This is a genomic window from Nitrosomonas sp. H1_AOB3 (assembly GCF_015709435.1).
GTDB classification, from domain to species: Bacteria; Pseudomonadota; Gammaproteobacteria; order Burkholderiales; family Nitrosomonadaceae; genus Nitrosomonas; species Nitrosomonas europaea.
The window spans coordinates 1-115,343 of record NZ_CP054389.1 but is presented as its reverse complement, the minus strand read 5'-3'; the positions used below and the strand labels follow the sequence as shown (position 1 = coordinate 115,343).

Below are 115,343 nucleotides of genomic sequence, written 5' to 3'. Positions count from 1 at the left end.
GCCCTGCCCGCTGCTCCAGCCGCATGAAATCGTGAACCTCCGGCAGCAGTGCAGACTATTGCTGGACACGATTGCCTCCATGCCGCAAGGTTGCCGCGATGTTTTTCTGCTGCGTAAAATCGATGGGCTCAGTTACAGTGAAATCTCCATCCGCCTCAATATTTCCGAAAAAACCGTGCAACGACGTCTGGTACAGGCCATGCTGCGTTGCCACCGCAGCATGAACCAGATAGTCATCCGGTGATACTGTATGCCCGCTTCCGGCCCTCCTGACGAACAGCTGCTCAAACAGGCACTGAAGTGGTTCTTTCTATTACAGTCTGAACACTGTACGGATAAGGACAGGCGAAAATTCAACCGCTGGTTCTGTAAAAATGAAGCTCATCAGACAGCCTATGCGCATGCTGAACGCTTATGGTCTGAAACAGACAGACTGAAAGAAACACCCGATATCCCCGGTTTGCGTGAAGCCAGACAGCGCCGCCCAAAACACCAGCCGGCCGGCATACTCGGCTGGGCACTGTTCTTCCTGATTTCATCTGCTTTGATGAGTATCGGCTGGCTGGAATACAGCGCTGAAACCATCACTTATTCCACCCGATTAGGAGAGCAGCGCCTCATCTCCCTGGCGGATGGCAGCCGTATCAACATGAATACGGCCACTCGTCTGCACGTCCGCATTTCTTACCTGCAGCGCAAAATCACGCTGGATACGGGAGAAGCCGTTTTCGACGTTGCGCACGAGACCTGGCGTCCTTTTGTCGTGCATACGGACAAATTGCAGATCCGTGATATCGGCACCCGGTTCAACATACACAAACAACAAGACGAGATCTCGATCACGGTACTGGAAGGTGCGGTGGAAATCGATGGTGTACGTCTGGATGAAGGGTATCAGCAACACTATTCCTCTCGCAGTGATCATGCGATCCTCCGCCCGGTCAATACCGAACAGATCGCAGCCTGGCAGCACGGGCGGCTGATATTCCGCCAGACTCCTCTGGCAGCAGTCACAGCCGAGCTGGAACGCTATCACCCGGTACACTTCATTTTTACTGACCCCGCCATTGCACACGAGACGCTGAGCGGAACATTCGGCACCCGTGATCTGCCACTTTTCCTCAGCAGCCTGGAAAAGGCTTTACCAGTCAGGGTAAAAAAACTGCCGGACGGGCAAACCCTGCTGATCGACCGGATAAATAAAAAAATGTGACCAGTTCATCGTGTTTTTCACGTCTTACCAGACAGGACATCAGAAACCTTTATACCTTCCTGACTGGAGAAAAATACTATGAAATCTATTGCCGGATTATTTCCGCTACTGCTTCTGCTATGGGTGAATACGGCCCATGCACAAAATGAAACCACCCATTATTCCTTCGATCTTCCCGCACAACCTCTTTCTTCCACACTGAATCACCTGGCCAATATCACCGGCATCAAGCTGATTTATGCGGATGAAATCACCCGGAATCATCTTTCTCCACCTCTACACGGCAACTTCACACTGGCAGAAGCATTGAACCAGGTACTGAATAAAAACCGGTTGAAGTACGAGATGGTCGATAACAGCATGGTCGTCATCAGCCAGGCTGCTGCCAATACGGTTTTACCCGAAATCACCATCACCACTGATTCATCCACGGCCGGTAACGAAGCCTCACTAACCGTTCCGAATACCGCACAGGCAACGGCCAATATCCAGTACACACCCGGTGCCGTCGAAGTCATATCCGATACCCGATTCAAAAGTACACCGGCACAAACCATCAAGGACATCGTCGGCTGGATACCCGGTGTCATCGCCCAACCCAAATCGAATATCGACAACAGGATATCGATCCGCGGCTCCGGACTGACGCGCAACTACGGCAACCGTGGCATCAATATGTATATGGACGGCATCCCGATCAACACTGCCGATGGCCTGTTCGATGTCTTCGAAATCGATCCAGGTGCTTACCGCTACGTCGAAGTGTTCAAGGGTGCCAATGCACTGCGTTACGGAGCCAACTCTCTCGGTGGCGCAATCAACTTCGTCACACCGACAGGTTATGATGCTTCCCGGTTCAGCGGGCGAGTGGATACAGGCAGTTTCGGCTATATGAAAGGGCAGGCAAGCACAGGTGGAGTCCACGGTCCGTATGATTATTTCATCACTGCATCGGCACAGCGCGAGGATGGCTATCGCGATCACAGCAACGGCCACATGGTACTGGGCAGCGCCAACTTCGGTTATCGATTCTCACCGGATGCCGAGACACGCTTTTACCTGAACGCAAATACATGGCGCCAGCGTTTACCAGGCGAGCTGACCAAGCGCATGGCGCTGGATTCACCACGCAGCGCCGATCCCGAGTTCATACGACAGGATCAGCAACGCAACATCGATTCAGTACGGCTCGCCAACAAGACTACGCTACGCTTCGGCTCCACCACGGTCGACTTTGGTCTCTTTGGCCACCATCGTCATGTGGATCATCCTATCTACCGGTACCTGGATTACTATGTCCATGACTACGGCGGCTTCGCCCGTGCAACCGATGACCGTCTGATCGCCGGCTTCCGCAACCGCTTCGTCGCGGGTGCAAACGTTCATAACGGTAAAATCAACTACAAAGAATACATCAACCCGGGAGATGCGGTGAAAGGGGCACTGGCCATGTCCACGGTGGATAAATCACAGAACTATTCAATCTATGCGGAAAACAGTTTCTACTTCCTGCAGAACGTCGCGCTTGTTGCCGGCGGGCAGTTCCTGCATGCGATTCGCGACCGGAATGACCGTTTCCTGACGGATGGCGACCAGTCGGGTCGCCGCGCTTACAGCATCTTCAGCCCCAGAGGAGGATTGTTGTGGGACATTGCTCCTGATGTACAGATCTTTGCCAATATCTCACGCAGTGCGGAAGTACCGACCTTCGACACGAATACATTCATGACACCTGCCAGCTCGGAACTCGATGCCCAGACTGCCACCACCTACGAAATCGGAACACGCGGGCGCAGAGCCGATTTCAAATGGGATATCGCCTTCTATCGCGCCCATCTCAGAAATGAGCTGCAATGCCTGAGAACGTCGCCGTTCAGCCCGTGTACGGTAGTCAATGCGGATCGTACCGTACATCAGGGAATCGAACTGGGATTTGGTGCCGCATTTCTCAAGGGAATCGCCACCCGGAAAGATCTTCTCTGGCTCGACGTAGCCTACACCTACAACGATTTCTTTTTTGACGATGACACCCGCTACGGCAACAACAAGCTGCCTGGCGTACCACCCCACTACCTGCGCGCAGAAGTGCTCTACAAGTACCCGAATGGATTCCACGCCGGCCCGAATGTCGAATGGATGCCACGAGCCTACTACGCTGATAACGCCAACAGTCTCACCATCGGCTCATACGCGCTCCTGAACTTCAGAATCGGCTATGACCCGGGTAAAGGATGGTCCGGCTACCTCGAAGGACGCAATCTGCTCGATACCCGCTACATCTCGACCACGATTACTTCCGGCTCTGCCGATGCCACCTCGGCACTCTTCAACTCCGGCTACGGCCGGGCAATTTATGGTGGTATACGATTCAACTGGTGAAAACAATCGAGAGGCATCTCCCAGTTATTTTCTGGAACCTGTCAGCGTAAGAACGATGATATGCTGGCGCCCATGGCATTTTCCCGACGAGAACAATCTTTAAGCCAATCCATCGGCGCCCTGATCGCCCAGCATTTATGGGCAAAAATTCTGTTGGGGATGGTACTAGGCACCCTCACAGGCCTTGTGCTATCTCCTGGCGGTCTGGCATTACTGGAAAACGATACTGTGCTCATGGCAGCGGAATGGATTGCGCTGCCCGGAGTCATTTTTCTGGAAATGCTCAAAATGGTAGTGATTCCGCTGATCATCTGCTCCATTGCACTCGGTATTCTGACCAGTGGCTCTCCGCACCAGTTGAAGCGCATGGGGGCATTCATCGTGCCGTACTTCATCATCACTTCTTTCGTTGCCGTAGGAATCGGCCTTGCCATCACGCTCATCATTCAGCCCGGGCATACGGTCGGCACCGGTATCGATACGCTGGCGGCTGCCATGACGGCTGATGGTGGTATAAAAACATTCGACGATCTGACTGTCCCGCAACGCATCGTTAACCTCATCCCTTCCAATTTCGTCGAAGCAGCCATGCAAACCGACATGCTCAAAGTCGTAATTGGTGCGATTTTTCTCGGTGTAGCGGCATTGACCATTCCTCGTGAAATCGCAAAGCCATTCGAGGATTTATGCCTGTTCGGACAAGTGGCCGCAATGAAGATCATCAGCTGGGCCATGGCACTGGCCCCTTATGCTGTATTCGGTCTGATGGTCGACGCCATGGTTCGGCTGGGCTTCGATATACTGACAGCAATTGGCTGGTATATGGGCTGTGTATTGCTGGGACTCGTGATCATTCTCGGCTTGTATCTGTTCGGAGCAGCCGTTTTCGGCCATCGTCCGCCATTCGAATTTCTGCGTGCCATACGTGATGTGCAACTGCTGGCTTTCTCCACCTCCAGTTCAGCTGCCGTCATGCCTTTATCCATTCGTGCAGCAGAAGAAAATCTTGGTGTCAGTGAAGATATCAGTCGTTTTGTCATTCCTGTCGGGACGACGATCAATATGGACGGTACCGGACTTTACCAGGCAGTAGCGGCTGTTTTCCTGTGCCAGATCTTCAAAGTGGATCTGAGTTTCACAGAAATGATCCTGCTGCTATGCACCACGGTTGGTGCTTCGATCGGCACACCGGCCACGCCGGGTGTCGGTATTGCCGTACTGGCCACCATTTTATCGGGCATCGGTGTGCCACCTGCCGGAATCGGCATCATTTTCGGCGTCGATCGCATTCTCGATATGTGTCGCACGACCATCAACGTTACCGGTGATCTGACTGCTGTCGTCATCATGGATAAATGGATGAAAAAGAACTTTGCTTAGGATGATAACGCAGAACAAGCTGGCAATTTTTTGTACCCGAGCCAGGATATACCAGCAAACAGCCGAATACATACCACAACATTGTATTTTGTTTGATTTGATCGAGGATTAGAAGTTGACTTAATAAATACGAATTATTACCATTGCTCGAAATAAATGTCTGACAGGGTCATTCGTATGAATCAGCAATCTGAAACAGATGCACAATTCGATCCGGATTTACCTACAGCGAATGCCGTCATGGCATCGTTGTGCTGCGTGGCAGCACAGTATGCAAGCAGGCCGTCGACGGAGTTGGCAAAGTTGGCTCTGGATCTTGCGTATAAGCTGACCGCACCGCAGTATGCGGAATCGGAGCTGATCACTGAAGTGGCACAGCAACTGGTCAGGCAGTGGAAACAGGTTTTATATCAACAGGTACAAGCAAGGGCTGCCGGTATGATCATACCGGGCAACCGATTCATCAATTAACGCTGGAGCAGTTATGTCACGGTTTACAGGACCAAGATTGAAAATCATGCGAGCACTGGGTGTCGATCTGCCTGGTTTATCGCGCAAAACCATCGCAAGCAGGCCGACTCCACCGGGTCAGCATGGCGCCAAGCTGGTACGCCGCAGAAAATCGGATTTCGGTATCAAACTGCAGGAAAAACAGAAATTGCGTTTCAATTACGGGCTGTCTGAACGCCAGTTGCGTCATCTGATGCTGAACGCGCGCAAAAGCACCGAACCGACAGGCGAAACTTTATTGCAGCTGTTGGAACGCCGGCTCGATAATGTAGTGTTTCGCGCCGGGTTCGCACCGACCGTCATAGCAGCACGGCAACTGGTATCACACCGCCATGTCCGTCTGAATGGCAAACCTGTCAATATTCCGTCCATCCGTCTGAATGTAGGTGATGAAATCACCATCAAACCGGAAAGCCTGAATCTGCCCATCGTACTGGGAACATTGCAGGACTTACCACTAAGCCGCCCTGAATGGCTGCTCTGGGATGAAAAAGATAAAACCGGCAAAATTACCCACCTGCCTACTGCCGAAGATGTTCCGTTTCCTATCGATGTACAGCAGGTCGTGGAATATTACGCCAACCGGATGTAGTTTCATGTATTTGACCAGCGCTCAGGAATGCTTACCATCCAATCGCCTGGCCTGGTCATCTCAACATACTCTCGGCTGGTAGCTCGATCTCTTTGTTACCTACCGGTAGAGATTAGCGGGACAACTGCCCAAAATGCCCGCTGTTAAAGTCTGCGATTGCCTGATCGATTTCTGTCTGACTGTTCATGACAAAAGGCCCGTATCCGACAACCGGTTCATCGATGGGCTCACCGCTGAGCAACAGTACTGTGGCATCTTCCCGAACATCGAGTGATACCGTATCACCTGCACGATCGAGCGATACCAGTTGTGCAGCCTGGACAAGCGGGCTGCCATTGACTGATATTTTGCCATGCAAAACGGCGAGTGCCGTATTCCATCCCTCCGGTAACGGTAACTCAGTGACTTTCCCTCGTTTCAGCCGCACATCCCAGACATTCATCGGTGTATAAGTACGGGCTGGTCCCGTATGATCCTGATAACAACCTGCAATTACCCGGATACTGCCAGCAGCATCCAGCAAAGCAACTACCGGAATATCCGCAGAAAGGATGGCCTGATAATGCGGAGCAATCATCTTATCCTTAGCAGGCAGATTGACCCATAACTGCACCATCTCAAGCTGACCACCCGAACGTGTAAAGGACTCCGAGTGGAATTCCTCGTGCAGAATGCCTGCACCTGCAGTCATCCACTGCACATCACCCGGGCCGACCACCCCTCCTTGACCAGTCGAATCCCGATGGGCCACTTCGCCATGGTAAACAATCGTTACCGTTTCAAATCCACGGTGCGGATGCTGTCCCACCCCACGCGGTCGCTCTGCTGGAGCAAAGTCAACCGGGCCAGCATAATCCAGCAGCAGAAATGGACTCAGCAGTTTTCCATGATTGCTATAAGAAAACAGCGAGCGCACCGGGAAACCATCACCCACCCAATGAATAGGCGGTGCATCATAAATCCCCAGAATCTGTTTCGTTGTTATCTCCTCACATTATTTACCCAACTCTCATAAGAACCTGTTTACGATCTTTTAAGTAGTAATGCCAGGAAAGCCAGATGAATGAACTGCAGACTGGTGTTGAGCTTACGCTCGCAGTTTTTCCATAATCTTCTGCTCTTCTCCAGCCAGGCGAAACTACGCTCGACAATCCAGCGTTTGGGCATAACTTTGAAGGTATGCAGTTCACTGCGCCTGGCAATCTGCACCGTGACAGCTTCGCCCAGAATTTCTCGCACGCCTTCAGCGAATGGTTCTCCAGTATAGCCACTATCGCACAGCAAACTTTGTACTTGCCCCAAGCCCAGCCTGCAGCGCTCCAGAGCTTGCAATGCACCTTTACGGTCAGTCACTTCCGCCGTCGTCACCGCAATAGCATGCGGCAAACCCTGGGTATCGACAGCGATATGGCGCTTGATACCCGATACCTTCTTGCCAGCGTCATAACCTTTCTGGTCGGCCGTGTCTGTGTTTTTCACGCTCTGCGCGTCCATGATCAAGAGCGCGCTGCAAACGTTGCGCCCCTGTTTCTCTCGGACCGCGCCAACCTGATTTTTTGAGTGCCCGCTCCAATACGCTCACGCCGTACTGGTCGGGCTCACTCCACTTGCTCCAATAAGCATATACACTCTGCCACTTGGGAAACTCTCCGGGTAGGAATCTCCATTGGCAACCAGTGCGCAGCAGGTACAGCACCGCGCAGAACACCTCGTACAGATCCACCTTCGTGGGCTTGGTCCTGCGTCGTACGCTGCGCAATAGCAGCTCTATCTCGGCAAACTTCTCTCTACTGATATCGCTGGCATACTCGATTCTTTTCATCCATGCATTATCAGGGATAACAAAAAGATCGTAAACAGGTTCTTAGAAAGATATCCCAATACATAATCCGCCGTTTCAGTGAATTCTTCGTAACGACGATCAGATAGTCAGTCGAATTCGGTCTAGCCTAATTGATCTTGATAACACTACGCGCAGTTTCATTGATCCGGTAGCAGACAAATGACAGATTTCAGGAAATCGGAATTCAACCAAAAGCAGGAAAGTCTTTCAATATTGAAAACGATTTGTATTTGCAATATCAGCGAGAATTAGGATAATCTCGGTTCAGGCTAATTAACCCGTTTGCATCATGTCTTCAACCTCCTCCCATTCTGCACTCATTGTCACATTAGCTTATCACTATAAGGACCTGGTAGACTACGTTCGGCATTATTTCGGGGATCGTCACTTCGCATACGAAGTAGTACATGATGTATGTTTGCAACTCATTGAACATCCACCGGAAAAGGTCATTCACACACCACTCGCCTTTTTACGACGGGCAATAAAGAACCGCGCAATTGACCTTTGCCGCAATGATGAAAGACAGCGCCGTTATATCAACTCCGTGGCAGAAATACCTGATATTCATGCGCATGATACAGATGGTGCGGCAATACTGGATTTCACCCAACGACTGGAAGCGCTCAAACGTATTATCGAGAACCTGCCACCCCGTCAGCAGCAAGTATTTCTGTTGCATCGCCTGCACGGCATGCCACAACTGGAAATCGCTCAGGAATTGGGTATTTCACGCAATATGGTGACCCAACATTTTTCACAAGCCATGGCAACCATACAACGCACGTGGCACTGGGAATAAATGCGCCCACCACCACAGCAAGAACCTCAATCCGCTAACAAGCAAGATATACCAGCGGATGACAAACTATCACCTTATGAAAATGCATTACGCGCACATTTTCCTTCGCGGGAAGAAATTCTGCAGGAAGCTAAAACACAGTGCAAACGCCGGCGACGTATCAAATCAGCTATCGGCACTGCGTTATCCATATTGCTGGTCAGCATCTGGCTGATCGACCCCGTGCTGCAAAGCCGTCAATTCACTACAACAATCGGCCAGCAATCGGCCTATACCCTGCTCGACGGCAGCGTCATCACCTTGAATACACAGACTACCGTACAGGCTGAAACCCGATTGCGCTCGCAACACCTCACGCTTATCCAGGGTGAGGCATCATTCCATGTTAACCATAGCTGGCGACCTTTCATGGTTTATGCCAACCATGCAACCATACGCGATATTGGCACCATCTTTAATGTACGTCATACCCGGGAAGGGGCCATGGTTACCGTGATAGAAGGAGCGGTGGAAGTCTGCACCCCAACAACCAAGCAGATACTGATACAAAATCAGACCACCACCGCACGCGGTCATTCGATTGCACCCATTCAATCCATTGCAGCCACCACTGCAGCTGCCTGGCTACAGGGTAAACTGATATTCGATGGCACGCCATTGCAGGAAGCCATTGCTGAAATACAGCGCTATCGCCAGGCTCCACTAATCATACAGGATGAAAAAGCTGCCCGTTTGCGTGTATCAGGTGAATACGACATTCAAGGTATCGAATCTCTGATCGACACTTTACCGATCAGTATCGCTGTCAGGATACGACGGACACCGGACAATACCGTTATCATAGAAAGCCGCTGATTCCTGGGACCCGAGCGAGAGTAAAAAAATTTCCAACACACCTCAACATTTGCTTCTTGATAAACGCCAACCCTGTGAAAGCCAAAAATTCACAGGGGAGCTATTCAGATGCAAAACAGAATTAAAAGTACGCTTAAAAACACGCTATACGGCATAAGGTTTCATGTATTCGAATCCATCCTACTGATATTGCTGTTGTTCAACAGTCATCCCACTGTACTCGCTGCGGATACCCAGATCGATATTCCAATCCAACCGCTGGATAAAGCACTCAATACACTGGCTCGCCAAACAGGTGCGCGCATTATATTTTCGACCGATCTGACCGAAACCAGAATGGCGCCGGCAGTCAAAGGAGCATTAACACCCCAACAGGCACTGGAACGGCTACTGGCAGATTCTGGCCTGGTATGGCAAGCTACCAGTGATCACGGTTTTACAGTCATATCCGCACAACCAGCCACTAATCAGACCAGCACCCTACCGACGGTAACCGTATCAGCAAGCGTGGGTACTGAAAATCAGACAAGAGTCAAAGCGAACACTGCCACAGTAACCCGCTCAGGTGCTTCCATTCTCGATACGCCAATGACAGTCTCCGTCATTCCGGTTGAAACTGCAATTGATCAGGCGGCGCAAACTATAGGGGATATCGTACGCAACGTCGCAGGTGTACGCACAACGAGTTATGTCGGTACTTATGATGCACTTTTTACCCGCGGTTTTGTACTTTCGAACGTCAATAACTATTTGCGTAATGGTTTTCGTTACATCAATCTGATGCAGCCAGCGCATCACAACGTGGCGCGTTATGAAGTCATCAAAGGTGCGATGTCGATGGATTATGGCCGGGTCGAGCCTGGCGCGCTGATGAATATCGTCACCAAGCAGCCGCAGGCGGAGCAATTTCATGAAGTCAGGCTAGGCATCGGTAGCAGGGGCTATTATGAGGCAGCACTGGATGTGACCGGTGCGGTAAATGAGTCAGCTACTATGCTCTATCGTTTTAATGCCGGCACGACACGGCAGGCTTTCATCGTCGATGATGTGAAACCGCAGCAACATGATGTTGCCGGTGCATTGACCTTCAAGTTGACTCCACAGACGCGCTTGGATCTCGATTTGGAATACACTTACCGCAAACAACTTACTTACGTAGGGTTGCCGGTACCCGACCCGCAGAATATATCCAGTGCTAATCAACTATTGAACAAGTTCTATGGTGAGCCGGAGGCTACTTTCAAGGGTAGCCATCGGTTATTCACTGCGAGGCTGGATCACCGATTCAATGATGCATGGTCCGTGAATTTCGGCTATGTCAATAACCGGACCATGCGTGATTACACGAATGTTTATTTCATGGGTGGAGTAATTGACAATAAGGTTCATCGCTATGCTTATCCAGGCGATCAATTCATGACTGCACAGACCATTCAGGCCCAGTTGAAAGGAGATTTGATGCTGATGGGCATGCGTCACCTCGTTACTGTGACAGCCGATACTTCATCTTACAAAGAGCGGGGTGGGTTTCCATCAGCTGACGATTCGCTCGATCCGGTTGATCTCTATGACCCTCGCCCCACTGGTGGCGCGTCGCTGAGTGCTCCTTACGATATCAAAGTACGAGGCAGCAAGCGCGATTACGGTATTGCCATTCAGGACTATATGAGTATTAACCGCTACCTGAACCTGTTGGCGGGGTTACGCTATTCTGCCTATAGCGATACGCCCACCGATTGGAGCGGTGCCACAGACACGGTCATCCCCCGGCAAAAATATAGCAATATCGATCCAACTGTCGGTGTGGTTTTCAAACCGCAGCCTTGGGCGACTATTTATGGCTCATATACGCGTTCTTCCGCACCGAATGTAAACGTATTTACCGGGCCGGGCCAATATGCCCCCCCTTCCAGGGCACAGCAATATGAAGTCGGAGCAAAAGCTGAGTGGCTGGATGGTCGTTTGCGCACTTCAGTAGCCTATTTCAATCTGACTAAGACCAATGTACCAACGGCCTCACTGAGCAACCCGGCATTCCGGGAAATCAGTGGTGAGGTCAATTCCGAAGGCTGGGAGTTTGAAGCCGTTGGCCAGTTGACTCATCGCTGGAATGTAATCGCGGGCTATGCATACATCGATACCGAGATTACCAAGGACAACACACCTGCCAATGTGGGCAAGGAGCTGTCTTTTACACCGCATCATTCTGCTAATTTGTGGACAACTTATGATTTAGGTGGGTTTGCCCAAGATTGGACAGTAGGCGGGGGCGTATATTACACGGGTAGCAAATATGTAAATAACACCAACCTGGCGCGATTGCCAGCGTACACAATCATTGATGCTATGATCGCCTACACTTTCAGATTTGGTCTGCCGGGTACACGCCTGCAAATCAATCTGCGTAATATATTTGATAAGACGCATTACGAATCAGGATCGGCCTCAGGCGCTAACTTCAGGGTGCTTTATCCAGGATTGCCCCGTACTGTATTGGCTAATCTGATCGTGCCATTCTGATCCGATGAATCTGTATCTCTCAGGATCATTACCTGGCGTTCTCTACAGGCTTATTGGGATAAGCTCTTATATGACTTAACAGCCATATGAGTCGATACCCGAACATCTCAAATCTATCGCACAGGCTGCACTGCCTCACACTGCGCGCCAATCCACCGGCCGCTCGTTTCGGCATAGACATACAGTGGTGTACCCTGGACCGTACTGTTGAATTCCGTTTTTCCGGTAAAACGCTCGGGAGTGGAAAAAATACCTTCAGCGTGACCGTTCCCTTTGAAACGGGAATTGTCGCAGACAAGTTCCACCTGATAGCGATTTCCGGACCGGCTGGCATTTACGACCGAACATCCAGACTGATTCTCGTAAAAATGCGAGGGAATATCCTGTTCTGCCATCTCCGGGGTGATACATACCTTCGAAATGGCAGCACCCTCCTGAATGCGAGGCACTTTCAATCCATATTGCCTGGCCAGACTGGTGATCTGCTGCATTTGCTCGGATGGAACATGTGCAACCAGCCCGAGCAAATCCGATCGAGTCGTGACTTCCCATAACCCGGACCGAATGGTATCTCCACACCAGCCGGATGTGCCAACTACTGAAAACAGGATGAACGCTGCAAACTTACGCATGGCTGCCCCGTCAATAACGATTGAAAATAATTAATGGTGCCCACGGTCGCTTTTATCGTTTTCCCGGATTTCAATGATTTCAGCATCTTCAATCATGCTATTTTTTTGCTCGGCCGCAGCAGACATCGACTTCCGGAATTTACGCCGTAACCACCAGAACCGTGCACCAATCACACCAGCCACGGCGACAAACAGTGCCAGCACGATTGAAAAGAAGAATGCACCCAGCACTACTACTACGACCACTGCCGGTATGAGTGTCAGATAAAACAACCATTTATTGGCTGGTGGTGTTTTCAGGGGATCGCCCTCCGGGCCGGTCTGTCCACGGTATACGATCCGCCTGATGATTATCTTTCTGAAATCGTCGTACATTGCATCCACTCCTCTATTTCAGCCACACTTTTAGGCACCGCTCCGGTAAGTACTTCGTGTCCGGCCGGTGTAACTGCCACGTCATCCTCGATTCTTACGCCTATATTCCAGAAATGTTCCGGAACATCTTCAGCAGGGCGAATGTAACAACCCGGCTCGACTGTCAACGTCATCCCCGGTACCAGCTCACGCCACTGGCCGGCCTGTTTGTATTCTCCGGCATCATGCACATCCAGCCCCAGCCAGTGCCCAGTCCGGTGCATATAAAAACGTTTATAGGATTCCGTTTCGATAACAGTATCCGGACTGCCCTGGCACAAATTCAAATCAATGAAGCCTTGTACCAGCACCCGCAAGGCGGCCTGATGCGGTGAATCCCAGTTGCTGCCGGGCCGAACCGTGTCAATTGCAGCGGATTGCGCAGAAAGTACCAGCTGATAGACATCTTTTTGTACAGCGGAGAATCTGCCATTCACCGGAAAGGTACGTGTGATGTCCGCCGCATAGCCGTGCAGTTCACAAGCTGCATCGATCAGCAGCAAATCACCCGCCTGCAGTTGCGCATCGTTCTGGATGTAATGCAGTACACATGCATTTGCACCGCCTGCCACGATCGATGTATAAGCGGGAGCCTCAGCACCCTGCCGGCGAAATTCATACAGCAATTCAGCTTCTATTTCATACTCATATCTGCCGGGGCGGGTCGCCTGCATGGCACACTTGTGTGCCTCTGCCGAAATCCTGGCTGCTTCACGCATTACCGCCAATTCATTTTTATCCTTGATCAGACGCATTTCATCGAGTAAATGGCGGATATCTCGAATTTCAGCAGGCGCCGATACCCCCTTTCTGACCTGTTCCCGTACCCGGCTGATCCACCCTACCACACGCTGATCCCAGGAAGTATCATGACCGAAGGCATGAAATACGGCGGGCTGATCCGCCAGAAGCTCACCGGCCAGCTCATCCAGCCGGGCAATGGAATATGCTGCATCGAAACCGAAAACCTCCCGTGCGGCTTCCGGCCCATAACGAAATCCATCCCAGATTTCACGCTCGATATCCTTGTCACGGCAAAATAAAATCTGCTGCGAAGTATTTGCGTCGCCGGTTGCAACCAGTACCAGCACTGCTTCGGGTTCGCGAAAACCTGTCAGATAATAGAAATAACTGTCGAAACGATAAGGATAATGTGTATCCCGGTTACGGTATCTTTCCGGCGAAGTAGCAATTACCGCAACGCCATGCTGTATTTTTGACAGCAGATGCTTTCTGCGGTCGATGAAGGTCTGGATCGGAGTCATATCGTCAGATTCTTGCAGGAATCATGGAAGAAAGCAAAGAAACAGCTGCACATCTTGCCAACCCCGTGAACACAGATATCCATTCAAAAGCATTATTAACTCCCCGTTTCCATTTATGGTTAAAATGTGACATTTCCTTATGAGGTCCAATCATGTATCGTATTGCCCCGAGTATTCTTTCCGCCAATTTTGCCAGACTGGGTGAAGAAATCACGCAAGTCCTGGATTCCGGTGCAGACATCATTCACTTCGATGTCATGGATAACCATTACGTTCCCAATCTGACGATCGGTCCACTGGTGTGTGAGGCAATCCGCCCCTTAACCAAAGCGATGATCGATGTGCACCTGATGGTGGAACCGGTTGATCGCATCATTCCGGATTTCGCAAAGGCAGGCGCCAACATCATTTCATTCCATCCGGAAGCCTCGCGGCATATCGATCGTACGATCGGACTCATCAAGGAGCAGGGGTGCAAGGCAGGACTGGTTTTCAATCCGGCCACCCCTCTTTCGTATCTCGACCACGTCCTGGACAAACTCGACCTGATCCTGATCATGTCAGTCAACCCCGGTTTTGGCGGACAGACTTTCATTCCTGAAGCACTGAATAAATTACGCCTGACCAGGGAACGTATCACTGCAAGCGGCCGTGACATTCTGCTGGAAATCGATGGTGGTGTAAAAGTGGATAACATTGCGGAAATCGCCCGCGCCGGCGCAGATACTTTCGTGGCTGGTTCTGCCATTTATGGTGCGGGTAAAGAAAGTGATCCCCACCGCTACGACAGCATCATTGCCGCCATGCGCGCCGAGTTGGCAAAAGTCGCCTGATCAGGAACCAGTTACTCTCATGACTCAACTCAATACACAACCATCTGACTCAGGCTTGTTCCCGTTACCACTCAAAGCCATCATCATCGATCTGGATGGCACCCTGCTCGACACTGCACAAGATCTGGCACTGGCCGCCAATGAAATGTTGCGTGAGCTGCGTATGGCGGAACTGCCATCATCGACCATCCAAACTTTCATTGGCAAGGGCGTTCCCAAGCTCGTCAAGCGCACACTCACCAACAGCCCGGATGACGAACCGGATCCCGAACTCTTCGAACAAGCGCTACCGATTTATGAACGTTGTTATGCGGAAAATCTGCATGTACATACACGCCCTTATCCCGGTGTCGTCGAAGGACTTGAACAACTCAAGCAGAGTGGATTCCGCCTGGTCTGCATTACCAACAAAACCGAAATTTTCACCCTGCCGTTGCTGCACAAAACCGGCCTGCTGGATTATTTCGAACTGGTATTATCGGGCGACAGCCTGCCGAAGAGAAAACCGGATCCACTGCCATTGCTGCATGCCTGCAAACACTTCGACATATTGCCCAAAGCCGCATTGCTGATCGGTGATTCATCAAACGACGCCATTGCTGCACGTGCAGCGGGTTGCCATATTTTTTGTGTACCTTATGGCTATAACGAAGGGCATGATGTGCGTGAGCTCGATTGCGATGCAGTAGTCGATACCATCGTGGATGCCACCCGATTGATCACCTACCAGCACGACACTTGATCAACTTACAGCAGACTTTCGCTGGCCGCAGCAACCTCGATTTTTATCGACCGGTAAAGCTTCATCTCATTAACCCGACCATTTCAGCAATACCTTGTTTTCCATGAATCATTGCATAACTGAAAGTGAATTCAACGATCTGGCAGCACAAGGCTATAACCGGATACCTCTGGTGCTGGAAACATTCGCTGATCTGGATACACCCCTCTCCATTTACCTCAAGCTGGCGAACCAGCCTTATTCCTATTTACTGGAATCGATCCTGGGAGGGGAGCGGTTCGGGCGTTACTCGGTCATCGGATTACCTGCAGAAATACGGCTGGAAGCATGTTCCAGCCGTGTTCGCGTCATCAGTGACAATGAAACGAAGGAAGAAATCGATACCAGCGACGTGCTGGGTTTCATTGGCACCTTCCTGAACCGATTCAAGGTAGCACCCCATGCGGAATTGCCTCGTTTCAGCGGAGGACTGGCCGGGTATTTTTCCTACGATACCATTCGTTACATCGAGCCAAAACTAGCAGGGCATGCACGGCCGGATACGATACAAACACCGGATATTCTGTTACTGCTGTCGGAAGAACTGGTTGTCATGGACAATCTCTCCGGCAAGCTTTACCTGATCATCTATACCGACCCGACACTGGAAAATGCCTATCAGACCAGCAAAAACCGGCTCCGGGAATTGCTGCACAAACTGCGAGAACCGCTCTCGATACCAGTCGAGAAATCTACTTCCTCCAAAGTAGCTGTGAGTGAATTTCCCGAAGCCGACTTCATTGCCGCAGTGGAAAAAGCCAAGCATTACATCCTGGAGGGCGACATCATGCAGGTCGTCCTCTCGCAGCGTACCAGCAAACCCTACTCTGCTTCACCATTGGCACTGTATCGCGCGCTGCGCAGCCTCAACCCATCACCCTATATGTTCAATTATCATCTGGGGGATTTTCATATCGTTGGCGCCTCACCGGAAATTCTGGTCAGACTGGAAAAGGATACAGTTACCGTCCGTCCAATTGCCGGTACCCGACCACGTGGCCAGGATACCCAGGCTGACCAGGCACTGGCGGCAGATTTGCTGGCCGATCCCAAGGAGCGGGCGGAACATATCATGCTGATGGATCTGGGACGCAATGATATCGGCCGGGTTGCCCAGACCGGTAGCGTAAAAGTCACCGAGAACATGCAGATAGAATATTATTCGCATGTCATGCACATTGTTTCCAATGTTGAAGGAAAGCTCAAACCGGGTTTAAATGCGATCGACGTACTACGCGCCACCTTCCCTGCGGGTACCGTCAGCGGCGCACCCAAGGTCAGAGCAATGGAAATCATCGATGAGCTGGAAATCTCCAAGCGCGGTATTTATGCTGGCGCAGTCGGTTATCTCGAATTCAATGGCGACATGGACTTGGCCATCGCAATCCGTACCGGCCTGATCAAGGACGGCATACTGCATGTGCAGGCGGGAGCTGGTATCGTAGCTGACTCTGTTCCACAAAGTGAGTGGACCGAAACCTGCAACAAAGCGAGGGCTGTCCTGCGAGCGGCAGAAATTGCCGAGAATGGCCTGGACAGTACGATCACCTGAAAACATACTACAAAAACCCGAAGAACGGGTTCAGCACCTTCCCTCAGCCGTTCATTTGGCACATCAGTGCCAATACAAAATTATTATTACCTGACTCATTATGATTACGGCCCAATTTCCCCTGTCAGGATTGATTGGAACGGGTACCCACACCGTATTCATAAACAAGCTTGCCTCCCAGCCAGCCGCCGATACAGAGAACGATCAATCCTGCAACAGACATGGCAATGGCAACCATGCCCGGCTGGCCCAAACGGGTTCCTTCCAGCCTCAGAAACAGACTGACTGCATAAAATGACCAGCTGGCCATCATCAGCATCATGTGCTGATTGGCAACCTTCATGGCCAGACTCTGCTGATCAATTTTTCCAAGCTCCATCAGACCCGCCACCATGGCAAGCAATGCGGTGATCGTACCGATAACGAGCAGCACCCCAACCACCCGACTGACTTGCTCGTCCATGAACAAGCTGGCAATATCTCCCAGCGTTGCAAGAAACAAGGTCGCAACAGGAAAATGAACCAGCATCGGATGAATGGGGTGTCTCATATCAATCTCTCCTTTTCGGAACTTACAACAATACGCTCAACAGCGTGAGAAAGCCCGCAACTGCCACACCAGCATGAATGAAGACGACGCCCTTAGGCGCTATCGCTGATTTTGCATGGAGTGAAGCAAGATAAAATCCCCCCAATGCAGCCACGACCAGCAGAGCCAGTGCAGCAGTCAGACGATTGTTTTCCGGTCCTTCCATTATCACCAATATCAGTGTTACCAACCCTGCTGCACCCAGCAGAGCATGTACGATGGAAACTGGCCATGGAGCCAGCTTACCAGCAAGCACCTTGGAAGCCAGGAATACCCCCCCTAATGCAGCAATTGCAAAAATCAGAATTGAAATATTCAACATCTCAGTCTCCTCCTCTTTTTTTACCGAGAGGATTCCACTATACTGCAAGTTAAAATACTTTCGCAATATAAATATGTCAAAACTTGGAATAACGGTTCATCATAAGTCATGAAATCTGCCTTGTCGTTGCTGGGAGAACGCCAGCAATCCCTGCTCACCGCCCTGCTGCATCATCGTAAAGGGCTAACGGTAGAAGAATTATCCAGTCTACTGACTATTTCCCGTAATGCCGTCAACCAGCATCTTACTCATCTGGGCAGCAGCGGTTTCATTCAGAGTGCCTTACAGGAAAGCACTGGCGGCAGGCCGGGCCGGGTATACACGCTGACACCCAATGGCCTGGAGCTATTCCAGCGGCGATACTCATTTCTGGCAAAGCTGCTGCTTTCCTGGATAGACAAAAATATGGGTGAACATGAGCTTGATGTTTGTTTGACCGAGCTTGGCAAAGAAATGGCAAGCGGGCTGGAACATCGCCTTACGCAGCATACCTCCCGCAGCGACAAACTTCAGGAAGCCATTACCATCATGAGCGAGCTTGGTTACGATACCGAAATATATCGGATATCAGAAAATCAGGCAGAAATCGTTGCAAATAATTGTGTTTTTCAGGAACTCGCCCAGCAGCATCAGGAATTTTGCAAGCTCGACATCAGTTTCCTGAAGCATCTGCTGAAAGCCGATATCGAACATACGGAATGTATCGTCAGAAATGGAAAATATTGCCGCTTCAGAATAACCAGCCCTGACGAATCCGGATCCTGATCCTATCTGCGACAAATGGCAGCATTTTTATCCAAACATCGTAAATCTGAATAAAAAGTTCATGTCTTCCTGATCGATAGAACAACCAGCAGGAGATCACTCTATGCATCCATCTCGATACAACAGAACCGGCACCTCACTATTCCTGATATTCAGCTTGCTCGCTGCCACTTCAGCTTCTGCCGAAGAAACCGGGTTAATCAACACGCTGACCGGCTACAACATCAATGAAATCACGCCTGCCCCATCAATCAAACTGAAATTTAGAGGATGGGTGGAAGCCGGCTTTACCGGCAATCCTGGGGATCCACATAATCGTTCGAACTTCCCGGTGGCATTCAATGATGGTGCCAACCAGTTCAATCTCCACCAGGTTTATGCCTATATCGAAAAAGAAATAGATCCCGGCAGAAATTCGTGGGATATCGGCATGCGCGCCGACCTTTTGTACGGTACAGATGCAAAATTTGTCAAAACTTCCAGTTTCGACTCAACCATTCTGGGAGATAACCCGAAACATCAACTGGTATTTCCTCAACTGTATGTCAACCTGTATGCACCGATCGGGAATGGTGTGAGCATGTCGATCGGTCATTTTTATACGATTATCGGGTATGAGTCTCCGATGTCACCCAACAATTTCTTTTTCTCACACGCCTACACCATGCGGTACGCTGAACCTTTTACACACATGGGTATCATGCTTTCCTATCCGGTCAATGACAATCTCACCATCAAGAGCGGAGTTGTTACCCGATGGGATGCCTTTTCCAGGCACTCTCCTGACTATCTGGGAGGGCTGAATTACATCACCGATGACAGAAAAACCATGCTTTCCGCATCACTGATCACGGGCGATGTAAAAACTGGCCCTCTGAACCATGACCATAATCGTACGATGTACAGCATCGAGCTGGAACGAAGTATCACTGATAAACTGCATTACGTGGTACAACATGACTTCGGAATTGAAGCGGGAACACCGAATTCTTCCTCCGCTACATGGTATGGAATCAATCAGTACCTTCTGTACGATATTTCAAACCAGCTTGGGGCAGGATTGCGTTTTGAATGGTTCCACGACCAGAACGGAACCCGTGTAATGGGTGATGGCAACGATGAGGATTTCATCGGTGTTACAGCAGGATTAAACTACAAACCCATCGCCGGAATCACGTTACGTTCTGAAGTTCGCTACGATATGGCCATTCACCATGACGTGTTCAAGGACGGTACAGACAATGACCAAATACTGCTTTCGGGCAGTGCCATCCTGCATTTCTAATTTTCCAAATGTACTCTGCCTGACTGGGCACTTACTGCTTCACACTCACTTCTTCGGAACGTACAAATCCGTGATCGTACCTTCCGCCAGCTCTGCAGCAAAAAGAACGGTCTCAGACAAAGTAGGATGAGGATGGATGGTCAGTCCGATGTCCTGCATATCAGCCCCCATTTCCAAAGCCAACACGGTTTCTGCAATCAGCTCTCCCGCATGCGGCCCAACCATGCCAGCTCCTAAAATTCTTTTACTGACCTTATCAAAGAGTAGTTTGGTCATGCCTTCGTCGCGCGTCATGGTAATGGCACGACCACTGGCAGCCCAGGGAAATACTGCTTTCTCATAAGCGATACCCTGCTTTTCGGCTTCGGTTTCTGTCAGCCCCATCCAGGCAACTTCAGGATCGGTATAGGCAACCGAGGGAATGGTACGTGCATCGAATGTAACCTTGTGCCCAGCAATGACTTCCGCCGCAATCTTACCTTCATGGGATGCTTTATGCGCCAGCATGGGATCTCCGGCAATATCACCAATTGCAAAAATATGCGGAACACTGGTCCGCATTTGCTTATCCACTGGAATGAATCCACGTTCATCCACATTGATACCGGCAGCTCCGGCATCGATCAGTTTTCCGTTTGGCCGACGCCCGACTGCAACCAGCACCCGATCATATCGTTGTGGCTCAGGCGCCTGTTCACCCTCGAAAAATACCTGCAAACCTTCCTTATCCGCTTCAACCCGGCTGACACTGGTATTGAGGTAAATTGCTTCGCATTCCGTTTTCAATTTTTTGTAAAGCGGCTTGATCAGATCAGTATCGGCTCCCGGAATGAGTTGCGCCATCCGTTCCACAATGCTGATTCTGGTACCCAGCGCATGATAGACCGTAGCCATCTCCAGCCCGATGATCCCCCCTCCCAGAATAAGCATGCGTTCAGGAATCTCTGCTAATGCCAGCGCTCCGGTTGAATCGATGATGCGTTCATCGGCTGGGAGCCCCGGGATATGCGCTGCACTGGATCCGGCCGCAATGACACAATGGTCGAACGAAATCGTTTTGATTCCATCTGATGTTTCAACTTCAATCAGATGCGGATTGACGAACTTTCCAGTACCATGGATGACAGTTACCTTGCGCTGTCTGGCAAGCATCGACAAACCCTTGGTCAGCTTGCCCACCACCGATTCTTTCCATGAGCGCAGTTTGCCAACATCGATTTCAGGTTGTCCGAAACGAATACCGTACAGACTCGCTTCTTTTGCTTCCGTAAGTGTTTTTGCGGCGTGCAACAGCGCCTTGGAAGGAATACAGCCCACATTCAGGCAAACACCACCCAACACGGGATAACGCTCGATCAATACAACCTGCTTACCCAGATCAGCGGCACGGAATGCCGCGGTATAGCCACCCGGACCAGCGCCCAGCACGACGACTTCAACGTGAATTTCTCCACGAGCAGTTACCGGGACTGATGCAACTCTCTCGACAGATGCTTCTGTATCTGGAGCAGCTGGCTGGTTGTCAGTCCTGCCTGTATCACCGGATGGTGTGGTTGAAGCTGCTTGAGCACCCACTTCCCTGACTTCCAGTGTAATGATAAGTGAACCTTGTGAAATTCTGTCACCTGCTTTGACGTGTATCTCCCGCACGATACCCGCTTGCGGAGCTGGCACTTCCATCGATGCCTTATCGGTTTCAAGCACCAGCAAGGGGGTTTCCTGCTCGACTTCATCACCCGGGCTCACCAGGATTTCTACTACCGGAACCTCCTGGAAATCCCCAATATCGGGCAAAGTTACTTTTGTAAATTGCGTCATCGTTTTATTCTCTGATATGGCCGTCACCCAGCACAATGAATTTCTGGCTGGTCAACCCCTCCAGCCCCACCGGACCGCGTGCATGCAACTTGTCTGTAGAAATACCGATTTCCGCTCCCAGACCATATTCAAACCCATCAGCAAAGCGGGTCGAAGTATTCACCATGACTGAGCTGGAATCGACTTCACGCAGAAACTGGCGGGCACGTGAATAATCTTCAGTCACGATGGCATCAGTGTGCTGTGATCCATAGGTGGCAATATGGATGATGGCCTGATCGATATCTGCCACGATACGAACACTCAGTACTGGTGCAAGATATTCAGCGTACCAGTCTTCTTCCACCGCCGGCTTCATCCCGGCAACGAGTGCACGAGCAGCTTCATCCCCCCGCAATTCCACTCCCTTTTCCAGAAGAATTTTGCAGACGCGCGGCAGAAACCGTTCAGCAATTCCGGCATGGACCAGTAATGTTTCCATGGTATTACACGTACCGTAACGCTGAGTTTTAGCGTTATCGGCCACACGCACGGCTTTTTCCAGATCAGCCGATAAATCGACATAAACATGGCATACACCATCCAGATGCTTGATGACCGGCACACGCGCCTCGTTTGCAATCCGCTCGATCAATCCCTTACCACCGCGCGGGACGATCATATCCACATACTCATTCATGGTAACCAGTTCGCCCACTGCAGCACGATCTGTCGTCTCTATGACCTGTACCGCATGTTCAGGCAATCCAGCTGATCTGAGTCCTTCTTGCACACAAGCAGCAATAGCCTGGTTACTTTGTATGGCTTCAGATCCTCCTCGTAAAATCGCAGCGTTACCTGCTTTGAGACACAAACCGGCAGCATCTGCTGTTACATTCGGGCGTGCTTCATAAATAATACCGATCACACCTAGTGGCACCCGCATTCTGCCCACCTGGATGCCAGATGGCCGATAATCCAGATCTGTCACTGCACCAATCGGATCAGGCAATGCAGCAATCTGCTCCAGGCCGGCAGCCATGCTTGCAATTCCCTTTGAAGTCAATGTCAGGCGATCGATCATGGCAGGTTCGAGATCTTTTTTTCTGGCCTGCGCCACATCTGCAGCATTAGCCGCCAGCAACGATGCCTCATGACAACGGATAGCCCGGGCCATCGCAATGAGTGCATGATTTTTAACGGCAGTATCCGCTTTTGCAACTATTCGCGCTGCCGAACGCGCTGCACGCCCGAGAGCTTGCATATCTGCATGTATCTTTTCATTCTTTTCCATAATGGAACATCAGTAGTCAATGATAAAAGGTAATTTGACAACGCAGATAAGCCAGTCAGCCAGAGTTACTTACCAGACTTTCCGGGAGCCGATCCACGCCACTTACCAACCTGGATCAATTTGTTTCTGAGACCCGGCAGTGGATAATTAAGTGCATAAGCCTTTTCGGCATAATGACCGGCTTTTTCGTAGTTTTTCTGTTTGAAATACAACAACCCGAGGTTATAAAGGATCATGGCATTATCAGGTTCCAGATCAGCCGCTACTTCCAGCTGCTCGAGCGCTTCCTTGTTTCTGCCGCGATGCGACAAAAACGCACTGTAAATCGACCGCACCTGCGCATCCTTCGCATTCATACGGATCGCCCGGTCGAAATAGCATTCGACCGGCCATTTCAAATCGCGGATATGAGTAGATTTTTCCCTGATTGAATACTTGACAAGAGCTGCCAAAGCCCGGTGATGATTGGGCCAGGCACGAAGAGTATAGTCTAGATCTCCTGCAGGAGTCACACTTCTACTTCCTCTGATCAGATTTTCTACATCGGAGGTAAAATGAGCACCTTCTACTATATCCAATTCTTTTGGAAGATTAAATCGATTCAGGTAATCGAATGGACCAAACTGGTTTCCTCGCCGCAGTTCTCCGCAGTAACTCTTGTTCTTAGCTGCTACTGACAGCGGTGTAAAAAAGAACGCCATAACAATTAAAATTGCCAGAATCCTCATAGGTCCCGCTCTCTCCAAAACTCAATGTTATTTTACTTACCAGTTTCTATGATAGCGTCCAATAACTTGGCCAATTCTCCGGCCCCGGCTTCCCTGGAGTTAGATTTTATTTTATCCACTGACGCAACCGGTGCTCTACCCTTCCTCAGTAACGCAAGAAACCGACCCAACTCTTCCATGATTGCTTCCTTCGAATCCAGTGGAACAATTGTATCAACCCCCACGCTGCGAAGCTTTTCTGCTGTATCGCCAGCCGGATCTGTCAACGCCAGAATGGGTCGTTGCGCGCGCAGGTATTCGTACAGTTTAGCGGGAATCTGATTGTTACAGTTTGCCGCCTGCAAAATCAGCAGTCCATCAACAGCCACCATTTCTGCAAGCGCTTCATTGTAGGAAACAGGAGGTGCAAGAGAAACAATCGCTCCAATCTCAAAACGGTCGATCAGCGACTGCAGATAATCCTCGTGATACGAAGCGCGCAAAATAATATGCAAACTGTCAGCATTGATGACATTCCGTTTCAGCAATGCGGACAAAGCATCAAACAGGGAAGTGGGGTCACGCTCTGATGGATAAATAATGCCACTATGCAGCAAGGTGATTCGGCCGGTTCCAGCAGCCTGATTTACCGGGCGAATAATCGAAGTAAAACTGAATTCATCATATCCGTTTTCTATCAGATGGAATCGCGATGCCGGGACATGCGGAAACCGGGTCTGATAGTCCCTCAGTGTGCCCGGGGTCGTGAAAACTGCACTGGAGCAATAGGTGATCGTTTTACTTTCCACGTATTCATAGGCACGATAAGTCAGTGGATGCGGCGGATAATCCGGTTGCACCATGGGATCCCTGAAATCAGCCACCCATGGAATACCCGTCAAACGCTGCAAGGTCAGCCCGATCAAATGTGCCGTTGCAATAGGATAAGTCGACCAGATCACATCCGGTTTATACTTTTTGATCAGATACCATCCCGCGGGCACTGCGCCCAGCCACCAGCTCACCCAGCGATCCGGTAAGGCCAGCACTCGCGGATATCGCCCCATCACCTTCAGATGCCTCGCTGTATCCAGCGCAAACGCCCGATGAATACGCACTTGTTGCGGAATATCCGCCAGCTGGCCAGAATCGATCTGCTGGTAGGCGCGCGGTGAAGGCGCCAGAATAATCGGCTCCCAGCCATGATCAGGCAAATATCGGGCAAAACGCAATGTCCGCTGCATTCCGCTGCTACCGTGCAAAGGCGGGAAATGGTAAGCGATCATCAATACACGTTTTACCATGACAACACTCGATTTGCGGTCAGTTCTGTCACCTGATCACGCCATTCACGCGTGGAAAATGTATGGTTGGCGCTTTCCATGTGGCAAAGTTCTGTCTGCTTTGTTCTCAGAGTAGCTTGCCAATCTGCCGATGAATCGACCAGATCCAGAAATTCACGCGCCGTCAGATCATTTCCGCTGGTAATGATCAGTATTTTTCCCTGGAAACGCTTCAGGCCATCCAGCATACGCTCCGGCAAAGGAACAGTCAGGTCGCATGCTGAACCAGCGCTTCTTTCTGAGACAGCCGGACTTTTCCCGCCCCGCAAGCTGTTCCTGCCAAATTCATATAAAGACCGGATAGAAGCCAGTGGATTGAATTTTCCACCCAGCAGTTTTTTCCAGAATTCCGGATCGAACAAACGTTCCAGGTAATAGTGTTTCAGGTACGCTTTGGCAATCCCTTGTTCTGTTCGCACCCAGGGATTCAGCAACACCAGCCCGCTCACTCGCGAATCCTGGTGGGCATGGAACAGTGCCGCTGACGCTGCGTCACATAATCCCCAGACCACGATATCTTCCAGAAAAGGACATTCACTGAAAAAAAAGTCGGCAGCACTGCGCAAATCCTCCCCGACATGTTCAAACGTTCGTATCTCACCGTCACTGTCCCCCATTCCCCGGAAATCGAACCGCATGACAGCAATACCGCGCTCCGCCAGATAGCGCGCCAGCAAAACAAACTGTCGGTGACTGCCAACGCGATACTGCGGCCCGCCAACGACAATCAGCACACCTCGTGTAACCGGTTGCTGCGGTAGATGTAAAATCCCGTAAAGCCAGTCGTGATGGCAACAAAAACGTACCGCTTGTTCCTGAACATTCATGGCTGGATTCCGGCAAATAGCTTAGCAGTGGCTGCCAGCAGTGCCGGGCATTCGCTGATTTCCTGAGTAGCCCAGAACGGCAACCCGGGTATGAGTGTTACTTCCGGATAAACACCAGACTGGTTCCATGCCTCCACGACCGCAGCACCAGCAGGAGGAAGCCCGCGACCCGCTTCGGGCGTGATCTCAAACCAGTATATTTCACTGTTCCCGACGACCAGTTGACTCAGTTTCAATTCATCGATCGCAGCCGCCATTGCGGGAGAAAGCGTATACCCTGCTATTTCAAGCGATTTACCTGCTCTGAGCTCTTCACGAAGATGAACATTCTGAGCTTTATCCGAATCATCCGACAGGAGCTTATTCACCAGCCGCAAGCGTAAAAATTGAGTCATAAATGATTTACCGTTGACGACAGGCTGCCAGAGTACAAATTTTGCCGGATCAGTCCTCGTTTTTTCACTTGCTGCATAATCCAGTGCCAGCAGGGCTCCCAGCCGTAATCCCCAAAAATGAACCGATGTAAATCCCTGCTGTATCAACCACTGGTAAGCAGATTCAACATCGTTTTTCCAGATCTCCCAGGTAGCCTCCCCGAAATCTCCTGCGCTGTCCCCGCAACCATACAAGTCTATCTGCAGTACACCAAACCCCCTCGCTGCGAACGCTTTGGCCTGCAGAGCAGCCATACGTCGGGACTTATTCATTTCTTCCGCAAACGGATGAAGATAGATAAATACCTGGTTTAATGGCGTATCCCCGGCGGGGGAGTGATAGAGGCAGAAACGTTTTCCCGGCGAAGCATCCAGAAAGAAAGGTTCAGCCGGTGGATTTTCCATGCAGTCTCAGTGCGACAGTTTATGTTCGACAAAAAGCGCCAGGCTTCCGAGTGTTTCAAAAGTTTGTGCACTGATTTCATCGTCATCCACCGAGAAATCGAAGTATTCCTCGAGCGCGGTAATCACATTGACCACCGCCATCGAATCCAGCTCCGGAATATTTCCGAGTAAAACGGAACTGGCTGTCAGCGTGTGTTTTCTCTCTCCGAGATTCAACACATCACCCAAAATGTTTCTGACTGCTTCAAGATGCTGCATAATCACTCCACAAAAGATCACTGCTTGATGTTGACGGCATTTTAAGACAGTTTTTTAAAACGTGCCGCATTGATCACTCCCGCAAACAGGTTGAGGAAACACCCGTATATCATGCACAAACTGCTTATTTCCGATATTAAGCCATTGGTTCTGCTGATGTTGCATCTGCCGATATACCTACTTCACGGGTTGACTGCCCCGGCAGCCTCATGAACTGGTATGAACTGTACTGGCAACGTATCACCCCACTGCATCTTTTTTTGTGGCCGGTCAGCCAATTGCTTATCCTGTTTCAGTCTATCCGGCGTTTTCTTTACCGGCGCGCGATACTGACTTCGATTCACCTGCCCGTACCGATCATCATCATCGACAGTATAACCACTGACAGTCCCGTCAAAACATCACTCATCATTCAGATTGCCAATATCCTGAAAGCAGCAGGGCTGCGGCCCGGGATCATCAGCCGAGGCTATCCCGACAACCATCGTCCGCCGACAAGGGTGACGATCAGTAGTCATCCCCATCTCACTGGTGATAAATCACTGTTGCTCACCTACCATTTACGTGAAACCTGCCCGGTATGGATCGGTTATGATCGGATAGAAACAGCAAAGGCTTTACTAAATGCTCACAAGGAATGCAATGTGCTGATCTGTGATGATGGCTTGCAGGATCTTCGTCTGCAGCGTGATTTCGAAGCTGTCATCGTCGATACCAGTGTCATCAATTCAGGAAATGGCCTGATCATGCCTGCCGGGCCGCTACGAGACAGTTTTGCACGTTTGAAACACACTGACGCCGTCATACTGGCCGGCCATCAAAGGCGGATACCGGATATCACGGATGAAATCAGAACGATTCACACCCGTCCACAGAAAGAATATTTTTTCAATCTGTCACGGCCCGAGCTGACAGCCGATGCAGCGGGACTGGCAGGCAAACGCATTCATGCCATTGTCTGCGATCCGGATACACAAAACTTTCTGGACAACCTCGAATTCCTGAAACTGACCGTCACTCCTCGTGTATTTCCGGAAAATCACCATTTTATTGCAACGGACTTCCAGTCTGATGAAGCCGAAATCATCCTGATACCGGAAGAAGATGCAGTAAAATGTCTAAGTCTGCACGATGATCGCATCTGGGTTTTACAACAGGAATATCGTGCCGATCCCGGGTTACGCGAAATCATACTTAAGAAGTTGAGAGAAAAATTCATGGATCCAAAACTCCTGGACATTCTGGTCTGCCCATTATGCAAAGGCCCGCTTATTTACAAAAAAGACCGGCTGGAACTGATCTGCAAGGCGGATCGGCTGGCGTATTCCATTCGGGATGGCATCCCCGTCATGCTGGAGGATGAAGCCAGAAAACTGCCTGACGAAGAAGAGATCAAATAGCGCCACGCTCTTTCATACCCTTTTCCATTCAGAATCATTCACACGGCGGGTATCCGCCGTGTCTGTCTCTCAACCTGAATTTTCCATCTGCCCGCAAGGTAAGGCCGGTTTCTGTTACCTGCAATCTCAATATTCGAGGCGCAAGGAACCCAGAATGGTCAGCGGAGCACCGGGATAGACACCCAGCCGGGGCGCGACATTACTATCAGGATCGGTCGATTCGTAGTAGCGTTTGTCCAGAATATTCCGTGCGTTGATCTGCGCGGTCAGGCGGGTCGGGCCGAGCTTCATCCGGTAGGCGGCAAATGCATCCAGGCGGGCATAGCCTGGCAATTTGAACGTATTCTGAATATCCCCCTCCCGCTTGCCGACGGCAAATACACCTACTCCGAAACTCAAGCCATCGAGTGGAACGAATTGTTTCACATCATATCGCAGCCAGATACTGCCGGAATGGTCAGGAACCAACGGCATGAGATTCCCTTGCAAACCCGAATTATCCCGAACGACTTTCGCATCGGTATAGGCATAACTCCCTATCAAACTCAATTCCTGAGTAATCTGTCCGGAAATATCCAGCTCGATACCTTTGCTGCGCTGCCTGCCGACAGCAATACGATCGAGCGGATCCGGTGTACTCAGATCGGGTGTCAGGAGGTTATCTTTAGTCAGGTTATAAAAAGTTAGGGTCGCAATCAGTTTCTCCTGAAACAGCGCACCTTTGATGCCCACTTCAAACTGTTCCCCTGTCTGTGGTTTGAAACTGGCGCCGGTTGCTGATATTCCATTATTAGCACCGAAAGAGGTAGTCCAGTTGCCAAACAGACTGATCTGCGGCAGCAACTGATATAGTATGCCGACACGGGGGCTGAAATCGCTATCTTTGCGCAGCGGGATATTTTTCTCAGACTCGGAAAACGAATTCAGACTTCTTCCACGACCTGTGGATGCCCAGTCATATCGTCCACCTGCCAAAATATGCAATTTATCCCACAGAGTAATATGATCCTGAAAATACACACCGAACCATTCATTCCGGAAAGTACTGAAATTCTTGTTCTGCAGTAATATTTGCTGAATGATCGCCGGATTAGTCTCCGTACTGATGGGGTTGAAAATATCCACGGTCAAGGCAGGATAAGAGTTGTTATATTCCCCACTGATAGAGTAATTATTATCAGAACGCAAATAATCAAACCCTATCAGTACTTCATGATGAGTCTGAGCCAGCTCGAATTTACCATTCAAATCTAGATTAGTCGTATAGCTTTTAGTATCAAAAAATTGATAGAAGAAATTTCTATCCAGGAAACGATCGTTACGTAGTGCACTACCAAATGCCGGTGTCGGATTGACGAATGTCGACTTATCATCGCCGTGGGTCATCAGGAAGCGATTGCGGATCAGCCAGTCAGCATTGAACCGGTGCACAAATTCGGTACCGACATGTATTTTATGGCGTTTGTCAACCGGATCATTACGATCGCCAAAAGTGCGGCTGATCGGAATCGGTGCCGAACGATTGCCAATGACAGGAATACCGTAATCTATTTGCCCTTCCTGATGAAGCCCCTCTGCTTCAATGGTCAGCTCGGTCATGTTGGTGGGGCGCCAAGTCACACTACCGCTTGCCATGATCCGATCCTTGAAAATATCATCGCGAAACGATTTACTATCGAGATAGGAACCATTGAAGCGGTAAAACAACATATTATTCTCAGTGACAGGACCGGTAGCATCCCACTGAGTACGGTAGAAGCCGTACGCGCCAAACTGCTGCTCCAGCGCATAGTAAGGTGTTGCGAGTGGCTTCTTGGTCGTGATATTGAGCAACCCGCCTGGCTCACTACGTCCAAACAGGATCGAGGCAGGCCCCTTGAACACTTCGACTGATTGCAAGTTGGCCGTATCGAAAGAAGTTGTAAAAGTAGAATTAGCAATCAGGCCATTTCGATACGTTACGTTATTGCTAAAACCGCGCATAATGAAATTGGTATCGTACCCGAGAGTTGGATTTGGATGAACGCCACTAATATTCTCCAATATATCCTTGAGCATGACCGATTTCTGATCGTCAATTACAGCCCTCGGTACAGTCTGAATCGATACCGGCGTTTCCATGATCCGCGTATCGGTTTTGGTTGCTGAAAAAGAACTGGGGCGGCTGTAACTTCTGTTGTCTGGCGAATTAGGATCGATCATGCCGGTTATTTTCATTTCCGGCAAAGTCACTGCCTCTGTATTACTGTTCGTGTGCCCTGCGGGGGCAGCTTCCAGTGTGTAGCGTCCCGGCGCATTCTCGATCACGATGAGTCCGCTGCCTTTGAGCAGTTGCCCGATCGCCTGCAGGGGAGTAAAGCGTCCATTCAGTGCGGGTGCCTGTTTGCCTGCAACCAGACTGGCATCAACACCGATGAGCAAACCTGCCTGAGTGGCAAGCTGCGTGATCGCCTGTTCGAGGGGCTGTGCGGCAAGATCGATTGCAATCGTCTGCTGAGTGACGGCAGACTGCGCAACGGCACTGGCCGATACGAACAGACCCGTGGCCAGCACCGATCCCAACAAAAAACCGTGACGTAACGAAACCGTTTTTATAATCATAAAAACTCCCTGTGTCCTGTCGATAAAAAATGTGCTTCTGTTATCCATGACACACGAGTCAGAAAATCGGGTAGTTTTGACTGCAGAATTGTCAATGCGCTGCTCCGGTCACGGACTGCACATTGATGAAAAACAGGGTGATGACGAGGTTTAAAGTTGCATGATTCGCAAAAATGCTGCATTTGCGAACCTGAAAAGGCGAAATGATCCAGCAAGCTTTGAAAGTGTCTTTTGTCAAATGTTTTCTTTCTGCCGTTGATCGGCCTGAAATCCGGCAAAGACGTGAAGTCGGGACAAGATACCAACGTGCGTAGCTACGTGCTCGACGTGCCTCAAGAACCAAATGGGAGCCTGCCCATCAACAGACTGTTTTCGGTGGTAGGCACTGGGACGAAACCTGCGTTTCGGCGACTCGGGTAGCGCGTGGCTGGTATCTATCGACGCTCGGTCATGCTGGCCAGCGGGCGCTACGCGATGCTCGACGACGGCAAGGGGTTCAGCCTGGTGCCTTGGAAGCCGGTGATCGAGCAGCGGCTGGGGCAACAGCTTGCCGCGACAGTGCGTGGCGCTGGAGTTTCATGGGAGGTTGGAAGGCAGCGCAGCATCTCAATGGGCTGATAACGCCACGGACCGACATCGCAGCGGACATGTCAACGGTCGGGTTGCTTCGAGCCACGTCGACGAGCCATACCGCGAACCATGTTGTGCCCTTCGCGTGGCCTCACTTTGGCAGGCGAAGAACGGGGGCGAGACTCCAGCACCAACTGCTCCCGCTTTTCAATCAGAAAATCTATCAGCGCCCGAATCTTTGCGGGCATCTGTGCCCGTGATGGCACGTAGAGGTAGAACCCCGGAAACGGATGGCACCAAGGGGCGAGCACCCGCATTAAAGTGCCATCGGCCAGATGCTGACGCACACACAGGTCGATGTGCTGTACCAATCCCACACCCTGCAAGGCCGCACGCAGCATGCTCTTGTCGTCGTTGAACACCGCGCTGCCTTGTGGCTCGAACACCACGGTGCGGCCCTCGGCATCAGGCGAGGAGAACGACCAGCAGTCGATCGTGCCGCTGGAGGTAAAGCGGTAGGCCAGGCAGTTGTGCTTCGTTACGTCGGCGGGTGTCTCGGGGACTCCGTATCGCTCGAAGTAAGCAGGCGAGCCGACGATGGCCATTTCCAGCGGCGGCGTGATGGGCACGGCAACCATGTGCTCATTCAGGCTCTCGCCAAGGCGAATGCCGGCATCCATCCCATCGGCCACGATGTTGGAGAAGCCATCGTCCATGACCAGTTCCAGCCGCACATCTGGATAGCGCGCCAGGAATTCACCCATGTGCGGCTCGATCAGCAGCCGGGCGGCAATGCGTGAGGAATTCATGCGGATCAGGCCCGAGGGCTCACCATGCGCTTCGCCCAGCTCCGAGACCGCCCGTTCCACCGCCGTCAGCGCGGGTTGCAGGACATCCAGCAGGCGTTGTCCTTCTTCCGTCAGCGACATGTCCCGTGTCGTGCGGTTGAGCAGCCGCATGTCCAGACGTTGCTCCAGCCCCTTGAGGTGCTGGGACAGGGCCGCACGCGTGACGCCCAATTCCGTCGCCGCCTTGGTGAAGCTGCGGTGGCGGGCGATGTGGGCGAACCACGTCAGGGAGAAGACGAGAGAGGGGTCGATAGCCATTTGTTTAGTTTAACTTACCAGTCATGTCTTTAAAAGGGTGTATATCAGGATCAATCCGAGGTCTAGCATTAAGTCCTGCCAGCGTCATCTAGCTGTGCCAGCCCTCTCATTCACGACCGGAGAACCTCATGCCCAACGTCACGTTCAAGAACCTCAATGGCCAAGGCATCACCCTGGCCGCCGTCATCAACTTTCCCTCCGGCTTCGACGAATCCAAGAAGTACCCGGCCGTCGTCGTCTCGCATCCCGGCGGTGGCGTGAAGGAGCAGACCGCTGGCCTGTATACCAGGAAGCTGGCCGAGCACGGCCTGATCACCATCGCCTTCGACCGCTCGTATCAAGGCGAGAGCACGGGCGAGCCGCGCCAGTTGGAGAATCCCTACATCAGCACCGAAGACGTGAGCGCCGTGATTGACTACCTGACCACGCTACCCTACGTGGATCAGGACAGGATCGGTGCCATGGGCATCTGCGCAGGCGCCGGCTACAGCGCCAATGCCGCCATCAATGACCGCCGCATCAAGGCGCTTGGGATGGTGAGCGCGGTGAACATCGGCCAGATGTTCCGCAACGGCTGGGATGGCTCCGTGAAGGACGCGGATGCACTGCCCTATCTGGAGGCGGGTTCCACGGCGCGCACCGCCGACGCCAGCAGCAACGACATGGCCACCATACCGCTGGCCCCGCTGAAGGAAGAAGACGCGCCCAACGCCGAACTGCGCGGCGCCTGGGAGTATTACCACACGCCGCGCTGCGAGCACCCAAACGCCCCCGGCTACACGCTGGCACGCAACCTCACGCAGATCATCACCTACGACGCCTACAACAAGGCCGAAGCCTTCCTGACTCAGCCGATCCTGGCCGTCGCAGGCAGCAATGCGGGCAGCAAGTGGATGAGCGACGACCTGATCGCCCGCGCCGCCAGCAAGGACAAGGTCCTGCATGTCGTCGATGGCGCTGACCACATGGATCTATACGACGTGCTCAAGCACGTGGACGAGGCTGTCTCGAAGCTGGTGCCTTTCTTCCAGATCAAGCTGAGGTAATCCGCTGAACCCAAGCACGGCACGGCGGGGCCAATCGCGTCCCTACGTGCAGAACAAGGAGTTTCAACATGAGCACCATCCAAACCGTTACCTACCAGAACCTGGGCTGGAAAACTGCGGCCGACATCTACCTGCCGCCCGGCTTTGACGAAGGCAAGAAGTATCCCGCTATCGTCAGCACACACCCAATCGGCAGTTGCAAAGAGCAGACTGCCGGCAACATCTATGCCAAGGGTTTGGCCGAAGCCGGCTTCGTCGTGCTGGTGCATGACGCGAGCTTTCAGGGCGCCAGCGGCGGTACACCGCGCTTCATCGAAGACCCGGCCATCCGCGTCTCGGACATCCGCTTCGCCGTGGACTACCTGCAATCGCTGCCCTATGTGGATGCCGAGCGCATCGGTGCCATCGGCGTGTGCGGTGGCGGTGCCTACACCGTGCATGCGGGCATCACCGACCATCGCCTGAAGGCGCTAGTGTCCATCACTGGTGTGAACTACGGCCGCTTGATTCGCGAAGGTTTCGCCCAGTTCCAGCCGCGTCAACTGGCTCAACACATCGCCCAGATGCGCACCGAACAGGCTCAGGGTGGCGAGCGCGAAGTCGCCAACCTGCTGCCGGCCTCCGTCGCACAGGCTCAGGAGGCCGGCCTCACCGACATCGACGTGCTCGAAGCCACCGAGTACTACAAGACCGCGCGCGGCCAGCAGCCGAATGGTGCCACCAGCCAGCTGATGTCCTTCAGCGGTGCGGCCATGGGCTGGGACGCCTTCCTGCATGCCGAGGTTCTGCTGACACAGCCGTTGATGGTCGTCATCGGTGACAAGCCGGGCGGCTTCGGTGCCTTCCGCGACGGCTGGGAAATCTACAGCCGTGCCGCCTCGACGGACAAACACATCGTCGTGGCCGAAGGCTGGTCACACTATGACCTGTATGACAAGCCCGAGCCGGTCGCCATCGCCATGGCCAAGGTAGTGCCGTTCTTCAAGGAGGCACTGTGATGCGCAACGTCCTCATCCTCGGCGCCACCGGCCAGATCGCACAATGGGTAATCCCCGCGCTGGCTAGTCGCCCGGATACCGCACTGACGCTGTTGCTGCGAGACGCCAAGAAACTGACCGGCCAGGAACCCGCCAATGCGCAAGTCGTGATCGGCAGCGTGCTGGACAAGAAGCTGCTCAAGGACGCCATGGCGGGCCAGGAGATCGTCTATGCCAACCTCACGGGCGAAGACTTGGACAAGCAGGCCCAGGCCGTCATCGCCGCCATGCAGGCAGCGGGCGTCAGGCGACTGGTCTTCGTGCTTTCGTTGGGCATCTACGACGAGGTGCCCGGCAAGTTCGGCGAGTGGAACAACGCCACCATCGGCGAAGACCTCAAGCCCTTCCGGCGCGCGGCCGACCTGATCGAAGCCTCTGGCCTCGACTACACCATTCTGCGCCCGGCCTGGCTGACGGACGAGGACGAGGTGGACTACAAGTTGACCGCCAAGGGTAGGCCCTTCAAGGGCACCGTGGTGTCGCGCAAGAGCGTGGCAGATCTGATCGCCAAGGTCATCGAATCGCCGGAACTGCATGTGGGCGAGAACCTGGGCATGAACAAGCCGGGCAGCGACGGCGACAAGCCGTATTTCATGTAAAGCGGAGGCATGATGTTCAAGTGGCTTGCCGTCCTGTTCGGCGCGCTGTTAGCGGTGGCGGTACTCGTGCTGCTAGCGGTCACCTGGATCGAAAGCCGCCAGTCGCGCCAACTGGCGGGCAAACAGCCCTATGCGCCGCCGGCGACGGCATCCCGTGCAGCGGTCGTGTATTTCTCGCGCTCGGGTAACACCGCGCTGGCCGCGCGCCATGTGGCTCGGCGGCTCGATGCTCAACTGTTTGCACTGGAAGCACCCGACTATCAGCTCGGCGTGGGCGGCTTGGCGCATGCGCTCAAGGATGCCAATGCGCTCAAGGAAAAGCTCGAGGCGCTGCCCGACATTCGCCCGCGCACCATCGACTTGACGCCGTTCGAGACTGTCTGGCTCGGCTCGCCCGTGTGGCTCTACAGTCCGGCGCCGCCGATCTGGGCCTTTGTCGAGCACAACCGCTTCGACGGCCAGCATGTGGTGCTGTTCAACACGTTCAACAGCCGTTTCGGGGACGAACACATCGCGGCCATCCGGGCCAAGGTGATGGCACGAGGCGCCAAGTCGTTCGAGCACCGCCATGTCCTGCGCGGGCGTATGACCCAGCAACTCACGCCCGAGCAGATGCTCCAGGCCATTGACGCCGAGTGGTTTGGCTCAACCCCATAAGGTGGCGCATAAGTCCAGAGAAAAATCAACTTGGCCCGTTGCTTGGTGAGCAATCCGATCTACTTGTCATACATGGCATTGCCTTCATGTTTGATTTGGCAGGAGAGTCTCGATGGATCTACGACACTTGCGCTGCTTTCTTGCTGTAGCCGAAGAACTCAGCTTCGTTCGTGCGGCCGAGCGGCTGCACATCGAGCAGTCGCCGCTGTCGCGCGCCATCAAGGAACTGGAGGAAGACCTCGGCACGCGCCTGTTCATTCGCACCACGCGCAACACCCGCCTGTCGCGCGCCGGGCAGATGTTCCTGGAGCACGTTCCCCGCATCTTCACCGCCTTGCAGCAGGCCCGCAAGAGCGTCAAGGCCGTTGCGGCCGGCTATGACGGCCAATTGCGCGTGGCGCTGTCCGATGGCATCACACCGCCGCGCCTCAGCGCGTTGCTGATGCAGTGCCGCGAGGATGACCCCGAGGTCGATATTCATCTGGTCGAAGTGCCGCTATCGCAGCAGATCAAGGGGCTGCACGATGACTTGTATGACGTGGGTTTTGCCCAGCCGGATGAAGTGAGCGATGGCCTGCTGGCCGGGCTGTCGCCCCGACCGCGCCAGCATTCATGCGGTCTGGCGCCGTTGGACGGCACGGTGCCGCGATCCGGCGCGTGCCGCGCCAACCCCATGTGCAGACCGGCTTTGCGCGCACCGGGGTGCCGCGCCCTTTTATCTCGCCTTCCGCGTCGCCCACCCTCGGCGGCACGCGCTTTGGGCCTTTGTCGTCTGCGTGCAAGCTACTCGCTGGACATGGGAAACAGCCAGCCGCGCGCATGGCATGGTGCTTGTGCTTTTCCACTCCAGCCGCCTTGTTTTGCGCACGGCCACGTGCGTAAAACAAGGTGGAACCTGTGCCGTTCGGATGCGCGTCGGAATGCAGGCCGGATGCAGTGGCGAGTGCACTTGCATTGCACGCACTCGCCATGACGATGGCGCGGATTGGCGCACCCGCATGACTCGCAGGAAGACCATGCCCGCACCGCTACCGCTTCGCCTTCGGTGCCGCCAGCCGCACCAGCAGTTCGGCATTCTGCGTGTCGGCCTGGGCGAGCTCGCCAGCCAGTTCCGCCGCGCGTTCGCGCGCTTGGGTGGCATCAAGCTGGGCCGCGTCCCGTTCCTGGCGCAACGCCCCGGCTTGGTTGGCCCTGGCAGCCTGCCCGGCCAGTTCGCCGCGTTCGGCGTCCCAGCTTGCCTGCGCGCTGCGCAGCGATTCGTTCGCCAGGGCCGGCGCCTGGTTCCATAGCGAGGCTAGCGCCGCCGTGGACGCCTGCTGGAGGGCTTCGGGCAGCACGGTGGCGGGCGCTGCCTGGGCGGTCTGCGCGCGCCGCCATTCGCGCATGACCACGCTGGTGGCGTTCATGTCGGCGCGGGCGGCACGGCGCACCTGATCGACGGTCGGCAAGGCGCTGCGCCCGCCTTGCTCGTAGAGTTCAGCGGCGGCGGCCAGGATGCGGTCGCGGATATCGGCGGGGATGGCGTTCATGACGGCGATCTCCTTCGGGAAGAATAAGAAGAAGCGTCTTCTTATGATGTCGGGCTGAAAGAAACGGCCCGGCCGTGGGCGGGGCCGTTGCGTGGGTCATGCCGGAGCAAGCCCGGTGCCCTGTTGGGTAGCGACCACGTTCTTGCGCCGGTTCGCCACCAGTTCGGCGACCTGGCGCACCGGGTCGTCCTCGGTGTGGACGTAGCGCATGAACATGGTCACCGTCTTGTGCGCGGTGAGCACCATGCCGACCTTGACCGGGATGCCCCCGAGTTGGCAATGTCGGTAGCCGAGCGGTGGCGGATGCTGTGGGTGCCCATGTGCGGGATGCAGGCGGCCTTGAGGATGGCTTTCCAGTGGCTGGAGTAGGCGCCGACCGACAGCGGCGGCGTCCGGTCGCGCAGGCCGGGCAGCACGTAGGGCGAGCCGTCCACCTTCGGCGCGGTCGAGAGCAAGCGGTGCGCCTCCTGGCTCATGGGCTTGGACATGTCGCCGGTCTTGCTGTCGGGCCAGACCACTCGGCGGTGCTCCAGATCGACCCAGGCCCACTCCAGGGTGAGGATTTCCGACATGCGCGCGGCGAACTCGAATTGCAGCCGGATGCCCAGCGGGATGACGTAAGGCTCCACGCCGTCGGCTTCGATCTGGTCGAGGGCGGCGAACAGCCGGCCCATTTCCTCGTCGGTGATCAGGCGGGTCGAACCCTTCTCGGGATATCGCTGGATGTGGCGGCACGGGTTGGTGCCGTCCGGGCGGTAGCCCCAGACCTCGGCCATGTTGAACATCTTGCGCAGGCAGGTGAAGGTGCTGTTGGCTGCGTGCGGGATGTGCGCCATCTTCTTCATCAGCGCGGCCACGTCGGGGCGCTTGACGTCCTGCACCTTCATGCGGCCCAACACGGGCAGGATGTGGCGGTTGATGACGCCCTGGTAGCCGTACTGGGTATTGGGCTTGTTGCGCACCTTCGAGTAATCGGTCATGAAGCGCGCGGCCAGTTCCTTGACCGTAGGGGCCTGCCGCGCCTGGGCCTTGGCGGCGCTCGGGTCGCCACCCCGGCGAATCTCGGCCAGCCAGTCCTGCGCCAGGCTGCGCGCCTGCTCGACGGTCAACTCCCCGAGCAGGCCCAGCGCAGGCTTGCGGCGTTCGCCCGCATTGGTGCGGTACTGGAGCATGAACACCTTGCGCCCGGTCGGTGTAATCTTGCAGAGGAAACCGGGCACCTGGGTATCCCGCAACTCGACGGCCTGCGCCTGAGGTTGCGCGGCGTCCACGACGGACTTGGTGAGCTTGAGCTTGGCCATGACGACTCCTTGGAAACCGCCCGGTTTCCAAGTGCCAAGCAAGAGCCCAGCGAGCGGAAAGCGGTGCCAGTCAAAGTAAGCACCGGCTCCATGCTGAACTCGCTCATCCCTGCTGAAAACTCGCTGTGGCGGGCTTCAGCGCAGAACGGACAGGGCCGGTGTAGAAGTCATCATGAAATTGAAAGATTGTTTTTGCTGCCGTCAGAATCTGACGAGAAATTTAAAAAATCTCTGATTAAGCAGATTCCCGGGACGGAATCCACTTCCTCCATTTTCCCAGTAGCGGAAAATAAAGCGCCAGGTGCATAGGGCGATCTTCCATACGCTGCAGTACTTGTGCATAGCGATCCAGTTGCGGACGGTAACGCAGCTGTTCCCGATCGAGGAATTCCTCAAGGCTGCCACCGGTATGAGACCCCGTCTTGTAGTCGATGATCCAGCGCACACCTGCTGCATCCACGAAGGTTCGATCGATGATGCTGACAGAAATCGAGTGGCCCGCTGCAATTGCCGTTGGAACAGACAGCGCCCATTCACAACGCGCTTCCTGATGCCGATTGCTCAGAATCCAGCGGCCCGTTTCATCTTCCACACACATGGTCCTGAGGGCTCGTGCAACCTGCTGCACCGCTTTTTCCAAATGCCGGGGGGTGATACCAGATTGGATGAGTAACGACCGCCCCGCCAGTTTGAGAGCTTCCAGATCCTGATGATCCACATTCTCGACCCCGATCAGCCCGATACGATGCAACAGGCGGTGCACGACCACCCCTACCAGTCGAGCGGGCTCACCCGCCCAATCGAAATCAACCGGCTCTTCTGTCGTCCCGGCCTCATTCGCATACATGGCAACCGCAACGGCTTTGGGTAACGGTGGGGGTTGCCAGCCCGACGCCAGGCGCACCATGCCGACAGGCTGCAAACCTGTATGTACATTCGATGCAGGCAAATCTCCGATAGCAGCTTCGCGCGATCGGGTCAGAAAATCTGCTGCCACGGCAGGCCATAACTTGGCCAGCAGGGTATCCTCCGGTGGTTTCAACGCATCATTCTCCTGCATATCCGGATCGATCCTGAGATGCCCCAGTAAATGCAGATTGTGTTTCGCCCGGGTAACTGCCACATACAGCAATCGCGCCTCTTCCAGCGCAGTTCGTTTCTTTTCTTCAGACAGGATGTAGGCGGAAATCGGATTTTTATCGCTCCCCGCTGCACTGATCGGCGCGCACAACAAACCCGGATGCTGTGACTGATCATGAAACTCCAGCCAGTTGAGCAGCTTCTCCTGATCCCGTCTGGGAGATTTACCCAGCCCCGGCAGAATTACTGTATCGAACTCCAGCCCTTTGGCCTTGTGCAAAGTCATGAGCTGCAATGAATCGTCTGCCGCCACATCCGGCAGAGCAAACAACCGTACCAGCCGTTCATCCAGCTCCTGGATATCGGGTCGATAGCCGGTCACATCGAAATTTTCCAGCAACTGAAAATAGACTTCGGCATCTGCCAGATCTGTTTCATTCTGTACACTGGCGGGCCCTCCCAGACTGACCCATATGCCCTCCACGCATCTTCTCAACGACATCCTGTCGTAGAGCATCAACGCACGCTCCAGAATCGGCAATACCCTGTTCACCCGCTGACCGCCTTCTTCACTCAAAACACCTGAACCGGCACAGGCACGCAATGAATCGATCAGCACATGCTGTGGCAGCGTATTGGCAACGGTATGTAAATCCTGCAGGGAAAGTCCGCAAAACGGGGCGCGCAATAATGCCAGCCAGGCGATACGATCAGCCGGATGCACCAGGGCCCGGGTCAATGCCATCAAATCCCGGATCACCACCCGCTGCGCCAGCTGTTCGATTTCCACTGCCTGGAAACGCAAGCCTTTTCGCCTCAAATGCACGACGATACTCGCCAGATGGCTGCGATTACGCACGAGTACGGCAATTCTGCCATCCGATTGTGCAGCTCTCGCCTGCGCTACGATCACCCCCACCTGCTCCGCCTCGGCCCGATCATCTCTTTGCAGATAAGGATAAATCCTGACCGCCCCCCCGCTGGAAGCCGCGTGAAACGCTACGGAACTCGCATACGACACGGCACCGGTGCTTACGCTATCCGTATCCGGCAATATCCGTGGAAAATAACGATTGACCCACTCGACGATCCCGCTCTGCGAACGAAAATTGACTGAAAGACGCAAAAACTTCATCTGGATCTGGCCAAAATAGCCACTATCGCGAATATCCAGAAACAACCCCACTTCAGCCTGCCGGAAGCGGTAAATCGACTGCATCGGATCTCCTACCAGAAACAGCGTGCGGCCATCTCCGGTCTGCCAGCCGGCAGTCAGCCGCTGCAGCAATTCGGCCTGACTGGAAGACGTATCCTGAAATTCATCCACCAGCAGATGGTGAATACGATAATCGAGTGCCAATGCCAGATCGGTCGGCATTTCCGGTTCACCCAGCGCACGGACGGCCGCCATGGCAATCTCGGTAAAATCCACCTGGCCGTGCTGCCGGAAAACCAGCAGCAAATATCCGGCAGCCACTTTGAGCAGGCTGAACAGGGCCTGCAGTGTTTCCCACTCTTCATCGGTATACCGTTCTGGAGGTAACTGCCTGAGTAAGCACAACTGCTGACGAAATGTCTCCTCGCTCTGCAAAGCCGCCAGCAACTCACTCATCCGCTGCTTCATTCCGTTCAGGTATTCTTTTACATCAGCATCACGTACTGACGATGGTGCCGGGAACCCGTTTGCCTTCGTTACCTGTTTACGCCAGTCTCCCGTTTGGGTGAGCAGGAAATCCGCCATACTCTCCCAGACAAGACGATCTTCAAGTGCATTACCAGGCCAGCGGGCTATATTGCTGTCGGCTGATCCTGCTTCTGACAGATTGACCACGGCAAACTGCATCAGCTCGATAATTTCCGACTGGCAGTCAGCAGGAACAGCATCAGCCAGTCGCTCTATTGCTTCCGCAATCCGGCCTGACAGCACGGATTCCAGACGATCACGCATATCATCCGAATTAGCGGCATCAACCACACCTCGCAACCATAAATCGCGCCGCGCCAGCATATCGGCAATCAGCTGCTGCAATCTGTCGAGACGATTATCCAGATGACCGATCAGATGTTCGATTGCCGCAGTCCACTCACCCTCTTCCTCCAGCGCCTCGACTGTCAAACGGGCTGCTTCCAGATACAATCTGTCCGCATCCTCTGCCACTGATGACAAGGCGCCCTGCCGGGAACAGACCGGCATACGGTCGACCAGCCAGACGCACAAGGAATCGATCGTCTGGATACGCAAACGTGACGGATTTTGCAGCAACTGCCAACCCCGCGCCTGATCATGCGCCAGTACCCGGTTTGCCAGCTCCCGTAACTGGCGCTGGTAAGCATCGTTCAGCAGTGCGGTTTCACTCTCCGCATCGCTACTTATATCACCAGCTGTATCGCGCAAAGCCTGCAGAATCCGATGCTTCATTTCACTGGCCGCCTTGCGCGTAAACGTAATGGCAACGATCTCCTCCGGTTCCTCTACCGTAGCAAGCAGCACCAGAAACCGCTGCGTCAGTAACCCTGTCTTGCCCGATCCAGCCGGCGCTTGAACGATGAAGGAATGCCACGGATCAAGCGCCTGCTGGCGTTCTCTCTGATCTGGAATCTCCTGTTGCAAGACTGTGTTCATCGTTCTAGTCCAGGTACATTATTAGAAACCATCATTGCCAAAAGCTACTGAGCGGCCCGGGGCAGTTCACACAGCCTGAATATAAGATTCGATTTCTATTCAAAGATCGAATTTACTTGGTTATTAATAGATCAGGCTTTATATCCAATTGAGGATATACAAATGACAAACTCTTAATTAAAGCTACCCTGTAGATGCACCTATAGAAAGTGCTAAAACAAAAAACCTGGAAACCGGTGGATACAATTGCGACGAAGACTATGACTTTTTCTCTTTGAGAGATCAGCTAACAGCTTTACACAAAACCTCAACGACCCGGTCTTGCTGCTCTACTGATAAACCAACCCAGAGGGGTAACCGAACCAATCTCTCAGATTGTTGAGTAGTAATTTTCAGGTTGCCATGTATACGTCCGTACCGTAAACCAGCCGGGGAGGAATGAAGGGGCACATAATGGAACACAGACCAAATATCGTTTCTCTTAAATTCGTCAAGTACTTCTTGCCTATCAATTTTTGATGCCAATAATACATAATACATGTGGGCATTATGCTGACACTCTTCCGGAACGATTGGACGACGCAGAATCTCTTTAGCTTCAAGTGGCCCAAGCAACTCATGATATCGTTGCCAGCTTGCCAGCCGCTCGTTAGTTATACGATCTGCTTCTTCAAGCTGCGCCCACAGGAAGGCAGCGATCAGCTCACCCGGTAAGAATGACGAGCCCACCTCCTGCCAGGTGTACTTGTCCACTTCGCCCCTGAAGAACTGACTGCGATCGGTCCCTTTTTCGCGGATGATCTCTGCACGAAGGCTCAGATCAGGTGTATTAACGAGTAGCGCTCCCCCTTCCCCTGAGATCACATTTTTTGTCTCATGAAAACTGTAAGCTCCAAGATCACCAATGCTACCCAATGCCCGCCCCTTGTAGGTGGCCATCATCCCCTGCGCCGCATCTTCAACAACTTTCAACCCATATTGCCGGGCGATGACCATGATGGTATCCATCTCGCACGCAACACCCGCGTAGTGAACCGGGACTATGGCGCGGGTACGTGGCGTGATTGCGGCCTCAATCAACCTTTCATCCAGATTCAATGTATCTTCCCTGATATCAACAAACACAGGAACACCGCCACGTAATACAAAGGCATTGGCAGTGGAAACGAAAGTAAATGACGGCATGATAATTTCGTCGCCAGGCTGAATGTCCAACAGCAAGGCAGCCATCTCGAGTGCAGCAGTACAGGAATGAGTCAGCAAAGCCTTACGACATCCTGCACGCTCTTCCAACCAGCTATGGCAACGCTTCGTAAACGGCCCATCACCCGCCAATCTGCCATTGAAATGCGCCTCAGCAATATAGTAGAGCTCCTTACCTGTCATGTAAGGCCAGTTGAAAGGAATGCGGTTATTTGTATTTTTCACACTCTCTCCAAAACCCTGCGTCGAAACGTTTGCGAAAACTTGAAAATAATCAGAACAAACAAGAAAATCCAGAAAACATGTGCAATCCAAGCGTGGCGGGCGAGAGGCTTGAAATCGAGGCGCACTCGGCGAGTCTCTGGAGGCAACAACACCCCTTGAAACACTCCATTGACCTCCACGGGCTGAGCTACCTGCCAACCCTGATTGGTTTCTGCAAGTGCCTCCCAGTCGCGATGAAACTTCTGACTCAATAAAAAAACAGATGGTGCGGAGGAATTTACCTCAAACTCTAATACATCACCCTGATCCAAAATCTTGACGGGTGTGTTCGTAACCATACCTCGCGGGTCATCGAGCACAAGTTTTGTCGAGCTCATATCAAGCTGCGGGGGGGTTACTTGCATGCTGTCGCCCATCCGTGAAACCACCCGGTAAAGGTGGATACCCGATTCCTCACTCAAAAACTCCAAATTTTCATGCGCCAGCTTGCCCGACGAGAGGATCAGGCTGATATTGCTCATCCAAAACATTGTGCCGGCATAGTCTGGGTCGATGGCTCCATTCCAGCGACCATATGTCTGCACTTCCCCACCAAGCGCCTTGATCAAGGTGTGGTATCGGGTGGAAGAGAGGCTGTTATAGCTATGCACAGAAGACAGATCGAGTGTGGCGTTAAGGTTCGGCGGCAACACTGAAATCCCTGGGGCTGCAACAGCATAACGACTGCCAGCCGGCAGATTTTCCCTAACCTTCTCAACCAGAGGCGAGGTCATCGCTATCTGCGCCGGATCTTGCTTAAGCATCAGCGGATAAGAGGTCATACCCAGAACCAACACAAGAGCCATCATCAAAAATAACGGACGGTATCGATCGTATTGCGCGATTAGTAGCCCAGTCACCAGCAGCATTCCGATGACAATCTCCCAATGAATCGAAATATGCTGCGAAACACCGTATGCAACACCAATCGCAATCACTACCAGCGCAACTGCCGCTCCAGCAAATACGGCGCTCGAAAATTGACGGTGATGCGTGCGCCTGGCAAGAGCATCAATACCGAACGCAGTGATAATGGTAAGAGGAAGTGTGATACTCCCCAGTGGCGTGCTTCGCGAAAGATTGAACCCAAAGTATTTAACACCCAGGACGTACAGTGGATGTACGAAGGCAAGCAGGCAAAATATAAGAATCGCCAGCCACCACCCCCAGGTTTCCTTGAATGAAGTGACTAACGCCACGACTCCAAAGAAAATAGCGATCAACGTTACGCTCAAACCGTCGTAAGAAAATGGGAAAGATGGCGCGATCGGATTGCCAAAAATTTCAGGGATTGTACTCAGTACAAAAAAGCTGGCCAGTTCATTAAAGCTGGCAAATTTTGGTAGCACAATCGTAAAAAAAGAAGGATCCGGCGCAACTCGCGCAGACTCGGACGAGAGAATGATCAAATCTCGATAAACCGGAAGAGCGAGTGCTGCTCCAACAACCAGTGCGGATACAGCTAGAGTCAGGAATTTAGCAGATACAAGTCGGTTGATGCGCGCCTGATGGTAGGCCAACCACAGACCATAGCCACCCAGTAAGTAGATATGAAAGACAACGGGCTGCGGATACGCCGTCATCAGCAAGCTGTAGCCGCTGAATGCTAATACACCCCAGCCCAAAATATCCGGATGTCTCGCCAAACGAGTAACGGCCCACAATGCCCCCGAAGCCCAGCACCATACGGCTGGGAACATGGGAAAGGTCAGCCAGTACATGAACAGCGGAGATGTCGCCAATCCTAGTCCTGCAATCAAGCCAGCTATAGGACTTAAGCCAACTTCCCTGGTAAACAACAAGACAAATAAACCGGCAAGGAAACAGAAACCTAATGACAACGTGGTGATGAAGCGCCAAGGGCCATCAACCAATCTGGTAATCACCCAAGACGGCAGATAGGCTGAACTAAAGCCTGAAATTTGATAGAGCGGCCGCCCAAGCTCTGTATTATTTGACCAGAGAGGTAACCAACCAGATCGGGCCATCGTTAGATGCTCTGTTATTTCTGGGATATACGCATTTGTGAAGTCACTAAACTTTCTGTTCTCAATGAGGGAGCTATCTAAGTTTACAAGCTCAACGTGACCAACCTCTATCTCCTGCCGGTGTGGTGCTACAACGTAAGAAAAAAAACCCGAAAACAGTACAGCAGCTACTGCAATGTAATAGATCAACACATGCTTGTAGGAGGAAAATGGAAGCATGTGAATGCTAAGCCGATTGTTTTTTTGCCACAACCAGCCTGGATCCACCGACGGGATAATTCATCCCAAGCCTAATCCCTGCAAGCTCTAACATCATTAAACCGTAAAAAACCTTATTCAAAGCTGCGTTGATTTTAAGTTCGCCGGCAGGATCGAAATCTTTTGTTTTTCGCTTCTGCAAGACTCGTGAAAGCATCATTACTGGCAAAAGGCTCGTTACAAAAGAACTGCTCCTTAAAAGCTCAAAACCGGCGGTCAAAACCTTCTGCTCGATCTCGACACGCGTGTATCGGCGCACATGGCAGGCATAGTCGTCAGAAGCGCTCCACAACCGGGGATGCTGAGGAACGGTTAGCAGCAAAACACCACTAGGCTTAATGGCGTTATGAAGTTGAGCCAGGACAGTTTCATCTTCTTCGATGTGTTCCAGCACATCAAAGGCGCCAATGGCATCAAACTCTTCCACAAAAGGCACCCGACGAGCATCCATCTGCATGAAATGTGTGGAGGGAACGCGTTTAGCCGCATGAAATAAGCCAGCCAAAAAAATCTCACTGCCATTTAATGCTATTTCAGGGCAGGCACGAGCGATACCCGACAGAACAAAGCCAGTACCACAACCCACCTCCAAAAATGCGCCAGCGTTTGGCTTGTAGGTGCGCAGCGCCCAGAGAATAAGCTCGTTACGCGCCCGAAACCAGAAATTACCCGCCTCTAATCTGGATAGCTCTGAGAAGTATTCAGGCTTAAAACCTCCGCCACCATGTGCAAACTCAGAGGCATGAGCCTCTATTCCGTTCAAGCGTTCTGGCTGATAACCGCATGAAGGACAGGCCCAATCGGCAGAAGAGAAGAAATTTTCGCACTGAAGACAAACTTTCATGAGGGAACTCCTTCGGATTCTGCCGCACTCTGCGCAAATACAAAAAACCGCGACATAACAAACAGAAAGATGGCCACCACGATGATTGCTATCGCCTGTACGATTTGATGCGGAAAACCTAACCAGTCCACAAACAACAGCAGCAAAACTAAATTCAGCAGATAGCCTGCAACTTGCGCCAGCAGGTAACGGACACCGGTAACGCCAATATGTCCGTCATGTCGAAAAGTATAACGTCGATTGGCGAAAAACCCAATTGATGCCCCTACGAAGTACAGAGCCGTCATCGTTATCTTGGGAGCGTCCCATAAATAGGTCAGGAGGAGGTAAAAGGCATAACCTAAAACATTTGTCAGAATGCCAATCAATGCATAGCTAAACAATTGCCGAAATGTTTTTCGAATGGACAAGATTCCAGAATCAGCATTCATTTTTCTTCTCTAAGATTTAAGCTGATATATATTTTTTGTCCTGATTCGTCATCTATAACGTATGCATTTTTTGAGTCTTCAAAAAATGCCAGTCCGCGAAGAAGATTAAAAAATTCTACCCCCTGATAACTCTTGTTAAGATCTATCAGGCAGGTTTTTTCAAACTTTTCCCTGGAATAATAGTCGCCCCTTGCCCCCTTCTTTTTTTGCGTATCCCTAAGACGGCTACCCAAGTCATAGGTCAGAAGTCGCTCTATTAATTCGTCAAAATGATGGCAAACTATATCATCGAGCCTTGACTGCAATGTTCTAGCCGTGTCGCTTAGATGTACAGGAACTTCAACTTGCATGAAAATTTCACCATCATCAATTTCTTCGTTGACGAAGTGGTAGGTGAACCCTGTTCTACGCTCTCCATTGATGATGGCCCAGTTCACGGGATAAACACCACGATATGACGGGAGTAGGCTGTAATGGAGATTTAACACGCCCTGCTTTGGAAGGCTAATTAAATCAATGGGAATGATATGCTTCCAGCTCAAAAGCAAAAACCAATCAGCCTGCCGAATCAAACGATCAACCGAGAAAGGCGCCTCATACACAAGCAGAGGGATATTTGCCTTCATACATATCTCGCGTACACCAGGCCACCATGCTTTTCCATTTTCGCGAGTCGTGACAACAACTGGAATTTCAAAGCGACTGGCATCAGAGTGCGTAACAAGCTTTTGAAGAAGCCTATAGCCTATCTCATGATCGACGAAAGGGACTATGCGTTGCATCGTTCACGCCTTCCTTATCAGAATTGTGAACTCATAAAGCCCATAGTCATGAAGTAACGCGACTTGGCGGGAATAGCGGCGCTTGCATAAATCAAACAATCGACACGGGTCAGCATAATAGAGATAGTCGCGCTTTTTGTCCTCGTCGGAGTAAGAGGTCAGGCAGTTGAAAGCGAATCCAAGACTGCTGGTTCGGTTCAGTACGTCCAATGTACCCAGCAGATAGTCAAACCACTCAGCATCCGTTCGCCCCAGACGCACATTGAAAATGCCGCTGGCGACACCATAGTCCGCCACTTGGTCTGGTTCAGTTGAGGTGATAAAGCGAGCTTGATTGGCGGCAGTGTGTCGCTGCCTGGCAGCTTTGATCATTTCGTGGGAAACATCCACCCCGAGGTATATACAGGCTGCATACTTGTCTCGCAGATAGTCCAGCAATGCGCCATAGCCACAACCCAGGTCGTTCAAGGAAAAACCAGGCATCTTCTTCGGGTCAATCACTTTACAGAGCTGCTCAAATCGAATCGTTTGGCTTTCTTCACCATTCCAGTCGACCCCGCGAGGCGTATCACCATGTTCCGCAAGTTTTTCAGCGTAATACGTTGCAACTTCGTCGAGCAGCTTAGTCTTGTTGTTTTGCATAAATCTGCCTCACGATGGTATAGGGGCGCTGCTTGGTTTCCGAGAATATCTTGGATAAGTAGATGCCCACCACACCAATGAAAGAGATAATCATCCCACCAAGAAGCCAAATAGAAGCCATTACGGATGTCCATCCGGCTAAAGGTTTTGCCAAGAAAAGCCAGTGAGTAACCAGATAAGCGATATAAGCCAAAGCAAACAACGAGATCGATATACCGATATAAAAAATGCTGACCAGTGGGGTGTTACTGAATGATGTCACCGAGTTGACCAGCAAGGACATTTTTCTGCGGAAGGTGTATGTGGTCTCGCTAGTATTGTGCTTTTTGATGACATAAGGGCGCTGGTCAAACCCGGTGATGTACCACAAGCCCGCCATAAAAACTTCCCGCTCTTCATGGCGCAGCAAAGCATTAACGTACCGACGAGTCATCAGGCGCGCGGTGACAACATTTTCCGGCAATGCAAGACCCGTCAGTGCTTTGAAAAAGCGATAGAACCACTGTCCACTCCAGCGCTCAAACCAGCTCCCTTTTCTGCGTTCCTGAATTCCGTACACCACATCACAACTCTCCTGCTCCATCTGCTGCACGAATGTCTCTAGCCATTCAGGCTCCTCCTCCAGGTCGCTATCAATCAAAAAAACTCGCTCCCCCTTTGCGTGCGCCAAGCCAGTCATCATCGCCTTGTGGTGTCCAAAATTACGCGACAAATCAACAACAACAACGTGCGAATCCTGCTCCGTGAGTTTGACGGCCAGATCCAAGCTGTTGTCTGGTGATCCGTCGTTTACAAGAACTATTTCGTAATCGTCCCCAACCAGCCGCCTTGCCGTGGCACTCGCACGCTCGTGAAATTCATTGATGTAGGGCGCAGACTGATAAAGAGTTGCGACGATCGAGAGCTTCATTTGAACAGTTGATCAAGGTTGAATGGGATATGTACTGCCAACAACCACCCAAAGGTGTGCTCAATCAACACAATCCCTTACGATTGGTTAGTTCGCCAGTAACCAGGCTGTGCAAGATCTTGTCATGGGTCAGTAATTGCGCGTTGCAAGTGAGCGCACTTGCAGCAATGATGGCATCTGGCAGCTTTACGCGGTGGCTACGACGCAAACCAATAACCATATCTTCAATCTCTTTGGTCAGGGGCAGATACTGGAGGCAGGCCAGTTTTCCACTAATCAGAATTTCTTCTTCCGCAGTCAATCCCGGAAAGCCCAGTAACTCCATACGAGTGATTGCGCTATAGCCGCAACGCCGGGTATCAATCTGCTGATTACTGATCATGGACAATGTTTCAGGATTGGATTTCAATAGCCCAAGAATAAAGTTGGTATCAAGCAGCCAGTCAATCCCATTCACGGCGCAGTGCCTCCTGTACTGCCAACGGTTCCCCGGCAAAGCAGGCTGAATGTTCCAGCCCACCGGCCATATCAATCAGCCGGAAAGGCTCATCTGGTTGCGGAAGCATGTTCTTCTGGTGTAGAAATTCGGCAAAATCCAGCAACTCTGCCAGAGCAGCAGGTGGTAGCGTACTACTGAGTTTGTAAAGCCGTTCGATTGTTGACATTGTCATTCCTCTTTCCAACGTATCGTATCGATTATCCGATCAAATTTCCTGCTCGTCATATCGAAATGATCGTGAGATTATTCCACATACTTCATATAACGCTTCGCGTTCTTCCCGCAATTGAGCAACAAATCAAGAATGGTAACGCCATGTGTGAATTCCCCCCAGAGTTGCTGATATTCCGGATACCCGATGTAATCAAACCAGGTGAGTTTGATGCCATTCTCTTTAAAAACCTGCTCATCCACGTAATCTTTTGCCGCCGGGCCTGAGATGTACTCAGTGCCACCAGCCTGCACACAAAGGTCAGCAAGGCGTTCGGTCTTGCCATCGAGCAGGGTGTAATCCCATGAATTTTTAATTACCGTCTTGATCCCCAGGTAGTTACAGATAGCTTCAATAAATCTCCTGTTCAATTGTGAAATATGGGTGAAGGTCTCTGCGAGATAGAGTGGCTCCAGCCATGCAGCAATCTCAGTAAAATGCGGTGAACGACGATAGTTCTGCACCAAGGCTTTCCAATGCGCAGCTGCCCAATCAGTACCGTCGATTTCGGTCTCGCGAATCTTTTGATGGTATTTACCCTTCACCAGAACCGGAACCGTGAGCCACTGAACACCTTGAGGTGTTTTGATCTGATTACGATTTCGCCAATCGCGGCGCGTATATTGCATATCATCGTAGAGGATGAACTCATCTACGGCAGCAATCATATCGAAGTAACCCTTCCACGGTATGTAGTTGGATTGCACGATGGCGACTTTTTTCATTGTCCTGCGTTTCTCGTTTTATAGATTTGATACGCTGGATTATGTGAATTTGGCACCAATTCAAAATTGTTCAGGATAAATTGGTAAATTAACGGATGTGTATTTTTAAAACGCAGCTCGTCACGACCATCAAGAGGCAGATCAAAAATAAACGCAAAACCAGGGTCAGATGCCTTGATGCGTTCGATCTCTTTTTTCTCGAATGCTCCTGTGCGGGGAAATAATGCATAAATCTCCCACATGGGCGACCTTCGCTCCAGCAAAGCATAAGCACCAGGCCAAAAGGGTGTGGCAATAAAAGACCGTCCATCTGGAGCGAACTGATCAGTCAATTGATGGAGCAATGCAATGTCACTCGCCGTATTTGGATCGACCTGGAGATACTTGCCAGATATATCCACATTGACGCACTGTTTGCTTGCCAGGCATTGCCACCCAGGGTGAAACACATGCATCACCCAGAAGCTTGTCATAAATAGACCAGCAGCAAGAACCCACTTTGTTTTGCTGGACGCACTTGACGCTATGGCCAGAATCCCGATCAAAAGTGGGAATATACCTTGAGCAAGGTGCCCAACGTCAGCGCGAGAAAACGCGTAATGCGCATAAGGAAGCGCGAGAAATGCTGATGCGACCAACACTGGCGGTAAGGGCTTTTCCTTCAATCCTCGATAAACGACCCATATAACTGAAAGCCCCCCAAAGATTAGGGTTCCAATAAAGAAAATACCGATCAATACACCCCGCGCAGCATCACCGATAGAAGAGGCAGCAAAGTTGATTGTCCACGGCCAGGGCACGGGTAGTGGCAAATTAGTGGCTTTTTGTTCAAACAAAAATCGCACACTTTCCCAGAATGCAACTGCAAAACCTGGAATCAGGAGCGCCATGAAAATAATAGGGAGAAAGCCGATCGTAACCCCTACACTCCAAAGTACAAACCCTTTCAAAAATCCGGTATCAGAACGGTTCCTGATATTGAGCCAAGCGATAACACCAAGGCTACCTACAGCACCGTAAACGCCATGATTACGACCAAAAACAGCAATCAATCCGACACAGATGCCAGCAATAAGATAGCGTTTGGGAATGGGGTTTGAAACAAGATAAGTCAGAATTCCGATCAGAAATATAGAGATGGAAATATCGAAAAGCTTGTGGCGTGGAAACATCCATAACACCAGTATCGCTGCAGAGATTATCCAGAAGAGAATATCAGCTTTATCTCTGCTCTTTGTCGACTGCGCAATCAACAACAAACCAACGAATAAGCCGAGGCACTGGAAAACAGCCACTGCTATACGGACACTCATAATACCGTTGTCACCAGCAACACTCAGTAGTGCTGCAACCCAGTAATAACGACCGGGATCATAGGACATAAAATCACGAATCGGGATTTCACCCAGCAAAACTCGCTGGACGCCGTACCACAGATAGCCTTCATCCCACAAGTTAAAGCCCTTGTTACCCTGCCAAATAAACAGTAAAAAGATGACAAGGCATGAAATCGTCAGAATCTGGATTAGTCTATATTTATTGTTTTGTATTTCTGGCTCATCCATATACGCATCCGGCACTAAAATGCCATTGTAATCTACAGCAAAGAGAGCGTCACCTTCTCACGGATTGTTGCGAATGGCATCAGCACGTTGCACTGGCCATCCACCAGGGTCCATAGACAAGAACAAGTAATAGCACTGCAAATATCAACAATCATCCACAGCTTCCAGCGATTCACCGATTCTGCACAGAGGTTTGAGCTCGCAGTAAGTGCAGGTTTGCGGGTATTGTTTAGGGCTCACTCTGGCTTCTCCGGCCATAAAATCCTGCACCAGTTGCTCGATCGTCTGGCGCCAGCCGGCCAATACTTCATCCCAGCTTGCTGCTTCCCGGGTATGTCTCAGGTTTTCGAAAGATTTTATTCCCAGGATCGATACTTCTTCGCTTGCTACACCCTCAAACGCAATATCACCTGCTCTGATGCGGGCAAATGCAATCCCGGCCAGCCCGTTATCAGTAAATGCCAGACTGTATAGCGGCAATTGCGGTTCATCGGGGCGATCGCCAAACCACGCACTTGCTTTGACTTCACCGGTTTTGTAGTCGATGAGCAGTTCACCCCCTTCTTCCAGCGTATCGATGCGGTCTATCCTCAAATTGATGCGCAGGCCGTTCAGTTCAAGCTCCGTTTCCATTTCCCGGCCTGAAACACGGAAAGGGGGGCGCTGCTTTTCCATTTCCAGCCACGCCAGCACGAGAGCATGCAATCGTTTGCTTTCAAGTGCTTGCAGACGCTCACCAAAAGTGTGCGGATAGCGCGGAGCGATTTCGTATATCGCTTCATTCACCTTGCCGGCGACCAGTGCATTCAGCTCACCAGGGGACAAATTTGCCAGTGCTGCTAACGAATCCAGTTCAGCCCAGACCATTTCCATGACCCGGTGCAGTAAAGTGCCGCGTACCAGCGCATTCAGACCGATCTGTATGCGGCCCAGTGGACGGGCGACCAGCCGCAGTTCGGCAAATGCCCGGAACGGGCAGGCTGCCTGTAACTTGAACAGCTTGCTGCCGCCCGGAATACCCGTTCCGACAAATGTCGGGGCAACATCCTCGGACAGCACCTCCTGTTGTCGACTGTGATACACGCTGTCTCGCCAGGCGGATTGCGTACCCATGGCGAGCATTTCTTCACTCAACGCCGGGAAAGCATCGATCAGTGGACTGGAATCGAGGATTTCATCGCCCTTACGCTGCGGATAGCTGATGACAACCTCAGTAGCATTCGTGGTAATTCGCTGCAACAGCGCTGCTGCCACACGTAATTCACGCCTGGCGCTGGAATGCGGCGCATCAACCTCACGCTGCAAGGTCAGAGGAAGAAACGGATTGGGCCGGGATGATGCGGGAAATACGCCGTCATGCAATCCCATGATCCAGAGATAGTCGAACTGCAGCCCGCTGGTTTCAAACAACCCCAATACCTGCACAGGCGCCTCCGCTGATTCCGGCTGAAAAATCGTACCGGCAACCATGTGCCTGAGTTGCTGCAGCGCTTCAGTCAAACTGACCGACCGAATTACCCAGTCCAGCGTGGAAAATTCTCTCAGTACCCCCTGCCATGCCTGGATAACCTGATATTCCTCGCTGGACAATCCTCGCTCACCTGGCCAGCCGATTGCTTTCAGCCACTGTCCGAATCGCTGCGCCCACTCTCCCGGGCTCGTTGGCGCAAGTGATACTTTCACCTGCTTCATCAAATTACTCAGACATTCGGCCAGCAGTGGACACGAATAGGGCTGGCCACTGCGAGCCGCATTCGTCAGCAGCTTTTGCAGGGTCAGATTCCATTCACCCGATTCGCGCAGACGAGCATCCAGCAAGGCGCGCGCATTCATTTCCCGATCCCCGCCCGCAATGAAAGAAGAACGCAGCACACGACTGACATGCGGCAACTCGATGACAGTTTCTGATAAACCGAGAACATCCAGCGCCAGACTGACGGGTGGATAGCGGTCGAGCGGCTTGCCAAGCGACAAATTGTAAGAACGCACCCGATCATGATGCTCCGGCTGCAATGCTTGTGGAATCAGCACTTCATCCAGTGTCTGGCAGATCATTTCCCGCTGTGCGGCCAGTTCCGGCACGACCAGCGCAATCCTCGCCGCCGGATTTTCCTCCAAACGTTGCCGTATCCAGCGCGCCGCCTGCCGGATCTCGTCACGACCGTCTGCGCACGCCAGCTTGCCGATACGATCCGGCTGACCGGATAACTGTAACCACTGCAATGAGCATCCCGTCTGTTCGAATGCACGCAGAAACGATGATTGCTGCGGTGTCCACTCATCGAAACCGGTCAACACAAGCTCGTTCGGCACTGACAGGCTGTCGATCTGCACGTATTTCTGCAATATTCCGGGCAGAACGGCAACTGAAAGCCAGCCATTTTCCCGGCATTTCGCTTCGAACATCGAGGCCAGTTGCCAGAACAACCGGGTGTCGGCATTATGACCGAAATCCGCTTCCCGGCAGGGAATACACCATGCATGCAGTGTCTGCCATGCTTCCATGATACGAGCGACAGTCTCGTTGGTGGCCTGTAACGGAACATCGCCGGACTGTTCTGCCAGAATTTCCTGCCAGACGAAATACTCCTGATGGGAAGTCAGCAACACCCCCCGGGCCGATTCAACCCGGCTGGAAATGACCACCTCCTGCCACAGCTGCTGCAACCATGCATCCCAGGGCAAAATATCCGGTACGGGCCATGCCCCGTGTCCTTCCGCAGATCTGGCCCGATTGAATGCCTGATGAAGAGTGCGCGCCAGCCGCCGGTTTCCGGTCACAATCGTTGCACAGCCATCCAGTCTTTGGATAAGATCAGTAATATTAGTCTGTCGGGCGTCGAGCGAACAGGTTGTCATGGCCGGGTTTTTCATATTTCGCAAACAGTCTGATAATCAATGCTGTACGCAGGCAGAGTAATACAATTCAATTTTTGAAACAGTTTTTATCAGGAGAACCAATGAACAGAATAGGAAACGGACTGTTGGTCGCCATGGCGATCACCTGGTCCGGTATGGTTTTTTCAGCAGTGCAAAACTTGCCTCAACCGGTTTTCTCCGGCCAGGATGGTGAACAGGCTGTAGCCGATAATGCAGCATCACCTGCTCCCGCGGAACAAGCCGCACCGGCCTCGACAGAAGCAGAAACTGCAGCGAAGGCAGAAGAACAAGCCCTGCCCAGCGGCATCGGCTGGAAACTGGTGCGCAGCCTCGAAATGGGAGATTCAGGCAAGTTTGTACACATGGTACTGATCGAAAAAGGACGCCAGGCGGATAAAACCATCTACAGCTCCGCCATTCACAGATTATGTGCCAAGGAAAAAGAATTTTGCCGGATACGTTTCTGGGTTCAGTCATACCTCATACCGGAAAAAGTCTCACTCACACTGGAACAGCAAAAAACCCAGCAGGCAGATCACCTGTTCAATCGCGCTGCCGGTATCCACCGAACGTTATGGGCCTGCACCGTCGATTCGACGAGTGAATCGTGCATTCAATAAACGTAAACATCATCCTGCTGAACCTGCCGGATGTACCGAGTCCATGTAGGTCAGCAACATTGCCTCCAGAAACAGCCTGGGGTTGAGCGGATGGCGCGCCAGTTGCTGCGAGGCAATCAGGTTGCGCCACAAAAACCCAAAAGCAACCGGATCGATGACAGCCGCCTGCTGCCGGATGACCGCCACCTGCTTCAGATGGTAACGCACCCGCCCGCTGGTACGGCAGCTCATCAAGTCATAACACCATTTCTGCAACCAGCCGGTCACACTGGATAAATCCAGCTTGTGCAGTTTCTCCGCCAGCTCGATCGGATCGAACCTCTCCGGTGCACACAGACACTGGATGAAATCAGTGTGAGAAGCAGCCAGCCGTTCATCGTACTGCAATGCCAGCAATGGTGAAAAACCTGACATGGCGAGATGAAAATCAGGATCGGTGATTCCCTGGTGAATAAGCCAATCCTTTGCCATTTCATGATCCGGCGCCGGCATGGCGGTCTGCCGGCAACGGCTCAGAACCGTAGGTGGAATCAGTGAAGCATTATGTGTCACCAGAATGAACAGCACTTCTGGTGGCGGCTCCTCCAGTTTTTTCAGCAGCGCATTGGCCGCAGCTGTATTCATTGCTTCGGCTGGATGAATCAGTACCACCTTGTCACGCGCTTGATGAGCACTCAGGTAAATGAAATCGTCCAGCGCACGAATCTGCGCGATGCTGATCTGCTGACTTGGCTTCCTGCCTGATTTCGCACTCCCGGCTTCCCGCCGGTTTTCTTCATCATCCTTGTCTGTAGCACCTTCCTGCGCTGATAACGCCTCCGGCTCCAGCAGGCGAAAATTCGGATGCAACCCCTGTTCGAACCAGTAACAATCCTGGCACTTCCCGCACGCCACACCCGCTGCATCCCCCTGCCCGCACAATATGGATTTCGCCAGAGCAAGGGCAAAACCCAGCTTGCCGATTCCCCGACGCCCCTTCAGCAACAGCGCATGATGTCGCTGCGCACTACCTGACTGTCTGGCCTGCTGCCAGATCACCCGCTGCCATGGAAAAATTTCGGCTGAGGCCATTCCTGAAATTGTCCTGTTTTGAAAGATAATTTTTACTGAATCGAGAAGACCTGGTTCGAATAAAGAAACAAGTTTATTGTAAATTCTCTTCTCTGTTTACCTTGATGATGAAACTGATAATATTCTAGAAGCAATATCCACATGGAATAATCCTTGTCGTACTTGCCATCAGACTCGACCTGAGCGAGGCCATCAATAAAAAATAACCGGATTGATCAGTATCAGTTGCACAGTAGAACCAGTCTGGGCGGGTAGTGAATGGTCCGAGGCTTACAGGCATTGAACTTTGCTGCCAGTGTCTGCGCCAGCAGCATTACTGACAATGCGTTACGAAGTCATGGCAAAAGCATACTGATACACACGTCATTAAGGATAAAATTGACCACAAACTCAGTGGACCAGCTGCCTGATACGGTATCCAGTTTGAAGGTTGGAAATGATCAAAACTCCGCCCAAGCTGCAAAGTAACCGATTCCAGCACCATGCCACGCATGTCCTACAAGACTTTGATCAGATTGGAACCGCTGGCATTGGCACCGTATACCATCGCACTCTTAAGCAAATTCGGGATAGCCTCCCTCCCCACAACACTTCTCGGCCTGTACTACGATCAGGAAAACAAGGTAGTCAAACGTAAGGTATTTTTCAAGACAATGTCTTATTTGAAAGCTATGATTAACCCATTTAGACAGCCTGATCTTACATTTCCATGCATTCTCTTATCTCCGAGTACCTCGCTGCACTCCGCCTCGACAGCACCCAGGCGGCCGCGCTGCGCTCACTGGGCGGATACCAGGGCAAGCAACAGCGCTACGCCGCACAGTCTCCCAAAGCCGTCAAAGGCCTGCACCAGATCGCGGTGGTTGAACCCACCGAGTCATCCAACCAGCTGGAAAATATTGTTGTTGCACTCTCACGGCTGAAGTCTCTCATCATCCGCAACGCAACGCCGAAGAGCCGTTCCGAACAGGAGATCGCTGGCTGCCATGACGCTCTGGCGCTTGTTTTTGTTTACGAGTTTACTGCGCACAGACCCTTCAACGAAAGGGTGGTACTACAACTGCACACCCTGTTCGACCACTTCAACTATGTCGTGGGCCGCTACATCAGCCTGGAGCGCATCTTCGAAAACACCACGGAAGGCTCACGAAACACTTTTGAAGCCAGTTCACAAGACTGGCATCAAGGACAGCACGATGTCAAACTCTGGCTCGACTACTTCTGGGGTGCCTTGCTGCGGGCCTACCAGGAATTCGAGGAACGTGTCGGCACCATCGAGTATAGCCGTGCAGCAAGGGCGATCGGGTACGCACGGAAGTGTTGGAGCGCACCCTGCTGTTCTCGATTTCCGAGATTGAAGAAGCTTGCCCGGGTGTGAACAGAGACATGGTGCGGCTGGTGCTGCGGGCGATGAAATCAGAGGGGTTGATCGAATCAACGGGCAAGGGGCGAGAGGCGAAATGGAAGCGCATCACAGCAGGCACCTCCGGTAGTACAGCGGTTCTGGCGATTGGCCACAAGATGGATCAGTGAGGACTCTCCATGGATAACGTTTTCCAATTCCGCGACCAGCTCATCGAACGATACGGCAATTTTTCCCGCAGTTTCGTTCGCATCGCTGCGTCCGATATCCAGGCCGAGGTCGAACATCAATATGCGCAAGGCCGCTATTGGCCTGAGCCGCTGGTGCAGATCAACCCGAATTACCAACGCCAGGGCACGGTGCAGAAACTGGTGGCGCAGGGGATCTTGCATGCTGCCTGCGCAGAGATCTTCCAGGTCGGGAAGTCTGAAGGCTCGCCAGAACCCCTGCATCTTTACAAGCACCAGATGGAAGCCTTGGCCAAAGGCCAGGAACGCCAAAGCTATGTGGTCACGACCGGAACGGGGTCGGGGAAGTCCCTGTCCTTTTTCATCCCGATCATCGACCGCATTCTCAAGGCCAAGCAATCCGATGGCAAAGCACATACCAGGGCCATTGTCATCTATCCGATGAATGCTCTGGCCAACAGCCAGCTGGAAGAACTCGACAAGTTTCTGCATGGCTATGCGCCAGAGCTTCGTCCCTTCACCGTCAAGCGCTACACCGGCCAGGAAAGCCAGGCAGAACGTACAGCAATCGCAGATAACCCGCCCGATATCCTGCTGACCAACTTCATGATGCTGGAGTACATCCTCACGCGCTTCGACGAAGTGGATCGGCGCGTGGTGGAGCACTGCGAGGGGCTTGAGTTCCTAGTGCTGGATGAGCTGCATACCTATCGTGGCCGTCAGGGTGCGGACGTTGCCTTGCTGGTGCGGCGCCTGCGCGAGCGCCTAAAGGCCGAGCAACTGGTCTGCATCGGCACGTCAGCCACCATGTCCAGCACAGGTAGCCAAGCCGACCGCAACCACGTGGTGGCCGACGTGGCCAGCAAACTTTTTGGTACCAACATCAGCGAGCATGATGTCATCGGGGAGACCTTGGAGCGGGTCACCAACCCACTCAAGGACGTCAATGCCATTCGTCCAGAATTGCCCGCGGCCATCACTCGCGAGCAGGATACCTGGGCTGATTTCAACGCTTTCCGCGACGATCCGCTGGCCATTTGGGTCGAGTTGAACTTGGGTATCGACATTCCTCCCGATGAGCCTCCGCGCCGGGCGCGCCCCCTAATGCTGGAAGAGGCCAGCCGCCGTCTCGCCGAAGACGCAGGTTGCCAGCCTGAAGCGGCCCGCGCTGCTCTGCAACGTTTTCTGGTGGCTGCCCATGATGTACGCACACCCCAGGGCCGGCCGCCTTTCGCATTCAAGCTGCACCAGTTCATCAGCGGCCCCGGTAAGGTGCTCACCACGTTGGAGGAACGTGGCAAGCGCCATGTCACGCTCGATGCCCAGCGTTTCGCGCCGGGGCGACAGCAAGAGAACGTGCTGCTTTACCCCACGCATTTCTGCCGCGATTGCGGCCAGGAATACTTGCCTGTATGGCACTCGCAGCAACCTGTCAGCTTCAGCTCGCGTGAAATCGACGACATCGCAGCGGAAGACGACGCCAGCTATGGCTTTCTGTGCCCCTTGGTGCCCGGTCAGCAATACGGCGGACTGCTCGAAGACCTGCCGGAAACCTGGATCGACCTCAGCCGTAGCGAACCCAAGGTCAAGCCAGCCTACAAGAATGCCGTTCCCTATATGGTCACGGTTGATGCCAAAGGGCAAACAGGCTCAGGGGCGGAATTCTGGTTCATTCCCGGAAAGTTCCGCTTCTGCCTGAACTGCGGCACGACACACGAAGCCCACGGCAAGGATGCCAACCGCCTCTCCAGCCTGTCCGGCGAAGGCCGCTCTTCGGCCACTACCATGATTGCCCTGGCGGCCTTGCAGCAATTGTTCGCACTTTCCGAACCGGCACCGGGTCAGCCTGATCCGCGCAAGCTGCTCGGTTTTACCGACAACCGCCAGGATGCCGCTCTGCAGGCCGGACATTTCAACGACTTCATATTCCTGCTGACGCTGCGCGCCGGTTTGATCGGCGCACTCCAGGGCAGCGGCGGCCAACTCGATGAAGAACACCTGGCCGAAAGCGTATTCAAGGCCCTCGGCTTTCAAGAGGTCGATGAAGCGACCTTGGTGGAGTATTTGCGCACGCCCAAGCTCATGGGACTGGCCCGGCAGGAAGCGCAACGCACATTGCGCTTCATCATCGCCTACCGGCTACTGCGTGATCTGCGGCGTGGCTGGCGCTTCAACAACCCGAATCTGGATCAGCTCGGTCTGTTGCAGATTCGTTATCGCGACCTGGATGCCTTCTGCGCTGACACCAGCATCTTCGCCGCGAACAGCACCCTGGCCAGATTGACGGCTGCGCAACGCACATCTTTGTACGAATTGCTGTTCGACACCCTGCGCCGCCATCTGTGTCTGGAGAGCCGTTACCTCGATCCGGTCGAGCAGGACAAGGCACGCACCAACGCCCACACCTACATCAATGAACGCTGGGCCTTCGCACCCGACGAGAAGCTCGATACCGGCCGCTATCTCATCCTTAGCAAGCGCCCGGAATACCGAGGCAAGCCACGTACAGATCTGGTGACGGGCGGTCCGCGCTCCGGTCTGCTGCGGCAGATCAAGACCGCCGCCTTCTGGCGCGACAGCACCTGCGCCAGCGAGGTCATGCAGTGGAAAGATGTCGAGTGGGCCGAGCTGATCGAAGAGATGCTCGAAGCAGCCGGAAACTATGGTTACGTGCAAAAACACGCCGTTGATTCCCAGCTTGCAGGCTGGCGTCTGAACGCGGCAGCGCTGGACTGGTGCCTGATTGCCGATCAGCCGCAAACCGACGGCAATCGCATCAATCAGTATTTCCGCGCTCTATATATCGGTATTGCCGATCTGCTGCGTCGCCCCTCGCATCCACTGTTCGACTTCGAGGCCCAGGAACACACGGCCCAGGTGGATGCACCACGCCGACAATTGCTGGAGCAGCGTTTCCGCTACACCGAAAAGGACAGGCAGGACTGGGCGCAGAACCCGGCCCACGAAGCGCCACTGGAACGCCTGCCGGTGATGTTCTGCTCGCCCACCATGGAGCTGGGTGTGGACATCTCCGCGCTCAACACCGTGTACCTGCGCAACGTGCCGCCCACCCCCGCCAACTACGCCCAGCGCAGCGGTCGAGCCGGTCGCTCGGGTCAGCAGGCCTTGGTCATCACCTACTGCGCGGCGCTCAGTCCGCACGACCAATGGTTCTTCCACAATGCCGAGCAGATGGTGCATGGCGTGGTGCGCGCGCCAACCCTCGACCTGGCCAACCGCGATCTCATCGACAGCCATTTGCAGGCGGTCTGGCTGGCCAGTACCCAGGTGCCACTGGACGACAGCATTGCGCCCATGCTGGATCTCGATCGGCCCGGCAAACCACTGAAACAACCCTTGCATGAAGCGCTGCGGGAACAGGCCGTCCAGCAGCGAGCCTTGGCCAGTGCCGGGCGGGTCATCGACCAGCTTGCGGGTGAACTCGAAGGCAGCGCCTGGTTCACCCAGGACTATCTGCGCCAGGTCATCGACAACGCGGCGCAGGCGTTCTCCGGGGCGCTGGAGCGCTGGCGCGTGCTGTTCGATGCGACACGCCAACAGATGGACATGGCCGACCGCATCGTCAAGAGCCATACCGCCTCGCATACGGAGCGCCAGAATGCCCAGCGCCGCTATGGCGATGCCGCGCGCCAGTACGCCGTGCTGCTCAAATCCGGTAATGGCCAAAACAACGACTTCTACACCTGGCGCTACCTGGCCAGCCAGGGCTTCCTGCCTGGTTACAATTTCCCGCGCCTGCCGCTGATGGCGTGGATTCCCGCCCGTGGCGGCCAGACCGCCAACGGCAAGGACGACGAAGGCAGCATGGTCAGCCGGCCGCGCTTTCTGGCGCTGTCCGAATTCGGCCCGCGCAGCCTCATCTATCACCAGGGCCGCATGTACCGCGTGGTGCGCGCCAAGCTCAACGTCGGCAATACCGACCACATCTCCGGCAACAGCCAGTTGGCCACCATCACCTCGCTGGTATGCAGCCAGTGCGGTTACGGTCATCTCGGCGAGCCCGGCGGCGAACAGCCGCTGGTCAACCGCTGCGAAAACTGCGACGCCCTGCTCACCGAGCACGATTGGGTACGCGAGCTCTACCGCATCGAAACCGTGGAGACCGTGGCCACCGAACGCATCTCCATCAACGACGAGGAGCGCCAGCGCCAGGGCTTCGAGCTGCAAACCACCTACCGCTTCCTGCCCGGCCCCGATGGCCGGATTCAACGGCAGAAGGCCGTGATCCAGCAGGGCGATGAACTGCTGGGCGAACTCACCTATGCCCCCGCCGCGCAAATCTGGCGCATCAACCGTGGCTGGCGCAGGCGCAAGGACAAGGAGCAACTGGGCTTCTACATCAATCCCATCACCGGCACCTGGAGCAAACAGGACGCGCCGGATGCGGAAGACGACAAAGGCAGCGACGATGCCTTGCTGGAAAAAGTACCCAATCAACGCATCGTTCCCTTCGTGGAAGATCATCGCAATCTGCTGATCTTCGCCCCCGCACATGCCCTGTCGCTGGAGGCGATGGCCACGTTGCAGGCCGCACTCAAGCGCGGCATCGAAATGACCTTCCAGATCGAGGAATCCGAACTGGTGGTCGAACCGCTGCCGAAATCCGACGAGCGCCGCGCCCTGCTGTTCTATGAAGCGGCCGAAGGTGGCGCCGGCGTTCTCACCCGTCTGGCAAACAACCCTGCCGATCTGGCCCTCGTGGCGGACAAGGCTCTGCAACTGATTCACTATCGCGCCCCGCAAAACGGCGCCTGGCTCCTGGACGATCTGCCGTCGCTGGAACGCAGCGATGAGCTTGGCAACCATCAGTGCGAAGCCGGCTGCTACCAGTGCCTGCTGTCCTATTTCAACCAGCCCGACCACGAGCACATCAACCGTCGCAATACGGATGCGCTCAAGCTGCTGGTGACGCTGGCCAATGCCCAGGTGCAGCCCGCGAAAACTGGCCTGCCCTCCGTTGCCTCTGCGCCATCGACCGACGCCCACCTCGACGCCTGGCTGGCCGCGCTTGAGCAGGCAGGCGCTGCTCAACCCGATGCATTCAACGTGTCCGTCAACAATGGCGCAGCCATCGCCGCCGCCCAATACAAGGTCGCCCGTGCTTTGGTGTTTCTGTCAGCGGTGGATGAACAGACCACTGGTGTATTGCAGGATAAAGGCTGGCGGGTGTTGGATTTTTCGGACGCTTCGCGCTGGCCACAACAATTCGCCGCACACGCCGACGTGTTCGGCTCCAGGGAATAAAGGCGCATGACGATCCTCGAACACAACTTCCTGCCCGGTAACCTGGTGCGTGCCCGTGGCCGCGAATGGGTGGTGCAGAGCGATTCGCGCCACGACTGGTTGCGCCTGCGCCCATTGAGCGGTGCCGATGACGAAAGCATCACCCTGGTTCCCGAGCTGGAACTGCAACCCGTCGAGCCAGCCACCTTCGACTGGCCCGACCCCGCACACGCCGGTAACCACGCCGCCGCCCTGCTGCTGCGCGATGCCCTGCGCCTGACCCTGCGCGCCGGTGCCGGCCCGTTCCGCTCCTTCGGCAACATCGCCGTGGAACCGCGCGGCTATCAGCTGGTACCGCTGCTGATGGCGCTGCGCCTGTCCACCGTGCGCCTGCTGATTGCCGACGACGTGGGTATCGGCAAGACCATCGAGGCCGGTCTGATTGCACGCGAGCTGATGGATCGTGGCGAAATCGCCCGCCTGGCCGTGCTGTGCCCGCCGCATCTCGTGGATCAGTGGCAAAGCGAACTGGAAACCCGCTTCAACCTTCAGGCCGTCGCCCTGACTTCGGCCTCTGCCGCCCGTATCGAGCGCGATCTGCCGCACGGCGTGCGCCTGTTCGACCACCATCCCGTGGTGGTGGTCAGCCTCGACTACATCAAGAGCGAACGCCACCGCGAACATTTCCTCGCCATCGCTCCCGAATGCATCATCGTCGATGAGGCCCACACCTGCGCCAGCAGCGGCGCGGGCAAGCAACTGCGCTTCGAGCTGCTGCAACGCCTTGCCCGTGACGAACAGCGCCACCTGATCCTGCTCACCGCCACGCCTCACTCCGGCGACGAAACCGCCTTCTACAACCTGCTGTCGCTGCTCGACCCACGCTTTGCCGCCTTGCAGGGCCGCATGACGGCTGCCGACCCGCTGCGGCAGGAGCTGGCCCGCCACTTCGTCCAGCGCCGCCGCAAGGACATCGCCGAATGGCAGGCCGAAACTCACGACGGGCGCGGCTTCCCCCGCCGCATGAAAACCGAGCTGACCTATCAGCTTTCCGGTGAATGGGGCGCGTTCTTCGATGCGGTGCAGGATTACTGCCGCGAACTGGCCCTGAACTTTGAAGATCGCATCGAGCAGCAGCAACAGCAGGGCGGCGCCCGTCTCATCTGGTACGCCACCCTGGCCTTGCTGCGCTGCGTGGCGTCGTCACCCGCTGCCGCCGTCAAGGCACTGACCACACGGCTTGAAGGCACCTCGCCGGATGACGCCCTCCTCAACGATGAGCGCCTGCACGACGGCGAAGCCGACGACCTCTCCAGCAACGATCTGGAGCCACCCGCCCAAGTGCAGGATGCCAGTCGCCTGCAAACCCTGATCGCCGATGCCCAGCGCCTTAGCGGCAAAGCGGGCGACCCCAAGCTGACCGCGCTCATCCAGCATATCGGCCTGCTGGTGAAGGACGGCTACCACCCCGTCGTGTTCTGCCGCTACATCGCCACCGCCCATTACGTCGCCGAACACCTCAAGGCCGCCTTCCCCAAGGCCACCATCGAAGCCGTCACCGGCGAGCTTGCACCGGAAGAGCGCCGCGAGCGCGTGGACGACATGGAGGATGCCGACCAGCGCATCCTCGTCGCCACCGACTGCCTCTCCGAAGGCATCAACCTGCAACACCTGTTCACCGCCGTCGTCCACTACGACCTGGCCTGGAACCCCACCCGCCACGAACAGCGCGAAGGCCGCGTCGATCGTTTTGGTCAACAAGCTTCTGAAGTGCGTTGCACTATGCTCTATGGGCAGGACAACCCGGTGGATGGCTTCGTGCTCAACATCATCCTCCGGAAAGGCGAAGCCATCCAGAAGGAGCTCGGCGTGCTCGTCCCCATGCCAGAGGACGAAGCCCGCATCAATCAGGCCCTGGTCAAGGCCGCGCTGATGCGCCGCGAGCACCCGGCACAGCCATCCATGCGACAAACATCTTTTGACTTCGGCGAACCCGAGCGTCTGCTCGCTCCCTTGCAAGCCCAATGGCGCGACGCACTGGAAAAAGCCAGGGCCAACCGCACCGTGTTCGCCCAGCGCCGCATCAAACCCGACGAAGTGCTGCCCGAATGGCACAAACAGCAACAGGCCCTGGGCACCCAGGCCGACGTGCAGCGCTTCCTGCAAAGCGCCTGCGTGCGGCTGGGCTCGCCATTGGAAATCGGCCGTAAACAGACCGCGCGCTTCCTGCCACAGCACCTGCCCGAAGCCCTACGCCAGCGTCTGGCCGATGACGGTATCGACGCCCCCCAACTCATCGACTTCAACGAACTGCACCGCAGCCATCCGCTGGTGGGCCTGCTGGCCCAGCACCTGCTGGAAGATGCACTCGGTGGCGAGCGCCCGCTGGCCGCCCGCTGCGCCGCCACCCTGACGGAAGGCGTCGAAGTCGTCACCACCCTCTACCTGCTGCGCCTGCGTCACCAGCTCAGCTACGTGCGCCGCCGCGAACCCTTCCAGATGATGGCCGAGGAAACCGTGGCCCTCGCCGTGCAGGGGCGCAACGCCCCGCAATGGCTGACTGGCGATGCCGTCGGCCGCCTGCTCGAATGCACGCCCAGCGGCAACCTGCCGCCCGCAGCGGCGCAGCGTGAAATTCGCACCGCGCTCGACTTCCTCGCCGCCCACCCGCAGCAACTGCAATCCCTGGCCCGGCAACGCGCCGATGCCCTGCTGGCCGACCACCAGCGCGTGCGGGCCGCCGCCCGCGACGTCGGCCAGCACAGCGTCAGCCCCTGCCTGCCGGTCGATGTAATGGGCGTATATGTGCTACTGCCGGATGCCCTCTGATGGAACACGAGCCGATCATGACAGAGACCGAAACTACCGAGCTCAAAAAGTCTCTGGCTGAACTGAAACAGGGGCTGATCTCGCTGGCCGCCATGCTCAACAAACACGGCCAGGCCGAGCTGTGGTTCGGCATCGCCCCCAACGGCAAGGCCGTGGGGCTGGATGTAAACGAGAAAACCCTGCGCGATGTGTCGCAAGCCATTGCCGCCCACATCGAACCGGCCATCTATCCACAAATCACCCAACAGCTCATCGAAGGCAAGCAATGCCTGCACATCAAGGCCGAGGGCTGGCAGCAGCCTTATCTGGCCTATGGTCGTGCTTACATGCGGGTGGCGGATGAAGATAAAAAACTCAGCGCCAGCGAACTGAAGAACCTCATCCTGCAAAGCAACCAGGATGCGTTGCGCTGGGAAAACGAACCCAGCGGCCTGACCCTGGAACAACTGAATACCGAAAAAATCAGCCACTTCCTTGCACGCGCAGACCTGCCGCCAGACAGCGCCGCCAACGCCCTGGAAAAGCTCGACCTGTTGCGTCAGGGCGCACCCATCAACGCCGCAAAACTGTTTTTTGCCGACGACCCCATCCAGTTGCGCTGCGCGGTATTTGCCACCCACACCAGCTCCACCATCATCGACCGTCACGATTTCGATGGCGACATCCTCGAACTGCTCGAAGAAGCCGAAAAATACGCCCTGAAAAACATCCACATCGGCATGAGGCTGGAAGGTTTGCGCCGCGTGGATGTGCCCGAAATCTCCCTCAAGGCCATCCGCGAAGCGCTGGTCAACGCCTTCTGCCACCGCGACTGGCGCGACCCGGACTATGTGCAGGTGGCCGTGTTCAAGGACAGGCTGGAAATTCGCAGCCCCGGCAAGCTCTACGGTGGCCTGACGTTTGACGAGATACGCCAAGGCAACGTCTCCAGCCGCCGCAACCCGAGAATTGCCGAACTGCTGCGCCGCATTCATCTGGTGGAAGCCTGGGGCCGGGGCGTGCCGCTGATTCTGGAAAACGCACCGGATGCCAGCTTCATCGAAATCGGTGGCCTGTTCATCACCCGCTTTGCACGGCCTTCGGCGCTGGAAGCTGCGGCAGATACCAGCCTGAAGACTGGCACAGAAAGCCCGGAGACGACCCAAGAAACGCCGGGGACTACCCAAGAAACTACCCAGGAAACGCTGGGGACTACCCAAGAAACGCTGAAAACCACCCAGGAAATTTTGCTTCAGTCGCTGCGCCAGCAGCCGCGCATGACGACAGTCGCGCTGGCACAGGCCACAGGCCTGAGTGCGGATGGCGTCAAATACCACCTGACCCAGCTCAAGCGCACCGGCAAGCTACGCCGCCACGGCCCCACCAAAGGCGGTCACTGGGAAGTCATTACAAAGGCCGACGAATAACATGAAACGCTTCCGCAAAACCCAGGCCACGCTGAACCTGCCCACCCTCAAGCTCGAAGGCAGCCTGTTCCTCCCCGACCAACTGGAAAAAGCCGCCCAGGGCCGCGCCAGCGCCCAACGCGATGCGGACTATGGCACCCCCAAAGGCGTCAGGCTCAAGGACGAATACAGCCGCGCCTTCCAGATCGCCTGTGCCCAGTGGCAACACCTCGCCGCGCAGATGGAACGCGCCGACCTCGACGCCGCGCAGCTCACCACCGCCTTCATCCACGAACTGCTGCGTGATGCCCTCGGCTACCTCACGCTGCAAACCGGGCAGGGGCAACAACAGATTGGCGAGCGGCACTACCCGGTCAGCTTCATGGCCGGCACCCTGCCCGTGCTGGTGGCCCCACACACCCAGGGGCTGGACGATGCCGATGCCCGCTTTGCCATCCAGGGCGGCGGCAACCGCAAGAAAGCCCCGTTCCAGGCCATGCAGGAACTGCTCAACGCCAGCCCCGATCACCTCTGGGGCATCGTCAGCAACGGCAGACAACTGCGCCTGCTGCGCGACGCCGCCAGTCTCACCCGCCCCAGCTTTCTCGAAGTCGATCTGGCCGACCTGCTCGGCGGCCAGCGCTATGCCGAATTTGCCAACGTCTGGCGCCTGCTGCACGCCAGCCGGGCACCGCAATCGGGCCAAAACGCCAGCACCTGCATCTGGGAACAATGGCGCAACGAAGGCCAGCAGGAGGGCACCCGTGTGCGCGATGGCCTGCGCAACGGCGTCGAGCAGGCACTGCTGACCTTCGGCGCAGGCTTCCTGCAACACCCCGCCAACCATGCCCTGCGCACCGCCCTGAACGACGGCACGCTCAGCAAAGACGACTATTTCCAACAACTGCTGCGCCTGATCTACCGGCTCATCTTCGTCTTCACCGTGGAAGAGCGCGGCCTGCTGCACCCCCAATCACAAGAACAGGACGACAGCGCCCAAGCGCTGGCCGCCCGCCGCGCCTACGCCGAAGGCTACGCCCTGGCCCGCCTGCGCGAGCTGTGCCTCAAGCGCCGCGCCCGTACCCGGCACGACGACCAGTGGCAAGCCATCCGCATCGTCTTCCGCGGTCTGGCGCAAGGTGAACCGCGCCTGGCGCTGCCCGCCCTGGGCGGCCTGTTCGCGCCCGAGCAATGCCCCGATCTGGATGCCGCCAGCCTCGACAACGCCCACCTGCTCACCGCCCTGCAACACCTGCGTTGGGCCGTCGTCGCACAGGGCAAGGGCAGCAGCCTCACCCCGGTGGACTACCGCAACATGGGGCCGGAGGAACTGGGCAGCGTCTATGAAAGCCTGCTGGAACTGGTGCCCAGCATCGACCTACCGGCCCGCGCCTTCGGCTTCGTCGGCCGCACCGAGGAGGGCAGCGGTGCCAATGAAACAGCCAAGGGCAACGCCCGCAAACTCACCGGCAGCTACTACACCCCCGACAGCCTGGTGCAGGAACTCATCAAGAGCGCGCTCGACCCCGTCATCGAACAGCGTCTGGCCGCCAACCCGGCCAACCCCACCGAAGCGCTGCTCGCCATCCGCGTCATCGACCCGGCCTGCGGCAGCGGTCACTTCCTGCTGGCCGCCGCCCGCCGCCTGGCGGAAAAACTCGCTCAGTTGCGCAGTCTCGAAGGCGGGCAGGAAGGCGCCATCCAGCCGCAGGATTACCGCCACGCCCTGCGCGAAGTGGTGGCCCACTGCATCTACGGCGTGGATCGCAACCCGATGGCCATCGAACTGGCGCGCATGGCGCTGTGGCTGGAAGGCTTTGAAGAAGGCCGCCCGCTGGGCTTTCTCGACCACCACCTGCAAGTGGGCGACGCCCTGCTGGGCCTGACTGATCTCAAAGCGTTGAAGGTCGGCATCGCCAGAGATGCCTTCAAGCCGCTCTCCGGCGACGACAAGGAAATCTGCAAGGCACTGGCCAAAACCAATATCGCCGCGCTCAAGCAACTGGAGCGCGAACGCAACAGCCCGCAATTGCGCCTGCAACTGGACAACGCCGACAGCCTGGCCCAACTGCAAGCCCTGGAAGCCCTGCCCGAAGACAGCACCGAGCAGATCGCCGCCAAGGAACAAGCCTGGCGCCACTTTCTGGAGGGCTCCGCCCACAGCCCGCTGGCCCACGCCGCCGACCTGTTGCTCGGCGCCTATCTGCTACCCAAAACCGGGCAAAACGCCAAAGCCATCCCCACCACCGCCACGCTCTACCTCACACTGCAAAACCAGCCGCTGCCGCCGGAGCAACAGGCCGCACTCGCCGCCGCCCAAGCCGCCTGTGAACAGGCCCGCGTATTCCACTGGCCGCTGGCTTTTCCGCAGGTATTCGCGCAGGGCGGTTTCGATTGCGTGCTGGGCAATCCGCCGTGGGAGCGCATCAAGCTGCAAGAAGAAGAGTTCTTCGCCACCCGCCACCGCGACGTGGCGGAGGCCCGCAACAAGGCCGAACGCGCCCAGCGCATCCAGTGGCTCAGCGAAGGCATGTTGGCGCGCCACCTGTACCCCGACCTGGCCCATGAAGCACACGAGGATGAAGCCGAAAAACGCCTCTACCGCGAATTCGTCACCGCCCGCCGCACGGCGGAGGCGGCCAGTGTGTTTGCCCATGTGAAAGGTGACGATGGCGGACGTTACCCGCTGACCGGCGTTGGCGACGTGAACACCTACGCGCTGTTTGCCGAAACCATTCGCCAGATAACAGCGCCTTATGGGCGAGCTGGTTTTATTGTTCCTTCGGGCTTGGCCACCGACAACTCGACTAAAAATTTCTTTGGCGATTTGATTTCCAAGAAATCCTTAGGCAGTTTCTTTGAATTTGAAAATGAAGGTTTCTTTCCTGGCGCTGGGCAAGGCCATATGCTGCGCTTTGCATTAACAACGATTGTTGGATCTGGGCAAAAAATCGAAGCAACTCGATATCTTTTCCAAGGAAAGAAGTTAGAACATCTACATGACTCAGAGAGAGTTTTTACACTAAGTCCGGAAGATATTGAGCTGGTCAATCCTAATACGCTGACCTGTCCAATTTTTCAATCCCGCTTTGATGCAGAATTGACCAAGGGAATCTATCGGCGCACACCCGTTTTGATTCGAGAATCCCGCATTGACGCCCCAGAGCACAATCCCTGGGGAATTCGATTTATGGCAATGTTTCATATGTCAAACGACAGTCATCTGTTCAAGAACTATCAGGAGCTAAAGCAAGAAGGTTATTCCTTGGATGGTAATGTATTTACGCTAGGAGGGGATATTTTTTTCCCTCTTTATGAATCAAAAATGGTTCAGATTTATACGCATCGATATGGAGACTTTAGGGACTCCAATCATGAGCGAGCTCACGTTCTTCCTAGAATTCCAGAGAGTCGTCTTGAGGATGCAGGTTACTGCACAACTCCTTATTACTGGATTTCTGAGAAAAATATTTTAGAGAAGACTAAAGACGCAGGATGGAAGGAGAAGTGGTTCTTCGCATGGAGAAGAATTACCGATGCTCGGGCCAGTGCTCGGACACTTGTTGCAACAGTAATACCATGGTCTGCCGCTGGGGATAGTTTGTTTTTGCCGCTTATGCGCCCCCCTGAAAGAAAACAGCTTTTTGCGTGCTTCTTGGCGAACATGGGGGCAATCGTCTTGGACTATGTTTCCAGGCAAAAGCTTGGCGGCCTAAATCTTAACTATTTTACTTTTAAGCAGCTGCCATTTTTGATGCCTGATCAATATAGTGACGCGGACGTGGCCTTCATAACACCTCGTGTGCTCGAACTCACCTATGTTGCTCACGACTTAGAGCCATGGGCAAAAAGCCTTGGTTTTGATGGCAGACCTTTTAGTTTCAGCGCTGAACGCCGCGCTTCACTGCGTGCAGAACTTGATGCCTATTACGCGAAATTGTACGGTCTAGGGCGCGACGAACTCCGTTTCATACTTGATCCTCAGTCGATTCGGCCAGGATATCCATCTGAAACATTTTCTGTTTTGAAGCGGAATGAAGAGCGAGATTTCGGTGAATACCGTACCCAGCGGCTGGTGCTGGCAGCGTGGGATGCATTGGAAACCCAACAACCGCTCGCGACCCCCTCACCAAAACCCGCACGTCGTACGGCCCCCCTTCCAATTTATGCAGAAGGCGGCACACCCGCTACCGAAGCCGAGGATTGGCTAGCAGGGTTGGTCTGCGACGTACTCCTGCAAGCCGGGCCGTGTGACGACAATCGCCTGCGACGCATTCTTGGGGCACGATTGCCGGAAGACACGCCACATGCCGAGAGACTGCATGATTGGCTGGGGGTGGTGAACACGGAGCGTTGGACGCACATCTGTGGTTGGCTTCGTGATCTGTTGGGCATCGCCGCAACGGCACCGCTGTCCATCCGTAACCCGGAAGCGCTGGCCGACATCATTGGCGATCATCGCACCGAATCGCTGGCTCGTGCTTTGATTGAGGCTCGTCGCCAGAATGAAGTTGTCTTGACCGAAGCACTGGCAGGCTCGCCATCGACTGCACAGACTGACGAGCTACGCAAACAGGGATAAATGGATATGGCCGACGCTGCAACTTTGCCAATAAACCCCACCAAACCGCGCCTGTGGGTGGAAACTCTGTGGCTTCTGGATTCGCTGACAGCTCAGCAGCCATTACGCGAGATTTCCTTGCAGCGTGGGTTGAACCTGATCGTCTCACCACCGGGGTCAGGTAGTTCAGGACACAGTGTCGGCAAGACCGCGTTCTGCCAACTGCTGCGTTTTGTACTGGATGACCCACTCTGGTCAAGCGGCTCGACCTTGCGCGATGAGTTGTTGAACAGTTGTGAACTGAAGGAAGGTGCGGTAGCAGCGCGTGTGCATGTCGGCAATGAAGCCTGGACTGTCCTGAAACCATGGCTGCACCAAAAACACTACCGGGCCTCGCGGACAGCCGATTGGCGGCAGTTAGCTGTCAGCGACGCAGGAAATGAGTTCAGCGCATATCAAGCTGCGCTACGACGACATCTGGTCGAAATCCTGCCTGTTCAGGAACTGCCAACATCGAAGCAATCCATCGAATGGCACCACATTCTAGCCTGGTGCTCCCGTGACCAGAATGCGCGCTACCACAACTATTATCAGTGGCGCGCGGAAGGAGCCGGATTCAGCTTGCCAGCAAAGTCCCCTGCGTCACTCATGCAAATCGTGCTGGGCCTGCTGCACGATGCGACGACACTGCGCGACCTGCATAACACCGCCCAAAAGCTGGAAAGCCAAAAATCACAGTTGCAAACACTGCGCGAAGAACCGGCCCGCCTGCTGAAGCATGTGCATCGCCAACTGACTCGTCGTCTCAATACCGCCGCCACTACGCCTTTCCAGCAGGATGGCTTGTTTGAGCATCCAAACCTGCTGGCCATTGCCAAGCAACGGCATGAAGGCTATCAGCAAGAGCTACGGAAAATCGAAGCAGAACGGCTGGCGCTTGCAGCAAAACGCCAGATGCTGGTGGAGCAGCGAGCACCACTGAAAAGCCTGATGGATATTCTCACCAACGAGAAGGAACAGATAGAAGCATTAATCGCTGGCGATATTCAGCGAGTGGAAGAGTTGCAAAACGAGGCATCGTCACTACAGCAACGACTACCAACACGTTGCGACGCTGGGAATCGCCTGCTCAAGGATTGCAGCTACGTCATGGAGCGAGTCGAGCAGACGCAAATTGATCGGAAGCAAAAAATGGCCGTGCATCAACGCTCCAAAGAATCTCTTGAGGATGAATTGCCGCCACTGAGTCACCGATTGAATGAACTGGAGACCGAAGCCAAACCCATCGATACACGACTCACAGAAATCAGCAGCCGCAACATCGAACTGGATGAGAGATACGCTCAATCCCTGTCTGCACAGGAGCTTCTCAATGAATCCATTGAGGACTACGAAGTCTACGAGAGTTTCGCAACCGGCAAGTCGCAATCGGTGGAGGTCGAAGAAGCAGAGCGAAAACTTGAATCGACCCAGCGCCGTCATGAGCAACTTCAAATACAGCATGAGAAAGAACGTGAGGCGGTGAAGGGGCGTCGTCGTGCTATCAGTGACTCCATGCAGGCAGTTGCCAAATCGTTACCCTCGTTCCGGTGGGGCATATTCAACGATGAGGACAAGCACCGCAACCACCCTTTTCAGATGGGGCCAATGCACTCAACGACCTTCAAGGTTCTGGAAATTCTGGCTGGAGATATCGCCTGCTTGCTCGACAGCACGAACGAGGAAAGCTTTCATCCCGGATTCCTCCTCCATGACTCGCCCCGTGAGGCGGAAATGAGTGAGTTCATACTGTGGGCCCTGCTTGGGCATGTTGCATCGAGTGCAGGTGATTCGTTCCAATATATCGTCACCACATCGACTGAACCCACGGTGGATTTCAAGTTATTTGAACGTCTCAGACTGTCATCCGATAGCAAGGATGGCTTTCTACTTCGTCAGCGCATGGGTGCAGAACAAGCATCGTTGGCATGAGTGCAGCAATGAACCCCCTACAACGCACCCTGATCGAAAAAACCGGCCACGACAACGGCTTTGAGCACGTGCTGTCGTCGGTTAGCGATACGGTGACACTGGCCTCGGCCCGCCACCGGAGCCAGGCGATGGTGACGGCATCGGTCAACGATTTTGACGTGCGCTTTCAAGCGGCTACGCCCGCACTGCTGCCGGAGTTGCTGCGCAGCTTCCAGCTTTGGGCTGGAGCTGATGACGTATTTCGCGTACCCACCCTGGCCGATCTGGCAGTCCTGCTGCGCCGTGCAGCCAGCCTGTCACAGGCGTTGCCAAATCAGGCGGTGCGTGATTACCACGCAGCCGTGGCCCGGGCTGTAAAGGCGCTGCCTGATGAGATCCGAGGCACGGAAGTCGAACGTCTGGTGCGTCAGCGCGTGGGGCAGGCGCGTTACCGCGATGCCTTGCTGGCCTACTGGGAGGCCTGCGCGGTGACCGGCGTCACCGTGACTGAGGCATTGCGCGCCAGCCACGCCAAGCCCTGGGCCGAATGTGCCGACGATGCCGAGCGGCTGGATGCCTTCAACGGCTTTCTGCTGGTGGCCAATCTTGATGCGCTGTTCGATCGCTTTCTGATCAGCTTCGACGATACCGGGCATCTGCTGACCAGCGCCCGTCTGTCCCCAAGCGATCTGCCTGGGCTTGGCATTCATTCGGGCATGACGTTGCGCTGGCTGGCCAGCGAGCACCGGCATTATTTGCAGTGGCACCGTGCGCGCTTCCTGCTCGGTGCCTGATCGAAGGAAAAAACATGGCCAAGGCCGAAGCAAGCGTTGAAGAACTGGTATCCATGATCGAGCGCGGCGAACTGCGCTTGCCGGAAATGCAGCGCCAGTACGTGTGGCGTTCCACGCGAGTGCGCGATCTGCTGGACTCGCTGTATCGCGGTTACCCTTCGGGCGCAATCCTGCTTTGGGAAACGGATGAAGCTGTTCCGCTGCAGGATTTCGCAGTCAGCCAGAGCACGAACCCCTACCAGAGCACCCGGCTCCTGCTGGATGGTCAGCAGCGTCTAACATCGCTCTCGGCCGTCATCCGCGGCGAGCCGGTATCGGTACGCGGCCGCCGCCGGTCCATCGACCTGCTGTTCAATTTGGAACATCCCGACCAGTTGGCGGTCGTGACCGAAGTGGAAGAGAATGGCAGCGACGAGGACGATGTTGACGACGATAGCGAACTGATTGACGACGAGACGGACTCGACCGAGGACGAACTGCTCAAGCGTTTCAACCTGTGACCAACGTCTAATCATGTACAAGGTAACTGTCGGAGTATTTACCCTGTTCGTTCATGCCAAGCTTACCCTCTGAACCGGGTATCCGGCAGATCTGAGCAAAAATCCTCCATGATTTTTGCTACAGCTGTTTTGACTTCTGCCAGCGGACGGCTGCTGTCCACTACCCGAATTCTTTGCGGAAATTGTCCGGCACGTTGCAGATAAGCTTGCCGTACCCGCTCGAAAAACAGATTGGATTCCATTTCGAAACGATCGGCAATTCTGGTGGACCGCAGCCGTTCACGGCCCACTATGACCGGCACGTCGAAGTACACTGTCAGATCGGGAGAAAACCCTACCTGCACCCACTGTTCCAGATTCTCCAGTTTACTTTGTGCCACTCCTCTGCCCCCGCCCTGGTAGGCAAAACTGGCATCCGTAAAACGATCGGAAACCACCCAGGCACCGCGGTCCAGCGCAGGCAGTATCACTTTGTCCAGATGCTCCCGTCGGGCAGCAAACATCAGTAAAGCCTCGGTTTCAGGATGCATTACCTGGCGATGATCCAGCAGCACCTGCCGTAATGCTTCGCCCAGCGCTGTACCACCCGGCTCACGTGTCACGACTACTTCCAGTCCCTTGTCCTGCAGGAAACGCTCCAACCATGCCAGATGCGTACTTTTTCCTGCTCCATCAATCCCTTCAACAGTAATAAATTTTCCGCGCTGCAAGATAATCGCTCTATTAAAATGATTTACAAAATTCCCGATCAAGAAACTGGCATCTCATACTGTCATTACCAACCCTGATGTCCATGCTAATCGATGCTGAAGGCCGCCTTGTCCCGGCTCGCTACATACCTTCGCCCAATTGTGACGAACGGCCGGACCGGAACGACATCAGCCTGCTAGTGATTCACGCCATCAGCCTGCCGCCGGAAGAATTTGGTAGTGATAGTGTCATCGAACTTTTCACCAACCGGCTCGATCCACAAGCACATCCGTATTATCAGGGATTGCAGGATTTGAAAGTCTCCAGTCATTTTTTCATTCGTCGTAATGGAGAAATCATTCAGTTCGTCCCTTGTACTCTGCGCGCCTGGCACGCCGGTATATCCTGCTGGCAGGAGCGCCCCCGCTGTAATGATTTCTCGATCGGCATCGAGCTGGAAGGCAGTGACAACCAGCCGTTCGAGCTCATGCAATATAACCGGTTGATAGAACTCACCCGGGCAATACAGGCAGCTTACCCTGTCAGTGATATCGTCGGCCATGCCGATATTGCGCCACAAAGAAAAACCGATCCCGGTCCTTATTTCGACTGGCAAAGTTATCGCCAGGCACTTGAAACAAATCGATAACCACACGATTGATCACTCCATACCACCCGGTCCGGTTGTCACACAGGTGCCTGCAGCATCTGATTTGCCATAATCATAATTCAGCAACCCTTCAACAACCAGAAGGGAGTGATAGAATCCGGGGTTATTTTCAGCAAACAAACAGATAAATCGCGAAATGATCGGCATTCTGATCATCAGTCATGAACAGTTGGGAACCAGTCTGATCGACTGCATCATCCATATCCTGGGCGAGCGTCCCCCGCTGCTGATCAATCATATCGTTTCCTCCACTGAGGGTCCGGATAGCGGATCAGTTAGGCTGCAGGTGACCCTCGAGCAGTTGGATCAGGGCAGTGGTGTCCTGATTTTGACGGATATTTTTGGTGCAACGCCGGCCAATATCGCCCGCAAGCAGATCCGGAGCGGGCGGATCGAATGCCTGGCCGGACTGAATCTGCCCATGTTACTGCGTGCCGTGCAATATCGGCATCAGCCCCTGCCGCAGTTGATCGACAAAATCCTGGCCGGTGGCCGGGAAAGTATCTTCCAGATATCTCCGGAAAACAGCAATGCAAACTGAATCATTGACCATCCTCAATAAGCTGGGCCTGCATGCACGTGCCTCGGCCAAACTGACACAACTGGCCGGCAAGTTCGAAAGCGAGGTCTGGCTTACGCGTAACGGCCGCCGGGTGAACGCCAAAAGTATCATGGGTGTCATGACGCTTGCTGCAAGTATAGGCACAGTCGTCGAACTGGAAACGTCCGGTCCCGATGAAGTTCAGGCCATGGAAGCATTGAAAGCCCTGATCAACGATTACTTCGGGGAAGGTGAATGAGTTTCATCCTTTACGGCACAGGCGTATCCGATGGCATTGCGATCGGGCATGCTCACCTGGCTTCATCCGCCACATTGAATGTTCCCCATTATCTGCTGCCGAAAAACCAGATCAACGCTGAACTGACCCGGTTGCGCAATGCATTTTCCACCGTGCGGCTGGAGCTGGAAACATTGAAAACTTCCGCTGCACAGGTATCCGGCCTGGCCGAGTTCAACGCTTTCCTGGAACTACACCAGATGATTCTGGATGATCCGACACTTTCCCATGCAGCTCTGGAAACGGTTGAACAGGCACAATGCAACGCGGAATGGGCGATTACACAGCAGATGGAAGTATTGGTTGCTCGCTTCGAAGAGATAGAAGATGCTTACCTGCGCGAGCGTAAAACCGATGTTGTCCAGGTAGTCGAGCGAGTATTGAAAGTACTGCTCGGGCATCCCGGATATACCCCCCCGCCATCGAAGCATGACGGCTCCAGTATTCTGGTGGCGCATGACCTGAGCCCGGCCGATGTCATGCAATACAAGCAGCACCAGTTTTCCGCCTTTCTGACAGACATGGGCGGGCCGACTTCGCACACCGCTATCGTTGCACGCAGCCTCAATATTCCTTCGATCGTGGCAATGCAGCACGCTCAGCAGCTCATTTACGAAAACGATAATCTGATCGTGGATGGCAATCAGGGTATCGTCATTGTCAATCCGGATAAATACATTCTCGCTGAATACCGCCTGAAGCAAAGCCAGCTTGAGCTGGAAAAACGCAAACTCTGGCGTATCCGCTCAGTGAAAGCAGTCACGCTGGATGGCACGACGGTGGATTTACTCGCCAACATCGAGCTGCCGCAGGAGGTCGAACAGGCAAGGGAATGTGGCGCCATGGGGATCGGCCTGTTCCGCAGCGAATTCCTGTTTCTCAACCGGGATGATCTGCCGGATGAGGAAGAACAGTTCGAAGCCTATTCCACAGTGGTGAAAGGCATGCACGGGCAGCCGGTCGTGATCCGCACTTTTGATCTGGGAGCGGACAAAAATCTGCGCAGCGCCTACCGCACAGCACCCAACCCGGCGCTCGGGCTGCGCGCGATCCGCCTGAGTTTGGCCGAACCCGGTATGTTTCTGGTGCAATTGCGTGCAATTCTGCGCGCTTCCGTTCTGGGTAAAACCCAGATCCTGATCCCGATGCTGTGCAGCAGCCGGGAAGTCGACCAGACGCTGCAAATGATCGAATTTGCCAAGCAGAGCCTGCGCGATGAAAACAAGCCTTTCGACGAAAACGTCAGGATAGGTTGCATGGTGGAGATTCCGGCAACGGCACTGAGCCTCGAACTGTTCATGCGCAAGCTGGATTTTTTATCCATCGGTACCAATGACCTCATCCAGTACACGCTCGCAATCGACCGAACCGACGAAACCGTGGCACATCTGTTCGACCCGCTGCACCCGGCCATCATCCGCCTGCTGGTTCAAATCATCCAGAATGCCGGAAAAGCCGGCATTCCGGTTTCCATCTGCGGAGAAATGGCGGGAGATTCAGAATATACCCGCCTGTTGCTTGGAATGGGATTGCGACAGTTTTCCATGTATCCGGCACAACTGCTGACCGTGAAACGTGAAATTCTTGGCAGCCACCTGCCTGAAATATCCCGTCTGATGCAGAAAATCCTCAAAGCAGATGAACCGGAAAAAATCAGCGAGTTGCTGCAGAAACTCAACAGCTGATTCACCGGTCCCTGACACATCAGGAATAATGTATTTCCAGTAGTACAATTGGATACAATGAGCGCTCATTCTTCACATCGACAGTTGGCTTTACTATTTTCAGATGTCCACACAAGATTCTGATTCGATCGGCATCGTATCAGCACGACGCGCCCATTTCGACACCCCGCTCAGCCTGAAAAGCGGAGCTGTACTGGACAGCTACGAGCTCGTCTATGAAACCTATGGGGAGCTGAATGCAGACCGGTCCAATGCAGTGCTGATCTGCCATGCTTTATCCGGCAACCACCATGTTGCCGGTGTTTATGCAGATAACCCCAAGAATACCGGATGGTGGAACAACATGATCGGTCCGGGCAAACCGGTCGATACCCGAAAATTCTTTGTCATCGGTATCAATAATCTCGGGGGGTGCCACGGTTCTACCGGGCCCATCAGCATCAACGACAAGACCGGCAAACGCTTCGGTCCGGATTTTCCGCTGGTAACGACAGCTGACTGGGCAAAAACCTATGTCCGTTTCGCCGATCAGTTCAGCATCGACTGTTTTGCCGCCGTCATCGGTGGCAGTCTAGGCGGGATGTCGGCCATGCAACTGGCGCTCGATGCACCGGAAAGAGTTCGTCATGCCGTAGTGATTGCGGCATCGGCCAGACTGACGGCACAGAACATCGCTTTCAATGATGTCGCGCGTCAGGCGATTCTGACTGACCCCGATTTTCATGATGGCGATTATTATTCCCATGGTACCCACCCGCGCAGAGGTTTACGCCTTGCCCGCATGCTTGGCCACATCACTTATCTGTCGGACGACTCCATGGCCAGCAAATTCGGCCGTGAGTTACGTAACGGCTCGCTTGCTTTCAATTATGATGTGGAATTCCAGATCGAATCCTATCTGCACCATCAGGGCGATAAATTTGCCGACCTGTTCGACGCAAACACCTATCTGCTGATGACGAAGGCGCTCGATTATTTCGATCCGGCCCAGGATTACGATGGCAACCTGAGTGCAGCCTTTGCCCGTGCACAAGCGGATTTTCTGGTGCTTTCCTTTACTTCCGACTGGCGTTTTTCCCCGGAGCGTTCGCGCGATATCGTCAAGGCACTGCTCGACAACAAACTGAATGTCAGTTATGCGGAAATTCCCTCCTCGTACGGACATGATTCCTTTCTCATGCAGGACGACTACTATCACCAGTTGATACGTGCTTACATGAACAATATCGCTCTCTAGCCGATACCGGCTGACGGAACTGAACATGATGACAACTGAAATCAGCAGATCGGCACTGACATTGCGGCCGGACTTCGCCACCATCGCAGCCTGGATCAGACCGGGTTCCAGCGTACTCGACCTGGGCTGCGGTGACGGAACGCTGTTGCACTACCTCAGGGATAAACTCGACATACATGGCTATGGCGTGGAAATCGATGCCCACAATATACTGGCCTGCATGAAAAATGGTATCAACGTAATCCAGAACGACCTCGAAGCCGGTTTATCCGAATTTGAGGGTGAATCCTTCGATTACGTCATTCTGTCCCAGACATTGCAGGCCATGAAAAATACGGAATACATCATTCGGGAAATGTTACGTGTAGGCAAGGAAGGCATCGTATCCTTCCCCAATTTCGGTTACTGGAAAAACCGTATACAGGTTGCCAGCGGGCACATGCCTGTCTCGTCAACCCTGCCTTACCAGTGGTATGACACCCCGAACGTGCACCTCTGCACCCTGCACGATTTTGAGCAGTTATGTCAGCAGCACCGGATCAACATTCTGGAAAGACGGGTAATGAACAATGACAGAAAGGTTACCTTCCTCCCCAATCTTTTCGGTATCCTGGCGTTTTATCGCTTCAGCCACACAGCGTAACCGGCAACTCAAATTGATGCGATGGATCAGGCAAGATGAGATGTACGACTTGCCAGCCATTTCTTAAGGGATATTTGACTTTCGCCCGAAGACCTGCCTGCTAATAATCCCTCTACGCTAATATCTTCATCCAGATCTTCCCAGCGTATTCCATATCCTTTCCCAATCAAACGCCAATTGTTTTGTTCTGATTGAGACGCATAAGTCAGCCGAGGATACCACGCCAGCGGGACAGAGATCGTTCGCCCATCGCTCAAGTCAACACTCAAGGTATCCTCGGTGATCATAACGTTTTCAGCCATTGGGACTTCAATTTCAATCGTAGAAGTATGCATTCCAGGCCTCTCTTAACTGTGTTTGATATTCGCCCACAACTTTCTGAATACGGATAATCTCTTTTCGAGAAAAACCACTACTGCTCTACAAGCGCACCGGGTCAAGCCAAAATTTGGCTGACCTGGTTAAGCGACTTTTTTCAATTTTTCCATTTCTGCCTCATATCCAGACAACCAATGCTGCTCCCTGAAGCAAATGATATTGTTCAGAAAGCAGCTTAGTTTGCTTATTGCAAGCAGCTGTTTCTATCGCTAATACTTGAATAGATCAGAAATCAGGCAGCCCGGCGACGCACAGCACCCATCCCAACCAGCGCCAAACCTATCAGCGCCAGTGATGCAGGTTCCGGTACTTCCAGCGGATTACCGGTAATTGAAGTGTAATAGCCAACTGTGTGATTATCCGATTCATAACCACCGCCAGTTGGATTCTCGGAAAATACTATTTTGTCGAATCCCAGACCGCTCTGATCGTAAAAATTCAGGAATACATAAGGCTCATTCTTATTCTCGCCAGTAACCGGGTTACCGCAATAAGGGTTGGCTGTATTTGGACAACCGCCAGTAATTGTCAGCACATCTGTTGGATTAAAGCTGAACACCTCAATTTCATTCCTATAAAACTTCACCTGATTGCCCTGATCCAGCGCAGACAGCCAATAGCCGAAATAAGTGACTGGCACTGAATTATCATCTTCATCTTTTGCCGAAAGGTTCAGCGTGTAGCCACCCGTGGTAAAAGTTACCGCGTAGTTTTACCCGTATTGCCCGCCCCACCCCATAGATCAGCCTTATAGATATCTACCCCTGTGTAACTACCCGTTATCGTTATCGGATCACTGGCTGTCCCGAAATCAGTTGTAAAAGTCTGATTATTAGCAACATCACGTGAATCAAAGTTTTCCACACCTTTGTAATCAAAAGAAGTTGTTGTATTGACTACACCAGGTGCTTCGTAAGTAACAAGAAAAGCTGCATGTGCCGAACCCGCAATCATGGCGGACGCAACGGCAGACAAAACAGTCTTGCGCAATGAAAACATCAGAATCTCCCTGATAAAAAAAGGATAGTTACGCCCCATCCCTGAAATTGTAAAAACATGCCCCCTACAAGATGTCAGAAGAACCTGGAATAACAGTTTCTCTACTTCAATCCGATCAACAGGTGGGGTGGCAGTATCACGACGCCTAATCGTGACAAGGATATACAGGCAATATATATGCCACACATTTTTTAATTTAAAATCAGAGAGATGCAATAAACGATTTTACGATCTTTATAGATCGTAAAATCCTCCGACAATCTTTCTCTTATCTAAAAGGGAGGGATTCAGGAAAACTGCTTTGATAATGAATATTGAGCTAAAACAAGCTAAACAAAAGGCAACAGCAAAATCCCCTCTCTCATTGCTTGACACGGATATGGGCGCCGATGAAGTCAGGAAAATTCTGGCACAAAAGGACAGCACTGGAACAGTGCCGGTGTACCCGCAATCTATGCGGGTCTCTCACTGGAAATTGCTGCTATGGAGAAGCTAGGGCCTGTTAACACTATTTGTATTAAAATTACCGAATGGAAATATCCGCATTGCAATTCAAGCTTATTGAAAATCTACTGCCGATACAACGGGGTAACGTCACACTCTCGAATTTGGAAGTGCTCAACGCGATTCTGTATGTTGCAGAGCACGGCTGTAAGTGGCGTGGTCTGCCTGTGAAATTCGGCAATTGGCACAGCATTTACACGCGCGCCAACCGTTGGGCCAAGAATGGCGTCCTGGATCGGGTTTTCCTCGCACTCCAGCAAAACAAGCTGATACAGCTGGAAGTGGGTCACATGTCGCTGGATAGTACGATAGTCAAAGTCCATCCTGATGGTACTGGTGCACTAAAAAAAACGGTGTTCAAGCTATCGGTCAATCACGAGGGGGCTGGACTACCAAAATTCATCTGGTCGCGGCAGATGCCAGAACCGCGGTAGTGTTTTCGTTATCCCCCGGCCAGGCCGGTGATGCGCCAGAAGGACGAAAGTTGCTGAAAACCCTGGAGAATAAGGGATTCTCTGACACTCACGTGATCATGGATAAAGCATACGAAGGGGATGAAACCCGACAGTTGGTACTTGATCTGGGGATGATTCCAGTGGTGCCGCCAAAAGCAAATCGTGTGTCACCCTGGGAGTACGACGTTGAAATGTACAAAAAGCGTAATGAGGTGGAACGGCTGTTTCGTCGCCTGAAGAGATTCAGAAGAATCTTCTCTCGCTTTGACAAGTTGGATTCAGTTTTCCGATTCTTCATCCATTTCGCTCTGATCGTAGATTATTTAATTAGTGTTAACAGGCCCTAGTACATACAGGCTCGATTCTTCCACTGAACCTTGTGGTCGTCAGTCAGAATGACCTTGCCTGATGACAATAATCTCTACGAAATTCCACCACTTGATGCTTTACCCGGTGACTGAAGCACTCTTCCAGGATCACCAACTGCAGCAGCCTATGGCGATTCCTTCATCCGCAAGGGAAAACATCTTGGCCTGATCGTGCCCTCGGCAATAATTCCAGAAGCCAGAAACATCGTCATCAACCCAAACCATCCAATGATGAAAGAAGTAACAATTGAGATGATTCGTGATTTCACATTCGACGCCAAGCTTCAGCCTTGATCACTCCTTTATTACAACGGATTGCCTAATCGCTCATCAAATAGCGCTAAACGTGAGCAAATAATTTTTAGGCGACATTTTGCTTGTTAATGAATGAAAGCTGTTCAAAAATTTTGAAATTCACAACGAATAACTGACTACGCAAAACTAACAAATTTTGCATTCTTCATACAGAGAAAATACTGCTCTCCCTCCCTCTCCTCAAGAATCAGCAAAATAACCCGATAACAAATTCTGTTACAGAGTTTTTACAGAAAATGCACATCACTTACGTTGCCTATTGAACGTTAAGTGCTAAAACAATCGGCACTTAACTGGAATTAAATCAAACAATACAGGGATGAGAAAATGAACAAATTTGTTTGTGTGTTTGCGCTATCAGCATCATTACTTGGAGGTTGCGCAACAATAGCTGGGGATAAAACTCAGCTTGTTCCAATATCCAGCACACCAAATGATGCAACGGTACTGATTATCGACGAAAAAGGAAATGAAATATTCAAAGGATTAACTCCGACAAGCGTGCCACTCCAGAAAAGCGATGGTAGCTATTTTGGGAAAAAAAATTACACCGTAGAAATTACCAAAGAAGGTTATAAAAAACAGATTATTCCAATAACCGCAAGTGCAAACGGTTGGTACGTTGGTGGGAATTTTATTTTTGGTGGACTCATTGGTTGGCTTATTGTCGATCCATTTAATGGCGGCATGTATACCTTATCACCTGAGCAAGTAACATCAACTCTTGGCGAAGAGATAGCGCATAACAATAAAGCAACTGATGGTGGTGTTTCAATTGTTTTACTTCAGGATGTACCACATCAGCTACGCAGTCAAATGAAGAAAGTAAATTAAATAACTCATTAAATAGTCGTAACTCAAAGGGAAAGTTTGATGAAATTTTATATCTTTATTGCAATATTTATCTTCAGCTATTCCTCCTACGTGTCAGCTGGGTGCGTGGGACGAATCGTAAATGGAGAATGCATGGGAACGTATATCGATAACCCCAGTGTTGGTACCAATTCATCTAACTCAGGATATCAAAGCTCGAGTGGCGTTCATTATCAATACAATATGAGCAACCCGGGAGATAACCTCAGATATTCTACAGATTTGAATGCTCAAAGAAGGGATCGAATGAATATAAACCAAAACCGTAGTTTAGATCGAGGTCTGGGGCAGTTTGGTGGGGGTATTTACGATGATGATTAATATTGTTTAATAATTGAACAAAATATACCAGCATCTAAGAAATCTCCGCGCGAATTGATGTAATGATGCAAATATCATTTATAAATTACTTATAAATCAATAATATATATTAATTATTTTTTGTTGTTTCAAAAAAGATTTGCGCAGAGATTCTATATAAAAATACATTATGGTTTGCTATTTCACCAGAACTCATAGCGATAGACTTACTCTTCTTGTAAGTTATTTCTCACGGATCCAGCAAGGTCAATTCGCCCTATTTTCCATACTAGCACCAGTACCGGCACACCCAATAATGCAGTTCCAGTAAAGAATGCAGCGTAGCCGTAGGCATCAACAAATTCTCCACTGAAGCCGGCAATAAATTTTGGCAGCAGCAGCATGATGGAGCTGAACAGCGCGTACTGCGTGGCGGAATAAGCTGCGTGCGTCAATCCTGAAAGGTAGGCAACAAAGGCAGAGGAGGCAATACCCGCTGCCAGGTTGTCAGCCGAAATCGTGAAGACCAGCCCGCCGACATCATGCCCTCTGCCCGCCAGCCATACAAACAGCAGATTGGTCGCGGCTGATAATACTGCTCCCAGAAACAAGGTACGGATTACACCGATTCGGGCAACCAGCACACCGCCCATGGCTGCGCCCAATATGGTCATAATCACACCGTATACTTTGGAAATGGTGGCCACTTCGTCTTTGGTGTAACCCATGTCCACATAAAACGGATTGCTCATGATGCCCATGACGACATCTGAAATCCGATATATGGCAATCAATGCCAAAATCAATAGTGCATGATAACCGTAGCGCATGATGAAATCACGAAACGGCGCAATCACTGCACTATCCAGCCAGGCAAGCAACCGGGCTGATGCTGTCGCTCCTCGTGATCCACTGTTAACCGTCAATTGTGCAACGGGTACCTCCGGTTCACGAATTATCAACGTGGTAACCATCCCAATCAGCATACAGCTCGCCATGATGGTATAGGCTACCTGCCAGGATGAAGCACTGTATTCATCAGGTGACATATCCAGCGCAGCGGCAATCCACAATACCCCTGCCGAAGCCAGAATCATCGCCAACCGGTAGCCTGCCTGATAGGTTGCGGCCATCGCGCCCTGCAGTCGTAACGCAACCGCTTCAATCCGGTAAGCATCCAGTGCGATATCCTGCGTGGCGGAAGCAAATGCCACGATGATTGCGAACACTGTCATGCGCACCAGATCTTCCGCCGGATCAGTACGGGCCATACCAATCAATGCCATGCTAATGGCCAGTTGCGACAGCAATAGCCAGGCACGGCGGCGCCCCAGCCAGCGGGTCAGCAGTGGCAATGGCATCCGATCAACCAATGGCGCCCATGCCCATTTGAAACCATAGGCCAGGCCCACCCAGCTCAGATGGCCGATGGTGGCACGGTCGATACCCGCTTCACGCAACCAGAACGACAATGTGCCGAGTATCAGCAACATTGGCAGCCCGGCAGAAAACCCCAGCAGCAGCATCCCCAGTACTCTCGGGTGAGTATAGATACGCAGTGCATGCAGCCAGCCGACGCATGCGCCTGGTTTCATAGAGTGAAATCGTAATCGATGGTCAGTGGAGCGTGGTCAGAAAAGCGCTCAGCCTTGTAAATCGAGACACCGGTTGCCATAGCTGCCAACCCCGGTGTTGCAATCTGGTAGTCGATCCGCCAGCCCACGTTCTTCGCCCATGCCTGGCCACGATTGGACCACCAGGTATATTGATCCGGTTCCGGGTTGATCTTGCGAAATACATCCACCAACTTCAATTCATCGAACACGGTGGACAACCAGGCGCGTTCCTCCGGCAGGAATCCTGAATTTTTCTGATTGGAACGCCAGTTCTTGAGGTCGATTGCCTTATGCGCGATATTCCAGTCTCCGCACAGCAGCACCTCACGACCACACTCTGCCAACGACTGCAACAGCGGAAGAAAATGCTCCATGAAGAAAAATTTTGCTGCCTGGCGGTGCTCTCCGCTCGAACCGGAAGGAAGGTAAATCGAAATAACGGTCAGGTTGCCGAAATCCACTCTCAGGAAACGCCCTTCCATATCAATTTCAGGAATGCCGGTTCCCTCTATGATCTGATCGGGAGAATAACGGGTATAGAGCCCAACTCCGCTGTAGCCCTTTTTTTCCGCACAGTGGAAATAACCGCTGTAACCATCCGGTGCACGCATCACACCACTGATGTCACCCTGCTGTGCTTTCAATTCCTGCACACAGATCACATCTGCCTCCTGTCGAGGAAGCCAGTCGAAAAGCCCTTTGCTGGCTGCCGAACGCAGACCGTTCACATTCAAAGTGATAATTCTCATACAAATCGTAATTAGTGCGCGCCTAATGCAGGGAGACCAGGCTTGCAATAGACACGCCCCGGATAGCCTGGTACACGGCGTGTGTTCGGAATGACATCACCACTGCGGATACACTGTATGGTTGCTTTATCCAGATTAGCGAAATATTCATTTTCTCCCGGCTGGAACGATGCAGGAGGAACCGCCTCACGGATAACGCGGCAGGTTTCCGGCTCATTCTCAGGAATCGGATCATCCGTATGGGGTGGCAGCCGGCAAAGCTGGCAGGGATTACCCGGGCAAAAACAACCTTTGCACTTCGTTGCCGCTACATTATTAGTACCAGTTGGCTGATTGGCTGATGATGTCACGGGCAAAGCCATCAGCATTAGAAACATTGAACATACCATCCATTTCAACCACATCCGTTCATCTCCTTTAAATCAACAAAACAAATCCAAATCTTCCAAAAATTCAGGCAACGGCAAAAACGACCTTTCAGCGTTGGCAGATTGCTTCAATGCCATTTCGCGAAAACAGTATTTTCATCACCGCAGACAACTTATACCGTTTATCCCGGTATTTCCGGAATAATCTGCCGCAGCAACTGAAACAAAGCACGAAAATTATGGGGAGGTTTACCGGCCAGTTTTTCTTTTTCGATATTACGCAACAAGGTACGTAACTGGCGCACATCCGTGTGCGGATAGGTTTGCACGAATTCGGTCACTGCTGTTTCATCACTGATGAGGCGATCGCGCCACCGCTCCAGTTGATGCAGCCACGCGGTATGGCGCATACCGGTATGCTGCCATGCATCCAGCTTTTCCTGAACAGGTAGTGGATCAACTGCACGCATCAGTTTACCGATGAATTGCAGGTGCCGTCGGCGTGCGCCATGGCTGGTTATTTTGCGGGCTTCCAGCAATGCTTCTGCCAGTTTCTCGGGCAAATCCAATTCTGCGATGCGGGCAGGTTCAAGTTCCACCAGCCGCTCACCCAATGCCTGCAAGGCATGCATTTCCTGCTTGAGGCGGGTTTTGCTGGGCCGGGATTCAGATTCGGGATCAGTCTGGGAAACAGTTTGCGGATGGTCGGACACAGTCACTCGTATCGGGAACAGTCAATAAACTGTTATCATAACCTGCTTTGGAAAACAGGGCGCGCTGAAGAACATCAGCGTACAGCAGGAACTGGTTTCACAGCCTCTCTCTGCCACTGACAGCCCGAACTTGCAAGCAGCCGTTCCTGTTTCATTCCGCCTCCAGCCAGATCAGCACCAGGCTCACGCCAATCTGGAAGTGGAATCTGTTTCAATGCACTGATAAACCGTCTCCTCCCCAATTTATATGGACAACTCGAATCATCACCCCGAACAACCGCAATCCTTTTCTTATTCCGTTGAGACTCTGCAACAGATCGCAGACGATGTACTGACGCTCGCCCACAAGGGAGGGGCTGACGCCTGTGAAATGAATGTCTCGGAAGGCTCCGGTCAGAACGTCACCGTGCGCCAGGGAGAAGTCGAAACCATCGAATACACGCGTGACAAAGGATTGTCCATTACCGTCCATATCGGGCATAAGCGGGGCAATGCCAGCAGTTCGGACTTTTCTCCACAGGCGATACGCGAAACCGTCTCTGCCGCACTGTCGATTGCCCGATACACGGCAGATGATATTTACGCCGGGCTGGCTGACCAGGATTTACTGGCGACTTCCTTCCCGGATCTCGATCTTTACCACCCGTGGCCACTACCTGTCGAAGAAGCCATCGAACTGGCACGCCAGTGCGAAGCAGCTGCCCTGGCAACTGACAAACGCATCACCAATTCCGAAGGCGCCAGCGTATCGGCCGGTGCCTCACACTTTGTTTACGCCAATTCGCTCGGATTCTGCGCCGGTTATCCACTGTCACGCCACAGCATCAGTTGCGCCGTCATCGCCGGGGAACAAAGCAACATGCAGCGTGATTACTGGTACAGCGTTGCACGCGCGGCGGGTGATCTCGAAGCCATCGAAGAAATCGGCAAAAAAGCCGGTATGCGTAGCCTGGCACGCCTCGGCGCCAGCAAAATCGCAACCTGCGAAGTGCCGGTACTGTTCGAATCGACCATCGCCTCCAGCCTGATCGGCTATTTCGTCCAGGCAATCAGTGGCGGCAGCCTGTACCGGAAATCTTCCTTCCTGCTGGACAGTATTGGCAGACAGGTATTTCCGGCAACCATTCAGATCAGTGAGTTACCGCATCTGCAAAAAGGTCTGGCAAGTTGTGCGTTTGATGATGAAGGTGTCGCCACTCATCCGCGCAAAGTGGTGGAAAATGGTGTCGTGCAAGGCTATTTTCTGGGCAGTTACACGGCACGCAAGCTCGGTATGCGTTCCACCGGCAATGCTGGCGGCAACCATAACCTGATCGTGGAAAATAATGTTTCGTTATCTTTCGATGCTCTGTTGAAAAAAATGAACAAAGGCTTGCTGGTTACCGAACTGCTGGGTCATGGCGTCAACCTCGTCACCGGAGACTATTCCCAGGGAGCAGCCGGGTTCTGGGTGGAAAACGGTGAAATCACTCACCCTGTAGAAGAAATCACCATCGCCGGCAACCTGAAAAATATGTTGTCCGGCATCGTCGCTGTCGGTAATGATGTCATCGTACGCGGCTCACGCCAGTGCGGTTCATTACTGATCGAACGCATGACCATCGCCGGACATTGATCCGGGCACACCGACGAGAAGCAGACCATTCCTCATTCGATCACCCGCCTGTAACTCCTATCCGGTCAAACAAGGTTTTCATGACAAATACGCGCAACGAAAATCTCGGCTATGTGTACGGGCTGATCGCCGTTACTGCATTTGCCCTCACACTTCCGGCCATGCGGGCGGCACTGGGTGCGCTCGATCCCGTTTTCGTGGCGCTTGGCCGGGGAGCCGGTGCTGCTGTGCTGGCAGCCGTTTTTCTATGGTTCACTCGTCAGCGTTTACCAACACGTGAAGAAGCCAAAGGCTTGATCATCGTTGCAGCAGGAGCCGTGATCGGTTTTCCGCTGCTCGCTGCCTGGGCAATGCTGTATGTGGATGCTTCGCACGGCGGTGTTGTCCTCGGTATTCTTCCGTTGGCTACTGCGGTGGCAGCAGCCCTGTTTTCCAGTGAACGTCCTTCCATGAAATTCTGGTTGTTTGCGCTGATAGGTGCAGGGCTGGTCGTCGGCTATTCGCTCAGTCGAGCGGGTGGAACACTCCACCCGGCTGATCTTGCGCTGTTCGGTTCTATCGTTTGTGCCGGTGTCAGTTATGCGGAAGGGGCAAGGCTGTCCAAATCACTGGGCGGGCCGCAAGTCATTTCGTGGGCGCTGATTTTTTCTTTTCCCGTCCTGATCGTTCCTGCCATTCATTACGCACCGGCATCGCTGAATCTGCCGCTCGAATCCTGGCTGGGATTCATTTATCTCACGGTCATCAGCCAGTACCTCGGCTTCTTTCCCTGGTATCACGGACTTGCTCTCGGCGGTATCGCAAAGGTAGGGCAAACCCAGTTGCTGCAACCGTTTCTGACCATCATTGCCTCCGTATTGCTACTGGGAGAACACGCAGATCTCATGACCTGGCTGGTGGCCACTCTCGTGGTTGCAGTCGTTGCCGTCGGCAAGCATGCTCAGGTGAAACACAATGATCCCGAGTCAGCAACCATGGCAGATACCAGCCCCCACAGCTGACGACTTCCTCCATCGTTTTCTGTGCTTGAATCTTTGCTTCCGATCGGGTTATCAACCATACGATCAATTCAACTGCGCGATTCAGGTTTTATTTTTTCTCTTTCGCTCGTGCCAGTGCAAGGGCCAGCGCACCGGCAGGTTCAGATTTCCCTGTTCTGGACGCAGTCTGTAGTGAACGGGAACCTCGCCGGGATTGTCGGTCATCCGGTCTGGCTTTTCGTGTTTCCGGCTGGCTGATTGTTTCAGGAATATCGTCGATTCGCATAGTCAGGCTGATACGTTGGCGTACCGCATCCACCGTCAGTACCCTGACCTTGACGACTTGCCCCGGTTTGACGATCTGATGGGGGTCTTTGATGAATTTGTTCGCTAGCGCGGAAACATGCACCAGACCATCCTGATGCACGCCAATATCGATAAATGCACCGAAAGCGGCTACATTGGTCACGACACCTTCGAGAATCATCCCGGGTTGTAAATCGGTGATTGATTCAATCCCTTCCTGAAAAACGGCTGTTTTGAATTCCGGACGCGGGTCACGGCCGGGTTTTTCCAGCTCGGCCAGGATATCGCGCACGGTTGGCAAACCAAAGGTTTCATCGGTAAATTCTTCGGCAGAAAGCCCTTTGAGTGTGCCCGGCTGGCCCATCACCTGCCCGATTCCCTTCTTCAGGCGCGCCAGGATACGTTCGACCACCGGATAGGCTTCCGGGTGAACAGCGGAACGATCCAGTGGGTTATCACCATCGTTGATGCGCAGGAAACCTGCAGCCTGTTCGAATGTTTTTTCCCCCACACGCGGCACCTTGAGTAGCGCTTGCCGGTTTGAAAACGGGCCATGGGCATCACGATAGCTGACGATGTTCTGCGCAAGTACACGATTGAGGCCGGAAACCTGAGCCAGCAGCGGAGCGGATGCAGTGTTGACATCCACACCGACCGCATTGACGCAATCTTCCACCGTAGCATCGAGTGATCGCGCCAGAATACGCTGATTCACATCGTGCTGATACTGGCCGACACCGATCGATTTGGGCTCGATCTTGACCAATTCTGCCAACGGGTCCTGCAAGCGTCTGGCAATGGAAACAGCACCGCGCAGGCTTACATCCAGATCAGAAAATTCTGCTGCAGCCAGTGCGGACGCTGAATAGACCGAGGCGCCTGCCTCGCTGACAACGATTTTGGTCAGCTTCGATTCGGGGGACTGTTCCGCAACCAGCCTGACAACTTCGGTAGCCAGTTTGTCGGTTTCCCGGCTTGCTGTCCCGTTACCAATCGAAATCAGTTCAACGCCATGCCGGTGTACCAGTTGCACGAGGGTTGCCAGTGAACCCTGCCAGTCATTCCGTGGCTGATGCGGATAAATCGTCACGGTTTCCAGCAATTTTCCGGTAGCATCGACCACAGCCACTTTGCAGCCGGTACGGTAACCCGGATCGAGCCCGAGCACGGCCTTGGGGCCTGCCGGAGCCGCCAGCAGCAATTCACGCAAGTTCCGGCTGAAAATCCTGATCGCCTCTGTTTCTGCCGCTTCACGCACCTGCAACAACAATTCAGTAGTGAGATGCAGATGTACTTTGACACGCCAGGCCCACTGGCAAACATCCCCAAGCCATTTATCCGCTTTCCGATCACGGTTTTCGATCCCGAAATGTGTTGCAATCATGGCGACGCAGGGATGTGGAATGCTCTCCCGGGCTGTTTCGTCCAGATCCAGATCGATTCTGAGCACGCCCAGCGCACGACCGCGAAACAATGCCAGTGCACGGTGCGATGGAATCAACCGTACCGGTTCGGTATAAGCGTAATAGTCACGGAATTTTTCTTCCTCTGCCTTTTCCTGACCGGCAACAACTATCGAAGTCACCACCCCCTCCTGCCAGAGCTTGCTACGCAGTACAACGAGCAAATCCGCTGTCTCCGCAAAGCGTTCAGCCAGAATATCGCGCGCACCTTCAAGCGCTGTTTTCGTATCGGGAACATTGATCGCTTCCACCCCCTCAGCAGCCGGCACCACCTTGATATATTTTGCAGCTTCCTGCTCAGGATCGAGTGTCCGGTCTGTCAGAAGCGTATCCGCCAGCGGCTCCAGTCCGGCTTCACGTGCGATTTGTGCCCGGGTACGACGCTTCGGCCTGTAAGGCAGATAAATATCTTCCAGAAGTTGCCTGGTAGCAGCCTGATCGATGACATGACGCAGTTCATCGGTGAGCTTGCCTTGCTCCTTGATCGAAGCCAGGATAACTTGCCGTCGTGCTTCCAGCTCACGCAGATAAGCCAGCCGCTCTTCCAGCAATCGCAGTTGTGTGTCGTCCAGGTTACCGGTCGCCTCTTTGCGATATCGCGCAATAAAGGGTACGGTTGCCCCCTCATCCAGCAGCATTACCGCTGCGCTGATCTGCCGCGGTGCGACATCAAGTTCTTCGGCGATGGTGTTGATGATTTTTTTCTGCGTTGGCTCTGAAACAGCAGATGGGGCTGTAGAAGTCATGAAGTTTGTGAAAAAGAGAAAATCGAGAGAAAAACCGGATATCAATGAGAAAAATTCTGAGATTTCTTACACCTTAGTCAATCTGGTGTAGTTGTGCCCAGATCTTCAGATGAATATACCGCCATAAATGAATCGCAATATATCGTGTCTGCCCGCAAATTTCATCATCCGGGCAAAGGCGCATATTCTAATTAATATATTATCCGAAAGGCAGGAAAGTAGCCGGTAATCCGGCATTTCCCTGCACCCGCCGTAAATATAAAAACAGGTATTTCCGCAGCCTGTCGATGGAGGAAGCAACCTGACAGCCATAATCGACAAAGTCTTATCAGATCAGGATGACAGTTTCATCAAGACCAGACCACTGATGATCAGGGCGGCTGCCAGAAGCCGCAAGGGAGTCACTGATTCTCCCAACACAAAGATGCCTACCATAAATGCGCCTATTGCTCCAATCCCGGTCCAGATCGTATAGGCTGTGCCGAGCGGAAGTATTTTCATCGAGAGTGAAAGCAGCACAAAACTGGCAATTACACCCGCAATGGTAATGATGGAATAGACTGGGTTGGTAAAGCCATTCGAGAGTTTCATCGTGAAAGCCCAGCCCACTTCAAGTAAGCCCGCAAAAATCAGCATCATCCAAGCCATCTCATCTCCATTGAAAGATACCAGGTCGTCCCGGATAGTAGATTGTCCCGAAGATGAGGTCGTCCTCAACCAGGAAATTCGCGTTTTATTTGATTTGTCCCTGAATCATCCGCTGTAGCTGTTTCAGGTAAGGATAATAATGAACTTCTATCGAATGACGGGGACGCGCAATAAATTGTTGTGCCCGGTTTCTCCCTTCTGATAGCGCCAATTTACGCCAGTTTAGTGGCAGCTGTATTTTGTTTGTTAATAATTGGCCTATCAACCTGGCCTGTATTTCGGCAAGTGGCCAAATGCAGCCCTGCGGCTGAATCAAGCCGACAAAAAACAAACTGGGATGATCCGGATGAAATATTCGCAGGAAAAGTGGAATATGAGCCGCTTCTTCCCAGTCAAGAAAATCCCGATCAAAAAATGGAAAGCTGATTTTATAGCCGGTAGCAGCAATGAGCACATCATATTGCGCTGTAGCGTTGTCAGCAAAATATACCGTTTGCCCGGAAACTTTCTGGATACCGGGGCGAGGATGCACTTTGCCATGTCGGATCTTATCGAATAACGCTGAGTTAATAGTTGGGTGTGCCCGGGTTGGAGAAAAATCTGGCTCTGGTAATGCGTAATCATGATAACGCCCGATCTGGAGACGAAGGCTGATTCTTTGTAGCCCATCCTGTATGCTTTGAGGCAGCCAGTGGAAAATAGCGGCAAAAGTATCGGTAGGACGACCCATGATAAATTTGGGAATAATGTATTGTGGCGAACGCAAGCTGATATCTACTCGTGCAGCCACGCGGCTGGCTTCTACCGCGCAATTGAACCGTCCCGACAATCGAGGAGGCTATTTGGTTAAAGTAAAATATCCATCAATGTCTTATTATCCTGGGTTTGTCGGTAGTTTTCTTCAGCCTGAGCTGGAGGAATATACCCGATAGATCCAAGCAGGCGTTGATGGTTATACCAGGCAACCCATTCCAAAGTTGCCAGCTCCACAGCAGCCCTGGTTTTCCAGGGAGCTCTCCTGTGTATCAGTTCAGCCTTGTACAGGCCATTGATCGTTTCAGCCAGCGCATTATCGTAACTGTCACCGCGACTGCCGACAGACGGTTCAATACCGGCTTGTGCCAGACGTTCGGTATAACGGATCGACACGTATTGCGATCCTCTGTCGGAATGATGAATCAGGGTATCAGCAGGACGGCGATCATACAAAGCCTGCTCCAGCGCATCAAGCACAAAATCCGTACTCATGGTGCTGCTGACACGCCAGCCAACGATGCGGCGGGCAAATACATCGATAACAAAAGCCACGTACAACCAGCCCTGCCAGGTTGATACATAGGTGAAGTCCGAGACCCACAGCTGATTGGGCCGATTGGCATGAAACATCCGGTTGACGAGATCGCGCGGGCAAGTCGCGTTCTGCCGGACAACAGTGGTGCGAATGATTTTGCCCCGTCGGGCACCTTGTAAACCCAGCTGGCGCATCAGACGTTCAACCGTACAACGCGCCACAGTCACACCTTCACGTTGCAATTGATACCAGATCTTGCGTGCACCATAGACTTGCATATTGGCCTGCCAGACACGCCGGATATCGGCCATCAACAACTCATCTCTGCGAGCCCGCGCACTGCGTAATTGTGGACAGCGCTGGCGGGCAGCATGGCGCCAGTACGCTGAAGGGGCAACCTGCAACACCTTGCAGACTGGCTCGACCCCATAGATACTCCGATATTGGTCAATGTAAGCGTTTACTTCTTCAGAACGCGGTCGAGCTCCGCCTGGGCGAAAAAAGCACTGGCTGTTTTCAATATCTCATTGGCTCGGCGCAGTTCCCTGTTCTCACGCTCCAACGCCTTGAGGCGATCACGTTCACTGCTTGTCAGACCTTCGCGTGCGCCATTGTTAATTTCGCTACGTTTAACCCATTCCAGCAACGTGGAGGGCACACAGCCAATCTTGGGTGCAATTGATTCAACCGCCGCCCATAGCGATGGATATTCGCCTCGATGTTCCTGTACCAGACGAACAGATCGTTCACGAACTTCAGGGGAAAACTTGTTTTGCTTGTTTTGTTTATTCATGGCTCCATTCTCTCAAAAGTTGGAGCCTCCTCAAAACCCGGGGCGATTCACAATCACATCCTGAGTTACCGGCACCGACTACGAGTATGCGTTTGCCTTCAAGCCCCTGGTTGGTTTTGTACTCATGCGCATGCAGATACTTTCCCGTGAAGCACTCTTTCCAGTCAGGATGGCGTGGTACGGAGTGATGACCATTAGCAACAAGCAAATAGTCAAACTCTGCCTGAGTGCCATCATCCAGATGCAAACACCAGCGTTCTTTTTCAATCTTTTCAGCACGGAGCACCGCTGTATTGAATCGAATATAGTGATCCAGATGAAAATACCGTGCGTATGCCTGGAAATACGCGAGTACTTGCTGGTGGCTGGGGTAATCGGGATAATCGTCAGGCATCGGGAAGTCGCTGAACTGTGATAAAGCCTTGCTGGAAATGATATGAGTGGCTTCACTTACGCTGCTGTGACCTGGAGCTGCTGTATATACCCAGTTACCACCGATCTGGTCACTTTTCTCGAAACAGATGATCTCCTTCAGCCCTGCATCGAGCAGATTTTTGATGGCAGTGAGACCAGAGCAGCCACTACCGATGATTGCAATCCTCATTGATTACCTTTTTATGGCTAGTACTTAGGTTTCAGATTCAATTCCCTGCCCTTGGGGTGTTAGGGAACTACACAGCCAGATGGCCGTCCTGAATGGGAAAATGGCGTAATACCTGCTGCCTGCAGCGGGAATAGTCGTTACTGTCAGGTAAAGCTTCTTTAGTTTTACCCGAGCCTCATCATGAGTAAATATACCTCTAACCATTTTTAGTATTCTATGCGGAAGACACACCGTGTGGTTGTGCTGCACCACTCAGAAATTCCCAATCCTCCATGAATTCAGCATGGCACCCCCGTGCCCATTCCAATATCCAATATCAGAAGAGTTCACCCAAGTTGGCTGAAATACGCGGTAATTTGGCAGTAAATGAAGTCATTTCATAATTGCTACACCAACAGCCTTGCAGTGTAATAGCTCCACAACGACGCAACCCAATTGAATCTCTTTCAGAACTTCCAGGTTAACCAATCGTTGTAAATACATTTCACTCAATCCAGAAAAATGGAGGCCCAAATGAAATCTTATGAATATCGTGCTGCCACAGTGCAGACGCTTGCTGAAGTTGGCAATGTCGACGCAAACCTCGAAATATGTGCGCACTATGTAAAGCAAGCCGCACTACAGGATGTTCGTGTAATTGTTTTTCCCGAGTGTATGAACGCGGGTTATCTATACGAAGACAGAGGCCAGACGGCTGGCATCCATCAATAGCGAACTGCTTGAGAAATTCGGTGAGGTTTGCAAGGCCAGCAAATGTGCGATCCTGGTTCCAAATGTCGAAGAAGTGGACAGCAAACTCTATCCCGCCTCATTCCTCATCGGACCGGAAGGCGATGTGCTAATGTCCTATCGGAAGGTTCACCTCTTCAGTGATGAGCGGATGTGGGCAACAGCAGGCTCTGAATATCCGGTTATGGATACGCCATACGGACGTATCGGCATCATGATGGGCTATGATGGCATGTTCCCAGAGGCCGCAAGCTGTTTGGGTATCAATGGTGCCGATGTGATCCTGTGGCCGGCTCGTCTGCAGGACAGGAAGGAGCGTACGCTGATCGCAGTACCGCGCCGTCGATAACCGCTGTGCTGTCATTCTTGCCAACCGCGTCGATGCACCGTTCGGAGGTGGAAGCATGGTCGCGCTGCCGGCACAGTTCCCCGTGTGGGATGTTGACGTAGCCAGGCCGTACTATCCGGATATGCATAAGATCATCCTGGAAGTCATTGAGATCGCCAGTGCACGCCAGAAAAACATGATGGCCAATGTACATATGTTCGCCAAGCGCCAGCCCTGGACTTATAATGCACTGGTAGCAGATAAGCACTGATGAGCATTACTGCCGGGCAGGCTTGGAGAACACTGACCCGTGAGTCTGTCCGGCCTAACGAATACTATCGATCTAAAAGTCTAAAGGATGAGATTGCTTATCGATAATTGCTGTCTGTTGGATGATCACTGAAGGAATCGAACGATGCAGATAGCCTTGCTCGCTCCACCGGGTGTACAGTCGCTTGATGTCGTTGGACCGGCGGAAATCTTTTGAGAAGCCGGACGACGGCTGGGCAATCCATCTGCTTACGAGGTACGAATCATCGGAAGCAGGCGTAAGTGCAGGAATCGATCTCGCCCTTGCCTTGGTCGAAGAAGACTATGGACGGGATCTCGCGCTGATTGTTGCGCGTTACATGGTCGTATTCCTGAAAAGGCCTGGAGGACAGTCACAATTCAGTACACATCTGGTCGCGCAAATGTCGAAGCGCACACCTATCCAGCGCGCACAGGAATATGTGCTGCAGAATCTTTCATCCCATCTTTCGGTGGAGGAAATGGCAAAGCAAGCATGCATGAGCACCCGCAACTTTTCCCGTTTGTTCCGCCATGAAGCTGGTATGACATCTGCTGATTTTGTCGAAACAGCCAGACTCGATGCAGCCAGGCGTCTACTGGAAGATACGTCAATGTCACTACAACTTATTGCTTTCCGCTGTGGCTTTGGCACCACCGACCGGATGCGGAGAACATTCCTGCGAAACCTTGAAGTCAACCCTTTAGACTATCGCAAGCGCTTTCAAAGTGCGCGACATCCTGCGTTATAACCCATTCTTCACAGACACGAGTACCAGGAAATACCGGCAATGCAGTCAGGTATGGTACAACCCTGGGCAAAGCAGGATAAGCAGAGAATGCTACAATACTCAGCCGCTGCAGGACTGTAAACAACAGACAAAATCCCTTTCATACGGATCTGTCGGTAAACGGGGCCAGAAACAGTTCCCGGACTAGCGGTACATGTTTGAAATAAATAAACAGGAGTTTGATATGGGATTTCTTGCCGGCCGGCAAATTCTGATTACGGGCCTGCTCAGTAACCGCTCTATCGCTTACGGTATTGCCAAAGCAATGCAGCGTGAAGGGGCCAAACTGGCATTCACTTACCAATCAGATGATTTACGCGAGCGCATCAGTAAATTAGCTGCAGAATTCAACAGTGACCTGCTGTTCCGCTGTGATGTCAGTCAGGATGAAGAAATCAGCCGTTGCTTCAGCGAGCTGGCAGATCACTGGGGTGGATTGGACGGAATCGTACACTCCATTGCCTTTGCACCGCGCACAGCCTTGGCCGGCGATTATCTGGAAAGTGTCGATCGACAGGCTTTTCATATTGCACACGACATCAGCTCATACAGCTTTGCCGCGCTGGCAAAAGCCGGACTGCCACTGATGCAGGGAAGGCCGGCTGCTCTACTGACACTCAGCTATCTCGGTGCGGTACGTGTGATGCCCAGCTACAATGTGATGGGATTGGCCAAAGCCAGCCTGGAGGCCAATGTTCGTTTTATGGCATCGAGCCTTGGTAAACAGGGGATCAGGGTCAATGCAATTTCAGCTGGACCAATCAAAACGCTCGCCGCATCAGGAATCGGCAATTTTGGCAAACTGCTGGGATATTCTGAAAAAGTTTCGCCTCTGAAACGAAACGTGACCACTGAAGAAGTCGGCAATGTAGCGGCCTTTCTTTGCAGTGATCTGGCCAGTGGTATCACTGGTGAAATCACTTATGTGGATGCGGGATTCAATACCGTTGCATTCAATCTGGATGCAGACGGGCAGTAACTTGAGAAGAACGGGCAGTAATCCCTGAAGGGTTACTGCCACTATCACTGTCAGTCGTTCTCTTCAAGTGGTCTGATTGTTACTTCGTAGCGCTGTCTGAGTCCCGCAATGTAGGCGCTCAACTCCTCCTGACCATATATCTGTTGTAACTGATCGAAAAGAAGGTTGTATTGGGAAGATTCATTCCCGATATCAGGTCTTTTTACCTGATTGATCCGAATCAGATCGTATCCACCTTTGCTGGTGACAACACCAGTATAAGCAGGGAGTTTTTCCACATCCGTCTGAAAGAGGGCATGCAGAATTTCTTCATTGTCGCCTTTCTTCTGGGCAAAAGAAACTTCTGACGATTCTCCCCATTCCAGAGATTCATCGACCTCTCCCGCCTGTAACCCGGCAAGCTTCTGTTTACCCTCATTTTCAGCCTGTTCCGATGCAAGCTGCCGTTTCAGAAATGCAACGATCCTGTCTTTGACTAACCCGATGGATTGAGCACTGGCAGGGCGATGTTCAACCACTCGTGCAGCGACAAAAGTATCAGGTGCGACCTCAATGGATTCAGTATTGAAATGATCACGAACGGCACTTTCTGAAAATATTGCCTGCAACATACGCTCATTGGTAATGACCGATGGCTCTCTGGAATTGCGATCGATCCAGTCACTCTGCTGAACAGACAGGTTAAACATCTGCGCTACCGGCTGCAGCGTATCGTTCTGCTCATAAACGATATTACTGAAATCTTCGGATAATTCACCAAACCTGTCTGCCACTTTCTGATGCTGCAAAAGCTGCCTGATCTGCTCCTTGACATCATCAAGGCCGGCAACATCTGCCCCCTTCACTTCAGTCAGCCGGATAATGTGAAAACCGAATGGTGTTTCTACCGGACCGCGTATCTCACCGCGTTGCATCTGAAATACTTCATCCTCAAAGGGTTTGACCATCAGACCACGCGCAAAAAAGCCAAGATCTCCACCTTCCTTGGCCGAACCCGGATCTTCTGACAACTCTGCTGCCAGCTCCGGTAGTTTTTCAGGATCCTGTCTGACCTGTTCCAGAATCTGCTCTGCACGGGCTTTGATGGATGTTTTCTGCTCTTCGGTGGCATCAGCAGGAACACTCAGCAATATATGGCTGGCTCTCCGCTCCTCCGCCTGACCAAACTCATCCTGATGCTCGTCGTAGTATTTCCTGATTTCTTCATCAGAAATCTGTTCCTGCCGGGCCAGCTCATCCAGTGACAGCACGACATACTCCACTTTAACCCTTTCCGGCAGTGTGAAATCCTGGTAGTGACTGTCATAGTACGACTGAATGGCAGCCTCATCCGGCTCAGCCTGGTCAATGTACTGCTCAGGACTGATCGTCATCCGGTTGATTTCATACGTTGTTGCACTCAGTGACGCCACTTTGCCTGCAACCGTCCTGGGTACGATGACACTTCCGGTGATACCCTCCAGCAACTGTTGGCGCATGAGCTCACCCGCTACTCTTGCTTCAAACATCGCAGGTGACATTCCCTGGCGCTGAAGCAGATCACGATAACGCTGGTACGAAAACTTTTCATCTTCGTGAAAAAACGAGATGTTCTGGATTTCAGCAGTCAGGCGGGAATCCAGCACTGTCAGTCCGACTCGCTCGGCTTCACGGCGCAGCAGCCTCTCCTGGATCAGATTTTCCAGAACGGCCAGACGCATCTGCGGATTGTCCAGCAGGCTGGCATCAAATTTTTCCCCTAACATATTGCGCAGATTTTCCTGCTGATTACGTATCGCTTGCTCGTACTCCTGACGGCTGATTTCCTCACCATCGACGACTGCAGCATAGCCCGCATCACCGGCACTTCGATACGACTCTACTCCCCAGAACATAAAAGGCAGAACAGCAATCAGAAGTACGATCTGAACGACCGTCTTTTTTTTGTTTACGAAATCAAACACGATAGCTATCCGAAAAAAAGAAAATCGGGAAAAACAGGAAGAGAAAAAGATGCCACATCGCCATGACTGGATTACTAAAGGCGGAAACGATATGGCGGAGTGGACGGGACTCGAACCCGCGACCCCCGGCGTGACAGGCCGGTATTCTAACCAACTGAACTACCACTCCCAGTATTGCGCTCTCTAATTAGAGATCAGCTTCGAGACAATCACTTACCCGATATACAGGCAGGCTTGCTGGTGGGTGCTGAGGGGATCGAACCCCCGACATTCGCCTTGTAAGGGCGACGCTCTACCAGCTGAGCTAAGCACCCGTCTCGCTGATCCCTGTCATCGAAGGAGCGCTAGTTTACAGCATCTTTCAGCGCTTTGCCAGCAGTGAATTTAGGTACCTTGGCTGCCTTGATTTTTATCTCTGCACCGGTACGCGGGTTACGTCCTGTACGTGCTGCCCGTTTTCCAACCTTGAAAGTTCCAAAACCTACCAGGGTGACACTGTCATTCTTGCCAAGAGCATCCTTGATGGCGGACAGCGCACCATCCAGCGCATTGCCTGCCTGAGCTTTGGTAAGATCGGCAGATTGGGCAATCGCATCGATGAGATCGGATTTATTCATAAAATTCCCCTTTGTTTTGCTTTGTTAGGTTGCAGGAAAACTCCACCTTTTGTACAGACAACTTCTGTAGACGCCCTTATATCAAGCCATTTTGCGGCGGTCAAGTGTTTATGCGGAAATCAGCCTGATTTTTGATAAATTCTTGCCCGATCCTGTTCAACCAAGCGTTACATCATGAATATGCTACTCAGGAAGACTTGATCAAGGGTTCCTCAGTCTGTTTCAGCTCCAGGCTCACGATCAAGCATATCCTGAATCGCTATCTCAACCGGAACCTGCTCATACAGAATACTGTAAACCGCCTGAGTCACGGGCATATCGATTTGCAGCCGCTGTCCCAATCCATACGCTTCCCGAACCGTATAGACACCTTCAGTGACATGCCCTATTTCAGGCAGGATCTCTGCCAATTGCCGCCCGGCAGCAAGCATCATCCCAACCCGACGATTTCTTGAAAGATTCCCGGTACAAGTCAAAATCAGGTCACCGATACCCGTCAGCCCGGTAAAGGTTTCCCGGCATCCGCCAAGTGCCATGCCCAATCGGGTAATTTCCGCCAGCCCGCGGGTAATCAGCGCTGCTCTGGCATTATTGCCAAACGCAATTCCATCAGAAATCCCGGCAGCAATCGCAATCACATTTTTGAGTGCTCCACCGACCTCCACCCCGATCACGTCGTTGCCTGAATAAACCCGCAGGCTTGCTGTACGAATCTCACCGGCAACGCTTCTGGCAAAAATTTCGTCGTGAGAAGCAAGTGTCAGCGCGGCAGGAAGGCCTTGTGCCACTTCCCGGGCGAAACTCGGGCCGGATAGCACACCACAAGTGATACTCGCTGGATAAACTTCCTCAACCACCTGACAGGGAAGTTTTGCGGAACCTGTTTCAAATCCCTTGCAGGCCAGAACAAGGGGCAATGATGGGTTCAATGCCACCATCTGCTGCAAAGTGGTGCGTAATCCTGCAACGGGTACGACGACAAAAACCAGTTCGGCTCGTTCCAGTGCCTCACTCAACGCAGAGACAAGATGAATGGAATCCGGCAAAGGTTGCCTGGGCAGATAACGCTGATTGGTGCGTAACGCCGCCAGTTCAGCCAGATGTTCCACATTACGGGTCCATAGCGTCACACGGTGACGCGCAGACAGACAAATTGCCAGCGCAGTTCCCCAGGCGCCCGCACCGAGTACTGCGATATTCATACGCCCCAGATCTGATCGGTTCTGATATAGCCGGTCTGGCCGTCCCGATGTTTCACCTTCACCCATCCACCCGCAACGACACCCAACAATTCCAGTATCACATCCTGCTGGGCCTGAAAAATCAGTGATGAAGTCGGATTGGGAGATTGATAAACACTGCCGACAGGTATTTTGACGATCACAAAACGCTTCGGGCCGAGATTCTTGTCTTCCACCCAGGCAAGGTATCCGTGATAATCACGTACTTTCACCCAGCCGACCACCTTCACTACCACTTCCAGAGGCAGATTCACACCTGCCACGTACAGTTTACCGGCATTGAGGGAAGGTGCATCGTACAGAACAACCGCAGATTTCGCGATTGACAGAAACTCATTCCGGGTACTTTCCTGTGCGACTGCCCTACAGGAAAAAATCAGCAGAACGAACAGCGAAAACAGCAGACCGGTCGTAATGCTCTCGCCTCGAAGTGGCTGAAACTTCATGAATCAGTGCCTGGTGATCGTATCTGCAGGCTGATCAGGCTGTTCTCCAGCCGTTTCCTGCTGTTTTTTCTGGTGATAAATTGCCTCGAAATTAACCGGATTGAGAATCACAGGCGGAAATCCGGCACGCGTCACTGTATCCGAGATCGTTTCACGTAAGTAGGGAAACAGAATGTTCGGACATAAAACACTCAGCACAGGCTCGACTTCATCTCCAGGAACATTGCCTATCCGGAAAATACCAGTCTGATGAGCCTCCACCAGAAACATGACCTGATCCTTTTCCTTCAACCGTGCCGTGACAGTAGCAGTTACAACCACCTCATGGATTTCCCCATCCACGGCATTATGACTGGTAGCCAGTTGAAAATTGATCTCGGGAGCCTCGCGTTCCAGAAAGATACGAGGGGCATGAGGAATTTCCAGTGATAAATCCTTGACATAAATTTTTTCAATAATAAAAACGGGTTGCTGCTGTGATTCAGTCATGATGGGTTCCAGTTAAATACACTTGTCAAAAATTTGCCGGCTGCCAATATATCGGGAAGATTGACAGCCAGCGCTTAGCCAGCCAGCAATCCGCTCAGTTCCCCCTGGCGGTCCAGCATTGCCAGATCATCGTACCCCCCGACATGCACCGGGCCGATATAAATCTGCGGAACGGTTCGCCGTCCGGTACGCTGCATCATCTCGGCACGCAGCCCCGGTTGCAGATCCACCCTGATCTTTTCGATCTCCTCAACCCCTCTTGCACGCAGCAACTTCTCCGCCATAGTGCAATAAGGACAGTACCCGGAGACATACATTACAATCTTGGGCATGTCATCCTTCCCTGCATCGTTCTCGCACGGATCATTTCTTCACCAGCGGCAGATTCTCCCGCCGCCAGGTATCGATACCACCGTTCAGATTGAATACCTGTTTGAAGCCGTTCTTGCGTAGAACAGCCCCCGCCCGTCCAACGCGCAATCCGGGAGTAAAGATAATGACGACAGGCTTATCCTTGAACTTTTCCAGCTCCTGCCAGCGATCTTCAATCTTCTCCGCTGGAATATGTTTGGCATTAGGTGGATGGCCACCGGCATATTCACTGTCATCTCTGACATCCAGCACCAGTGCATCCTCGTAATTTATCAGCCGGATGGCTCGTTTCGGATCGATATCACGGACAGAATTACGCGCGACTACCGGCCACAGCAGCATACCGCCGCTCAGCATGGCCGCTATGATAAAAAAAATATTGTCCACCAGAAATGTTGATTCCATATGATGCATCCAGAGCCGGCAAAAACTGCTATTTTAACAAAGTACTTGTGAAACTCCATTCCATTGTGATGAATATATCCTGGCAATCAGGCAGTTTCTTATGGGATAGGTTACGATAATAGCTTTTCATCACACGAATCTTCGTTTATGCCGGTCAACATTCCTCCTTTACTACCCGAACAACTGCTGCCGATCCCCGGCCTGTCACTAGGTACAGCAGAAGCCAGTATCAAACGGCCCGGCCGTAAGGATATACTCGTCATCACGCTGGCAGAAAATACACGGGTTGCAGGTGTGTTCACCCGGAATCGATTCTGTGCCGCGCCTGTCACGGTCGCCCGATCACATCTTACGGGTTCGCTGCCGATCCGTGCACTGGTGATCAATACCGGTAACGCCAATGCCGGCACCGGTCAGTCCGGCATCGATCATGCACACGCCACCTGTGCTTCACTGGCCAGGCTCATCGGCTGCCAGACCCAACAGGTACTGCCTTTTTCTACCGGTGTCATCATGGAGCCGCTGCCGGTAGAAAAAATCATCACCCATCTTCCGCAGGCCCTGGCAAATCTGGCACCAGACAACTGGTTCGCCGCTGCGCAGGCGATCATGACGACCGACATCGTGCCCAAAGGAGTTTCCCGTCAGATCCAGATAAACGGCACAACAGTCACCATTACCGGAATTGCCAAAGGCTCGGGAATGATCCACCCGAACATGGCCACTATGCTCGGATATATCGCCACTGATGCGGCCGTGACACAACCCTTGCTCGACGACCTGGTGCGTTACGCAACTGATCGATCCTTCAACTGCGTCACCGTGGACGGAGACACCTCCACCAACGATGCACTGATCCTGATGGCCACCGGACAGGCTGGCAATACACCGATTACTGTATCAACCAACCCTGCTTTCATCTCACTACAGGCAGCCATCACCGAAGTGGCCGCCCTGCTGGCACAAATGATCGTGCGTGACGGTGAAGGTGCCACCAAATTCATCACCGTTCAGGTGGAAAGTGGCAAAACCCGGGAAGAATGCACTAAAGTTGCTTACGCCATCGCTCACTCTCCACTGATCAAAACAGCCTGCTTTGCGTCCGACCCCAATCTGGGACGGATTCTGGCAGCCATCGGCTATGCCGGTATTGAAGATCTGGATGTTAATCTGGTTCAGCTTTACCTGGGCAATATTCTGGTTGCCGAACACGGAGGCCGTGCCGCCAGCTATCGTGAAGAAGACGGTCAGCGCATCATGCAGGCACCGGAAATCACCATACAGGTGAAACTCAACCGGGGAAACGCGTCCACTACCGTATGGACCTGCGATCTTTCCTACGATTACGTCAAAATCAACGCCGATTACCGCAGCTAACCCGCTATGAACGATCCTGAATCGATTTTCCAACGACTCGACCGACTGCTGGCCCGTATCGAGGATACGCTGCCCGTCCGGCCACAGCACGCCGACCCTGCTGAATATATTGCCTTGCGCTGGCGCAAACACGGAGATACCGGCTATCTGCAAGCGATAAACCATCCGCATACGATTACGCTGAATGAGCTGCTGAACATCGAAGAGCAGAAACAGACACTCGACCGCAATACCCTGCAATTCGTTTCAGGACTTCCAGCCAATAATGTATTGCTGACCGGCGCGCGCGGCACTGGTAAATCCTCTCTGATAAAAGCTTTGCTGAACCGCTATGCTGACCGGGGCTTGCGGATGATCGAAGTGGATAAGCTGGGGCTCACCGATCTGCCCGATATCATTGAGTTCATCGGCCAGCGTCCGGAACGCTTCATTCTGTATTGCGATGACCTGTCATTCGAAGCCGATGAACCAGGTTACAAAGCGCTGAAAGTCGTTCTCGACGGCTCCATCTCTACCGCATCCGACAACGTACTGATCTACGCCACTTCCAACCGCCGTCATCTGATACCGGAATTCATGCATGAAAATCTGGCAACCCGGCACGTGGATGGCGAAATTCATCCTGGAGAAGCTACTGAGGAAAAAATTTCCCTGTCGGAACGTTTTGGCTTGTGGCTGTCTTTCTATCCATTTGATCAGGAACAATATCTGGAAATCGTCCGTCACTGGCTCTCGCAACATGGCATCAGCAGACTGTCCGGCCCGGCCCGGCAGGAAGCACTTCGCTGGGCACTGGCACGCGGTTCCCGCAACGGGCGGGTCGCCCGCCAATTCGCTCGGGACTGGGCAGGTCAGCAAAAACTGGCAAAAACCGAACCGGTCAGAACCGACAAGGAATAGCATGGCCGGTCCGTCGCTGGTTGAAGTTGCTGCTGCCGTTCTCATTCGCCCGGATGACAGTTTTCTGCTTGCCTGCCGGCCAGATGGAAAACCTTACGCCGGTTATTGGGAATTTCCGGGTGGAAAGATCGAAGCAGGCGAATCTCCGCTTCAGGCGCTGACACGTGAACTGGATGAAGAACTCGGCATCACCGTTCGCCAGGCCACTCCCTGGCTGACACGGACATTCAGCTATCCGCATGCCACTGTACGGCTTCGGTTCTACCGGGTGACTGACTGGCACGGCGAGCTCACCCCCCGTGAACGACAACAGTTCGCCTGGCAGACAGCTGAAAACATCACCGTTTCCCCGTTGCTTCCAGCTAATACACCCATTCTGCGCAGCTTGGCATTACCTTCAATTTATGCCGTTACCCGTACAGTTGAAACAGACATAGAAGCGTCACTGTTATCCATCGGGCAAACTCTCGGCAACGGCGTGAAACTGCTGCAAATCCGCCAGAAAGCAATGTCACACGACCAGCTGGAACATTTCAGCAGGACTGCACTGCAACTGGCCCGAAGTTATCAGGCTACCGTACTGATCAATGAAAATATACCGCTTGCGCAGACGCTTCAAGCAGATGGCGTTCATCTGACCGCTGCTCAGTTGCGATCCCTGCACTCCCGCCCTGCTGTCAATTGGTGTGGCGCTTCCTGTCACAACGAACAGGAACTTCAGCGCGCAGAACGACTGGGAGTCGATTTCGTTACTCTGAGTCCCGTGCAACCCACCCTCAGTCACCCCGGCGCAGCTGCATTGGGATGGAAAGAATTTGCCGCGCTCATCCGGGATTACCCGCTGCCAGTTTACGCGCTGGGTGGATTGCTGCCGGCTGATCTGGAAACTGCCCGGGAATATGGTGCCCATGGTATCGCCATGATGCGTAGTATCTGATCTCTGTTTTGCAGCATTACCCGGACTTTCAAACCAGATAGGTATCCACCCCGCTCAGCAGCAAATCGTACTGCGCCTCGACAATCTCTTTGATGACCAGCGCAGGAACCCCCGTCACCACATTGTTTTCAACTGCCAGCCAGCCTACCGCATCTTCCGGACCCAGACTGACCACATATCCCAGATCATGATGCAGATAAGGCTCGAGTACCTTGAGCACACCGGAGTGGCGCAAAATATTGCGGGCAGCTAGTTTTCCCTTGCGCACCGCCGACTGGGCAGCCATCGTATTCGATCCCAATGATGGATAAACCGAACAATCCCCGGCCGCAAATATATTTCCCAATGGCTTGCCGTCCACCATCACCTGACCGAATGCATTGGTCTTGATCAGATTGTCCTGCCTGTTACCGGTGAATACCAGTGAAAGAACAGAAGGCAATTCGAAATGCCGCCCGCTGGTTTTATCCTCCAGCAAAACTATGTCAGCACGCTGCTCCAGAAAGCATACTCCCGGATAAAATTCGATATCCAGTTCCAGCATGCGCATTTCGACATAACGGGCAAATCCTCCCGGATACCGCTGCAGCACTCGTTCATTGTCATCCACCAGTTGCAAGCCATGATTGATCCGGCGGCGACGCAGGTAACCCGCCAGCTCGAACAAAAACTGAATACCAGTCGCCCCGCCACCTACGACAGAAATGCAGGAGGGTGCAGTATTTCCCGCCCTATCCTGTGTTGCCAGAAATCTGTCCAGCAGATCCGCACCGGAAACCGTGAAGAAATTTTCCAGACGAACTATATTTTCCGCATCTGCCGCAGTACGCTCATCTGTCTCATTCCGGGTGAACGATCTTGCACCCGATGCCACCAGCAGATAATCGAACGGAACTTGCTGATCATCCACCTGCAGGTAGCGATCACGCTGCCACTGGCACAACATCGATTCATCTACTGCCAGCGCGCTGCGAATATGACGACACCCGAAACGCTGTTCCAGAAATGCATACGGCACCAGAAAATCAGACAACGGATAGCGAAAGGTTTCATGAAGATGAGTAATCTTGAGATGATCGATCCCCGGATCGATCAGCGTGATCTCCGCATCCGGGCTGTATCGGTGCAACGTAACCAGCGCCGCGATCCCGGCATAACCGCCACCAACAATTACGATTTTCAGCCGCCTGCCTTTCGGTATATACAATGGCAGAAAAGCCATTCATCTCCTCCCTTCCACACGTTGATCAACAGAAACTAGCGTAGCATGGAAACCACTTCACGGTCATACGCATGGCTTCACACCAATTTTGGCCATCCAGCAAATCTGATCAGGCTACACAGCCACGCACATCATTATTGCGCAATTCAGATTTCGGCTAATTCCCTGGAAAAACAGGAAAACGAGGAGGCAGTATAGGTAAATAGAGATTATGAGAATGCCTGAACAAGATTTTGTGAGGATTTCCCTCGGAACATGTCAACCTCTCCTCGAAGCTCTTCAAGCAGACCCAAGGTTCCATGAAGTAAAAAGCAGCCGCCTTTGACTTCAATCGCTGACGCAGACGCCGTTCTCTTTTTCCAGCTGTTCGATACGTTTTTGCTCGGCAGTATTCTTCGGTGCAGGGCCTGGAGTTGATTTTTCAAGCCATCTGCGCCACGTTCAGCCAATTCCCGGCGCCACTCCGGGACAACTGGTTGGAGTATAGTTTTTCACAGCACAACAACTCGCCCAGCTCACTATGCTTGCAGGCATCTCCCTAGGCTCAACAGGGTTTTTGGCATTTCTGATCTACTGACTATCCTAGGTTTGTATGTTATCTAAAAATTAGCGAGCTCGATCGGTTAGGTGATAGCGCGATGACATATGCCCATTCTATTCACGATACTGGCACATTAACTTAAATCAAATTTTTATTCAGGAGAAGTATAGTCAAGCTTATGAAAAATGGCATCCCCAAGTATATCTGCCATTTGCCGACTGAATGTAGCCGTCAAATGATGAGAATCCCTGTAAACCAGCACATTGCCGATTACAGAAAAACAAAGCTCATTGCAAATATAGGAATTCAGATCCAAATACTCCGCGCCTGCGGCCAAAGCTGCTGCTTTGTCAACACTCGCATAAGCTGCATTTAACACTTGTGCAGCAGGCATTGCGCAGCGCATAGCATTGTCCAGGTTTGCGGACAAGCAAATCGCAGGGTCATATGGGAAAGCGGGTACATCCGCCATCACAATAACGCGGCTATGAGAGCGAAGCTTACGGAGCAGGCTGGAGAACATATCTACCCAGCCGGGATACCTGTCCTCACGAATGAAATATCCAACGATCACGATGTCTGGTGGTATTTGTAAAAACCGCTGCATGACTCCATCGCGCCAGTGTTCGCAGGCCAAGTAACGTACTTCACGTAAGAAAATATGACCATCAACTACCGTACAACCGCTTTTTGTGTTCGAATCGAGCATAATCAAACCATTTTCGGCAAGATTCTGCAATGCTGGAAACCAATTGGCCGCATGCGAGTCTCCGAATAACGCCACCACAGGAATATGTGTACTAACTGCTGCGGTCGCGTCACCATAGCGACAGCCGGAAGAATCGGTTGAATCAAATTCTCTATGGCAACCATTCTCGTAGATGACTGGATTGTCACGGGAAACCGATCGCAGGGGAGGGGCAGCATTACTGGGAACATGAATACCACCTTGAGGGTTCGGACTGAGTGCGACAATGGCAGCAGGTCGTCCTGAATGCAATGGAATGGATTCCCATAGCCTGGCGGCTGCCAGGCTGATAATTGCAATTACGAATGAAGCCATTACCGCCGAGGCAAAACTACTACGCGTAGATGCGGTGATCTTCCATTCACTCTTACGCCCCGGCTCCTCAACGTATTTCCAGAGCACCCATGACAGCGGTACCGACAATACTCCCAAGCAAGCAGTCGTCCACAACGAAAGTTCGCTACCGCTGCTCAACTCCACTGCCTGATGCGGAATCATAATCAAAGGCCAATGAACCAGGTACATCGAATAGGATATCTTGCCAATGAACTGGAGCGGTGCAATCCCAAGCAAGTACGCCACACCATGAGAGTGGCTGTTGACTCCAGACAGGATCAGCCCAACCGCGCACAGCACGGGAATTGCCGCGTTATACGAGGGAAATATGGTCTCCTTGTCAAATTTGAATGCTACGAAAATCAATACCAATAAGGATGCCCAGCCGACGATAACCATCACCCTACTTTTTAATAGAGTAAAGTTTCCGGCGTTTCTGAGAAACAAGGCTATGACGGCACCAGCGCCGAGCTCCCAGGCACGCGACGGTAGCAGGAAGAATGCCCAAGGTTGTCGCCAAGACGTAGCCCAGACGCACAAAGCAAGCGAAAGCAGGGTGATAACTAATACGGCAGCCAAAAGCAGCATAGGATGCCTGCCTTTCAGCGGCCAATACAAGGCAAACAGCAGCAGCGGCCAGAACAGATAGAATTGCTCCTCTACGCCAAGCGACCAATAATGCTGGAATACGGATGGTTCTCCTTCAGCCAGATAATCCGTGCCGCGCCATGCGAACAGCACATTTGGCATGTAAAGTGCGGTAGCGAACGCATCCTTGAATATTCTCGGAATCGTAAACGCAGGCATGTATATAAGCGCTGCCAGCACCGAAGCCACCAAGACAACAAATGAGGCCGGCAAAAGCCTGCGTATGCGTCTAGCATAAAAATCCACGAGACTGAAATTCTCCCTATCCAAAGATCCAGCCAGATGGCTTGTTATCAAGAATCCTGATATGACGAAAAATACGTCCACACCAATATAGCCGCCTGACAACTGGGAGAAGCCCGTATGGAAAACGACAACCATCAGAACCGCGATCGCCCGCATTCCCTGTATATCTTTCCTATACCCCTGTGATGCGTAGATTGCATTCTTCGACGACATTCTATCCTTCCCAAAAAAGAAAAGCCTGGACACCATCATTGTTATAAATACGTTGGTTCATTTTATGTCATAGCCGGGAGCATTTTTTCTTCAACGAAGATGACCATTCCATTTCTATACTCTTCATTGATCAAATTTAGACACCAAATTTCTGTTTAACAAGGTGATTATCACAAATACTTGCGCGTCAGCGACTATAGCGAGTGTAATGTCTTACTGCCTGACCCATCCTAAAGAGAGGACACTATGTCATCATAAATTCCGGACATTCTCTGGCAACAGCGCTTGGCCAGTTACCAGTGGGTATTAGCACAACTAACGATGCCATAACCTTGCGCGCGCAGCGCCCACTTTCACAACTCGAATAGCAAGATCTTATCAAAGCCTTTGAATTTACTCAGGAGCTTGGCTGGAATGTAATGAAGGATTACTTCGAATATCAAGGTCATTACGGGCTGACCAGTTCGCGCGATACGATTCGCGAAGCTTTCAAACACGGGCTGATAGTAAATGGCGAAAGCTGGATAGATACCATTAAAAGCCGCAACCGCTCTACCCACACCTATGACGACGCCACTTCACAACAATTAGAATATTGTGCATTTAAGTACGTTCATACCCTGAATTCAGGAAGTAATTTCTGCATTCATATACTGCGAAGAGCGGCAGTATGCTGCCGATGGTTTTCCACAAAGCATCGAATGATCGTGCCATGGCCTCTCTCAAAAGGGCCTTGAATTTTGCAAAGATCTGTTCAATAGAATTGAGATCTGGAGAATACGGTAGTAGGTAAAGGATATGAGCGCTTCTGACTTCAATGAGTTCTTTGACGCCTTTTACCTTATG

At 52.9% G+C, this 115,343-nt stretch carries 104 protein-coding genes, 2 tRNA genes, 6 pseudogenes and 1 other annotated feature (1 of these 113 running past the window's edge); of the genes and pseudogenes, 52 read left to right on the top strand and 60 right to left on the bottom strand.

Annotation, left to right across the window (positions count from 1 at the left end):
• From HRU73_RS00540 to rpsD, 6 genes are all read left to right on the top strand, one after another.
• Window positions 1–244: the 3' end of an RNA polymerase sigma factor gene (locus HRU73_RS00540; RefSeq protein ID WP_287399025.1), read on the top strand. Its footprint begins 266 nt before the window's first position; only the last 244 of its 510 coding nucleotides appear in the window; its start codon lies beyond the left edge, outside the window; the stop codon is at window positions 242–244.
• A 6-nt stretch (window positions 245–250) separates the two neighbouring features.
• Window positions 251–1,213: a FecR family protein gene (locus HRU73_RS00535; protein WP_287399024.1), complete on the top strand. Its 963-nt coding sequence runs from the start codon at window positions 251–253 to the stop codon at window positions 1,211–1,213.
• Between the two features lie 78 nt (window positions 1,214–1,291).
• Window positions 1,292–3,592: a TonB-dependent receptor domain-containing protein gene (locus HRU73_RS00530; protein WP_287399023.1), complete on the top strand. Its 2,301-nt coding sequence runs from the start codon at window positions 1,292–1,294 to the stop codon at window positions 3,590–3,592.
• Between the two features lie 72 nt (window positions 3,593–3,664).
• Window positions 3,665–4,972: a dicarboxylate/amino acid:cation symporter gene (locus HRU73_RS00525; protein ID WP_287399022.1), complete on the top strand. Its 1,308-nt coding sequence runs from the start codon at window positions 3,665–3,667 to the stop codon at window positions 4,970–4,972.
• Between the two features lie 177 nt (window positions 4,973–5,149).
• Complete coding sequence (locus tag HRU73_RS00520; RefSeq protein WP_143023737.1) at window positions 5,150–5,443, top strand: hypothetical protein; 294 nt, start codon at window positions 5,150–5,152, stop codon at window positions 5,441–5,443.
• 13 nt (window positions 5,444–5,456) lie between these two features.
• Window positions 5,457–6,074 (top strand): 30S ribosomal protein S4, encoded by a 618-nt coding sequence (gene rpsD, locus HRU73_RS00515; protein ID WP_011112643.1) that lies wholly within the window; start codon window positions 5,457–5,459, stop codon window positions 6,072–6,074.
• A gap of 112 nt (window positions 6,075–6,186) precedes the next feature.
• Here the strand turns inward: rpsD and HRU73_RS00510 are convergent, their stop codons facing one another.
• Window positions 6,187–6,990, bottom strand: a complete 804-nt coding sequence (locus tag HRU73_RS00510; RefSeq protein WP_287399021.1) for a pirin family protein — start codon at window positions 6,988–6,990, stop codon at window positions 6,187–6,189.
• Between the two features lie 107 nt (window positions 6,991–7,097).
• A protein-coding gene (locus tag HRU73_RS00505) for an IS5 family transposase (protein ID WP_502709294.1) occupies window positions 7,098–7,896 on the bottom strand; the annotation gives its coding sequence in 2 pieces (ribosomal slippage) (window positions 7,098–7,622 and window positions 7,624–7,896; 798 coding nt in all).
• Window positions 7,897–8,206: 310 nt separating this feature from the next.
• On the opposite strand from HRU73_RS00505, the gene HRU73_RS00500 reads away from it, so the two are divergent.
• The 3 genes from HRU73_RS00500 to HRU73_RS00490 all read left to right on the top strand — a co-directional run bounded on the left by HRU73_RS00500 (window position 8,207) and on the right by HRU73_RS00490 (window position 12,094).
• On the top strand, window positions 8,207–8,719 hold the full coding sequence (locus tag HRU73_RS00500) for a sigma-70 family RNA polymerase sigma factor (protein ID WP_287399020.1): 513 nt from the start codon (window positions 8,207–8,209) through the stop codon (window positions 8,717–8,719).
• Entirely contained in the window at window positions 8,720–9,574 is an 855-nt protein-coding gene (locus HRU73_RS00495; RefSeq protein WP_287399019.1) for a FecR family protein, read from the top strand. It begins immediately after the preceding gene.
• Window positions 9,575–9,682: 108 nt separating this feature from the next.
• Window positions 9,683–12,094: a TonB-dependent siderophore receptor gene (locus HRU73_RS00490; RefSeq protein WP_287399018.1), complete on the top strand. Its 2,412-nt coding sequence runs from the start codon at window positions 9,683–9,685 to the stop codon at window positions 12,092–12,094.
• A 113-nt stretch (window positions 12,095–12,207) separates the two neighbouring features.
• On the opposite strand, the gene HRU73_RS00485 is transcribed toward HRU73_RS00490, so the two are convergent.
• From HRU73_RS00485 to HRU73_RS00475, 3 genes are read right to left on the bottom strand one after another with little or no spacing between them, the layout of a single operon-like run.
• Window positions 12,208–12,726, bottom strand: coding sequence for a DUF3617 domain-containing protein (locus HRU73_RS00485; RefSeq protein ID WP_287399017.1), 519 nt, complete (start codon window positions 12,724–12,726; stop codon window positions 12,208–12,210).
• A gap of 30 nt (window positions 12,727–12,756) precedes the next feature.
• Window positions 12,757–13,101 (bottom strand): hypothetical protein, encoded by a 345-nt coding sequence (locus HRU73_RS00480; RefSeq protein WP_011112646.1) that lies wholly within the window; start codon window positions 13,099–13,101, stop codon window positions 12,757–12,759.
• Window positions 13,077–14,405: an aminopeptidase P N-terminal domain-containing protein gene (locus HRU73_RS00475; protein WP_287399016.1), complete on the bottom strand. Its 1,329-nt coding sequence runs from the start codon at window positions 14,403–14,405 to the stop codon at window positions 13,077–13,079. The genes HRU73_RS00480 and HRU73_RS00475 overlap by 25 nt, the downstream gene beginning before the upstream one ends.
• A gap of 152 nt (window positions 14,406–14,557) precedes the next feature.
• On the opposite strand from HRU73_RS00475, the gene rpe reads away from it, so the two are divergent.
• From rpe to trpE, 3 genes are all read left to right on the top strand, one after another.
• Window positions 14,558–15,238, top strand: a complete 681-nt coding sequence (gene rpe / locus HRU73_RS00470) for a ribulose-phosphate 3-epimerase (protein WP_276818314.1) — start codon at window positions 14,558–14,560, stop codon at window positions 15,236–15,238.
• A 19-nt stretch (window positions 15,239–15,257) separates the two neighbouring features.
• Window positions 15,258–15,980 carry a phosphoglycolate phosphatase gene (locus HRU73_RS00465; protein WP_287399015.1) on the top strand — a complete coding sequence of 241 codons (723 nt, stop codon included), beginning with the start codon at window positions 15,258–15,260 and terminating at the stop codon, window positions 15,978–15,980.
• 103 nt (window positions 15,981–16,083) lie between these two features.
• Window positions 16,084–17,571 carry an anthranilate synthase component I gene (trpE, locus tag HRU73_RS00460; protein ID WP_287399014.1) on the top strand — a complete coding sequence of 496 codons (1,488 nt, stop codon included), beginning with the start codon at window positions 16,084–16,086 and terminating at the stop codon, window positions 17,569–17,571.
• A gap of 124 nt (window positions 17,572–17,695) precedes the next feature.
• Here the strand turns inward: trpE and HRU73_RS00455 are convergent, their stop codons facing one another.
• Both HRU73_RS00455 and HRU73_RS00450 read right to left on the bottom strand, forming a co-directional pair.
• Complete coding sequence (locus HRU73_RS00455) at window positions 17,696–18,121, bottom strand: DUF2231 domain-containing protein (protein WP_287399013.1); 426 nt, start codon at window positions 18,119–18,121, stop codon at window positions 17,696–17,698.
• 22 nt (window positions 18,122–18,143) lie between these two features.
• Complete coding sequence (locus tag HRU73_RS00450) at window positions 18,144–18,482, bottom strand: hypothetical protein (RefSeq protein ID WP_011112652.1); 339 nt, start codon at window positions 18,480–18,482, stop codon at window positions 18,144–18,146.
• Window positions 18,483–18,590: 108 nt separating this feature from the next.
• Between HRU73_RS00450 and HRU73_RS00445 the strand changes: the two genes are divergently transcribed.
• Complete coding sequence (locus tag HRU73_RS00445) at window positions 18,591–19,247, top strand: helix-turn-helix transcriptional regulator (RefSeq protein ID WP_011112653.1); 657 nt, start codon at window positions 18,591–18,593, stop codon at window positions 19,245–19,247.
• Between the two features lie 103 nt (window positions 19,248–19,350).
• On the top strand, window positions 19,351–20,532 hold the full coding sequence (locus HRU73_RS00440; protein ID WP_287399012.1) for a porin: 1,182 nt from the start codon (window positions 19,351–19,353) through the stop codon (window positions 20,530–20,532).
• A gap of 45 nt (window positions 20,533–20,577) precedes the next feature.
• Here HRU73_RS00440 and lpdA read toward each other — a convergent pair whose 3' ends face one another.
• The 7 genes from lpdA to HRU73_RS00405 form a co-directional block, all read right to left on the bottom strand.
• A complete protein-coding gene (gene lpdA / locus HRU73_RS00435) occupies window positions 20,578–22,350 on the bottom strand; it encodes a dihydrolipoyl dehydrogenase (protein WP_287399011.1) in 1,773 nt (590 codons plus the stop codon).
• Between the two features lie 4 nt (window positions 22,351–22,354).
• Window positions 22,355–23,623, bottom strand: coding sequence for a glutamate-5-semialdehyde dehydrogenase (locus tag HRU73_RS00430; RefSeq protein WP_287399010.1), 1,269 nt, complete (start codon window positions 23,621–23,623; stop codon window positions 22,355–22,357).
• Window positions 23,624–23,688: 65 nt separating this feature from the next.
• The gene (locus HRU73_RS00425) at window positions 23,689–24,351 is read right to left on the bottom strand and encodes a tetratricopeptide repeat protein (RefSeq protein WP_287399009.1); all 663 of its coding nucleotides are present in this window, start codon (window positions 24,349–24,351) and stop codon (window positions 23,689–23,691) included.
• Window positions 24,352–24,383: 32 nt separating this feature from the next.
• A complete protein-coding gene (locus HRU73_RS00420) occupies window positions 24,384–25,634 on the bottom strand; it encodes a glycosyltransferase (protein WP_287399008.1) in 1,251 nt (416 codons plus the stop codon).
• A complete protein-coding gene (locus HRU73_RS00415; RefSeq protein WP_287399007.1) occupies window positions 25,628–26,500 on the bottom strand; it encodes a hydrolase 1, exosortase A system-associated in 873 nt (290 codons plus the stop codon). Before HRU73_RS00415 ends, HRU73_RS00420 begins: the two co-directional genes overlap by 7 nt.
• On the bottom strand, window positions 26,497–27,339 hold the full coding sequence (locus HRU73_RS00410; RefSeq protein ID WP_287399006.1) for a hydrolase 2, exosortase A system-associated: 843 nt from the start codon (window positions 27,337–27,339) through the stop codon (window positions 26,497–26,499). The genes HRU73_RS00415 and HRU73_RS00410 overlap by 4 nt, the downstream gene beginning before the upstream one ends.
• A 6-nt stretch (window positions 27,340–27,345) precedes the next feature.
• Complete coding sequence (locus HRU73_RS00405) at window positions 27,346–27,597, bottom strand: acyl carrier protein (protein WP_011112661.1); 252 nt, start codon at window positions 27,595–27,597, stop codon at window positions 27,346–27,348.
• 209 nt (window positions 27,598–27,806) lie between these two features.
• Here HRU73_RS00405 and lpxK point away from each other — a divergent pair.
• Together lpxK and HRU73_RS00395 are read left to right on the top strand one after the other, a co-directional pair.
• Window positions 27,807–28,790, top strand: a pseudogene (gene lpxK, locus HRU73_RS00400) (tetraacyldisaccharide 4'-kinase); the annotation flags it as partial.
• Between the two features lie 24 nt (window positions 28,791–28,814).
• Complete coding sequence (locus tag HRU73_RS00395) at window positions 28,815–28,997, top strand: Trm112 family protein (RefSeq protein ID WP_287400088.1); 183 nt, start codon at window positions 28,815–28,817, stop codon at window positions 28,995–28,997.
• Between the two features lie 126 nt (window positions 28,998–29,123).
• Here the strand turns inward: HRU73_RS00395 and HRU73_RS00390 are convergent, their stop codons facing one another.
• Window positions 29,124–31,598: a TonB-dependent siderophore receptor gene (locus HRU73_RS00390; protein ID WP_287399005.1), complete on the bottom strand. Its 2,475-nt coding sequence runs from the start codon at window positions 31,596–31,598 to the stop codon at window positions 29,124–29,126.
• A 423-nt stretch (window positions 31,599–32,021) separates the two neighbouring features.
• Between HRU73_RS00390 and HRU73_RS00385 the strand changes: the two genes are divergently transcribed.
• Window positions 32,022–32,216 (top strand): DUF3363 domain-containing protein, encoded by a 195-nt coding sequence (locus HRU73_RS00385; protein ID WP_502709300.1) that lies wholly within the window; start codon window positions 32,022–32,024, stop codon window positions 32,214–32,216.
• A gap of 32 nt (window positions 32,217–32,248) precedes the next feature.
• Here HRU73_RS00385 and HRU73_RS00380 read toward each other — a convergent pair whose 3' ends face one another.
• The gene (locus HRU73_RS00380) at window positions 32,249–33,274 is read right to left on the bottom strand and encodes a LysR family transcriptional regulator (protein ID WP_276818324.1); all 1,026 of its coding nucleotides are present in this window, start codon (window positions 33,272–33,274) and stop codon (window positions 32,249–32,251) included.
• A 128-nt stretch (window positions 33,275–33,402) separates the two neighbouring features.
• Here HRU73_RS00380 and HRU73_RS00375 point away from each other — a divergent pair, with 128 nt between their 5' ends.
• The 5 genes from HRU73_RS00375 (at window position 33,403) to HRU73_RS00355 (ending at window position 37,586) form a co-directional block, all read left to right on the top strand.
• Complete coding sequence (locus HRU73_RS00375) at window positions 33,403–34,320, top strand: alpha/beta hydrolase (RefSeq protein WP_287399004.1); 918 nt, start codon at window positions 33,403–33,405, stop codon at window positions 34,318–34,320.
• A 68-nt stretch (window positions 34,321–34,388) separates the two neighbouring features.
• Window positions 34,389–35,318 (top strand): alpha/beta hydrolase, encoded by a 930-nt coding sequence (locus HRU73_RS00370; protein ID WP_287399003.1) that lies wholly within the window; start codon window positions 34,389–34,391, stop codon window positions 35,316–35,318.
• On the top strand, window positions 35,318–35,956 hold the full coding sequence (locus HRU73_RS00365; RefSeq protein ID WP_287399002.1) for an SDR family oxidoreductase: 639 nt from the start codon (window positions 35,318–35,320) through the stop codon (window positions 35,954–35,956). The genes HRU73_RS00370 and HRU73_RS00365 overlap by 1 nt, the downstream gene beginning before the upstream one ends.
• 9 nt (window positions 35,957–35,965) lie before the next feature.
• Complete coding sequence (locus HRU73_RS00360; protein WP_276818328.1) at window positions 35,966–36,613, top strand: flavodoxin family protein; 648 nt, start codon at window positions 35,966–35,968, stop codon at window positions 36,611–36,613.
• A 112-nt stretch (window positions 36,614–36,725) separates the two neighbouring features.
• Window positions 36,726–37,586: a LysR family transcriptional regulator gene (locus HRU73_RS00355; protein ID WP_287399001.1), complete on the top strand. Its 861-nt coding sequence runs from the start codon at window positions 36,726–36,728 to the stop codon at window positions 37,584–37,586.
• 55 nt (window positions 37,587–37,641) lie between these two features.
• Here the strand turns inward: HRU73_RS00355 and HRU73_RS00350 are convergent, their stop codons facing one another.
• The 16 genes from HRU73_RS00350 to HRU73_RS00280 all read right to left on the bottom strand — a co-directional run bounded on the left by HRU73_RS00350 (window position 37,642) and on the right by HRU73_RS00280 (window position 56,327).
• Entirely contained in the window at window positions 37,642–38,142 is a 501-nt protein-coding gene (locus HRU73_RS00350; RefSeq protein ID WP_287399000.1) for a DNA-binding protein, read from the bottom strand.
• Between the two features lie 96 nt (window positions 38,143–38,238).
• Window positions 38,239–38,388 carry a hypothetical protein gene (locus tag HRU73_RS13510; protein WP_502709299.1) on the bottom strand — a complete coding sequence of 50 codons (150 nt, stop codon included), beginning with the start codon at window positions 38,386–38,388 and terminating at the stop codon, window positions 38,239–38,241.
• A complete protein-coding gene (locus HRU73_RS00345) occupies window positions 38,361–39,443 on the bottom strand; it encodes a tyrosine-type recombinase/integrase (protein ID WP_502709298.1) in 1,083 nt (360 codons plus the stop codon). Before HRU73_RS00345 ends, HRU73_RS13510 begins: the two co-directional genes overlap by 28 nt.
• A gap of 235 nt (window positions 39,444–39,678) precedes the next feature.
• Window positions 39,679–43,146 carry a UvrD-helicase domain-containing protein gene (locus HRU73_RS00340; protein ID WP_287398999.1) on the bottom strand — a complete coding sequence of 1,156 codons (3,468 nt, stop codon included), beginning with the start codon at window positions 43,144–43,146 and terminating at the stop codon, window positions 39,679–39,681.
• A 282-nt stretch (window positions 43,147–43,428) separates the two neighbouring features.
• Window positions 43,429–44,574, bottom strand: a complete 1,146-nt coding sequence (rffA, locus tag HRU73_RS00335) for a dTDP-4-amino-4,6-dideoxygalactose transaminase (protein WP_287398998.1) — start codon at window positions 44,572–44,574, stop codon at window positions 43,429–43,431.
• Window positions 44,571–46,820 carry a glycosyltransferase family protein gene (locus HRU73_RS00330; RefSeq protein WP_287398997.1) on the bottom strand — a complete coding sequence of 750 codons (2,250 nt, stop codon included), beginning with the start codon at window positions 46,818–46,820 and terminating at the stop codon, window positions 44,571–44,573. Before HRU73_RS00330 ends, rffA begins: the two co-directional genes overlap by 4 nt.
• 7 nt (window positions 46,821–46,827) lie before the next feature.
• Window positions 46,828–47,703 carry a class I SAM-dependent methyltransferase gene (locus HRU73_RS00325; RefSeq protein WP_011112667.1) on the bottom strand — a complete coding sequence of 292 codons (876 nt, stop codon included), beginning with the start codon at window positions 47,701–47,703 and terminating at the stop codon, window positions 46,828–46,830.
• The gene (locus HRU73_RS00320) at window positions 47,700–48,134 is read right to left on the bottom strand and encodes a GtrA family protein (protein WP_011112668.1); all 435 of its coding nucleotides are present in this window, start codon (window positions 48,132–48,134) and stop codon (window positions 47,700–47,702) included. Before HRU73_RS00320 ends, HRU73_RS00325 begins: the two co-directional genes overlap by 4 nt.
• Window positions 48,131–48,916 carry a formyltransferase family protein gene (locus tag HRU73_RS00315; RefSeq protein WP_011112669.1) on the bottom strand — a complete coding sequence of 262 codons (786 nt, stop codon included), beginning with the start codon at window positions 48,914–48,916 and terminating at the stop codon, window positions 48,131–48,133. The genes HRU73_RS00320 and HRU73_RS00315 overlap by 4 nt, the downstream gene beginning before the upstream one ends.
• Before the next feature lie 3 nt (window positions 48,917–48,919).
• A complete protein-coding gene (locus tag HRU73_RS00310; protein ID WP_287398996.1) occupies window positions 48,920–49,558 on the bottom strand; it encodes a class I SAM-dependent methyltransferase in 639 nt (212 codons plus the stop codon).
• Window positions 49,539–50,468 (bottom strand): glycosyltransferase family 2 protein, encoded by a 930-nt coding sequence (locus HRU73_RS00305; RefSeq protein WP_011112671.1) that lies wholly within the window; start codon window positions 50,466–50,468, stop codon window positions 49,539–49,541. The genes HRU73_RS00310 and HRU73_RS00305 overlap by 20 nt, the downstream gene beginning before the upstream one ends.
• A 64-nt stretch (window positions 50,469–50,532) precedes the next feature.
• A complete protein-coding gene (locus HRU73_RS00300) occupies window positions 50,533–50,925 on the bottom strand; it encodes a type II toxin-antitoxin system VapC family toxin (RefSeq protein ID WP_287398995.1) in 393 nt (130 codons plus the stop codon).
• A complete protein-coding gene (locus HRU73_RS00295; RefSeq protein WP_041356848.1) occupies window positions 50,912–51,133 on the bottom strand; it encodes a DUF2281 domain-containing protein in 222 nt (73 codons plus the stop codon). The genes HRU73_RS00300 and HRU73_RS00295 overlap by 14 nt, the downstream gene beginning before the upstream one ends.
• 77 nt (window positions 51,134–51,210) lie before the next feature.
• Complete coding sequence (locus HRU73_RS00290) at window positions 51,211–51,903, bottom strand: WbqC family protein (RefSeq protein WP_011112674.1); 693 nt, start codon at window positions 51,901–51,903, stop codon at window positions 51,211–51,213.
• Window positions 51,900–53,468 carry a hypothetical protein gene (locus HRU73_RS00285; protein ID WP_011112675.1) on the bottom strand — a complete coding sequence of 523 codons (1,569 nt, stop codon included), beginning with the start codon at window positions 53,466–53,468 and terminating at the stop codon, window positions 51,900–51,902. The genes HRU73_RS00290 and HRU73_RS00285 overlap by 4 nt, the downstream gene beginning before the upstream one ends.
• 144 nt (window positions 53,469–53,612) lie before the next feature.
• Complete coding sequence (locus HRU73_RS00280; RefSeq protein ID WP_287398994.1) at window positions 53,613–56,327, bottom strand: PD-(D/E)XK nuclease family protein; 2,715 nt, start codon at window positions 56,325–56,327, stop codon at window positions 53,613–53,615.
• A gap of 101 nt (window positions 56,328–56,428) precedes the next feature.
• Between HRU73_RS00280 and HRU73_RS00275 the strand changes: the two genes are divergently transcribed.
• Entirely contained in the window at window positions 56,429–56,968 is a 540-nt protein-coding gene (locus HRU73_RS00275) for a hypothetical protein (protein ID WP_287398993.1), read from the top strand.
• Between the two features lie 9 nt (window positions 56,969–56,977).
• Here the strand turns inward: HRU73_RS00275 and holB are convergent, their stop codons facing one another.
• Entirely contained in the window at window positions 56,978–58,039 is a 1,062-nt protein-coding gene (gene holB, locus HRU73_RS00270; protein WP_287398992.1) for a DNA polymerase III subunit delta', read from the bottom strand.
• A 709-nt stretch (window positions 58,040–58,748) separates the two neighbouring features.
• Here holB and HRU73_RS00265 point away from each other — a divergent pair.
• From HRU73_RS00265 to HRU73_RS00225, 9 genes are read left to right on the top strand one after another with little or no spacing between them, the layout of a single operon-like run.
• Window positions 58,749–59,417 carry a Fic family protein gene (locus tag HRU73_RS00265; RefSeq protein ID WP_287398991.1) on the top strand — a complete coding sequence of 223 codons (669 nt, stop codon included), beginning with the start codon at window positions 58,749–58,751 and terminating at the stop codon, window positions 59,415–59,417.
• Complete coding sequence (locus HRU73_RS00260; RefSeq protein ID WP_287398990.1) at window positions 59,414–59,572, top strand: hypothetical protein; 159 nt, start codon at window positions 59,414–59,416, stop codon at window positions 59,570–59,572. Before HRU73_RS00265 ends, HRU73_RS00260 begins: the two co-directional genes overlap by 4 nt.
• A gap of 9 nt (window positions 59,573–59,581) precedes the next feature.
• Window positions 59,582–64,855: a DEAD/DEAH box helicase family protein gene (locus HRU73_RS00255; RefSeq protein ID WP_287398989.1), complete on the top strand. Its 5,274-nt coding sequence runs from the start codon at window positions 59,582–59,584 to the stop codon at window positions 64,853–64,855.
• 6 nt (window positions 64,856–64,861) lie between these two features.
• Window positions 64,862–67,663: a DUF8741 domain-containing protein gene (locus tag HRU73_RS00250; RefSeq protein ID WP_287398988.1), complete on the top strand. Its 2,802-nt coding sequence runs from the start codon at window positions 64,862–64,864 to the stop codon at window positions 67,661–67,663.
• Entirely contained in the window at window positions 67,663–69,069 is a 1,407-nt protein-coding gene (locus tag HRU73_RS00245; RefSeq protein ID WP_287398987.1) for an ATP-binding protein, read from the top strand. The genes HRU73_RS00250 and HRU73_RS00245 overlap by 1 nt, the downstream gene beginning before the upstream one ends.
• Before the next feature lies 1 nt (window position 69,070).
• A complete protein-coding gene (locus HRU73_RS00240) occupies window positions 69,071–73,630 on the top strand; it encodes an Eco57I restriction-modification methylase domain-containing protein (RefSeq protein WP_287398986.1) in 4,560 nt (1,519 codons plus the stop codon).
• A gap of 6 nt (window positions 73,631–73,636) precedes the next feature.
• Window positions 73,637–75,580 carry a hypothetical protein gene (locus tag HRU73_RS00235; RefSeq protein ID WP_287398985.1) on the top strand — a complete coding sequence of 648 codons (1,944 nt, stop codon included), beginning with the start codon at window positions 73,637–73,639 and terminating at the stop codon, window positions 75,578–75,580.
• An 8-nt stretch (window positions 75,581–75,588) separates the two neighbouring features.
• Window positions 75,589–76,353: an HNH endonuclease gene (locus tag HRU73_RS00230; protein ID WP_287398984.1), complete on the top strand. Its 765-nt coding sequence runs from the start codon at window positions 75,589–75,591 to the stop codon at window positions 76,351–76,353.
• 14 nt (window positions 76,354–76,367) lie between these two features.
• A complete protein-coding gene (locus tag HRU73_RS00225; protein WP_287398983.1) occupies window positions 76,368–76,853 on the top strand; it encodes a DUF262 domain-containing protein in 486 nt (161 codons plus the stop codon).
• Window positions 76,854–76,915: 62 nt separating this feature from the next.
• On the opposite strand, the gene tmk is transcribed toward HRU73_RS00225, so the two are convergent.
• Window positions 76,916–77,563, bottom strand: coding sequence for a dTMP kinase (tmk, locus tag HRU73_RS00220; protein ID WP_287398982.1), 648 nt, complete (start codon window positions 77,561–77,563; stop codon window positions 76,916–76,918).
• A gap of 83 nt (window positions 77,564–77,646) precedes the next feature.
• Between tmk and ampD the strand changes: the two genes are divergently transcribed.
• The 6 genes from ampD (at window position 77,647) to metW (ending at window position 82,617) form a co-directional block, all read left to right on the top strand.
• Window positions 77,647–78,192: a 1,6-anhydro-N-acetylmuramyl-L-alanine amidase AmpD gene (gene ampD, locus HRU73_RS00215; RefSeq protein WP_041357291.1), complete on the top strand. Its 546-nt coding sequence runs from the start codon at window positions 77,647–77,649 to the stop codon at window positions 78,190–78,192.
• 157 nt (window positions 78,193–78,349) lie between these two features.
• Window positions 78,350–78,754 carry a PTS sugar transporter subunit IIA gene (locus HRU73_RS00210; protein WP_011112681.1) on the top strand — a complete coding sequence of 135 codons (405 nt, stop codon included), beginning with the start codon at window positions 78,350–78,352 and terminating at the stop codon, window positions 78,752–78,754.
• The gene (locus tag HRU73_RS00205; RefSeq protein WP_011112682.1) at window positions 78,744–79,013 is read left to right on the top strand and encodes an HPr family phosphocarrier protein; all 270 of its coding nucleotides are present in this window, start codon (window positions 78,744–78,746) and stop codon (window positions 79,011–79,013) included. Before HRU73_RS00210 ends, HRU73_RS00205 begins: the two co-directional genes overlap by 11 nt.
• Window positions 79,010–80,737 carry a phosphoenolpyruvate--protein phosphotransferase gene (gene ptsP, locus HRU73_RS00200; RefSeq protein WP_287398981.1) on the top strand — a complete coding sequence of 576 codons (1,728 nt, stop codon included), beginning with the start codon at window positions 79,010–79,012 and terminating at the stop codon, window positions 80,735–80,737. Before HRU73_RS00205 ends, ptsP begins: the two co-directional genes overlap by 4 nt.
• A gap of 103 nt (window positions 80,738–80,840) precedes the next feature.
• Window positions 80,841–81,974 carry a homoserine O-succinyltransferase MetX gene (metX, locus tag HRU73_RS00195; protein WP_287398980.1) on the top strand — a complete coding sequence of 378 codons (1,134 nt, stop codon included), beginning with the start codon at window positions 80,841–80,843 and terminating at the stop codon, window positions 81,972–81,974.
• Between the two features lie 25 nt (window positions 81,975–81,999).
• Window positions 82,000–82,617, top strand: coding sequence for a methionine biosynthesis protein MetW (gene metW / locus HRU73_RS00190; RefSeq protein WP_287398979.1), 618 nt, complete (start codon window positions 82,000–82,002; stop codon window positions 82,615–82,617).
• 26 nt (window positions 82,618–82,643) lie between these two features.
• Here metW and HRU73_RS00185 read toward each other — a convergent pair whose 3' ends face one another.
• The 4 genes and pseudogenes from HRU73_RS00185 to HRU73_RS00175 form a co-directional block, all read right to left on the bottom strand.
• A complete protein-coding gene (locus HRU73_RS00185) occupies window positions 82,644–82,952 on the bottom strand; it encodes a DUF2442 domain-containing protein (protein ID WP_287398978.1) in 309 nt (102 codons plus the stop codon).
• 275 nt (window positions 82,953–83,227) lie between these two features.
• Window positions 83,228–83,314 (bottom strand): annotated as a pseudogene (locus tag HRU73_RS13340) (PEP-CTERM sorting domain-containing protein); the annotation flags it as partial.
• Between the two features lie 90 nt (window positions 83,315–83,404).
• Window positions 83,405–83,671: pseudogene (locus tag HRU73_RS13505) on the bottom strand (Npun_F0296 family exosortase-dependent surface protein); the annotation flags it as partial.
• A gap of 23 nt (window positions 83,672–83,694) precedes the next feature.
• Window positions 83,695–83,994: a hypothetical protein gene (locus HRU73_RS00175; RefSeq protein ID WP_287398976.1), complete on the bottom strand. Its 300-nt coding sequence runs from the start codon at window positions 83,992–83,994 to the stop codon at window positions 83,695–83,697.
• A 530-nt stretch (window positions 83,995–84,524) separates the two neighbouring features.
• Here HRU73_RS00175 and HRU73_RS00170 point away from each other — a divergent pair.
• The 3 genes and pseudogenes from HRU73_RS00170 to HRU73_RS00165 all read left to right on the top strand — a co-directional run bounded on the left by HRU73_RS00170 (window position 84,525) and on the right by HRU73_RS00165 (window position 86,470).
• Window positions 84,525–85,300 (top strand): IS5 family transposase gene (locus HRU73_RS00170; protein ID WP_287398975.1). Its coding sequence is split into 2 segments (ribosomal slippage): window positions 84,525–84,840 and window positions 84,840–85,300, totalling 777 coding nucleotides; the frame shifts between segments, so codons are not numbered across the junction.
• 144 nt (window positions 85,301–85,444) lie between these two features.
• Window positions 85,445–85,615, top strand: a pseudogene (locus tag HRU73_RS13335) (RES family NAD+ phosphorylase); the annotation flags it as partial.
• A gap of 348 nt (window positions 85,616–85,963) precedes the next feature.
• On the top strand, window positions 85,964–86,470 hold the full coding sequence (locus HRU73_RS00165) for a hypothetical protein (protein ID WP_287398974.1): 507 nt from the start codon (window positions 85,964–85,966) through the stop codon (window positions 86,468–86,470).
• Window positions 86,471–87,036: 566 nt separating this feature from the next.
• Here HRU73_RS00165 and HRU73_RS00160 read toward each other — a convergent pair.
• The 4 genes from HRU73_RS00160 to yjgA all read right to left on the bottom strand — a co-directional run bounded on the left by HRU73_RS00160 (window position 87,037) and on the right by yjgA (window position 90,261).
• The gene (locus HRU73_RS00160) at window positions 87,037–88,404 is read right to left on the bottom strand and encodes an AmpG family muropeptide MFS transporter (RefSeq protein ID WP_287398973.1); all 1,368 of its coding nucleotides are present in this window, start codon (window positions 88,402–88,404) and stop codon (window positions 87,037–87,039) included.
• A complete protein-coding gene (locus HRU73_RS00155; RefSeq protein WP_287398972.1) occupies window positions 88,401–89,174 on the bottom strand; it encodes an exodeoxyribonuclease III in 774 nt (257 codons plus the stop codon). The genes HRU73_RS00160 and HRU73_RS00155 overlap by 4 nt, the downstream gene beginning before the upstream one ends.
• 11 nt (window positions 89,175–89,185) lie before the next feature.
• On the bottom strand, window positions 89,186–89,578 hold the full coding sequence (locus HRU73_RS00150) for a hypothetical protein (RefSeq protein ID WP_276677359.1): 393 nt from the start codon (window positions 89,576–89,578) through the stop codon (window positions 89,186–89,188).
• 146 nt (window positions 89,579–89,724) lie between these two features.
• Window positions 89,725–90,261: a ribosome biogenesis factor YjgA gene (yjgA, locus tag HRU73_RS00145; protein WP_287398971.1), complete on the bottom strand. Its 537-nt coding sequence runs from the start codon at window positions 90,259–90,261 to the stop codon at window positions 89,725–89,727.
• Window positions 90,262–90,502: 241 nt separating this feature from the next.
• Here yjgA and pmbA point away from each other — a divergent pair, with 241 nt between their 5' ends.
• The gene (pmbA, locus tag HRU73_RS00140; protein WP_287398970.1) at window positions 90,503–91,870 is read left to right on the top strand and encodes a metalloprotease PmbA; all 1,368 of its coding nucleotides are present in this window, start codon (window positions 90,503–90,505) and stop codon (window positions 91,868–91,870) included.
• A gap of 80 nt (window positions 91,871–91,950) precedes the next feature.
• Entirely contained in the window at window positions 91,951–92,871 is a 921-nt protein-coding gene (locus tag HRU73_RS00135; protein ID WP_287398969.1) for a DMT family transporter, read from the top strand.
• An 88-nt stretch (window positions 92,872–92,959) separates the two neighbouring features.
• On the opposite strand, the gene HRU73_RS00130 is transcribed toward HRU73_RS00135, so the two are convergent.
• From HRU73_RS00130 to HRU73_RS00110, 5 genes are all read right to left on the bottom strand, one after another.
• Window positions 92,960–95,365: a Tex family protein gene (locus tag HRU73_RS00130; protein ID WP_287398968.1), complete on the bottom strand. Its 2,406-nt coding sequence runs from the start codon at window positions 95,363–95,365 to the stop codon at window positions 92,960–92,962.
• A gap of 333 nt (window positions 95,366–95,698) precedes the next feature.
• Window positions 95,699–96,013 (bottom strand): DMT family transporter, encoded by a 315-nt coding sequence (locus HRU73_RS00125; protein ID WP_011112696.1) that lies wholly within the window; start codon window positions 96,011–96,013, stop codon window positions 95,699–95,701.
• An 85-nt stretch (window positions 96,014–96,098) separates the two neighbouring features.
• On the bottom strand, window positions 96,099–96,842 hold the full coding sequence (locus HRU73_RS00120; protein ID WP_287398967.1) for an NAD(P)/FAD-dependent oxidoreductase: 744 nt from the start codon (window positions 96,840–96,842) through the stop codon (window positions 96,099–96,101).
• Between the two features lie 17 nt (window positions 96,843–96,859).
• Window positions 96,860–98,097, bottom strand: a protein-coding gene (locus HRU73_RS00115; RefSeq protein WP_502709297.1) for an IS3 family transposase whose coding sequence is annotated in 2 segments (ribosomal slippage) — window positions 96,860–97,806 and window positions 97,806–98,097 — 1,239 coding nt in all. Because the reading frame shifts where the segments join, the coding sequence is not laid out codon by codon here.
• Window positions 97,694–97,810, bottom strand: a sequence feature (AL1L pseudoknot). (Overlaps the previous gene by 117 nt.)
• On the bottom strand, window positions 98,090–98,701 hold the full coding sequence (locus HRU73_RS00110; protein ID WP_287398965.1) for a flavin-containing monooxygenase: 612 nt from the start codon (window positions 98,699–98,701) through the stop codon (window positions 98,090–98,092). Before HRU73_RS00110 ends, HRU73_RS00115 begins: the two co-directional genes overlap by 8 nt.
• A 513-nt stretch (window positions 98,702–99,214) precedes the next feature.
• Between HRU73_RS00110 and HRU73_RS00105 the strand changes: the two genes are divergently transcribed.
• The 5 genes from HRU73_RS00105 to HRU73_RS00085 all read left to right on the top strand — a co-directional run bounded on the left by HRU73_RS00105 (window position 99,215) and on the right by HRU73_RS00085 (window position 101,816).
• The gene (locus tag HRU73_RS00105; protein WP_287398964.1) at window positions 99,215–99,412 is read left to right on the top strand and encodes a nitrilase-related carbon-nitrogen hydrolase; all 198 of its coding nucleotides are present in this window, start codon (window positions 99,215–99,217) and stop codon (window positions 99,410–99,412) included.
• On the top strand, window positions 99,369–99,779 hold the full coding sequence (locus HRU73_RS00100; protein WP_324544691.1) for a carbon-nitrogen hydrolase family protein: 411 nt from the start codon (window positions 99,369–99,371) through the stop codon (window positions 99,777–99,779). The genes HRU73_RS00105 and HRU73_RS00100 overlap by 44 nt, the downstream gene beginning before the upstream one ends.
• Window positions 99,780–99,834: 55 nt before the next feature.
• Entirely contained in the window at window positions 99,835–100,029 is a 195-nt protein-coding gene (locus HRU73_RS00095; protein WP_287398963.1) for a hypothetical protein, read from the top strand.
• 187 nt (window positions 100,030–100,216) lie between these two features.
• Complete coding sequence (locus HRU73_RS00090) at window positions 100,217–100,798, top strand: GlxA family transcriptional regulator (protein WP_287398962.1); 582 nt, start codon at window positions 100,217–100,219, stop codon at window positions 100,796–100,798.
• A gap of 223 nt (window positions 100,799–101,021) precedes the next feature.
• Window positions 101,022–101,816 carry an enoyl-ACP reductase FabI gene (locus HRU73_RS00085; RefSeq protein ID WP_287398961.1) on the top strand — a complete coding sequence of 265 codons (795 nt, stop codon included), beginning with the start codon at window positions 101,022–101,024 and terminating at the stop codon, window positions 101,814–101,816.
• A gap of 50 nt (window positions 101,817–101,866) precedes the next feature.
• Here HRU73_RS00085 and HRU73_RS00080 read toward each other — a convergent pair whose 3' ends face one another.
• The 9 genes from HRU73_RS00080 to HRU73_RS00040 all read right to left on the bottom strand — a co-directional run bounded on the left by HRU73_RS00080 (window position 101,867) and on the right by HRU73_RS00040 (window position 107,329).
• The gene (locus HRU73_RS00080; RefSeq protein WP_287398960.1) at window positions 101,867–103,759 is read right to left on the bottom strand and encodes a SurA N-terminal domain-containing protein; all 1,893 of its coding nucleotides are present in this window, start codon (window positions 103,757–103,759) and stop codon (window positions 101,867–101,869) included.
• A gap of 92 nt (window positions 103,760–103,851) precedes the next feature.
• Window positions 103,852–103,928: transfer RNA gene (locus HRU73_RS00075), tRNA-Asp, on the bottom strand.
• 69 nt (window positions 103,929–103,997) lie between these two features.
• A tRNA-Val gene (locus tag HRU73_RS00070) sits at window positions 103,998–104,073 on the bottom strand.
• A gap of 30 nt (window positions 104,074–104,103) precedes the next feature.
• Window positions 104,104–104,376, bottom strand: coding sequence for an HU family DNA-binding protein (locus tag HRU73_RS00065; protein ID WP_276679286.1), 273 nt, complete (start codon window positions 104,374–104,376; stop codon window positions 104,104–104,106).
• A 212-nt stretch (window positions 104,377–104,588) separates the two neighbouring features.
• Window positions 104,589–105,578: an NAD(P)H-dependent glycerol-3-phosphate dehydrogenase gene (locus HRU73_RS00060; protein WP_276679285.1), complete on the bottom strand. Its 990-nt coding sequence runs from the start codon at window positions 105,576–105,578 to the stop codon at window positions 104,589–104,591.
• Window positions 105,575–106,063 (bottom strand): SH3 domain-containing protein, encoded by a 489-nt coding sequence (locus tag HRU73_RS00055; RefSeq protein ID WP_011112702.1) that lies wholly within the window; start codon window positions 106,061–106,063, stop codon window positions 105,575–105,577. The genes HRU73_RS00060 and HRU73_RS00055 overlap by 4 nt, the downstream gene beginning before the upstream one ends.
• 3 nt (window positions 106,064–106,066) lie before the next feature.
• On the bottom strand, window positions 106,067–106,552 hold the full coding sequence (secB, locus tag HRU73_RS00050) for a protein-export chaperone SecB (RefSeq protein ID WP_276679284.1): 486 nt from the start codon (window positions 106,550–106,552) through the stop codon (window positions 106,067–106,069).
• A gap of 74 nt (window positions 106,553–106,626) precedes the next feature.
• Window positions 106,627–106,884, bottom strand: a complete 258-nt coding sequence (grxC, locus tag HRU73_RS00045; RefSeq protein WP_011112704.1) for a glutaredoxin 3 — start codon at window positions 106,882–106,884, stop codon at window positions 106,627–106,629.
• A 31-nt stretch (window positions 106,885–106,915) separates the two neighbouring features.
• A complete protein-coding gene (locus HRU73_RS00040) occupies window positions 106,916–107,329 on the bottom strand; it encodes a rhodanese-like domain-containing protein (protein ID WP_041356851.1) in 414 nt (137 codons plus the stop codon).
• 147 nt (window positions 107,330–107,476) lie between these two features.
• On the opposite strand from HRU73_RS00040, the gene argJ reads away from it, so the two are divergent.
• From argJ to HRU73_RS00025, 3 genes are read left to right on the top strand one after another with little or no spacing between them, the layout of a single operon-like run.
• Window positions 107,477–108,706 carry a bifunctional glutamate N-acetyltransferase/amino-acid acetyltransferase ArgJ gene (gene argJ / locus HRU73_RS00035; protein ID WP_276818562.1) on the top strand — a complete coding sequence of 410 codons (1,230 nt, stop codon included), beginning with the start codon at window positions 107,477–107,479 and terminating at the stop codon, window positions 108,704–108,706.
• Window positions 108,707–108,712: 6 nt separating this feature from the next.
• Window positions 108,713–109,606 carry an ATP-binding protein gene (locus HRU73_RS00030; RefSeq protein ID WP_287398959.1) on the top strand — a complete coding sequence of 298 codons (894 nt, stop codon included), beginning with the start codon at window positions 108,713–108,715 and terminating at the stop codon, window positions 109,604–109,606.
• Between the two features lies 1 nt (window position 109,607).
• On the top strand, window positions 109,608–110,543 hold the full coding sequence (locus HRU73_RS00025) for a Nudix family hydrolase (protein ID WP_287398958.1): 936 nt from the start codon (window positions 109,608–109,610) through the stop codon (window positions 110,541–110,543).
• A 28-nt stretch (window positions 110,544–110,571) separates the two neighbouring features.
• On the opposite strand, the gene HRU73_RS00020 is transcribed toward HRU73_RS00025, so the two are convergent.
• From HRU73_RS00020 to HRU73_RS00010, 3 genes are all read right to left on the bottom strand, one after another.
• A complete protein-coding gene (locus HRU73_RS00020) occupies window positions 110,572–111,765 on the bottom strand; it encodes an NAD(P)/FAD-dependent oxidoreductase (RefSeq protein WP_287398957.1) in 1,194 nt (397 codons plus the stop codon).
• 209 nt (window positions 111,766–111,974) lie between these two features.
• Complete coding sequence (locus tag HRU73_RS00015) at window positions 111,975–112,214, bottom strand: hypothetical protein (protein ID WP_287398956.1); 240 nt, start codon at window positions 112,212–112,214, stop codon at window positions 111,975–111,977.
• A 243-nt stretch (window positions 112,215–112,457) separates the two neighbouring features.
• Window positions 112,458–114,497, bottom strand: coding sequence for an acyltransferase family protein (locus HRU73_RS00010; protein WP_287398955.1), 2,040 nt, complete (start codon window positions 114,495–114,497; stop codon window positions 112,458–112,460).
• Window positions 114,498–114,916: 419 nt separating this feature from the next.
• Between HRU73_RS00010 and HRU73_RS13500 the strand changes: the two are divergent.
• Window positions 114,917–115,060 (top strand): annotated as a pseudogene (locus HRU73_RS13500) (nucleotidyltransferase substrate binding protein); the annotation flags it as partial.
• A 40-nt stretch (window positions 115,061–115,100) separates the two neighbouring features.
• On the opposite strand, the pseudogene HRU73_RS13495 reads toward HRU73_RS13500, so the two are convergent.
• A pseudogene (locus HRU73_RS13495) lies at window positions 115,101–115,331 on the bottom strand (transposase); the annotation flags it as partial.
• Window positions 115,332–115,343: the final 12 nt, after the last annotated feature.

Excerpts from the sequence above, each read along its gene's own strand:
- HRU73_RS00535 (WP_287399024.1), top strand. The coding sequence starts at position 251 with ATGCCCGCTTCCGGCCCTCCTGACGAACAGCTGCTCAAACAGGCACTG.
- HRU73_RS00530 (WP_287399023.1), top strand. The coding sequence starts at position 1,292 with ATGAAATCTATTGCCGGATTATTTCCGCTACTGCTTCTGCTATGGGTG.
- HRU73_RS00525 (WP_287399022.1), top strand. The coding sequence starts at position 3,665 with ATGGCATTTTCCCGACGAGAACAATCTTTAAGCCAATCCATCGGCGCC.
- HRU73_RS00520 (WP_143023737.1), top strand. The coding sequence starts at position 5,150 with ATGAATCAGCAATCTGAAACAGATGCACAATTCGATCCGGATTTACCT.
- rpsD (WP_011112643.1), top strand. The coding sequence starts at position 5,457 with ATGTCACGGTTTACAGGACCAAGATTGAAAATCATGCGAGCACTGGGT.
- HRU73_RS00500 (WP_287399020.1), top strand. The coding sequence starts at position 8,207 with ATGTCTTCAACCTCCTCCCATTCTGCACTCATTGTCACATTAGCTTAT.
- HRU73_RS00495 (WP_287399019.1), top strand. The coding sequence starts at position 8,720 with ATGCGCCCACCACCACAGCAAGAACCTCAATCCGCTAACAAGCAAGAT.
- HRU73_RS00490 (WP_287399018.1), top strand. The coding sequence starts at position 9,683 with ATGCAAAACAGAATTAAAAGTACGCTTAAAAACACGCTATACGGCATA.
- HRU73_RS00485 (WP_287399017.1), bottom strand. The coding sequence starts at position 12,726 with ATGCGTAAGTTTGCAGCGTTCATCCTGTTTTCAGTAGTTGGCACATCC.
- HRU73_RS00480 (WP_011112646.1), bottom strand. The coding sequence starts at position 13,101 with ATGTACGACGATTTCAGAAAGATAATCATCAGGCGGATCGTATACCGT.
- HRU73_RS00475 (WP_287399016.1), bottom strand. The coding sequence starts at position 14,405 with ATGACTCCGATCCAGACCTTCATCGACCGCAGAAAGCATCTGCTGTCA.
- rpe (WP_276818314.1), top strand. The coding sequence starts at position 14,558 with ATGTATCGTATTGCCCCGAGTATTCTTTCCGCCAATTTTGCCAGACTG.
- HRU73_RS00465 (WP_287399015.1), top strand. The coding sequence starts at position 15,258 with ATGACTCAACTCAATACACAACCATCTGACTCAGGCTTGTTCCCGTTA.
- trpE (WP_287399014.1), top strand. The coding sequence starts at position 16,084 with ATGAATCATTGCATAACTGAAAGTGAATTCAACGATCTGGCAGCACAA.
- HRU73_RS00455 (WP_287399013.1), bottom strand. The coding sequence starts at position 18,121 with ATGAGACACCCCATTCATCCGATGCTGGTTCATTTTCCTGTTGCGACC.
- HRU73_RS00450 (WP_011112652.1), bottom strand. The coding sequence starts at position 18,482 with ATGTTGAATATTTCAATTCTGATTTTTGCAATTGCTGCATTAGGGGGG.
- HRU73_RS00445 (WP_011112653.1), top strand. The coding sequence starts at position 18,591 with ATGAAATCTGCCTTGTCGTTGCTGGGAGAACGCCAGCAATCCCTGCTC.
- HRU73_RS00440 (WP_287399012.1), top strand. The coding sequence starts at position 19,351 with ATGCATCCATCTCGATACAACAGAACCGGCACCTCACTATTCCTGATA.
- lpdA (WP_287399011.1), bottom strand. The coding sequence starts at position 22,350 with ATGACGCAATTTACAAAAGTAACTTTGCCCGATATTGGGGATTTCCAG.
- HRU73_RS00430 (WP_287399010.1), bottom strand. The coding sequence starts at position 23,623 with ATGGAAAAGAATGAAAAGATACATGCAGATATGCAAGCTCTCGGGCGT.
- HRU73_RS00425 (WP_287399009.1), bottom strand. The coding sequence starts at position 24,351 with ATGAGGATTCTGGCAATTTTAATTGTTATGGCGTTCTTTTTTACACCG.
- HRU73_RS00420 (WP_287399008.1), bottom strand. The coding sequence starts at position 25,634 with ATGGTAAAACGTGTATTGATGATCGCTTACCATTTCCCGCCTTTGCAC.
- HRU73_RS00415 (WP_287399007.1), bottom strand. The coding sequence starts at position 26,500 with ATGAATGTTCAGGAACAAGCGGTACGTTTTTGTTGCCATCACGACTGG.
- HRU73_RS00410 (WP_287399006.1), bottom strand. The coding sequence starts at position 27,339 with ATGGAAAATCCACCGGCTGAACCTTTCTTTCTGGATGCTTCGCCGGGA.
- HRU73_RS00405 (WP_011112661.1), bottom strand. The coding sequence starts at position 27,597 with ATGCAGCATCTTGAAGCAGTCAGAAACATTTTGGGTGATGTGTTGAAT.
- HRU73_RS00395 (WP_287400088.1), top strand. The coding sequence starts at position 28,815 with ATGGATCCAAAACTCCTGGACATTCTGGTCTGCCCATTATGCAAAGGC.
- HRU73_RS00390 (WP_287399005.1), bottom strand. The coding sequence starts at position 31,598 with ATGATTATAAAAACGGTTTCGTTACGTCACGGTTTTTTGTTGGGATCG.
- HRU73_RS00380 (WP_276818324.1), bottom strand. The coding sequence starts at position 33,274 with ATGGCTATCGACCCCTCTCTCGTCTTCTCCCTGACGTGGTTCGCCCAC.
- HRU73_RS00375 (WP_287399004.1), top strand. The coding sequence starts at position 33,403 with ATGCCCAACGTCACGTTCAAGAACCTCAATGGCCAAGGCATCACCCTG.
- HRU73_RS00370 (WP_287399003.1), top strand. The coding sequence starts at position 34,389 with ATGAGCACCATCCAAACCGTTACCTACCAGAACCTGGGCTGGAAAACT.
- HRU73_RS00365 (WP_287399002.1), top strand. The coding sequence starts at position 35,318 with ATGCGCAACGTCCTCATCCTCGGCGCCACCGGCCAGATCGCACAATGG.
- HRU73_RS00360 (WP_276818328.1), top strand. The coding sequence starts at position 35,966 with ATGATGTTCAAGTGGCTTGCCGTCCTGTTCGGCGCGCTGTTAGCGGTG.
- HRU73_RS00355 (WP_287399001.1), top strand. The coding sequence starts at position 36,726 with ATGGATCTACGACACTTGCGCTGCTTTCTTGCTGTAGCCGAAGAACTC.
- HRU73_RS00350 (WP_287399000.1), bottom strand. The coding sequence starts at position 38,142 with ATGAACGCCATCCCCGCCGATATCCGCGACCGCATCCTGGCCGCCGCC.
- HRU73_RS13510 (WP_502709299.1), bottom strand. The coding sequence starts at position 38,388 with ATGGTGCTCACCGCGCACAAGACGGTGACCATGTTCATGCGCTACGTC.
- HRU73_RS00345 (WP_502709298.1), bottom strand. The coding sequence starts at position 39,443 with ATGGCCAAGCTCAAGCTCACCAAGTCCGTCGTGGACGCCGCGCAACCT.
- HRU73_RS00340 (WP_287398999.1), bottom strand. The coding sequence starts at position 43,146 with ATGAACACAGTCTTGCAACAGGAGATTCCAGATCAGAGAGAACGCCAG.
- HRU73_RS00330 (WP_287398997.1), bottom strand. The coding sequence starts at position 46,820 with ATGCTTCCATTTTCCTCCTACAAGCATGTGTTGATCTATTACATTGCA.
- HRU73_RS00325 (WP_011112667.1), bottom strand. The coding sequence starts at position 47,703 with ATGAAAGTTTGTCTTCAGTGCGAAAATTTCTTCTCTTCTGCCGATTGG.
- HRU73_RS00320 (WP_011112668.1), bottom strand. The coding sequence starts at position 48,134 with ATGAATGCTGATTCTGGAATCTTGTCCATTCGAAAAACATTTCGGCAA.
- HRU73_RS00315 (WP_011112669.1), bottom strand. The coding sequence starts at position 48,916 with ATGCAACGCATAGTCCCTTTCGTCGATCATGAGATAGGCTATAGGCTT.
- HRU73_RS00310 (WP_287398996.1), bottom strand. The coding sequence starts at position 49,558 with ATGCAAAACAACAAGACTAAGCTGCTCGACGAAGTTGCAACGTATTAC.
- HRU73_RS00305 (WP_011112671.1), bottom strand. The coding sequence starts at position 50,468 with ATGAAGCTCTCGATCGTCGCAACTCTTTATCAGTCTGCGCCCTACATC.
- HRU73_RS00295 (WP_041356848.1), bottom strand. The coding sequence starts at position 51,133 with ATGTCAACAATCGAACGGCTTTACAAACTCAGTAGTACGCTACCACCT.
- HRU73_RS00290 (WP_011112674.1), bottom strand. The coding sequence starts at position 51,903 with ATGAAAAAAGTCGCCATCGTGCAATCCAACTACATACCGTGGAAGGGT.
- HRU73_RS00285 (WP_011112675.1), bottom strand. The coding sequence starts at position 53,468 with ATGGATGAGCCAGAAATACAAAACAATAAATATAGACTAATCCAGATT.
- HRU73_RS00280 (WP_287398994.1), bottom strand. The coding sequence starts at position 56,327 with ATGACAACCTGTTCGCTCGACGCCCGACAGACTAATATTACTGATCTT.
- HRU73_RS00275 (WP_287398993.1), top strand. The coding sequence starts at position 56,429 with ATGAACAGAATAGGAAACGGACTGTTGGTCGCCATGGCGATCACCTGG.
- holB (WP_287398992.1), bottom strand. The coding sequence starts at position 58,039 with ATGGCCTCAGCCGAAATTTTTCCATGGCAGCGGGTGATCTGGCAGCAG.
- HRU73_RS00265 (WP_287398991.1), top strand. The coding sequence starts at position 58,749 with ATGCATTCTCTTATCTCCGAGTACCTCGCTGCACTCCGCCTCGACAGC.
- HRU73_RS00255 (WP_287398989.1), top strand. The coding sequence starts at position 59,582 with ATGGATAACGTTTTCCAATTCCGCGACCAGCTCATCGAACGATACGGC.
- HRU73_RS00250 (WP_287398988.1), top strand. The coding sequence starts at position 64,862 with ATGACGATCCTCGAACACAACTTCCTGCCCGGTAACCTGGTGCGTGCC.
- HRU73_RS00245 (WP_287398987.1), top strand. The coding sequence starts at position 67,663 with ATGGAACACGAGCCGATCATGACAGAGACCGAAACTACCGAGCTCAAA.
- HRU73_RS00240 (WP_287398986.1), top strand. The coding sequence starts at position 69,071 with ATGAAACGCTTCCGCAAAACCCAGGCCACGCTGAACCTGCCCACCCTC.
- HRU73_RS00235 (WP_287398985.1), top strand. The coding sequence starts at position 73,637 with ATGGCCGACGCTGCAACTTTGCCAATAAACCCCACCAAACCGCGCCTG.
- HRU73_RS00230 (WP_287398984.1), top strand. The coding sequence starts at position 75,589 with ATGAACCCCCTACAACGCACCCTGATCGAAAAAACCGGCCACGACAAC.
- HRU73_RS00225 (WP_287398983.1), top strand. The coding sequence starts at position 76,368 with ATGGCCAAGGCCGAAGCAAGCGTTGAAGAACTGGTATCCATGATCGAG.
- ampD (WP_041357291.1), top strand. The coding sequence starts at position 77,647 with ATGCTAATCGATGCTGAAGGCCGCCTTGTCCCGGCTCGCTACATACCT.
- HRU73_RS00210 (WP_011112681.1), top strand. The coding sequence starts at position 78,350 with ATGATCGGCATTCTGATCATCAGTCATGAACAGTTGGGAACCAGTCTG.
- HRU73_RS00205 (WP_011112682.1), top strand. The coding sequence starts at position 78,744 with ATGCAAACTGAATCATTGACCATCCTCAATAAGCTGGGCCTGCATGCA.
- ptsP (WP_287398981.1), top strand. The coding sequence starts at position 79,010 with ATGAGTTTCATCCTTTACGGCACAGGCGTATCCGATGGCATTGCGATC.
- metX (WP_287398980.1), top strand. The coding sequence starts at position 80,841 with ATGTCCACACAAGATTCTGATTCGATCGGCATCGTATCAGCACGACGC.
- metW (WP_287398979.1), top strand. The coding sequence starts at position 82,000 with ATGATGACAACTGAAATCAGCAGATCGGCACTGACATTGCGGCCGGAC.
- HRU73_RS00185 (WP_287398978.1), bottom strand. The coding sequence starts at position 82,952 with ATGCATACTTCTACGATTGAAATTGAAGTCCCAATGGCTGAAAACGTT.
- HRU73_RS00175 (WP_287398976.1), bottom strand. The coding sequence starts at position 83,994 with ATGTTTTCATTGCGCAAGACTGTTTTGTCTGCCGTTGCGTCCGCCATG.
- HRU73_RS00165 (WP_287398974.1), top strand. The coding sequence starts at position 85,964 with ATGAACAAATTTGTTTGTGTGTTTGCGCTATCAGCATCATTACTTGGA.
- HRU73_RS00160 (WP_287398973.1), bottom strand. The coding sequence starts at position 88,404 with ATGAAACCAGGCGCATGCGTCGGCTGGCTGCATGCACTGCGTATCTAT.
- HRU73_RS00155 (WP_287398972.1), bottom strand. The coding sequence starts at position 89,174 with ATGAGAATTATCACTTTGAATGTGAACGGTCTGCGTTCGGCAGCCAGC.
- HRU73_RS00150 (WP_276677359.1), bottom strand. The coding sequence starts at position 89,578 with ATGTGGTTGAAATGGATGGTATGTTCAATGTTTCTAATGCTGATGGCT.
- pmbA (WP_287398970.1), top strand. The coding sequence starts at position 90,503 with ATGGACAACTCGAATCATCACCCCGAACAACCGCAATCCTTTTCTTAT.
- HRU73_RS00135 (WP_287398969.1), top strand. The coding sequence starts at position 91,951 with ATGACAAATACGCGCAACGAAAATCTCGGCTATGTGTACGGGCTGATC.
- HRU73_RS00130 (WP_287398968.1), bottom strand. The coding sequence starts at position 95,365 with ATGACTTCTACAGCCCCATCTGCTGTTTCAGAGCCAACGCAGAAAAAA.
- HRU73_RS00125 (WP_011112696.1), bottom strand. The coding sequence starts at position 96,013 with ATGGCTTGGATGATGCTGATTTTTGCGGGCTTACTTGAAGTGGGCTGG.
- HRU73_RS00110 (WP_287398965.1), bottom strand. The coding sequence starts at position 98,701 with ATGAGGATTGCAATCATCGGTAGTGGCTGCTCTGGTCTCACTGCCATC.
- HRU73_RS00105 (WP_287398964.1), top strand. The coding sequence starts at position 99,215 with ATGAAATCTTATGAATATCGTGCTGCCACAGTGCAGACGCTTGCTGAA.
- HRU73_RS00095 (WP_287398963.1), top strand. The coding sequence starts at position 99,835 with ATGGTCGCGCTGCCGGCACAGTTCCCCGTGTGGGATGTTGACGTAGCC.
- HRU73_RS00090 (WP_287398962.1), top strand. The coding sequence starts at position 100,217 with ATGTCGTTGGACCGGCGGAAATCTTTTGAGAAGCCGGACGACGGCTGG.
- HRU73_RS00085 (WP_287398961.1), top strand. The coding sequence starts at position 101,022 with ATGGGATTTCTTGCCGGCCGGCAAATTCTGATTACGGGCCTGCTCAGT.
- HRU73_RS00065 (WP_276679286.1), bottom strand. The coding sequence starts at position 104,376 with ATGAATAAATCCGATCTCATCGATGCGATTGCCCAATCTGCCGATCTT.
- HRU73_RS00060 (WP_276679285.1), bottom strand. The coding sequence starts at position 105,578 with ATGAATATCGCAGTACTCGGTGCGGGCGCCTGGGGAACTGCGCTGGCA.
- HRU73_RS00055 (WP_011112702.1), bottom strand. The coding sequence starts at position 106,063 with ATGAAGTTTCAGCCACTTCGAGGCGAGAGCATTACGACCGGTCTGCTG.
- secB (WP_276679284.1), bottom strand. The coding sequence starts at position 106,552 with ATGACTGAATCACAGCAGCAACCCGTTTTTATTATTGAAAAAATTTAT.
- grxC (WP_011112704.1), bottom strand. The coding sequence starts at position 106,884 with ATGCCCAAGATTGTAATGTATGTCTCCGGGTACTGTCCTTATTGCACT.
- HRU73_RS00040 (WP_041356851.1), bottom strand. The coding sequence starts at position 107,329 with ATGGAATCAACATTTCTGGTGGACAATATTTTTTTTATCATAGCGGCC.
- argJ (WP_276818562.1), top strand. The coding sequence starts at position 107,477 with ATGCCGGTCAACATTCCTCCTTTACTACCCGAACAACTGCTGCCGATC.
- HRU73_RS00030 (WP_287398959.1), top strand. The coding sequence starts at position 108,713 with ATGAACGATCCTGAATCGATTTTCCAACGACTCGACCGACTGCTGGCC.
- HRU73_RS00025 (WP_287398958.1), top strand. The coding sequence starts at position 109,608 with ATGGCCGGTCCGTCGCTGGTTGAAGTTGCTGCTGCCGTTCTCATTCGC.
- HRU73_RS00020 (WP_287398957.1), bottom strand. The coding sequence starts at position 111,765 with ATGGCTTTTCTGCCATTGTATATACCGAAAGGCAGGCGGCTGAAAATC.
- HRU73_RS00010 (WP_287398955.1), bottom strand. The coding sequence starts at position 114,497 with ATGTCGTCGAAGAATGCAATCTACGCATCACAGGGGTATAGGAAAGAT.